The organism is Vibrio aestuarianus (assembly GCF_012395185.1).
GTDB classification, from domain to species: Bacteria; Pseudomonadota; Gammaproteobacteria; order Enterobacterales; family Vibrionaceae; genus Vibrio; species Vibrio aestuarianus.
On sequence record NZ_JAAZTU010000004.1, the window covers coordinates 57,672 to 154,883 of the forward strand.

The 97,212-nt window shown below is 43.6% G+C and carries 87 protein-coding genes and 1 pseudogene (1 of these 88 cut by a window edge); 64 read left to right on the plus strand and 24 right to left on the minus strand.

Annotation, left to right across the window (positions count from 1 at the left end; all coding sequences use genetic code 11):
• From HGG78_RS02635 to galM, 3 genes and pseudogenes are all read left to right on the plus strand, one after another.
• Window positions 1–676: the 3' portion of a UDP-glucose--hexose-1-phosphate uridylyltransferase gene (locus HGG78_RS02635; RefSeq protein WP_172532002.1), read on the plus strand. 377 nt of this gene lie to the left of the window's left edge; the window shows 676 of its 1,053 coding nt (coding positions 378–1,053); its start codon lies off the left edge, out of view; it ends in the stop codon at window positions 674–676.
• A gap of 78 nt (window positions 677–754) precedes the next feature.
• Window positions 755–1,915 (plus strand): galactokinase, encoded by a 1,161-nt coding sequence (galK, locus tag HGG78_RS02640; RefSeq protein ID WP_172532003.1) that lies wholly within the window; start codon window positions 755–757, stop codon window positions 1,913–1,915.
• Between the two features lie 3 nt (window positions 1,916–1,918).
• A pseudogene (gene galM / locus HGG78_RS02645) lies at window positions 1,919–2,983 on the plus strand (galactose-1-epimerase).
• Window positions 2,984–3,166: 183 nt separating this feature from the next.
• Here galM and HGG78_RS02650 read toward each other — a convergent pair.
• The 4 genes from HGG78_RS02650 to HGG78_RS02665 all read right to left on the minus strand — a co-directional run bounded on the left by HGG78_RS02650 (window position 3,167) and on the right by HGG78_RS02665 (window position 7,401).
• On the minus strand, window positions 3,167–4,177 hold the full coding sequence (locus HGG78_RS02650; RefSeq protein WP_172532004.1) for a substrate-binding domain-containing protein: 1,011 nt from the start codon (window positions 4,175–4,177) through the stop codon (window positions 3,167–3,169).
• A 197-nt stretch (window positions 4,178–4,374) separates the two neighbouring features.
• Window positions 4,375–4,926, minus strand: a complete 552-nt coding sequence (locus tag HGG78_RS02655; protein WP_168521205.1) for a gamma-glutamylcyclotransferase family protein — start codon at window positions 4,924–4,926, stop codon at window positions 4,375–4,377.
• Window positions 4,927–4,944: 18 nt separating this feature from the next.
• Window positions 4,945–5,883, minus strand: a complete 939-nt coding sequence (locus HGG78_RS02660) for a zinc transporter ZntB (protein WP_053310863.1) — start codon at window positions 5,881–5,883, stop codon at window positions 4,945–4,947.
• Window positions 5,884–5,949: 66 nt separating this feature from the next.
• Window positions 5,950–7,401, minus strand: coding sequence for a RimK family protein (locus tag HGG78_RS02665; RefSeq protein ID WP_172532005.1), 1,452 nt, complete (start codon window positions 7,399–7,401; stop codon window positions 5,950–5,952).
• A 70-nt stretch (window positions 7,402–7,471) separates the two neighbouring features.
• Between HGG78_RS02665 and HGG78_RS02670 the strand changes: the two genes are divergently transcribed.
• Both HGG78_RS02670 and HGG78_RS02675 read left to right on the plus strand, forming a co-directional pair.
• Window positions 7,472–8,566, plus strand: coding sequence for a GNAT family N-acetyltransferase/peptidase C39 family protein (locus HGG78_RS02670; protein ID WP_053310865.1), 1,095 nt, complete (start codon window positions 7,472–7,474; stop codon window positions 8,564–8,566).
• A gap of 170 nt (window positions 8,567–8,736) precedes the next feature.
• Entirely contained in the window at window positions 8,737–9,921 is a 1,185-nt protein-coding gene (locus HGG78_RS02675; RefSeq protein WP_172532006.1) for an NnrS family protein, read from the plus strand.
• Between the two features lie 89 nt (window positions 9,922–10,010).
• Here the strand turns inward: HGG78_RS02675 and dapD are convergent, their stop codons facing one another.
• The 3 genes from dapD to HGG78_RS02690 all read right to left on the minus strand — a co-directional run bounded on the left by dapD (window position 10,011) and on the right by HGG78_RS02690 (window position 12,588).
• Complete coding sequence (gene dapD, locus HGG78_RS02680) at window positions 10,011–11,042, minus strand: 2,3,4,5-tetrahydropyridine-2,6-dicarboxylate N-succinyltransferase (protein WP_053310867.1); 1,032 nt, start codon at window positions 11,040–11,042, stop codon at window positions 10,011–10,013.
• 231 nt (window positions 11,043–11,273) lie between these two features.
• Window positions 11,274–11,573: a YebG family protein gene (locus HGG78_RS02685; RefSeq protein WP_168521212.1), complete on the minus strand. Its 300-nt coding sequence runs from the start codon at window positions 11,571–11,573 to the stop codon at window positions 11,274–11,276.
• A 118-nt stretch (window positions 11,574–11,691) separates the two neighbouring features.
• Window positions 11,692–12,588, minus strand: coding sequence for a LysR family transcriptional regulator (locus tag HGG78_RS02690; protein ID WP_172532007.1), 897 nt, complete (start codon window positions 12,586–12,588; stop codon window positions 11,692–11,694).
• A gap of 118 nt (window positions 12,589–12,706) precedes the next feature.
• Here HGG78_RS02690 and HGG78_RS02695 point away from each other — a divergent pair, with 118 nt between their 5' ends.
• From HGG78_RS02695 to recD, 4 genes are all read left to right on the plus strand, one after another.
• On the plus strand, window positions 12,707–13,723 hold the full coding sequence (locus HGG78_RS02695; RefSeq protein ID WP_172532008.1) for a TDT family transporter: 1,017 nt from the start codon (window positions 12,707–12,709) through the stop codon (window positions 13,721–13,723).
• Window positions 13,724–13,821: 98 nt separating this feature from the next.
• Window positions 13,822–17,274, plus strand: a complete 3,453-nt coding sequence (gene recC / locus HGG78_RS02700) for an exodeoxyribonuclease V subunit gamma (protein WP_172532009.1) — start codon at window positions 13,822–13,824, stop codon at window positions 17,272–17,274.
• Between the two features lie 300 nt (window positions 17,275–17,574).
• Window positions 17,575–21,186, plus strand: a complete 3,612-nt coding sequence (gene recB / locus HGG78_RS02705) for an exodeoxyribonuclease V subunit beta (RefSeq protein WP_172532046.1) — start codon at window positions 17,575–17,577, stop codon at window positions 21,184–21,186.
• Window positions 21,183–23,312, plus strand: a complete 2,130-nt coding sequence (gene recD / locus HGG78_RS02710; protein WP_172532010.1) for an exodeoxyribonuclease V subunit alpha — start codon at window positions 21,183–21,185, stop codon at window positions 23,310–23,312. Before recB ends, recD begins: the two co-directional genes overlap by 4 nt.
• Before the next feature lie 199 nt (window positions 23,313–23,511).
• On the opposite strand, the gene HGG78_RS02715 is transcribed toward recD, so the two are convergent.
• Complete coding sequence (locus HGG78_RS02715; RefSeq protein ID WP_080996362.1) at window positions 23,512–23,691, minus strand: hypothetical protein; 180 nt, start codon at window positions 23,689–23,691, stop codon at window positions 23,512–23,514.
• A gap of 561 nt (window positions 23,692–24,252) precedes the next feature.
• Window positions 24,253–25,590, minus strand: a complete 1,338-nt coding sequence (gene argA / locus HGG78_RS02720) for an amino-acid N-acetyltransferase (RefSeq protein WP_172532011.1) — start codon at window positions 25,588–25,590, stop codon at window positions 24,253–24,255.
• Window positions 25,591–25,775: 185 nt separating this feature from the next.
• Here argA and HGG78_RS02725 point away from each other — a divergent pair, with 185 nt between their 5' ends.
• From HGG78_RS02725 to csdE, 4 genes are all read left to right on the plus strand, one after another.
• Window positions 25,776–26,210 (plus strand): DUF2850 domain-containing protein, encoded by a 435-nt coding sequence (locus HGG78_RS02725; RefSeq protein ID WP_172532012.1) that lies wholly within the window; start codon window positions 25,776–25,778, stop codon window positions 26,208–26,210.
• A gap of 62 nt (window positions 26,211–26,272) precedes the next feature.
• Window positions 26,273–27,385, plus strand: a complete 1,113-nt coding sequence (mltA, locus tag HGG78_RS02730; RefSeq protein WP_172532013.1) for a murein transglycosylase A — start codon at window positions 26,273–26,275, stop codon at window positions 27,383–27,385.
• A gap of 145 nt (window positions 27,386–27,530) precedes the next feature.
• Entirely contained in the window at window positions 27,531–28,340 is an 810-nt protein-coding gene (gene tcdA / locus HGG78_RS02735) for a tRNA cyclic N6-threonylcarbamoyladenosine(37) synthase TcdA (RefSeq protein ID WP_172532014.1), read from the plus strand.
• 5 nt (window positions 28,341–28,345) lie between these two features.
• Window positions 28,346–28,786 carry a cysteine desulfurase sulfur acceptor subunit CsdE gene (gene csdE / locus HGG78_RS02740; protein ID WP_172532015.1) on the plus strand — a complete coding sequence of 147 codons (441 nt, stop codon included), beginning with the start codon at window positions 28,346–28,348 and terminating at the stop codon, window positions 28,784–28,786.
• A 187-nt stretch (window positions 28,787–28,973) separates the two neighbouring features.
• On the opposite strand, the gene csdA is transcribed toward csdE, so the two are convergent.
• The 4 genes from csdA to HGG78_RS02760 form a co-directional block, all read right to left on the minus strand.
• Entirely contained in the window at window positions 28,974–30,185 is a 1,212-nt protein-coding gene (csdA, locus tag HGG78_RS02745; protein WP_172532016.1) for a cysteine desulfurase CsdA, read from the minus strand.
• On the minus strand, window positions 30,185–30,784 hold the full coding sequence (locus tag HGG78_RS02750) for a DJ-1 family glyoxalase III (RefSeq protein ID WP_172532017.1): 600 nt from the start codon (window positions 30,782–30,784) through the stop codon (window positions 30,185–30,187). Before HGG78_RS02750 ends, csdA begins: the two co-directional genes overlap by 1 nt.
• On the minus strand, window positions 30,781–31,671 hold the full coding sequence (gene panE / locus HGG78_RS02755) for a 2-dehydropantoate 2-reductase (RefSeq protein WP_172532018.1): 891 nt from the start codon (window positions 31,669–31,671) through the stop codon (window positions 30,781–30,783). Before panE ends, HGG78_RS02750 begins: the two co-directional genes overlap by 4 nt.
• A 103-nt stretch (window positions 31,672–31,774) precedes the next feature.
• Window positions 31,775–32,632 (minus strand): nucleoside-specific channel-forming Tsx family protein, encoded by an 858-nt coding sequence (locus HGG78_RS02760; protein ID WP_172532019.1) that lies wholly within the window; start codon window positions 32,630–32,632, stop codon window positions 31,775–31,777.
• A gap of 330 nt (window positions 32,633–32,962) precedes the next feature.
• On the opposite strand from HGG78_RS02760, the gene HGG78_RS02765 reads away from it, so the two are divergent.
• The 3 genes from HGG78_RS02765 (at window position 32,963) to HGG78_RS02775 (ending at window position 34,944) form a co-directional block, all read left to right on the plus strand.
• The gene (locus tag HGG78_RS02765; protein ID WP_172532020.1) at window positions 32,963–33,538 is read left to right on the plus strand and encodes an LON peptidase substrate-binding domain-containing protein; all 576 of its coding nucleotides are present in this window, start codon (window positions 32,963–32,965) and stop codon (window positions 33,536–33,538) included.
• Window positions 33,539–33,661: 123 nt separating this feature from the next.
• Entirely contained in the window at window positions 33,662–34,264 is a 603-nt protein-coding gene (locus HGG78_RS02770) for an RNA polymerase sigma factor (RefSeq protein ID WP_172532047.1), read from the plus strand.
• Window positions 34,261–34,944 (plus strand): ChrR family anti-sigma-E factor, encoded by a 684-nt coding sequence (locus tag HGG78_RS02775; protein WP_172532021.1) that lies wholly within the window; start codon window positions 34,261–34,263, stop codon window positions 34,942–34,944. The genes HGG78_RS02770 and HGG78_RS02775 overlap by 4 nt, the downstream gene beginning before the upstream one ends.
• Window positions 34,945–35,100: 156 nt before the next feature.
• Here the strand turns inward: HGG78_RS02775 and HGG78_RS02780 are convergent, their stop codons facing one another.
• The 4 genes from HGG78_RS02780 to HGG78_RS02795 form a co-directional block, all read right to left on the minus strand.
• A complete protein-coding gene (locus HGG78_RS02780) occupies window positions 35,101–36,492 on the minus strand; it encodes an AmpG family muropeptide MFS transporter (protein ID WP_172532022.1) in 1,392 nt (463 codons plus the stop codon).
• 82 nt (window positions 36,493–36,574) lie between these two features.
• The gene (locus tag HGG78_RS02785) at window positions 36,575–37,120 is read right to left on the minus strand and encodes a peptidylprolyl isomerase (protein WP_172532023.1); all 546 of its coding nucleotides are present in this window, start codon (window positions 37,118–37,120) and stop codon (window positions 36,575–36,577) included.
• Window positions 37,120–37,689: a YajG family lipoprotein gene (locus HGG78_RS02790; protein WP_172532024.1), complete on the minus strand. Its 570-nt coding sequence runs from the start codon at window positions 37,687–37,689 to the stop codon at window positions 37,120–37,122. Before HGG78_RS02790 ends, HGG78_RS02785 begins: the two co-directional genes overlap by 1 nt.
• Window positions 37,690–37,713: 24 nt before the next feature.
• Window positions 37,714–38,844: a methyltransferase gene (locus HGG78_RS02795; protein ID WP_172532048.1), complete on the minus strand. Its 1,131-nt coding sequence runs from the start codon at window positions 38,842–38,844 to the stop codon at window positions 37,714–37,716.
• A 162-nt stretch (window positions 38,845–39,006) separates the two neighbouring features.
• On the opposite strand from HGG78_RS02795, the gene HGG78_RS02800 reads away from it, so the two are divergent.
• The 13 genes from HGG78_RS02800 to HGG78_RS02860 all read left to right on the plus strand — a co-directional run bounded on the left by HGG78_RS02800 (window position 39,007) and on the right by HGG78_RS02860 (window position 52,323).
• Window positions 39,007–39,315 carry a BolA family protein gene (locus tag HGG78_RS02800; protein WP_053310887.1) on the plus strand — a complete coding sequence of 103 codons (309 nt, stop codon included), beginning with the start codon at window positions 39,007–39,009 and terminating at the stop codon, window positions 39,313–39,315.
• A gap of 500 nt (window positions 39,316–39,815) precedes the next feature.
• Window positions 39,816–41,156, plus strand: a complete 1,341-nt coding sequence (locus tag HGG78_RS02805; protein ID WP_168786571.1) for a Na(+)-translocating NADH-quinone reductase subunit A — start codon at window positions 39,816–39,818, stop codon at window positions 41,154–41,156.
• A gap of 5 nt (window positions 41,157–41,161) precedes the next feature.
• Window positions 41,162–42,406, plus strand: a complete 1,245-nt coding sequence (locus HGG78_RS02810) for an NADH:ubiquinone reductase (Na(+)-transporting) subunit B (RefSeq protein ID WP_053310889.1) — start codon at window positions 41,162–41,164, stop codon at window positions 42,404–42,406.
• Window positions 42,396–43,163, plus strand: a complete 768-nt coding sequence (locus tag HGG78_RS02815; RefSeq protein WP_053310890.1) for a Na(+)-translocating NADH-quinone reductase subunit C — start codon at window positions 42,396–42,398, stop codon at window positions 43,161–43,163. The genes HGG78_RS02810 and HGG78_RS02815 overlap by 11 nt, the downstream gene beginning before the upstream one ends.
• Window positions 43,163–43,795 (plus strand): NADH:ubiquinone reductase (Na(+)-transporting) subunit D, encoded by a 633-nt coding sequence (locus HGG78_RS02820; RefSeq protein WP_053310891.1) that lies wholly within the window; start codon window positions 43,163–43,165, stop codon window positions 43,793–43,795. The genes HGG78_RS02815 and HGG78_RS02820 overlap by 1 nt, the downstream gene beginning before the upstream one ends.
• A gap of 7 nt (window positions 43,796–43,802) precedes the next feature.
• On the plus strand, window positions 43,803–44,399 hold the full coding sequence (gene nqrE, locus HGG78_RS02825; protein ID WP_053310892.1) for an NADH:ubiquinone reductase (Na(+)-transporting) subunit E: 597 nt from the start codon (window positions 43,803–43,805) through the stop codon (window positions 44,397–44,399).
• 33 nt (window positions 44,400–44,432) lie between these two features.
• Window positions 44,433–45,656 carry an NADH:ubiquinone reductase (Na(+)-transporting) subunit F gene (gene nqrF / locus HGG78_RS02830; RefSeq protein WP_053310893.1) on the plus strand — a complete coding sequence of 408 codons (1,224 nt, stop codon included), beginning with the start codon at window positions 44,433–44,435 and terminating at the stop codon, window positions 45,654–45,656.
• A 192-nt stretch (window positions 45,657–45,848) separates the two neighbouring features.
• Entirely contained in the window at window positions 45,849–46,859 is a 1,011-nt protein-coding gene (locus HGG78_RS02835; protein ID WP_172532025.1) for an FAD:protein FMN transferase, read from the plus strand.
• Between the two features lie 3 nt (window positions 46,860–46,862).
• Window positions 46,863–47,096, plus strand: coding sequence for a (Na+)-NQR maturation NqrM (gene nqrM / locus HGG78_RS02840; protein WP_053310895.1), 234 nt, complete (start codon window positions 46,863–46,865; stop codon window positions 47,094–47,096).
• 129 nt (window positions 47,097–47,225) lie between these two features.
• Entirely contained in the window at window positions 47,226–48,290 is a 1,065-nt protein-coding gene (gene dinB, locus HGG78_RS02845; protein ID WP_053310896.1) for a DNA polymerase IV, read from the plus strand.
• A gap of 156 nt (window positions 48,291–48,446) precedes the next feature.
• On the plus strand, window positions 48,447–49,190 hold the full coding sequence (locus tag HGG78_RS02850; RefSeq protein WP_172532026.1) for a YggN family protein: 744 nt from the start codon (window positions 48,447–48,449) through the stop codon (window positions 49,188–49,190).
• 150 nt (window positions 49,191–49,340) lie between these two features.
• A complete protein-coding gene (locus HGG78_RS02855) occupies window positions 49,341–50,801 on the plus strand; it encodes a diguanylate cyclase (RefSeq protein ID WP_172532049.1) in 1,461 nt (486 codons plus the stop codon).
• A gap of 166 nt (window positions 50,802–50,967) precedes the next feature.
• Window positions 50,968–52,323, plus strand: coding sequence for a sodium-dependent transporter (locus HGG78_RS02860; RefSeq protein ID WP_053311005.1), 1,356 nt, complete (start codon window positions 50,968–50,970; stop codon window positions 52,321–52,323).
• A gap of 61 nt (window positions 52,324–52,384) precedes the next feature.
• Here the strand turns inward: HGG78_RS02860 and HGG78_RS02865 are convergent, their stop codons facing one another.
• From HGG78_RS02865 to HGG78_RS02880, 4 genes are all read right to left on the minus strand, one after another.
• The gene (locus tag HGG78_RS02865; RefSeq protein WP_422108875.1) at window positions 52,385–53,383 is read right to left on the minus strand and encodes a succinylglutamate desuccinylase/aspartoacylase family protein; all 999 of its coding nucleotides are present in this window, start codon (window positions 53,381–53,383) and stop codon (window positions 52,385–52,387) included.
• A gap of 58 nt (window positions 53,384–53,441) precedes the next feature.
• A complete protein-coding gene (gene rimK / locus HGG78_RS02870) occupies window positions 53,442–54,347 on the minus strand; it encodes a 30S ribosomal protein S6--L-glutamate ligase (RefSeq protein WP_053310899.1) in 906 nt (301 codons plus the stop codon).
• Window positions 54,347–54,787 carry an ATP-dependent zinc protease family protein gene (locus HGG78_RS02875; RefSeq protein ID WP_053310900.1) on the minus strand — a complete coding sequence of 147 codons (441 nt, stop codon included), beginning with the start codon at window positions 54,785–54,787 and terminating at the stop codon, window positions 54,347–54,349. Before HGG78_RS02875 ends, rimK begins: the two co-directional genes overlap by 1 nt.
• A gap of 245 nt (window positions 54,788–55,032) precedes the next feature.
• The gene (locus HGG78_RS02880) at window positions 55,033–56,505 is read right to left on the minus strand and encodes a beta-Ala-His dipeptidase (RefSeq protein ID WP_172532028.1); all 1,473 of its coding nucleotides are present in this window, start codon (window positions 56,503–56,505) and stop codon (window positions 55,033–55,035) included.
• Window positions 56,506–57,397: 892 nt separating this feature from the next.
• Between HGG78_RS02880 and HGG78_RS02885 the strand changes: the two genes are divergently transcribed.
• The 14 genes from HGG78_RS02885 to pgpA all read left to right on the plus strand — a co-directional run bounded on the left by HGG78_RS02885 (window position 57,398) and on the right by pgpA (window position 69,931).
• Complete coding sequence (locus HGG78_RS02885; RefSeq protein WP_053310902.1) at window positions 57,398–58,690, plus strand: NCS2 family permease; 1,293 nt, start codon at window positions 57,398–57,400, stop codon at window positions 58,688–58,690.
• Between the two features lie 52 nt (window positions 58,691–58,742).
• Window positions 58,743–59,207: a xanthine phosphoribosyltransferase gene (gpt, locus tag HGG78_RS02890; protein ID WP_053310903.1), complete on the plus strand. Its 465-nt coding sequence runs from the start codon at window positions 58,743–58,745 to the stop codon at window positions 59,205–59,207.
• Between the two features lie 86 nt (window positions 59,208–59,293).
• Window positions 59,294–60,541: an esterase FrsA gene (gene frsA / locus HGG78_RS02895; RefSeq protein ID WP_172532029.1), complete on the plus strand. Its 1,248-nt coding sequence runs from the start codon at window positions 59,294–59,296 to the stop codon at window positions 60,539–60,541.
• 100 nt (window positions 60,542–60,641) lie between these two features.
• Window positions 60,642–61,031, plus strand: a complete 390-nt coding sequence (crl, locus tag HGG78_RS02900; protein ID WP_172532030.1) for a sigma factor-binding protein Crl — start codon at window positions 60,642–60,644, stop codon at window positions 61,029–61,031.
• 122 nt (window positions 61,032–61,153) lie between these two features.
• Window positions 61,154–62,293: a glutamate 5-kinase gene (proB, locus tag HGG78_RS02905; protein ID WP_172532031.1), complete on the plus strand. Its 1,140-nt coding sequence runs from the start codon at window positions 61,154–61,156 to the stop codon at window positions 62,291–62,293.
• 15 nt (window positions 62,294–62,308) lie between these two features.
• The gene (locus tag HGG78_RS02910) at window positions 62,309–63,559 is read left to right on the plus strand and encodes a glutamate-5-semialdehyde dehydrogenase (RefSeq protein ID WP_172532032.1); all 1,251 of its coding nucleotides are present in this window, start codon (window positions 62,309–62,311) and stop codon (window positions 63,557–63,559) included.
• Window positions 63,560–63,684: 125 nt separating this feature from the next.
• Window positions 63,685–64,134, plus strand: coding sequence for a transcriptional regulator NrdR (nrdR, locus tag HGG78_RS02915; protein WP_053310908.1), 450 nt, complete (start codon window positions 63,685–63,687; stop codon window positions 64,132–64,134).
• A 5-nt stretch (window positions 64,135–64,139) separates the two neighbouring features.
• Window positions 64,140–65,234 carry a bifunctional diaminohydroxyphosphoribosylaminopyrimidine deaminase/5-amino-6-(5-phosphoribosylamino)uracil reductase RibD gene (ribD, locus tag HGG78_RS02920; RefSeq protein WP_172532033.1) on the plus strand — a complete coding sequence of 365 codons (1,095 nt, stop codon included), beginning with the start codon at window positions 64,140–64,142 and terminating at the stop codon, window positions 65,232–65,234.
• Between the two features lies 1 nt (window position 65,235).
• The gene (locus HGG78_RS02925; RefSeq protein WP_053310910.1) at window positions 65,236–65,892 is read left to right on the plus strand and encodes a riboflavin synthase; all 657 of its coding nucleotides are present in this window, start codon (window positions 65,236–65,238) and stop codon (window positions 65,890–65,892) included.
• A gap of 67 nt (window positions 65,893–65,959) precedes the next feature.
• Complete coding sequence (ribBA, locus tag HGG78_RS02930) at window positions 65,960–67,069, plus strand: bifunctional 3,4-dihydroxy-2-butanone-4-phosphate synthase/GTP cyclohydrolase II (RefSeq protein ID WP_168521291.1); 1,110 nt, start codon at window positions 65,960–65,962, stop codon at window positions 67,067–67,069.
• A gap of 203 nt (window positions 67,070–67,272) precedes the next feature.
• Complete coding sequence (gene ribH, locus HGG78_RS02935) at window positions 67,273–67,743, plus strand: 6,7-dimethyl-8-ribityllumazine synthase (protein ID WP_005440184.1); 471 nt, start codon at window positions 67,273–67,275, stop codon at window positions 67,741–67,743.
• Entirely contained in the window at window positions 67,743–68,210 is a 468-nt protein-coding gene (gene nusB, locus HGG78_RS02940) for a transcription antitermination factor NusB (RefSeq protein ID WP_053310912.1), read from the plus strand. The genes ribH and nusB overlap by 1 nt, the downstream gene beginning before the upstream one ends.
• A gap of 246 nt (window positions 68,211–68,456) precedes the next feature.
• Window positions 68,457–69,431, plus strand: a complete 975-nt coding sequence (thiL, locus tag HGG78_RS02945; protein ID WP_172532034.1) for a thiamine-phosphate kinase — start codon at window positions 68,457–68,459, stop codon at window positions 69,429–69,431.
• Entirely contained in the window at window positions 69,428–69,931 is a 504-nt protein-coding gene (pgpA, locus tag HGG78_RS02950; RefSeq protein ID WP_172532035.1) for a phosphatidylglycerophosphatase A, read from the plus strand. The genes thiL and pgpA overlap by 4 nt, the downstream gene beginning before the upstream one ends.
• 57 nt (window positions 69,932–69,988) lie before the next feature.
• On the opposite strand, the gene HGG78_RS02955 is transcribed toward pgpA, so the two are convergent.
• The 3 genes from HGG78_RS02955 to map form a co-directional block, all read right to left on the minus strand.
• A complete protein-coding gene (locus HGG78_RS02955) occupies window positions 69,989–70,372 on the minus strand; it encodes a DUF3461 family protein (RefSeq protein WP_053310915.1) in 384 nt (127 codons plus the stop codon).
• 128 nt (window positions 70,373–70,500) lie between these two features.
• Complete coding sequence (gene glnD / locus HGG78_RS02960; protein WP_053310916.1) at window positions 70,501–73,125, minus strand: bifunctional uridylyltransferase/uridylyl-removing protein GlnD; 2,625 nt, start codon at window positions 73,123–73,125, stop codon at window positions 70,501–70,503.
• A 104-nt stretch (window positions 73,126–73,229) separates the two neighbouring features.
• Complete coding sequence (gene map / locus HGG78_RS02965; RefSeq protein WP_053310917.1) at window positions 73,230–74,072, minus strand: type I methionyl aminopeptidase; 843 nt, start codon at window positions 74,070–74,072, stop codon at window positions 73,230–73,232.
• Between the two features lie 379 nt (window positions 74,073–74,451).
• Between map and rpsB the strand changes: the two genes are divergently transcribed.
• The 21 genes from rpsB to HGG78_RS03070 all read left to right on the plus strand — a co-directional run bounded on the left by rpsB (window position 74,452) and on the right by HGG78_RS03070 (window position 97,075).
• Window positions 74,452–75,183, plus strand: a complete 732-nt coding sequence (gene rpsB, locus HGG78_RS02970) for a 30S ribosomal protein S2 (protein ID WP_053310918.1) — start codon at window positions 74,452–74,454, stop codon at window positions 75,181–75,183.
• A gap of 130 nt (window positions 75,184–75,313) precedes the next feature.
• Complete coding sequence (gene tsf, locus HGG78_RS02975; RefSeq protein WP_053310919.1) at window positions 75,314–76,159, plus strand: translation elongation factor Ts; 846 nt, start codon at window positions 75,314–75,316, stop codon at window positions 76,157–76,159.
• Between the two features lie 151 nt (window positions 76,160–76,310).
• Window positions 76,311–77,042, plus strand: a complete 732-nt coding sequence (gene pyrH / locus HGG78_RS02980; RefSeq protein WP_053310920.1) for a UMP kinase — start codon at window positions 76,311–76,313, stop codon at window positions 77,040–77,042.
• 33 nt (window positions 77,043–77,075) lie between these two features.
• The gene (gene frr / locus HGG78_RS02985; protein WP_053310921.1) at window positions 77,076–77,633 is read left to right on the plus strand and encodes a ribosome recycling factor; all 558 of its coding nucleotides are present in this window, start codon (window positions 77,076–77,078) and stop codon (window positions 77,631–77,633) included.
• Window positions 77,634–77,724: 91 nt separating this feature from the next.
• A complete protein-coding gene (locus HGG78_RS02990; protein WP_053310922.1) occupies window positions 77,725–78,480 on the plus strand; it encodes an isoprenyl transferase in 756 nt (251 codons plus the stop codon).
• 13 nt (window positions 78,481–78,493) lie between these two features.
• A complete protein-coding gene (locus tag HGG78_RS02995) occupies window positions 78,494–79,336 on the plus strand; it encodes a phosphatidate cytidylyltransferase (RefSeq protein ID WP_053310923.1) in 843 nt (280 codons plus the stop codon).
• Between the two features lie 48 nt (window positions 79,337–79,384).
• Window positions 79,385–80,593, plus strand: coding sequence for a 1-deoxy-D-xylulose-5-phosphate reductoisomerase (ispC, locus tag HGG78_RS03000; protein WP_053311006.1), 1,209 nt, complete (start codon window positions 79,385–79,387; stop codon window positions 80,591–80,593).
• Window positions 80,590–81,948: a sigma E protease regulator RseP gene (gene rseP / locus HGG78_RS03005; protein WP_172532036.1), complete on the plus strand. Its 1,359-nt coding sequence runs from the start codon at window positions 80,590–80,592 to the stop codon at window positions 81,946–81,948. Before ispC ends, rseP begins: the two co-directional genes overlap by 4 nt.
• Before the next feature lie 48 nt (window positions 81,949–81,996).
• Window positions 81,997–84,429 (plus strand): outer membrane protein assembly factor BamA, encoded by a 2,433-nt coding sequence (bamA, locus tag HGG78_RS03010; RefSeq protein ID WP_053310925.1) that lies wholly within the window; start codon window positions 81,997–81,999, stop codon window positions 84,427–84,429.
• Between the two features lie 14 nt (window positions 84,430–84,443).
• The gene (locus HGG78_RS03015) at window positions 84,444–84,953 is read left to right on the plus strand and encodes an OmpH family outer membrane protein (RefSeq protein ID WP_053310926.1); all 510 of its coding nucleotides are present in this window, start codon (window positions 84,444–84,446) and stop codon (window positions 84,951–84,953) included.
• A 7-nt stretch (window positions 84,954–84,960) separates the two neighbouring features.
• Window positions 84,961–85,992, plus strand: a complete 1,032-nt coding sequence (lpxD, locus tag HGG78_RS03020) for a UDP-3-O-(3-hydroxymyristoyl)glucosamine N-acyltransferase (RefSeq protein ID WP_053310927.1) — start codon at window positions 84,961–84,963, stop codon at window positions 85,990–85,992.
• Window positions 85,993–86,107: 115 nt separating this feature from the next.
• The gene (fabZ, locus tag HGG78_RS03025) at window positions 86,108–86,539 is read left to right on the plus strand and encodes a 3-hydroxyacyl-ACP dehydratase FabZ (RefSeq protein ID WP_171375422.1); all 432 of its coding nucleotides are present in this window, start codon (window positions 86,108–86,110) and stop codon (window positions 86,537–86,539) included.
• A gap of 1 nt (window position 86,540) precedes the next feature.
• Entirely contained in the window at window positions 86,541–87,329 is a 789-nt protein-coding gene (gene lpxA, locus HGG78_RS03030; protein WP_053310929.1) for an acyl-ACP--UDP-N-acetylglucosamine O-acyltransferase, read from the plus strand.
• Between the two features lie 121 nt (window positions 87,330–87,450).
• On the plus strand, window positions 87,451–88,602 hold the full coding sequence (lpxB, locus tag HGG78_RS03035) for a lipid-A-disaccharide synthase (RefSeq protein WP_172532037.1): 1,152 nt from the start codon (window positions 87,451–87,453) through the stop codon (window positions 88,600–88,602).
• Window positions 88,603–88,604: 2 nt separating this feature from the next.
• Window positions 88,605–89,216, plus strand: a complete 612-nt coding sequence (rnhB, locus tag HGG78_RS03040) for a ribonuclease HII (RefSeq protein WP_172532038.1) — start codon at window positions 88,605–88,607, stop codon at window positions 89,214–89,216.
• 75 nt (window positions 89,217–89,291) lie between these two features.
• Entirely contained in the window at window positions 89,292–92,771 is a 3,480-nt protein-coding gene (gene dnaE, locus HGG78_RS03045; protein ID WP_172532039.1) for a DNA polymerase III subunit alpha, read from the plus strand.
• A gap of 45 nt (window positions 92,772–92,816) precedes the next feature.
• Window positions 92,817–93,776 (plus strand): acetyl-CoA carboxylase carboxyl transferase subunit alpha, encoded by a 960-nt coding sequence (gene accA / locus HGG78_RS03050; protein ID WP_172532040.1) that lies wholly within the window; start codon window positions 92,817–92,819, stop codon window positions 93,774–93,776.
• 447 nt (window positions 93,777–94,223) lie between these two features.
• Entirely contained in the window at window positions 94,224–94,844 is a 621-nt protein-coding gene (locus tag HGG78_RS03055) for a prepilin-type N-terminal cleavage/methylation domain-containing protein (RefSeq protein ID WP_172532041.1), read from the plus strand.
• A gap of 76 nt (window positions 94,845–94,920) precedes the next feature.
• On the plus strand, window positions 94,921–96,348 hold the full coding sequence (locus tag HGG78_RS03060; RefSeq protein WP_172532042.1) for a type IV pilus modification PilV family protein: 1,428 nt from the start codon (window positions 94,921–94,923) through the stop codon (window positions 96,346–96,348).
• Window positions 96,349–96,384: 36 nt separating this feature from the next.
• Window positions 96,385–96,750, plus strand: coding sequence for a TcpQ domain-containing protein (locus HGG78_RS03065; RefSeq protein ID WP_171822925.1), 366 nt, complete (start codon window positions 96,385–96,387; stop codon window positions 96,748–96,750).
• On the plus strand, window positions 96,737–97,075 hold the full coding sequence (locus HGG78_RS03070; protein ID WP_172532043.1) for a hypothetical protein: 339 nt from the start codon (window positions 96,737–96,739) through the stop codon (window positions 97,073–97,075). Before HGG78_RS03065 ends, HGG78_RS03070 begins: the two co-directional genes overlap by 14 nt.
• Window positions 97,076–97,212: the final 137 nt, after the last annotated feature.

Sequence of the window (97,212 nt, forward strand, 5' to 3'; positions counted from 1 at the left end):
AAACAAGATTCGCGGTGTGATTGATACGTGGAATGAACAGATTGAAGAGCTGGGTAAGGATTATCTGTGGGTTCAAGCTTTTGAAAACAAAGGCGAGACAATGGGCTGCTCTCAGCCACATCCACATGGTCAAATCTGGGCAAATAGCTTTTTACCCAATGAAATTGAACGCAAAGAAAAATTGCTAAAAGAGTACTTTGAACAACAAGGTTCTAATCTATTAGTGGATTACGTTGCAGCTGAAATGAAAGACGGCTCTCGTACGGTGGTTGAAACTGAACATTGGATTGCTGTGGTTCCTTACTGGGCTGCGTGGCCATTTGAAACCATGTTGCTACCAAAAACACATATTCGCCGTATGAGTGAACTCACCGATGAGCAGCGTGATGATTTAGCGGTTGCGATTAAGAAGCTAACCAGCCGTTACGACAACTTGTTTCAATGTTCATTCCCATATTCCATGGGCTGGCACTATGCGCCATTTTTCGAAGAAGGCACTGATATCGATCACTGGCAACTGCATGCGTTGTTCTACCCGCCATTGCTGCGCAGTGCTTCGGTTCGTAAGTTCATGGTCGGTTATGAAATGCTAGCAGAAAGTCAACGTGATCTTACCGCGGAACAAGCGGCGCAGCGTCTGCGTGAACTGAGTGATATTCACTATAAAGAACAATAAGTAACAATATTTAGAGTCACTTCAATAAGGCTCAATGAAGTGGCTCGCCATAATTAAGTACGAAGAGAGAGCACTACTATGTCTGACCTAATCCAAAACGTGAAAGCATCTTTTGAGCAAGTCCTTGGTTACCAAGCGACCCATATTATCCAAGCTCCAGGTCGTGTGAACCTGATCGGTGAGCACACTGACTACAACGATGGTTTTGTTCTACCGTGTGCCATTAACTACCAAACGGTAGTCGCAGCGGCTAAACGTGACGACAACATTGTACGTGTAGTATCGGTGGACTACGGTAATGCAGTCGATGAGTTCGACCTAACTCAAGAGATCACCTTCCAACAAGACAAGATGTGGGCTAATTACATTCGTGGTGTGGTGAAGTGCTTAAAAGGTCGCGGCTTCGAATTTGCAGGTGCAGACATCTCTGTAACAGGCAACGTTCCTCAAGGTGCGGGTTTAAGTTCTTCAGCGGCACTGGAAGTGGTTATTGGTCAGACATTCAAGGTGCTTTATAACCTAGAGATCAGCCAAGCCGAAGTGGCGCTTAATGGTCAGCAAGCCGAAAACGAATTCGTCGGCTGTAACTGCGGGATCATGGACCAAATGATCTCTGCAGAAGGGCGCGCAAACCACGCGATGCTTTTGGATTGTCGTAGCCTAGAAACAACGGCAGTCTCTATGCCCGAAGATATGGCGGTGGTTATCATAAACTCAAACAAAAAACGCGGCTTAGTCGACAGCGAATACAATACGCGTCGTGAGCAGTGTGAAGAGGCCGCGCGCATTTTTGGTGTTCCAGCACTTCGTGATGTGACTATTGAACAGTTTAAAGCGAAAGAGTCTGAGTTAGATGAAATGGTCGCGAAACGCGCTCGTCACGTGATTAGTGAAAATGACCGTACGGTTGAAGCGGCTCAAGCTCTGCGCACTCATGACATGAAACGGATGGGCGAGTTGATGGCTGAATCGCATGCTTCAATGCGTGATGATTTTGAAATCACAGTTAAAGAGATTGATACGCTGGTTGATATGGTCAAAGACGTGATCGGCGAGCAAGGTGGTGTGCGTATGACTGGTGGCGGTTTTGGTGGTTGTATTGTCGCCTTGGTGCCACCAGCCTTGGTTGATGAAATCAAAACAACCGTTGAGCAGAAATATCAAGCAGCGACTGGCTTAAAAGAATCGATTTATGTCTGCCAAGCAAAAGAAGGTGCAGGCTTGGTTGAGGTTTTATAAGTGATGTCTGACTATTTTTTACAGCTAGAAGAAGCGATGGCGGGTGCGCCATCGTTTGATGATATGCCAGCTCGCTTGGTTCATTTGACCAATGCTAATGGTATGAGTGTTTCATTGATGGATATTGGCGCGACTTGACTTAGCTGTGTGTTGCCTGTGAAAGGTAAACCGCGTGAGGTACTGCTGCGTTCACCGGATATGCGCGAACACATGAAGCAGGGCGCGTATTTTGGTTCTATTGTCGGTCGCTATGCTAACCGTATCGCAAAAGGGCAGTTCACCATCGGCGATCATACCTATCAAGTGGGGGTCAATAACGGCTCTAACTCACTGCATGGTGGGCTGATTGGTTTTGATAAGCGCCGTTGGGTTATTGAGTATCAACAACACAATAGAGCGATTTTTGTATTGCATTCCGCTGATGGTGACCAAGGCTACCCGGGGAATCTAGATATTAAAGTGTGTTATACGCTTACTGACGATAATGCACTCCATATTGATTATTACGCAGAAGCTGATCAAATCACTCCTGTGAATCTAACAAACCACGCTTATTTTAATTTGGCTGGGGAAAACTCGGATGCGAAGAGTATCGATCATTGTTTGCATATGGATGCTGATCGCTATTTGCCAACCAGTGACGATTTAATACCAACCGGTGAGTTACGTGCTGTTGCTGGTACGAGTTTTGATTTCACCCAGAGTAAAGTTATTGGTCGTGATTTTTTATCGGATGATGATCAGAACATGGCCGGAGGCTATGACCATGCTTTTATTTTTGCTGACGGTAAAAATGACGGCAAAGAAACCGTGGTGACTCTGATCTCTCCGAGTAAAGACGTGGTAATGAAAGTTAAAACCACCAAGCCTGCGATACAGTTTTATTCGGGTAACTTTCTTGCAGAGACGCCAGGGGCATCTAAGTTATACCAACGTTATGACGGCTTAGCGTTAGAGACCCAATATTTCCCTGATGGGCCGAATCACCCTGAGTGGGGAAAAAGTAACGGGCTACTCAATTGTGGGGAGCACTATCAACATCAAACGACTTATCTGTTTGAGTTTTAATGAAGTTAAGAGGCAATGATTGTACTGAGAGGGAGCGCAATCATTGCTCAAATGGTGTTGATGGCCTATTTGGCGAGCTAAATTAGCTCGCCTTTTTTGTTGAAGAGTGGCGAATAATAAGTTCGCCCTCGACTGCTGTTGATAGGTAAAGGTAACGCTCTATTTGCTATAGATTGCTGTCTCTTATTTATCTTGATCACATTTCTCTACAGAGTTACGTCTGACTAGAGTAGGGGAAAAGATCATCGGCTCTTTTTCTATCACATCGCCACGAGCTAAATGTAATGCCAATTTGGCAGCTTTTTCTGCCATCATCTCAATTGGGTAACGAATGGTGGTTAGTCTTGGGCGTACATAGCGCGCAATTAAAGCATCATCAAAGCCGATCACTGAAATCTCTTCAGGGCTTTTGACTCCATTTTCTTCTAGGATATTTAATGCACCAGCAGCCATATTGTCGTTGTAGGCAACGATGGCGGTGATATCGAGTGATTTGATCAGTAAGTTGGTCATCGCTTGTTCACCGCCTTCACTATTTGGGTCTGACGACTCGATATAACTCGCGGTCAGCTCAATAGCGTGATCTTTCAATGCTGCTTTGTAGCCTGCGCAGCGGTCAGTCGCATCTTCAATGTTATGTGAAGATCCTATGTAGGCGATCTTGCGGTGTCCGTGGCGTATCAGATATTCGGTTGCCAAGTAAGCACCTTTGGCATTATCAAGTGAGATACAGCGCTCTGCTAATTCAGGGATATATCGATTGATCAGCACCATTGATTTCACTTCCGTTGCATAAGCAACCAATTCTTGATCGGATAAGCCTTTGGAATGAATAACGAACGCATCACAGCGGCTGTTGATTAATAGTTCAATAGCTTGGCGTTCTTCTTCTGCGCGGTGGTAGCCGTTACCAATCAGCAGATGTTTGCCATTATCGTGAGCTACGTTATCGACCGCTTTGACTAAAGTGCCAAAAAATGGGTCTGAAACATCACTGACCAATACGCCGATGGTATCAGTACTTTGACTTACCAAAGCTCGAGCGGCTGCATTAGGGCGATAACCTAATTTACTCATTGCCGCCGTCACTGAATCAATCGATGTTTGACTCGCTTTTGGAGATTTATTGATCACACGTGAAACTGTTGCCACCGAAACGCCTGCTTCACGAGCCACATCTTTAATCGTCGCCATGTTATGCCTCTTTTATTTTATGTAGGCATTTAACAATGGCTGTGAAAATAACGCAAATGAACAATGCACTCATATTGATATTTGCGATCTCAAACACTGATGGAATCTGGCTTAGTTGTAGTGTAAACGTTTCTAAAAATGCCGTTATCTTTTAGTGGGAAGCGTGTTTTAGTCCTCGTGTGTAGGTTGGTGCACTGTTAACGAACTTTGGCAATTAAATCATCGATAATAGAGTGGTGACTAGGTTGTACACCTGCAAGGTTGCCGTATTTAGGATCATGACGGTCATTCTCTAAAGGATGTTGCCAACCAAGGGTATGCTCGACAAAGTGATGGGCAAATGATTCTGAGAACTCTAAGCATCCGGCTAAAACCGTATCGACATAAGTTTGTACTATCGGGCTGTGTACACATGGTGGTTGTGGCGAATCTTTGACATAAACCCAAATCGGAAGTTGTGGATTAAATGCATGCTCGGTCTCTATTTGATTGGCAGAAATGGATATTCGCTCGTAACCACGCTCACGGTGATCAAATTCTGCTAAGGCGAATTCATCTATTTCTAGTAGCACCCCATTTACTTTTCCTTGGCCTATATTGACCACTAGCGGTGATAATACATAGCTGTCATCAATTTTCCCCCAGCAACGCACGAGACCATGAGCAACGACTGGAATCGCTTGCCCAGTTTGCCCTGTTAGTTGGCGAGAAGCGGAATTGATTAAACTACCGTAGCCAAAAATATACATACCGACCCTCGAAAGTGGTTAATCTTTATTAAAAAAACGCAAACGGTGAAGAATCCAAAACTCCACCGCAAATATGCCCACTAACGCTGCACAAAACAGACCAAAGGCAACGGGGGATTCAGTTCCAGGAATACCACCTACATTGACTCCGAGTAAGCCAGTTAAGAAACTAGTGGGTAGGAAAATAGCCGCAATAACCGAGAACAAATAGGTATTTTGGTTCATCTTTTCGGCGTGATATTGGCGCAATTCACCTTTGATGATTTCCAGTTCACCAAGAAAGAAGTCGAGTGTTTCATTGATACGAGTAATGGTGTTAACGCTGTGCCGCAGGCGCAAATTTTTGCTATTGGCTAGCGCAACGTCTGAGTTACAGTAGTCATCAATTGCGTACAGCTGCGGCTTAATAAAGCGTTTAATTTTGAGCAGCGCTTTATGGGTTTGCATTAGATCTTCGCTCAACTCGATTTCGGTATCGTATTGAGTGATTTTTTCTTCAATGCTGCTTAAGTAGTGATCAATATTTTTATTCAGGCCATCGATCACTTGTACAATAACCTCTGATAAGGTTTGAGGTCCTTGCCCTGCCAGTAGAGCTTCTCGAATAGCATTGATGGCTTTGGATGGAATTTTACGTGTGGAAAAGAGCGCACCATTGAAATAAAGAATCCGCACACTGAGCATGTCTTCAGGGTTTGCGTTGTCGTTCATGTTGACACCACGCAAGATCAACAAAAAATTGTCATCCTCATATTGCTCGAACAACGGCCGCGTATCTTCAGCTAATAAGCTATCGACTATCGTGCTGGGAATTTGATACTCCAATAGCCACTCACGTAGCCCTTGTTTATCTCGTTGACAGTGATACCAGTTATTCGGTTCTATAGTTGAAGCGTTATTTGTGTGTTGTATTGGCGGAGAAGAAGAAAAGCGCCAATGATCAATCAAGAATTCCATATTTATCCTTAATTAATGCTCCTCAAAACTTGCTGTGTTGAGGAGCATTTCCGTTATGTTTGATGGTTAGAAGCCACGCATTTGAATGCGGCGTAAGAACTCCGTCATCACTCGGTCATAAAGTAGATCACCTAAGAATGCATCTTCAACTTGGTGGTCAATACTTGGGTTGTCGTTGACTTCAATCACATATACTTGGCCATCAATTTCTTTTAAGTCAACGCCGTATAACCCTCCACCAATAAGGTTAGCCGCTTTCACTGCTACATCGACCACATTTTTAGGTACTTGTTTGAGATCCAAAGTTTCAAAGCCGCCAGATGAAACTCGACCACTGTTATGGTGTTGGTAGATCTGCCAGTGACCACGGCTCATCATATATTTACAAGCGTAGATCGCTTGGCGGTTCATGACTCCGATACGCCAGTCAAAATCGGTTGGCATAAACGCTTGCGCGAGAATCAAGGCACTTTTTTCAAACAATACGCCAGCTTCGCGTTCAAGCTCTTCTTGGTTGCGCACTTTTACGACACCGCGAGAAAATGCACCATCAGGAATTTTTAACACCATTGGAAAACTCAGTTCTTCCATAACGTGCGTTTTCCAGTTCTCATCAAAGCTTTGTAATATTACGCCTTTTGGTGCAGGCACATTATTGCGTTGCAAAAGCTCGGTTAAGAAAACCTTGTTGGTGCATTTCATTATCGATTCAGAATCATCCATCACCACTAGGCCCATTTTTTCTGCGGTTTTAGCAAAGCGATAGGTGTAGTTACTGATGTTGGTCGTGGCGCGAATAAATAAACCATCAAACTCGCCTAAACGGGAAAGATCATCCGGTGAAATCGTTTCAAGGTTGACGCCTAATCGGTTCGCCGCACGGCGAAAACGCTTCAGTGCCGATGCATCGGATGGCGGCATTTTCTCTTCTTCATCCACTAGCATGGCAATGTCGTAGCGATATTTCTTTTCTTGTTTAGGTTTGCGCCATACTTTGGTGGAAAACAGCTCAAGTGACTCAACAAAGAAGTCTTGTTCGTGGTCGTTCAGATCTTGGAATGGGAATGGTCCAATTTTACTGATTTGCCACTGACCTTGGTGCTTATTCATCTCAAGCTCAATCACCGGCACCATAAACTGCTCGAACAGATGCCGTGCCAGTTTATCTAACCCTTTTTCTTCGGTACGGCCAAAATAAATTTTGCATTGAATATGGTCAGTTTCGGTACACAGCTTATTGAGTTTTAATAAGCCCGATGACAACAAAAATGGTTGGTTAATATCATTGATAGCCATGACCCGTGGGATCACGCGGTGACCACGAGCTTCTGCCATCAACGAGCAGTAATAGCCACTGCTCATGTAGCTATAATCGCGACATAGGTTCACCACTTGTAAACTGCGGTGAGTCTGTTTCCAATCGGTGTTGAGGTATTGATCGACACTCACCACTTGCTCCGAAGGGAAATATTGTTGCCAGTCACTTGACTGGTCAGTCACGATCAAAAGATTTGCCATTGCTATTCTTTTCCTTAATCAATAGGAATAATATTGAGCTGCAATCTTGCCAACCACTTAGGGACGTCGTATGGACTTTCGTCTTGCGAAAAGTGCTGATCTCACTGCTCTTAATGCGCTAGAACAACAGCTGTTTGAGGGAGATAAAATTTCTCCGCGCCAAATGAAGCGTTTTTTACATTCCAACCAAGCTGTGTTCTTTGTGGCTGATGCCGGAACAGAACTGGCAGGTTATGCATTGCTACTATTTCATCAAGGTACACAGCTATCAAGGTTGTATTCGATTGCCGTAAAACCTGATTTCAGAGGCCGAAGGATTGCTCAAAATTTAGTTGAGCAATGCGAGCGTGCTGCTCTTGATCAAGGTGCGACTACATTACGATTAGAAGTGCGTGAAGACAATACGGCAGCGATAAATTTATATGAAAAAATGGGCTATAAAACCCTTAAATTATTAATCCATTATTACGATGACCTATGTAATGGGAGGCGGATGCAAAAACGTCTTTCACCGCAAGGGCCTAAAGTGCAATTGCCGATGCCACTTTACGTGCAAACCACCCCGTTTACTTGCGGTGCCGCTTGTTTATTGATGAGCTTTTCCTGCTTATCGACATCGTTTGAACCAAGCCGCACCGAAGAGCTACAACTGTGGCGCGAAGCAACCACCATATTTATGGCTGCGGGACACGGAGGATGCAGTGGTCATGGGCTGGCACTGGCCGCGACAAGGCGTGGTTACCATGTTGAGTTATGGAGTCAGTCGAAGAGCACACCATTTATTGATAGCGTGCGTGACCTAAATAAAAAGCAAGTGATTGAATTGGTTCATCAAGATTTTTGTGAACAACTGACTCATGAGGATGTGACGATGATTGATGCGCCACCCACTCAAGAGCAGCTTGAGCAATGGGTCAATCAAGGTGCATGTGTTTTACTCTTGATTAGTACTTATCGATTTGACGGTAAAAAAGAGCCACATTGGATTGTGCTCAGTGGTATGAGTGAAAAGTTCTTCTTCATTCACGATCCACATGCTGAAACAGAAGCTGACGCTATGGCTTCTGCATTCATTCCTGTGGGTAAAAAAGCATTGTCGCAAATTATCGGGTTTGGCAAGCAAAAACAGACTGCTTGTGTGGTGATTAGTAAGAGTAAGTCATGAAAACCTAAAGGAGTCTTTATGACTTCATTTGGTTGTGTCGCTTTAACTCTTTTAGTTGGTGGTTTTTTGTTATCTCATTGTTTTTAATGAATTATTAATATTGGCGTGATTCATGCTTTCTAAGAGTGAATAAGCCGCACTCTATTTAATTAGAACAATGAGGATTCATCGTGCTCAATATCACTGATAAAAAAGTCGAAGAACGTATTCCTGCATGGTTACGTCTTGGTTTTCGACCTTTCTTTTTACTGGGCAGTCTCTATGCCATTATTGCTATTTCATTATGGGTGTGGATGTTTCAAACAGGCCAGCCGTCAATGCTGCAAGTTCCTGCGTTGTGGTGGCATGTGCATGAAATGCTGTTCGGTTTTGCTATGGCGATTGTGGTCGGTTTTTTACTTACCGCGGTGCAAAATTGGACGGGTATAAACGGCACTAAACATTACCGTTTGTTGCTGCTAGTAGCGTTATGGTTAGCACCTAGAGTGCTACTGTGGACACCAGTACCATTGTGGTTAACTTCATCTATCGAAGCGTTATTTTTAGCGTTGGCCGCGTATGAAATTGGGAGCCGAGTCGTCAAAGAAAAAGGGTGGAAGAATCTCTTTTTTGTTCCGCTATTTGTGCTAGCCATTGCCGCGAATTTTGCCAGTTACGCTACCATTAAAGGCATGCCACCGTTTAGCTCCGCAGCGGTCTGGCAAGCCATGCTGTGGTGGTTCACGTTGTTATTGTCAGTAATGGGCGCGCGCGTGATTCCTTTTTTCACCGCTAGACGTTTTAATTTTGAAAAAGCACAGCCTTTGCAGTGGCTTGATTGGTTAGCGAATGCACCCATAGCAGCACTATTCATTTTGAGCTTTTTCCCAATGACGATGGAGCAACTGGGTCAACCTTTAATGATTGTGGCTGGTGTCGCTCAATTAGCTCGCTTTATTCGTTGGAAACCGTGGTTAACATTAAGTGAACCGTTAGTTTGGTCTTTGCATGCCGCTTATGTTTGTTTGCCGTTGAGCTTGTTACTTCGTGGTTTGATGGATAATACTTATGTCGCACACAACTTAATTCATCTATTTGCGATTGGTGCTTTGGCGGGGGTTATTTTAGCGATGATCACGCGCGTTACTATGGGCCATACTGGACGCGCTATATATCAAGGACCAAATATGAGTGTGGCATTTTTTGCTTTAGTCATTGCTGCTTTTATTCGCAGTTTTGGTGTGGCATTTTTTCCAGCTCAACTGTTTATGATGGTTAACATTAGCGGCGCATTATGGGTATTGGCTTTCAGCCTGTTTGTTTGGAAATTCGGCTCGATGTTAATTACCCCAAGAGTAGACGGGCACCCTGGTTAGGCATTTTTAGAGGCAGTGCAAATAAAGCGCGCAGAAAAAAGGCTTGGTGATGTGCCAAGCCTTTTTCATTATTTGTTATGGGGAATTGATCAGTTATTGCTGTGTAGCATGCTGTTGAGTTCAACGGCAGATTTATTCGCAAGACACTCAATTTGACCCGTAATCGAGTTACGGCGGAACAGCAAATCAGACACACCAGCAAGGTCACGTGCTTTAATGATTTCTACTTCGTTCCCTTGGTTATCGAGCATGCGTACTTTCGTTCCTGCCGTCACGTATAGGCCTGATTCAACAGTACAACGATCACCTAGCGGGAAGCCCAAACCTGCATTTGCGCCAAGCAGAGAGTTTTCACCGATAGAGACCACTACTTTACCGCCACCAGAAAGCGTTCCCATAATCGATGCGCCGCCGCCGATGTCAGAGCCGTTACCAACTACTACGCCAGCAGAGATACGACCTTCAACCATGCTCACTCCAGTGGTACCTGCGTTGAAGTTAATGAAACCTTCGTGCATCACGGTCGTGCCTTCACCCACGTGTGCGCCAAGGCGAACGCGTGATGTATCAGCAATACGAATGCCAGTTGGAACCACGTAGTCCACCATTTTAGGGAACTTGTCTACGCAATCTACGGTTAATGCACGACCTGCAAGGCGAGCTTCGATTTGACGATCTGCTAGCTCTGGTAGGTCGATAGGGCCTTCATTAGTCCATGCGATGTTGTGCAGTAGACCGAAGATGCCGTCCAGTACTGTGCCGTGTGGCTGAACTAAACGGTGAGAGATAAGTTGCAGTTTCAAGAAGCCTTCAGCAACCGATTGAGGTTGAGCATCAGCGGCTAAAATCACAAGTACCAATGGTTGTTCTGAGTTTGCTGCTTTATCGGCAAACGCCGCATTTTGGCTATCGCCGTTGTCGGCAAAAGCAGTTGCGAGTTGTGCGCTTTGTGTCGCTGAAATTTCAATGGCTTGGTTGCCTTCGCTGTAACCAGCGATTTGCGCAAGTGCGCTAACGAACTCATCACTTGGGTTTAGAACTGGGGCTGGGAAAAATGCTTCAATGATTTTTCCATCACGGTTTTTCGTTGCTGTACCAAAGGCAAGTGCAAAGTAAGCCATCTTGTATCTCCATGTTGCAATTATAGGAGCGCAGTATGTTGATGAGTTGAGCATCATCACTACGCTGTCAATTCACTTGTCAAACATCATAAAGAGTGGGGAAGAGGGTGGAAAGGGCAAAAGGGGAGAAAGTCCGTAAAACGATACGTTTTGTCTTTTTACCGATATATTTCTTTAGATGGAAATAAAAAACCGCTGGTCGTCCAGCGGTTTGAGCAAAGATAAAGAGAGTTAAGCTGCGTCTTCTTCAGGCGTTTCGTTTTTCGCTGCCTTCACCGCTTTTGGTTTTGCTGGTGCAGGTTTACGTTTTGCACCCAATGCATAAAGCACTTCTTCTTTGTTGTGTGCTAGGAACATGGCAAGTTCTTCTTGCTTCGCTTCATCTTCTAGCAGTTCACTTTTACCCAGCAGTTCGAAAAGCTCATCTGCCATATCGAGCATTTTGTCATAAGCGTCAGCGTCTGCTTTAGAGGTAAAAGTCATCTTTTCTTCTCCGTTGCGTTCCACCACGTACTTGACGATTACAGCCATGGTTAATCCTCTAACTTAGTCGTAAATTCTACTGGCTGTTTATACAGCTTTTAATCACTGAAGTCTAGACGATGAGAGAAAAGTGAGAGATGGATGGTCACTATCTACTCCGCCTTAACTAATGGTGGAAGTTTTGAGTATGGCAAAATTCGATGAAGCGTTTTAACAGCGGACTTTGGTATTTTTCTTTATGCACTAAAAGCCAGAAACGGCGCTTCATATCCAGTGGTACCTTGAGCATTTTTACTCGCCCATGTTGCACTGCTGAATGGGCTGCTAGTGTCGATAAACACCCTAAGCCAAGGCCTGCAGATACACTGTTGATCAAGGCTTCTGTTGTATTGAGTTCAAATGCTTCATGCCACTGTTCCAGTCGGGGCGCGACGGTACGTAAGAAAAATTCTCTGGAACCAGAACCAGCTTCACGCAGAACCCATTCGCTATGTTCAAAATCACTTAACGTTATTTTAGTTTTTTGCACCAGTGGATGATCAGTGGCGCAGATGATGCACATTTTGTCTTGGCTAAACTGAGTTGACATTAATTCAGGATGCAAGGTTTTTCCTTCGATCAATGCAATGTCCAGTTCATAGTCAACTAACTTTTGGCAAATCAAAGCCGAATTAGAGATAAACAAACTTTGTGATAAATGCTTCGTTTCTGCTCGAAAAGCACTGAGCAAATAAGGCGCAACATGGTTGCCAATCGTATCACTTGCGCCAATACGAAGTTTGCCTGACAGGGCTTGCTCACCATCAAATAATTGTTGGATGTTATTGGCTCTGTTGAGCAACTCATCCGCTAGCGGTAGTAATTTTTGCCCCTCTTGATTAAGGATTAGGCGGTTATTGACCCGGTCGAACAGCGCATGACCGAGCTGCTTTTCCAATTCAGATAGCGCCATGCTGACCGCAGCTTTCGATAAAAAAAGTGCATTGGCAGCCTCCGTTAACGTTTTATGCTGAGTGATAGCGGTAAAGACTTTGAGTTGTTTTAACGAGATATTAGCAGCCATAATTATTGTTTAGTTTATCTGAACGTGTGTTCCATATATTTAGATATATTAGAACAAAGTGCAAGCGTATGATGGCGACATTAAGTAGTAAGTTCGTCAGTGTTAATAAGAGGTCAATATGATTCAAGCAGCTAAAGCAAAAGTGATGGGAGCCCCAACACCAATGGCGGGTTTAGCGCTGGGGATTGCGAGCTTAGGATGGTGCTGGGAAAACTTCACTACATTGAACGGTTACGGCCAATGGTTGGGCGCCGGTGTTGCGAGTGTTTTGATCGTAATTCTAGCGATCAAGTTTCTATTTCATCGCCATTTATTACGTCAAGATCTCGCACATCCGGTCGTCGGCAGCGTGGTTCCTACTTTCGCGATGGGGATGATGATTATCTCTAATTCACTTGGCCACTTTTACCCAATGGCGGGGGACGCATTATGGCTACTTGCGGTGGCTTTGCACATTATCTTCTTGGTGAGTTTTTTGTACCATCGTGCCAAAGTTTTTGAGCTTCACCACATGGTGCCAAGCTGGTTTGTGCCACCAGTTGGTATGGTGGTGGCTGACGTTGCTTTCTCTGGCAACCCTGCGCTTGCTCCCATTGCCCACGGCACGTTGGTATTTGGTTTAGCCGCTTATGCGGTGATGTTACCGGTCATGATTTATCGTTTTATGTTTCGTCATGAAATTCCTGATGCCGCAAAACCAACCATGGCGATATTGGCCGCACCGGCAAGTTTATCTTTAGCTGGTTATTTAACGGTCACAGCAAATCCATCACCAGTGATCATTGCTTTGTTATTTGGCATTGCGGTATTGATGACAGCGACCATTTACTTAGCCTTTTTTAAATTACTACGTTTACCTTTCAGCCCAGGTTATGCCGCGTTTACCTTCCCAATGGTGATTGGTGCAACTGCGTTGTTTAAAATGGCTCATTGGATGGAAAGCATCGGTATGAATGCTGAATATGTTCAACAAGTGCATGGTTTAGCTAACATAGAACTGATAGTAGCAACATTGGTGGTGGGTTATGTGGCGATTCGTTATCTGCATTTCTATCAACCTCATCGCGTATTGCTGAACAGCACTGATGAGTTAGATAGGTTGGATAAACACCAACTCGATTGCCAGATGAAATAGCCAGCAATTTAAGTAATCCAAAAGATAAAAATCTCAAGTATAGAATGCACTTATGCTAATCTCAGTCCTAATTACGGCGAGAAAAGCGTGAGTGCATTTTGTTTACTGTTTACCATTCCAATAAAGTCGATACTTTAAAAATTTTGTTAGTGCATTTAATTAAAAATGCGCCGCTGGTTAATCCATTTGAAAAAGAGCAGATTTTGGTACAAAGCCCTGGGATGTCGCAGTGGCTCAAAATGGCACTGGCTAAAGATTTAGGTGTTGCAGCTAATCTTGAGTTTCCACTACCAGCGACCTTTATTTGGGATATGTTTACTAAAGTACTGCCTGATGTGCCAAAGCGCAGTGCATTCAACAAAGAAGCCATGACGTGGAAGTTGATGCACTTGCTGCCAACGCAGCTCACTTACGCCGAATTTGCTCCTTTACAACGTTATCTTGACGATGATGAAGACCAATCGAAGTTGTATCAACTGGCAGAAAAAATAGCCGATATTTTTGATGGTTATTTAGTGTATCGCCCCGACTGGATTGCCAAGTGGGAAGCCGGGGAAACGGTCAGCGAGTTAGGTGATGAACACCCATGGCAACCTATGCTGTGGCAAGCCTTATACCAATACACATTAGAACAAGGTCAGTCGCATTATCACCGCGCCAATTTATATAAAAGTTTTATTGAGCAATTAGCAAGTGGTGCTTTGGATATCTCCACACTGCCTAAACGCTTGTTCATCTTTGGCATTTCTTCCCTGCCGCCGCGCTATATGGATGCGCTTAAAGCTTTAGGTGAACATATCGATGTACATCTCATGTTTACCAACCCCTGCCAACACTACTGGGGGGAAATTCGCGACCGAAAAACCCTCGCCAAACTGCAAAGTCAGCAGCGTAAACAGTTTGCCTTACAAGGCAGTGATGTTCGATTTGAAGGTGAGCGTTCGCCACTCAAAGGTGATATTGAAGCTAACATTGTGGACGAACTGCATACTGAAGCGGCGGTGGGCAATGGCTTATTAGCGTCGATGGGCAAATTGGGACGTGATAACCTTTATTTACTGTCTCAAACTGAAAACGAAGAGCATGAATTTTTTATCGATGTGCCACGTGACAGTTTATTGCATCAATTGCACGCCGATATTTTACATTTAGAAGAACATCAAGACGATGACAGGCTTGAAAGTAGCACCCATAAGCAAGTGATTGCCCTAGGTGATCCTTCCTTAACCCTTCATGCTTGCCATAGCCCAATGCGTGAAGTAGAAGTGTTGCATGACCAACTGCTGGCGATGTTTGATAGCGATCCTGAACTGAAACCACGCGATATTATTGTGATGGTGGCGGATATCAACGCCTACAGCCCAGCCATTGCTGCGGTATTTGGTAACGCACCGGGCGAGCGCTTTATTCCTTATTCCATTTCGGATCGCAGTGCCGATCAAGAAAGCCCGATCTTGGCCGCATTCATGCAGTTAGTTAATTTGCCGCACTCACGCTGCCTAGCGTCAGAGCTGCTTGAGCTATTAGAAACGCCAGCCATGATGGCAAAATTTGCGTTGGATGAACATGAATTTGCTCAAGCTAAACTGTGGGTGGAAGAGTCGGGTATTCGTTGGGGGCTTAACGCAGCCACGGCGCAACAATTTGAATTGCCACACACAGAGCAAAATACATGGCAGTTTGGCATTGAACGTATGTTGCTTGGCTACGCGATGCCAGAATCTGTAGGGCTTTTTGAGCAAGGTGAGTGTGCACTGGCGCCTTACAATGAAGTACAAGGGATGGGCGCGGAACTTGCTGGCAAACTCGCGTACTTTATTGAGCAAGTGAGCCATTATCGCGAACGACTGGCTCAAACCCAAGCAGTGGACGAGTGGCGAGCTTTACTTGGTGAGGTGCTTGAAGGCTTCTTTAGCGTTGAGTTAGAAGGTGAAATGGCGCTAAAGTCCATCCGCGATACCTTGTCGCAACTAAAAGAGCAACTGACTGATGCAGGTTATGAACAAGCTCTTGCACCCAGTATTATTACCCAATACCTGCAAAACAAGCTGTCAGGTACACGAGTCAGCCAGCGCTTTTTAGCTGGGCAAGTCAATTTCTGTACATTAATGCCAATGCGCTCTATCCCTTTTAAAACAGTTTGTTTGCTAGGGATGAATGATGGTGTTTATCCGCGCACCATGCCAGCGGAAGGATTTGATTTAATGAATGGCCGTACACGAGCAGGCGACCGCTCGCGACGTGATGATGACCGTTATCTGTTTTTGGAAGCGATGCTCTCGGCGCAGCAGACGTTATACATCAGCTATGTGGGTCGCTCAATTCAAGATAACAGCGAGCGTGTCCCCTCGGTGTTGGTATCGGAGCTTTTAGAGTATTGCCAACAAAACTATTGTCTTGAAGGGGATCAAGAACTCGGCAGTGATCAATCTGGTCAAAGGTTAGTCGATGCGTTAATGACTACCCATGCCATGGTGCCGTTTAGCCCTAACGCTTTTTTGAGTGAAACGGGCAGCTATGCCAAAGAGTGGTTACCTGCGGCCAACCGTCAAGGGCAAGCCAGTGGTCAATTTAATCGATCGCTCGGTGATTACCTGTTAGACGCTACTTATCCTCTGGCATTGGATCTGGTTGAGCTACAACGTTTTTGGCGCTTGCCCGTACAGTATTTCTTTAATCGTCGCTTAAAAGTGACCTTTGAACCGCCATTACCGGTGATGGAAGATGATGAGCCTTTTGCTTTAAACGGTCTTGAAAGTTATCAATTGCGTGATGCCTTGTTAGAGGTATTACTTGAACATCCAGATTCACCACAAGCGTTGCACGACTTTATTAAACAGCAGCGCGCACAAGGCAAATTACCGATTGGATCTTTTGGCGAGTTGGAGTTTGAAACCAACCGCGTGCAAGCGCAGGACTTAGCTGAAAAGATCGCCTTCTTATGTCATGCGCCTATAGATGATCAAGAAATAGACTTATATTTTGATGTGCTTGGTGAAGGAAAAAATGTCCATTTGACGGGGTGGTTAACCAAGAATTATCAAGCCGGTCTTGTGCGCTATCGCAGCGGTACCATTCGCTCGCAAGATTACCTCGCAGCGTGGATTGATCACCTTGCCTTAGCTGCAATGGGCAAGCATCAGTCAACGCATGTGATCGGTTATGATCGTAAAGAGGGGGCGCAACATTTAGTTTACCCACCCATGCCGGATGCCGAGCAAGCGAAAACCTTGCTTGCAGAACTGGTTCGGTTGTTTTACCAAGGCATGACGCAGCCGCTTGCCTATTTCCCTAAAACTGCATTAGCCAGTGTCGAAGCGGGCTTTAGCCGTGGTAAGTGGGTCGAGGATCAAGAAAAATCGTTCAAGAAAATGGCGGAATGTTTTAACGATGGTTATATGACAACGGGTGAAGGAGGTAATGTCTATATTGCGCGAATTTGGCCGCAATGGAGTGATGAACTCGCCCAACAAGTGCATTTATTAGCAAGTTTAGTGATGCAAGGTCCAAGACTATGGATTAAAGATGCCGCTGATGCTGAGCGCGATTAGCCGATATGATTATCGCTTTGATGCTGAGTTGTGAAATGAGAAGCAAGGTGGCCGCCAGTAAATCATTATTGTGTAGGGCGTTCGCTGTACGGCCACAGGTCAGAGGGACCATTATTCGGTGGGTTAGCGCAACTCTTAGGTTCGCACAACTCGTGGCGCGGATAGTAAAGGCTGCTAGCAAGGCGAACCGTGAGAAAGATCTCACAACGTCTTAATTAACAAAAAATATTTGATTATTCATACAATTATTCAAGCGTGATCACACTCGCTTGCGCATTCAAAGGCTAACAGTTTATGAGTATGACCTCGGCAACGGTCGCAACACCACTGGAAACCATGACTTTCCCACTGCATGGGGCAAGGTTAATTGAAGCCTCGGCAGGTACCGGAAAAACCTTCACTATTGCAGGTTTGTATTTACGCTTGCTGCTTGGACATGGGAGTGATGAATCACGTCACCAAGTACCACTGACAGTGGATCAAATCCTAGTGGTGACTTTCACTGAAGCGGCCACCGCTGAATTGCGCGACCGTATTCGCGCACGCATTCATGATGCGCGAATTGCCTTTTCTCGTGGGTGTAGTGATGACCCTGTGATTCAACCGTTGCTTGAGCAAATTGGCGATCACAAGCAAGCGGCACAAATTTTACTGCAAGCTGAAAGACAGATGGATGAAGCCGCTGTCTATACCATTCATGGCTTTTGCCAACGGATGCTGACCCAAAATGCTTTTGAATCGGGCAGTCGTTTTAATAATGAATTCGTTACCGATGAAAGCCATCTTAAGGCGCAAGTGGTTGCCGATTATTGGCGTCGTCAATTTTATCCGTTACCGCTCACCTTGGCTGCGGAAGTTCGCCGTTTGTGGTCATCGCCTGCGGCCTTGCTTGAAAAAGTTGGCGGCTACTTAACGGGTTCACCGCTTAAGTTGTCCGTTGATGCCATGCAAGGGGATTTGGTGGCGCTCTACCAGTCGTCTCTTTCTCGCGTTGAAGCACTAAAGCAGCAATGGTTGGCTGTGTGTGATGATTTTGAAGCGTGTATCAACGAGTCAGGTTTACACGCAGCGACGAAAAAAGCGCTCCACAAACGACTTGATTTATTGGCGCAGTGGGCGAATAACCCTAACCATGAATTGAGCGTACCGACAGAACTGCAAGAGTTTGCTCAAAGCGCCTTGGATGCTAAATCCAAGAAGGGCAACCCGCCACAACATGCGATGTTTACCGCGATTGATGACTTTCTTGCAAAACCGATCAGTATAGAAGCGCCACTGCTGGCGCACGCGATTACTCATTGCCGCACGATGCTTGCTAAAGCGAAAGCGCAAAAACAGTGGTTATCGTTTGATGATCTGTTGACTCAGCTTTCAGCCGCAATGGATAACGATGAACTAGGCCTGCTGGCCGAGCGTATTCGTAGCCTTTACCCGGTTGCGATGATCGATGAATTCCAAGATACCGATCCGCTGCAATACAGTATTTTTAGTCGTATTTATCTGCCTAAAACCGAATGTGGTTTGTTTATGATTGGTGACCCTAAACAGGCTATTTATGCGTTTCGTGGTGCGGACATTTTTACTTATATTAAAGCGCGTAACCAAGTGAGCGCGCACTACACCTTAGGCACCAACTGGCGCTCAAGCGCTGATATGGTCAAGGCGGTGAATCAAATTTTCACCACAGCTGATAGCCCATTTATTTACGACCAAGACATTCCCTTCTTGGCGGTCAATGCAAGCCCGAATGCAGAAAAACGTCACTGGTGGCTAAATGGACAAATCCAGCCGGCGTTAACCTATTGGTTGCAAGCTGCAGAGGATAAACCGCTAGCCAAAGGTGAATATCTCAAATGCATGGCGCAAGCGTGCGCCAGTCAAATTCAAACCATTTTGACGGCTGCACAACAAGATCAAGCGTATTTTGCCAATGGTAAAACGCACAAAATCGTGCAGGCTGGGGATATTGCGGTATTAGTGCGAACCGGTAATGAAGGACGAATGGTCAAAGAAGCATTGGCAAAACAAGGTATTGCGAGTGTGTATTTGTCGAACCGAGACAGTGTGTTTAGCAGTGCCGTGGCGCAAGATTTACAACGCGTGCTGCAAGCATTCTTGACACCAGAAAACGACCGCGCGCTTCGTGCCAGTCTGGCTTCGCAACTTTTTGCTTTAGATGCCGCCAGCCTTGATGATTTAAACAACGATGAAATGGTGTGGGAAAACGCGGTTAACGAATTTAAAGAATATCGTAAATTGTGGGTCGAACGCGGTGTGCTGCCAATGCTGCGCAGTGTGATGAGTAAGCGCCATATTGCCGAGCGTTGGCTTGAGGAAGAGGCCGGTGAGCGTACACTGACTGACTTCATGCACCTTGGCGAATTGTTACAACAAGCGAGCCAAGAAATCGATAGTGACCATGGTTTACTGCGTTGGCTCGCACAAGCGATCAGTGATGCGGAAAGTGGCTTAGGTGTCAGCGATGAGCAAATTCAGCGTTTGGAATCTGAACGTAATTTGGTGCAGATTGTCACCATCCATAAATCTAAAGGTTTGGAATATGACTTGGTCTTTTTACCATTTGTGGTCAGTTACCGTGAAGCCAGTGAGGGTAAATATTATGATGCCGCTAACGATGAAACCGTACTTGATATTACGGCTAATGATGCCTCGATTAAGCAAGCTGATAAAGAACGTTTAGCTGAAGATCTGCGTTTAATTTATGTGGCATTAACTCGCGCCGTTTACGGCTGTTTTATTGGCATTGCGCCGCTGCGAAATGGCCGCTCAACCAAAGAGCCGACCGGCGTCCATTTAAGTGCAATAGGCTATTTGCTACAAAATGGGCAAGAGGCGGGAATGGCTCAATTGAGCGCAGCACTAAATGCGCAGGCTAATGAACAAGTTGTGATTGAACAACCGCCCGCTCCGCAAGATCAGCTATTTAAAGCATTAGATACAGAGATAGCGACGTTAACCGCCAAAACCTTGCAAACGCAGATCGATCGCTTATGGCGCATCACCAGCTATTCAGGACTAGTCAAACAAGGCTCGAAACATGCTAGCCATGACGCGACACTTGAAATTTCAGGTTTTGATATCGATTCTGCCGACGAGCAAGATGCAGCCTTATTAGTTGAGCCTGAACGTTCCATTTTTACCTTCCCACGCGGCGCAACACCCGGTACTTTCTTACACTCATTATTTGAAGAGGTCGAATTTACTGAACCTGCCAGCAGCGACACCAATCAAAAAGTGATGGTGGAATTGATGGAACGAGAGCAAATAGATCTGGAGTGGTTACCCGTATTGCAAACGCTGGTCGACACGGTGTTAGCTACGCCCTTAGATGGCAAAACACTTCGCTTGAACCAGAAGAGTGCCGAGCAGCGTTTGGTTGAAATGGAATTCCTGTTGCCGATTGAAGTACTCACCGCTCCGGCGTTGAACCGTGTCATTCAGCGTCATGATCCTTTATCAGCAAAAGCGGGAGATCTCGGTTTTTATAGCGTCCAAGGTATGCTGAAAGGCTTCATTGATTTGCTGTTTGAACATCAAGGTAAGTATTACCTATTGGACTGGAAATCGAACCATTTGGGTGATGAAGTAGCGGCTTATCATGGCGAGTGTCTTAAAGCGGCCATGGCGGATCATCGCTATGATCTGCAATACCAAATTTATGCACTAGCACTGCATCGCTTCTTACGCAGTCGTTTGGCGAACTATGACTATCACAGCCATTTTGGTGGAGTCTATTACCTCTTTTTACGCGGCATGGATGGTGAGTCTGAACATGGGATTTTCTCAACCAAGCCCAGTTTTGAACTGCTTGATGAGATGGATAGGTTGATTAATGGGGAAGCGATTGATGCACGCGCGACCAACGCAGGGCAAATGGAGTTAGATCTATGAGTCGCACTTTGATGATGACAATCAAGCAGTTGGCAGAAAAAGGCTCACTTCGTCAGTTGGACTACCAATTTGCGCGCTTTATTGAACAAAAAAGTGCTCAGCAATTAACGGCTGAACAAAGTGACTCATTAGGATTTATAGCGGCGGTAGTAAGTGCTGAATTAGCGAAAGGCCATATCTGTTTACCTCTAGCGCAAGCTTCCTCTACACAAGGCATCGACCTTGCTGCTAAGTTGGGTCTGTTTGGTGAAGCGGCAATGTTGCTCAATCAACAACTGCTGGCTATTGACTGGTTTGAGTTACTTAACGCTTCTTCACTGGTTGGTGAGCGTGGGGAGGCAGTGCCATTAATGTTTGATGGTCAGCGACTTTATCTGCACCGTTATTGGCATTATGAAGTGACATTAGCACAACGTTTAACAAGCTTTGGGACACCAATGACCTTAAAGCCTACTGATGTACAAAAGCTCAAATCGTTGCTCGATATATTGTTTGCTCGCCATTATCATTTCTTGTTTAACGCACTCGCGAAAGTATCCGATACCAGTAATGCGGTAGTGCGTCAGCAATTGGTGTGTGATTTTCTCGATGTGATCGCGGCTGATGAACTCGATTGGAGTACTATCGATCGCGTTGTTAGTTCAGCTCGCAGTGTTAGCGATTTGCATCCACTAGAGGAATTAATTCCGCAGGCGGCGTGTGTTAACTGGCAAAAAGTGGCTGCTGCTGTGGCATTAACTCGTCGCTTTGCGGTCATTTCTGGCGGACCGGGAACCGGCAAAACCACCACGGTCACCAAACTACTGGCCGCCTTAATTACCCAAGCTCAGCAGCAAGGTGAAACGCCAACCATTAAATTAGTGGCCCCTACTGGCAAAGCTGCTGCGCGCTTAACAGAATCGATTGGTAAAGCAGTGGCAGAACTTGCGGTCGACCCTGATCTCAAAGCTGCGATCCCGACCGAGTCGAGTACCATTCACCGTTTACTGGGAGCGATTCCAAACAGCGTTGAATTTCGTCATGATCAACGTAACCCGTTACACCTTGATATTCTGGTGGTTGATGAAGCTTCCATGGTCGATTTATCTATGATGGTCAAATTGATCGATGCTCTGCCCAAACACGCGCGTTTGATTCTACTCGGGGATAAAGATCAGCTTGCTTCCGTTGAAGCCGGAGCCGTACTGGGTGATATTTGCTCATTTTTAGACTACGGCTACAGCCGCGCACATAGTCAGCAATTATCACAGCTAACGGGATATCAAAGTTTAACCTTGAATGCTCATACCCAAGAAAGCCATGTTTCAGATAGTTTGTGCATGCTGCAAAAAAGCTACCGCTTTGATGCACGTTCCGGTATTGGTCGACTTGCTAAAGCGATCAATGCTGGGCAACTGGCCCTGGTCGATGACGTTTTCAAACGTGATTATGCCGACATTACACACCATTCGCTCAGTAGCGAAAGCTACAACCTCATGCTGCAAACCTTAGTTAAACAATACGGTCGTTATTTAACTCGTATTGATGAGGTGGTGATTGATAGCAGCACCACTGTACCTGAAACTCAAGCACAAAAAGCCAAAGCTGTGCTTGATGGTTTTAATCAATGTCGATTGCTGTGCGCAATTCGGGAAGGAGATTTTGGGGTTACAGGGCTAAACCAACGCATTGAACGTGCATTAGCTGCGCGTAAGCTGATCAAAACTCAGGATGAATTGTGGTATCACGGTCGCCCAGTGATGGTAACGCGCAATGATCATGGTTTGGGTTTGTATAACGGTGACATTGGGATTTGCATGCGCGATAGTAGCGATGAGCAGCAGCGTCTAAAAGTTTATTTTGAATTACCTGACGGCAGCGTAAAAGCGATTTTACCGAGCCGAGTGCCTGAACATGAAACGGCTTATGCAATGACTATTCATAAATCACAGGGCAGTGAATTTGATTTAACCTTGATGATCTTACCGCCTGACTTTAGTCCGATCCTAACCAGAGAGCTTATTTATACAGGGATAACTCGGGCTAAGAAACAATTGATGTTATTTGCTGATATGACAACCATGAAGCGAGGGATCAAAGTCAAAACTGAGCGCGCGAGTGGCTTAGTGGCAAGGCTAAAAAATTAATAGAAGTTAATATACCCTTCCCACATGAAGCTACAGCGGTGTTGGCTACATTCGTTCATCCCAATTACATAGTTTATCTATGCTCATGGGGATGCACTCATTTGCCGCCTACCTGCAACTTCAAGTGGTTTGGCTATAGCACCAGACAATGCTTACTGCATTTTCTGGTGCGTGAATTTGCTATTTTCCGAGCGCTAATTTACGCAAAGGCATGAGTGAATGAGATACTCTTTATCTTGTAGCGGTCTTGAGAGCTGAGAATAAAGCCTCGTAGTTTGTTGTTTGCTGGGAACACACAGTGGACATTGTGTCCTTCGAGAAACTGGTGGTCTCCCATATCCCAAAAGCTTTGTAGTGAGTTACAAATGATCGTTTTCATAGAGTTTTGCTCTTAAGTACGTGAGTAGTAAAAGCAATCCGTGCAAGCCATTTAGTCTCTTGTTCATTACAACCTCTATCCCCTTCCTACTTGAATTTGCAGCGGTGTTGGCTACGTTATTTCACCCCAATCACATACTTTCTCTATGCTTATGGGGATGAACTCACTTGCCGCCTACCTGCAACTTTAAGTTGTTTGGGTATATATAAGTCAGCGCATGATCGTGCGGGCCAACTGCGGTTATAACTTATTGAGATCTACATATGAAGCTAAGTTCCTGAGCTGTTCAATAAATATACACATCTAATGATGTCGGCGGATTCTACACATAATAATCAGGCAAATAAAGCGATTATTTTATGAACAAAACAATGAAATCGTTTGCATTAAATTATAGAGGATTTGTTTAACAGTATACTGACCGACTATCCGCTTCTTACTTGAAGTTGCAGCGCTGTTGGCTACGTTTGCTCGCCCCAATTACCTAGTTTATCTGTGCTCATAGGGATTCACTCACTTGAGGCCTACCTGTAACTCCAAGTCGTTTGGCTATAGCTGACATTAAAGGTGCAGGACTAAAATTTTTGAACGACGCTGATAGTTGTATAAACTTTGCTTAGCAATCGGCAATGATTCCACACCGACCTCATTAAAACCTTGCTCTCTAAACCAGTGTAAACTGTGTGTTGTCAATACAAAGAGCCTATCTAGCCCCATATTCTTTGCTTGTTGCTTCATATGGTTAAGCAATAATAGCCCACGATTGCCATCTCGATATTCCGTATGAATTGCCACACAAGCCATTTCTGCCATTCCCTCTTCTGGGTATGGATAAAGCGCAGCGCAGCCAATCAGCAAGCCATCTTTATCGATAATGGTGAATTTATGGATCTCTTGCTCTAGCTGTTCACGAGAACGACGCACTAAGATACCTTGTTCTTCGAGAGGACGAATGAGATCGAAAATTCCGCCGATATCGTCAATTTGTGCCAAGCGCACTTGTTCAGCGCTCGCCATGACAATTTGCGTACCAATACCATCAAAAGAGAACAATTCTTGAATCAAAGCTCCATCTTCTTTGTAGCTAATTAAGTGACTGCGTGGCACACCAGCTCGACATGCAGAGACCGATGCCCTTAAAAAACGTAGCGTGCCAGAGCTGCTGTCTCGTGAATGGTCAATGTCGGTTTCCAAACGCTGTAGCAACTGCTCAACGTCTGCGGGAAAGAGTTCGGCAATCGCATTACCTTGTTCATCGATGATCCCTTGTTCTGAACAAAAGCCAATCAGTTTTTCAGCTTTTAGCCGTATGGCAACTTGAGTCGCGACTTCTTCAGAAAGTAAGTTAAAACACTCCCCAGTGACTGAACTGGCGATAGGACCAAGTAACACAATAGAGCCTTGATCAAGCATACGATTAATGCCTTCAATATCAATACGGCGAATACGGCCACTGTGGCAATAATCAACACCATCGTCTATACCTAAAGGCTGAGAGATGACAAAATTGCCACTAACGACATTAAGTTGAGTGCCGGCCATTGGTGTGTTGTTTAGACTCATTGATAAACGTGCGGTGATGGCATGCTGTAATTGGCCAGCCGCCTGCATAACTAAACTTAATGCATCTTCATCGGTGACTCGAATGCCTTTATGGTAGGGCGTGGTGTAGTTGTTTTTCGCCAAAATATGATTGATCTGTGGGCGAGCGCCATGAACCAATACAATTTTTACTCCTAGGCTATGAAGAAGTGCTAGATCGCTGATTATATTAGTAAAGTTCTTGTCTGCAATAGCTTCGCCGCCTAGCATGACAACCATTATCTTGCCTCGATGGGCATTAACATAAGGGGCTGACTGTCTAAAACCTTTAACGAGAGCAGTACTACGAATTTTCACGATGAAAACACTCTTTTTGTTTAATTATGCTTTTATAGTGACTTTTTATTCTCTTGTCGGCAAGTGGTTTTTTGAGTTTGCTGCAATTATTTGAGACCTGATTTTTACTGTCATAATGAATGGGTTAGAGTACTTACAGAACAAAGGCTTATAGTGGCCAAAATAAAATTTCGAACCGAGATAAGATGATAAAAGATCAAACCATAGAGCTAGTCACGCAGGGAACTCATTTGCGTAAAAGAAAGGTTATAGAACGAGTATTAATGGTATTAGCATTGGTGGGAACGCTTTCCGTGATTTCTTTGTACGGTGATGTTTTTTCGCGAATCTCTGATTATTTAACCCCCAAAGAGCAGGTATATGGTACTTGGGTTGAACAAAACGTTGCGCCTTATGCCGCCAGCCATATTGAGTTGAGTAAGCAAGGCGTGATGAGTGGTGGACGAGTCTTAGCCACCTCTTTTGATTTTGATGGTCACTATCTAGATTATCAAATTGGCGATGAACACTATCGCTACAAAATGCTCAATGAAAGATACTCTGAAATGACGCTAATATCGTCTGAACACTACAATCCTACTTTCCAATTGTCAGAAAAACACAAAAAAAACCTTCGCTAACAATTCGCTAATTGCGGTTTGGGTGGGAGTTTGTCATGCTTTCAGTTAATGAAAAATAATGGATGACTCCTGTGATTAAACCCATTCTTCCTTTTGTCGTTATCACGCTTTTAGCCGGTTGTGCTCAACCAACCGATCGCGCGCAACAATATAACGATGGTGAATTTCCACAAATACTCAATAAGACGACGCTTATTGATTCGAATACGCCTCGTGATTTCACCGAGTTTTCTAAGCAAAGTGAGCAAGTGATTAGCAACTCACCGTCGATGGCTGCAATTTATCAACCTTTATACGAGCAGATCAGTGAGTGGGCGCTACAAAGTGGTGAGCCTAAAGAGCTTGCCAATTTTGGTATTCAAGCGGCGCAATTAGGGGGGGGAGACAAACAAGGAAATGTGCTTTTTACGGGCTATTTTTCTCCTGTGATGGAGCTTCGTCACTATCCTGATGCGACCTTTAAATATCCAGTTTACTCCTTGCCACAATGTGATGTTGACTGCCCAACACGAGCGCAGATCTATGATGGTGCTTTGGCTGGTAAAGGGCTGGAATTAGGGTATGCCGCTAACTTGATTGATCCATTTATTATGGAAGTTCAAGGCAGTGGTTTTGTGCATTTTGAAGATGACGATACCTTAGAATACTTCGCTTATGGTGGCAAAAATAATAAAGCTTACGTCAGTATCGGCCGTGTGTTGATTGATCGTGGTTTAGTACCACGAGAGAAAATGTCACTCAAGGCAATCAAAGAGTGGGTGCTCGCGAACGATGAAGCGACAGTGAAAGAGCTGCTTGAGCAAAATCCATCGTTTGTCTTTTTTGAACCACGAGCCGCAGCGCCAGTAACTGGCTCGGCTGGTATCCCATTATTACCGATGGCGTCAGTGGCAGGGGATCGTTCAATTTTCCCAATGGGCACGCCGATTTTGGCTGAAGTGCCACTATTGAACGCCGATGGAACTTGGAGCGGAGCGCATCAATTGCGTATTCTTATTGTGTTAGATACTGGTGGTGCGGTGAAGCAAAACCACCTAGATTTGTATCATGGTATGGGTGAACGCGCTGGCACAGAAGCTGGGCACTATAAGCATTTTGGCCGCGTTTGGAAGCTCGGACTAGAAAATTCACCGACACAAGCCCCTTGGGCATTACCACCAGAAAAGCTACAATAGTCGCGTGACGACCTTATGATGATTTGAAGCGACAGTGTTGTTAACCGGTGATTCAAGTCACTAACAGGGAAGCTAGACTTTTAAATAAAGAGTGCGTATAAATCGCACTCTTTGTGTTTTAATCGCTTTAATCGGACTTCTATTTATGCGCGAACTCGATACCCCAGCCTCTGATAACTACAACCAACGCTTTGGCGGAACGCGTCGCCTGTATGGTCATAGCGAGGTAGATATTCTGCGCGCCGCTCATGTGTGTGTGATTGGTATTGGTGGGGTTGGGTCATGGGCTGTCGAAGCGTTAGCTCGCACCGGTATTGGTGAGTTAACCTTGATCGATATGGACGATGTTTGCGTGACTAATATCAACCGTCAGATCCATGCGATGAGCGGTACGGTCGGGCAAAGTAAAATTGAAGTGATGGCTGAGCGAGTAAAGCTGATTAACCCAGAGTGCGTGGTCAACTTAATCGATGACTTTATTACTCCAGATAATCAACACCAATACTTGAGTAAAGAGTTTGACTATGTGCTTGATGCCATTGATAGCTTGAAGGCGAAAGCTTCACTGCTTGCTTATTGTCGCAGTAATAAAATCAAAGTGATCACGGTTGGGGGCGCAGGCGGTCAGGTTGACCCGACACAGATCAAAGTGGCGGATTTAACGAAAACGATACAAGATCCTCTAGCCAAAAAATTAAAAGATACTTTGCGTCGCCAGCATAATTTCCCGGTTAATCCTGCGCGTAAATTTGGTATTGATTGTGTTTTCTCCACTGAACACCTCAAATACCCGCAAGCAGATGGTAGCGTTTGTGCAGTGAAATCAACCGCGGAAGGGCCAAAACGAATGGATTGCGCCAGTGGTTTTGGCGCAGCAACGGTTGTGACTGCGACTTTTGGCTTTGTTGCGGTGGCTCGAATTGTTGAAAAGCTAATTCAGAAACATAAGGCGTAATGGTAATGAGCACTTTTCCTGTATCTCCCTTTGGTAGTGATATTACCGCTGATGATATTGTCGCAACCATGCAAAACTTCAAAGGCTGGGAAGACCGTTATCGTCAAGTGATCCAATGGGGGAAATTGCTTCCTCAAATGCCTGAAGCGTTGAAAGCTCAGCAAGTGACGGTTGCCGGTTGTGAAAGCCAAGTTTGGTTAGTTGGTGAAGAAGTCGATGGCGTTTGGTTTTTCTGCGCCGATTCAGATGCTCGTATTGTAAGAGGTTTAATTGCGCTCGTAATGGCCGCTTATAATGGCCAACGTTCAGAGCAAATCCAATCGTTTGATATTGATGGTTATTTCGAAAAACTTGGTTTAATCGCTCACTTAAGCCCTTCGCGTGGCAATGGTCTGAAGGCGATCGTCGATAAAATAAAAAGCGTCGCTTATCCCCTTCCTACTTGAAGCTGCTGCGGTGTTGGCTACATTTGCTCACCCCAATCACATCGTTTATCTATGCTCATGAGGATGAACTCACTCGCCGCTTACCTGCAACTTCAAGTTGTTTGGGCATAGTGCTTTATATTTAGAAATACGCCCTATCTAAAAGTACGTCCTATATAAAGATACTCCCCTAATAAAGGGGAGGGCATTACAGCATATCGACCGCTTTGATGAGCGCAGTGATCAGTTTTTCTACATCTTGCTCGTTGTTGTAAATACCGAACGAAATTCTTACGGTTCCCGCCAAGCCCAGTGCATCCATAAGCGGATGAGCGCAATGGTGTCCAGCTCGAAGTGCGATACCTTGTTGATCAAGTAAGGTGGCAATATCTTGGTGGTGAACCCCTTCCATCACAAAACTGATCACACTGGCGTGAGGTTGATAACCAACCACACGAATATCATCGAGCTGTTGCAATGCTTGGTAAGTAAGTGTTTGCAAGTGATGCAAGTGCGCTTCAACCGCTTGTCGATCACAAGCTTGATACCATTCAATAGCTTTAGCTAGTGCAATGGCTCCGGCTACATTTGGTGTCCCTGCTTCGAATTTACCGGGAAGCGCGGAATAGGTTGTTCCTTCAAAGGAGACTTTCTCGACCATCTTGCCACCACCATGCCAAGGTGGCATGGCTTCAAGTAGAGATAATTTGCCGTAAAGCACTCCAATACCGGCAGGTGCATAGAGCTTATGCCCAGAGAATACGTAAAAATCAGCCTGCAATTGCGCCACATTGACTGACTCATGAACAATACCTTGCGCGCCATCAACCACGACAATCGCACCTACTTGATGCGCTTGCTCAATGACATCCTCAATCGGTTGGCGGCTGCCAGTTACATTGGTAACTTGAGCGAGTGCGACGATCTTTGTTTTGCTACTTAGAAGCTTAGTAAAGGCTTGTTGATCAAACTGACAGTCTGCTGTCATTGGCACTTTGACGACTTTAGCACCAGTCTGCTGCGCAACAATTTGCCAAGGGACAATGTTAGCGTGATGCTCCATCTCACTGACTAAGATCTCATCGCCTACTTGCAAGGTATTACGTGCATAAGTTTGCGCGATAAGGTTTAACGCTTCGGTAGCACCACGAGTCCAAATGATTTCTTTGCTTGATTGCGCGCCAATAAATTTCGCCACGCTATCGCGCGCGGCTTCAAATTGGCTGGTGGCCTGAGCGGTTAAACTGTGGCTACCGCGGTGCACGTTCGCATTTTGCGTACTGTAATAGTGGGTGAGGGTATCAATCACTATTTGTGGCTTTTGCGTTGTGGCGGCACTGTCTAAATAAACCAGAGTTTCGCTATTCACCGTTTGATTTAATGCTGGGAATTGCTCGCGAATGGCTTGTACGTCAAACATTATCGTTCACCTAGCTCGTGATAATGCAGCGTTGGCAGAGTTACCATTGGCTCTGCAATTGACCACGCATGTGCTTTACCAGAGAGCAAAATGATGATCTCCATAGCGAACTCAAGTGCCGTTCCCGGCCCTTGGCTGGTGATCAACTTGTGGTTTACATCAAGGGTTACGCGTTTATCTCGCCATAAATCAGTGGGGATGTGATCGCGAAAAGCTGGGTGCCCAGTCATGATGGCTTGCGGGAAAAGCTGATGATGTTGAAAGACTAAAGCTGGCGTAGCGCAGATAGCGGCTAACCAGCGACCATCATAGTGTTGTTGTTTAATCATTTCGATTAACAGCGGACTGTCGCGAAAGGTTTCTGCGCCACCGACGCCGCCGGGCAGTGCAATCATGTCAAATTCTTCATCGGCCACGTCAACCAATTTACAGTCTGCGGTTAACGTCACTCCGCGAGAGGCTTTCATTGTCAGTTGTCCGTCGAAAGCGGCGCTGGCTACAACGACTTGGTAGCCAGCTCTGACCATCATATCGATAATAGTGATTGCTTCCATCTCTTCGCTGCCCGGTGCTATCGGGACTAAAATTCGTTTGCTCATTGGCTTTCCCAACTGTGTTCTATCTGTTTAATGGCGTGGTATAGCTTACTATTTTCTGCTGTGGCGAGTTGGTGTTTCTCGGCTTTCTTCAATAAATAGCCAGTAATAAAGTCTATCTCGCTTTTCCGCTGATAGAAAATATCTTGGTGCATTGAAGAGTGGTTTTGGGCCGTGGCTTGAATCACCTGCTTAACCTTAATTAGGAGTGATGATGGTGTGACCGAAAAACCTTCGGCATTCATCACAGAGGCCACTTCTGTAACAATATTCTCAAGCTGCTGCTGGAAGCGCTGATTAGCTAAATCACCATTGCGGCATTGCTCTAACGCGGTAAGCGGGTTAATTGCGCAGTTAATCGCAAGCTTATGCCACAAGGCTTCTTCAATAGTGTTATTCCATACAACCTCTGGCAATGCGTGCGCAAGCACATCCACTAAAAACTGGCATTGCTCACCTTTGGCGTTATGAGCCCCCAACTGAGTCACACCTTTGCCATTATGCAACACCTGATTCACTGATGCTTTTAATGCGCCGTGAGTCGTCGTGGCTAATAGTAGTGGAAATTCACTCACCAGATCGGCAATGCTATCCACCGCCCCCATGCCGTTATGCATAAACAGTAAAATAGTGTCACGGTTTAATTGTGTTAACAAAGGGGGGAGCGCTTGCTCCACTTGCCATGCTTTGACAGTGATCAGCAATAAGTCCGCCTGTTGCAAGGCATTGCTATCGCAATATGGGAAGCTCACTGCTGGGTTGTTATCTTGAGTGATAGAGAGGTGTTGATGGGTGGCTCTTCCCCATAAAGAGACACAGTGCCCCGCTTGATGAAGTTGAGTTGCCCACAGTAAACCGATAGCACCCGGGCCAAGCACGACAATATTCATGATACCTCTCTATTTTTGACTTTGCGCCAAGGATAATGAGGTAGAAATGGAAAGCAATAAAAATGGCGCTCAAGAGCGCCATTTATCAAATACTTCAGTTCGATTAGAACTTGTACGTTACTGCTAGGTAGTGACCTGCACCTGAAGATTCTGCTTTAGCTGATGGATTCCATGGTAGACCTTCATTGTCGGCAAAACCATATACATCATGGTAAAGTTTTAGACCGTAACCAACGGCAAAGCGATCTGAGTGCCAGTAAATACCGTTAAACATAGCACCGCCATGGCTAGATGTTGCGTAATCTTTATCAGTATCCATTCCAAACTGGTAGTCGATGTAACCTTGATAAGAGATAAATGAGCCATTCTCAAAGAAGTAAAAAGGCTTAAACCAGTTAGTTGAAATTTGGAAACCGTTCCAGTCTTTCTTGTTTGAGTCATAAGTTCCGTAAAGGTTCAAGCCTACCTTGCCAAACCAAGGAACTAAGACATCAGAACCAAGACCGATTTTTTGAGTGTTTACGCCTGGGCTACCATCAATACAGCCAGTTGAATCACAGTTTGTTGCGCCACCGCCGCCCCATTCCAGTACAGTAGCTACATACAGCTCCTGTACTGGACCGAAAGAAAGATCTTTACCTGTTAGTCCATCCAGAGACATACGTGGAGCAAATTTCATAAAGATTTTTTCTGATTTCGCTTTATCGCTGCCTGGATCGCTAAGCAGGTTAAAAACATCAACGTAACCGTATAGGTCAAAAATCCCTGAGCGACCACCAAATTCCATCTCTAGGTAATCATGGCTTGATTCCGCAACGCCTTTTTCGTTGAACGCACCCATTAGATTAAATTGCATCCACTTGTAATCGTTTTTGTGGATGTCGCCATCTGTGTAATCAGCAGCCATAACTGGTGCTGTAGTTGCAGCCATTAGGCCTAGAGCTAAAAGTGATTTACGCATAAGGGGGACTCTCTATGTATTTTAAAAATTCAGCAAACAGATATTTCTGCCGTGCTTTCAATTGGCCGGAATGATAGCGATAAAATTCTCAAATAAAAGTGATTGCTGACTAAATATTGCATATAAATGGTGATTTAGATCTCGATTTTAATCTTTAATTTGGAACTAAATTTATATTTCATTTTGTTGCATTGTTAATGTGATTTTTGTCACTTAATCGATTGCGCTGTCATTGTTTTATGCAAATCGATAAACCAACATTTTTGGTTAGTGATCGTTTTTTTGCTTTGTATCGTATCCATAAATGTTAATTATGAAGAGTGGTGAATAATGGAAGAATTAATGTTGTTCCCTCTAGCCTCAGTCGTTTTACCAGAAGGGAAGATGAAGCTAAGGATATTTGAATCAAGGTATAAGAGAATGGTCACCAAGTGCTGCCAAGCTGACTCTACATTTGGTATTTGTTTGTTCGATAATAAAGCGAAAGATAAGTCAAGTTACTTATCTGAGTTTGGGATGTTGGTTAAAATTGTGGATTTTGAGGCACTTGATGATGGATTGTTAGGAATAACGGTTTTAGGTATCAAGCGTTTTAAGATAACTAATCTAAGAACAGAGTTCGATGGATTGAGAGTTGCCCAAGTTTCAAGCTTGCCCAATTGGCCAGTCAGGGAGTTACAAAAGCATGAACTCTATTTGAGTGAACAATTACAAACGGTTTATAAACAATTTCCCAAGCTTGCTGAACTGTATCCCCTCTGTTTTTTTGATGATGCAAGTTGGGTTGCTCAGCGGTGGTTAGAATTACTCCCCTTGTCTAACCAACAATTTGATTATTTAATGCAACAGCAAGACGCGAGTGATGCATTAGATTTTCTGTTGGGAGTGATCGAAGTCTCGCATTAACCAAGTGGAAAAAGAAAAGCTATAGTTACAAGAGTGATCGATTTAGTCTTATCGTTCGTACATAGAGTCAAACGGTCAAAATCATTTTTTTAAAAAATGAGACTTCTAAGGAAAGAGCGTAGCATCATGAGTGATTCTCAACACAACGTGCAACCAACAGAACGCTATACCAAGCAAGATTGGGCCGAGTGTATGGAGCGAGTAAAACAGAGAGACAAACAAGCGTTTGCTGTCGTGTTTAACTATTTTTCCCCACGCTTGCAGCAATTTGCTTATAAACATGTCGGTAATGAACAGGTCGCCTTAGAAATGGTTCAAGAAACCATGGCAACGGTTTGGCAAAAATCGCACCTATTTGACAGTGCAAAAAGTGCGCTATCTACATGGATATACACTATCGCCAGAAATTTATGCTTCGACTTGTTACGCAAGCAAAGAGGCCGAGAGTTGCACGTACACGCTGATGATATTTGGCCATCAGACTACTGTCCACCAGATTTGGTGGAGCATTACAGTCCTGAACATGAAATGCTCAAAGAGCAAGTACTCAAATTCTTGAGTCTGCTTCCTGAGGCTCAGCAAGCAATTGTGAAAGCGGTGTATCTAGAAGAATTGCCGCAGCAGCAGGTGGCTGAAATGTTTAACATTCCTTTGGGTACAGTGAAATCGCGGTTGCGGTTGGCTGTAGAAAAACTAAGACAATCGATTCAAGCGGAGCAGTTATGAGCCATCATCCATCTAACGAGTTACTCAAAAGTTATGCCAATGGTTCAATAGATGCCGCTCATGGTCTGATGGTATCTGCTCACATTGAACATTGTGCCCATTGTCGCGACTTGGTCGAGCAATTTGAAGCATTCAATGCACAAGCTGCATTTGAATCGAACTCACAACCAAACGCTGATAACCCGATCTCTGTGATAGATTTTGATCGAATGTTCGACAATATCGTGTGCTTAGAGACAATTAGCCCATCAGCGATGATGAAGCGTCCGCCTAAACATGTTGAAGTCAACGGCAAAAGGTTTGAGTTACCTAGTTCACTTGGTAATTTACTTGAGCGCATGGGAGAGTGGCGAAGCTATGGGGGCAAGGTGTTCAGTGCTCATCTTGATCTTGGTGAAGAAGCTAGGATGAATTTTATGTACATTAACCGTGATGTACATATCCCTCAACACACCCACAAAGGGATTGAGTCAACGCTTGTTCTACATGGTGGTTTTAGTGATGAGGACGGCCATTATGATGCAGGGGCATTTATCCAACGTGATGCTAGCATCAAACATAGCCCTTATACTAAGGCGAGTGAAGATTGCTTGTGTTTGACGGTTCTAACCGAACCGATGCTGTTCACACAAGGCGTAGCGAGAGTATTTAACTTATTTGGTAAAGGGCTTTACCCGTAACTCTAACAATTTATTGCCATTGTTTTATAAAGAGAGAGGCCGCTATTGTGGCCTCTCTCTTTATTTACTTATCCCCTTCCTACTTGCCGCCTACCTGCAACTTCAAGTTGTTTGGGTATAATATCAGTGTTCTGATTTCAGAATAATTGGCTTAAATTAAAGTTTAGCCTCTTGCTGTAGATTGTTTTCGTCTGCATCTCTTTGTCGAGCTTTATTGAGTAAATCGGAAAAGTAATGACGCAGTGAATAAAGCATGATCAAGCTTGGAATGACCATCAAAGCGGTCACTACGAAGAAAAGTGACCAGTTATCTAAGTAATCCACTAATTCACCACTGAATGAAGCCAAGGTCGTTCGACCTAAATTACCGAGTGAAGCTAGCAGTGCATACTGAGTGGCAGAAAAAGCTTGCCCTGTGAGCACTGTTAGGAAGGAAACAAACGCAACAGTAGAAAAGGCGGTGGTGAAATTATCAACAATGATGGTGGCAAGAAATAAATGCTCATTTGGCCCAACTTGCGCTATCCATGAAAACATCAGGTTACTGGCCGACATCGCGATACCGCCGATCATCAAACCGCGTACAATACCGAATCTAACATTGAACATGCTACCGACTAAGGTAAAGAACAATGTTGCTCCCCAGCCAATGAGTTTCGAGTAATGACCGATTTGCTCATTGCTAAAGCCGATCTCCTTATAGAAAGGAATCGACATACGGCCTAAGAAGGCTTCGCCAATCTTAAATAAAAACACAAACAGCAGCAAAGTGAGTGCGACTTGGACGCCGTTGCGTTTGAAGAAGTCTAAAAATGGTTCAACAACGGTCACGGTAAACCAAGCTGCAATCTTAGAACCAACCACTTGGCTATGCCTTTGTTCTGCTTGACGCTGCAAAGTTTCTCGTAATGTTTTTGGCTCTCCCACAAGTAGGGTAAATAGCATTAACACAGCTACGCAAACGGCCATGCCATAGTACACGCCATTCCAACCAATGGCATCAGCATTGACGAAAGCTAGGTAACCTGGCAGCGAATAACCGGTCCACCATCCCATCACGGCCATTGCTGAAGCTTGGGGGAGTTTATTGGCTTGCGATTTTGGAAACGAGTCAATTCGAAATGCATCGATGGCAATATCTTGAGTTGCTGAAGCGATCGCGATAGCCAACGCAAGCATTGACGTGAACATTAAATCATTGGCTGGATTGACCCCAGCGATAAATAGTGTGCAGGCAAGAATGATCGATTGACAAAAAAAGACCCAACTACGTCGTTGACCAAGCAGCGGAGTAAGAATGGGTAATTTTACGCGGTCTACCAATGGAGCCCATAAAAAGTTTATCGCATAGACCGCAAACACACTGCCAAAATAGCCAATAGCCGCGCGCGTTAGACCGGCATCTTTTAGCCAACCGGACATATTGGAGCCGATAAGAACCCAGGGGAAACCGCTAGAGCAGCCCATCATAAATACCCACAGCAAGCGCTTATCAAGATAGCTACGAATGGTTTCCATCCATGTTAAGGCTGGAGCAGTTGAAGGCATAAAACAAATCCTTATGATGAAAGTAACGTGAGTGTGGTTATTTCCAGAAAATTAAACGCCGATGAAATCGGCGTTGATGTGGCTATTTTTCTAATGTCACTTTAGTTATCACGATAGGCTCAACGGGAACGTCTTGCATTCTACCTTTTGAACTGGTGGGTTGCTGTGCCATTTTTTTTACAATATCAAACCCTTGTGTGACTTTGCCAAATACGGCGTAGCCTGGTGGGCGCGCATCGTAGTTAAGAAAGTCATTATCAACTAGGTTAATGAAAAATTGGCGAGTCGCTGAGTTTGGATCATTGGTACGAGCCATAGCAATGGTAGCTGCGTCATTCTTTAAACCATTACTTGCCTCATTTTTGATTGGGGCATAGGTTTCAAGTTGATTTAAATCCGCATCGAAGCCACCACCTTGCGCCATAAAGCCAGGGATAATTCGGTGAAATTGACTTCCCACATAACTACCATCTTCAACATATTTGATGAAGTTGGCTACCGAAACCGGCGCTTTCTCTTGATTAAGCTCAACAGTAAATGAACCTAAGTTGGTTTCAAACTGCACGCTTGGTGCTGCAAATACCGAACAACTGACCAGTGCTAAGGTTGCGATTAGCGAACGTAACATTAAAAACGCTCCTGCATGTAGCTTTTCAGTTCACTGTCATTGGCAATTTCTTTGAGTACTAAGTTGACGACATCATTGAGCACCATTTCAATATCTTCGTTAGATGCACTGAGTGTTCCAGAGCGTTTCGCGGTGCCATTGAAAGTTTTTACCAATTTCCCCCTAGGTGTTTCGGCGGTTATTTCTAGTGTCACGTTGCCATCCATCTCATTGGCCATCACGCTGTGCTTTACCGTGACCAGTGCTTCTTGGATCTCTAAAGTGACGTTGTTTTCACTATTAACGGTTAAGCGGAAACCTTGGGAGCCAAATTGTTCAGATAATGCGTTTTCTAATGCAATACGCACGTTTTGTTTAGAGTGAATAGGCTCGATGTTTGAGCGACCATTATCCACAAGCGCGACATACTGCGCTGAACGGACGTCTTTGCTCACAAAAGTAAAAGTAGCGTCTTTTACTAGGTCACTTTTGCTCATTGTGGCGGTCGGCATAAAGTTAATTTGCTCTTGTTGAGGGGCAGCACAAGCGGTGAGTAATGCGATTGAGGCTGCTAGAACCAGTTTTTTCATGGTTATTTCCTTTCCTATCCTTGCCTATTTAGTTGCTTGTAAGATAACAAATTTATTGTTGGTTGCGACAGTTTTCACCTGATCTTGGCCAAACAACCTTGCTAATTTTACATCGTAGCCGAGGTGACGATTACCGATCACTAATAATTGTCCGCCTTTGTTAAGAACATGCTTTGCATCACAGAACATCTGCCAAGCGATGTGATCAGTAATAGCTTGTTGCTGATGAAACGGTGGATTACACAATACCAAAAATGTGCTGTCTTGTTTAAACCCATCTAAGCAGTTGTTAGCGATGCATTGAATATTGCGATCTTCTCCCAAATTATCCACTAAGTTTTGTCTTGCAGATTCGACCGCCATGAAGCTTTCGTCAACACAGGTAATTCGGGTTTGAGGGTTGAGTTGTCCCATTTTGACCGATAAGACGCCATTGCCGCAGCCGAGATCAATAACATGGCGCAGATTCGGGTCCTGAGGCAAGTGTTGCAGCAAAAAGCGTGCACCTAAATCTAGGCTTTCACCAGAATAGACGTTCGGTAAATTTTTAAGATGAATGGATTCGCCATCAACATCCCATTCGACGAAAGAGTTGACCTCTTGAATCGGCGAGCAATTGGGGGCGGAAAATACGAGACGATGTTTTTTCCACGCAAGGGATGTGGTTGTTTTACCTAAATATTTTTCAAATAATTTAAGCGTGGATGTATGAATCTCTTTCGCTTTATTTACTGCGATCACTGGGCAGTCTGCGGGGAGCTGATTGCGCAATTGGACAAGCTGCCATATTAAATGACGATTACTTTTAGGTAATTGAAATAAAACGAGATCGATATGCTGTGGAATGTCATCCATAGTAGTGAGCAACTCGATTTCATTGCCACCATTATTGTGTAAGTTTTTTAATGTCCCACGATGAGATATAAAAGAATCATTCATCATGGTGACGTGATGATTTTGTGAAAACCAACACGATAAGGCGCCAAAACTATCGTTTAGAATCAGAATCCGTTTGCCAGCATCTAAACCTTGCTCCTCAACGTAATTAATTACATATTCATCACCGGCATCCCATGCTTGTAATGTTTCATTGGTACGTTTAGGGAAGCGATGTAAGCTCAATGAGCGTTCATGCAACGTTAGCTCTGTTTTCATCATGTGTGTATGTCATTGTGTGAATTGCTGCCACATTGTCGCAAATGGCAAGGAAACAAGAAACCAAAACCTTTCTCAATCCTAGTGGTCTAGGTAAACTAATCAACGTTATGTTCCGTATTTAAGTATCTCGTCCATCCTTTGACGTGATAAGGAAAAGGTATGATTCAAAGCATCATTGAAAAAAAGCTGCACCAAGCGTTTAACCCTGACTATTTAAAAGTCGAAAACGAAAGTTACATGCACAATGTTCCGGCTGGTTCTGAAAGTCATTTTAAAGTCATCATTGCGAGTGAACTTTTTGAGGGCGCTCGTTTGATTGCTCGACATCGACAAGTTAACCAAGTACTCGCGGAAGAATTGGCAAGCCATATCCATGCATTATCAATGCATACTTACACCCCTCAAGAATGGAAAGAACAGACAAGTGGCGCGCCTGATAGCCCAATGTGCATGGGGGGCGGTAAATAAAAAAGCATTGGATGTTTGATTGGTTTGGTGAGTGTTGATTTGTTTTTGAGCTGAATATTAACAGTGTGACAACAAATTTTCAGGTTAGGCAGGTTAAGACAGGTTGTTTCAATTGGTGATCAAAAATAAACACCTAGTCAGATTGTGGAATTGACTATTTGTGCGATGCTTCAAACTTATGACTATTCGCTAGCCTTTGATATTCAATATTTTCGAAATAAAACCCGTTATCAGGGGATTGGTCGTGGCATCGAGTTCCGAAAAAATGCTAGACTACCGCACCTAATGGATCTGTCGCATCGTATGTGATGAGATTATTAAAAGGATGTTGCGATTTTGGCGTTTTAAACAAGCCAAAAGCGGACACAAATAAATGTCGTGTCTAAGGCTGGTTTAACTTTCATTTGGCCTCTTTCCAAGAACGACCATGAAAGATAAACAAGCTTTGAATTTACGCAAATTAAAAGAATCTTTTTCCCGATAAAATAGTGCAAGTGCGTATGATTACAATAAAAAAGGGTTTGGACCTTCCTATTGCAGGAACTCCATCCCAGGTGATTAATGATGGTAAAACCATCACTAAAGTCGCCTTGCTTGGCGAAGAGTACGTCGGCATGCGTCCTACAATGCATGTTCGCGTAGGCGATGAAGTAAAGAAAGCTCAAATTCTTTTCGAAGATAAAAAGAATCCCGGTGTGAAATTTACTTCACCAGCAAGCGGTAAAGTTATTGAAGTGAATCGTGGTGCTAAGCGTGTTCTTCAATCTGTAGTGATTGAAGTAGCAGGTGATGAGCAAATCACGTTTGATAACTTCGAAGCCAACCAATTGGCAAGTCTTGACCGTGCAACGGTTAAAACTCAGTTAGTTGAGTCTGGTCTTTGGACTGCGTTGCGTACTCGTCCGTTCAGCAAGGTTCCAGCAATTGAGTCTTCAACTCAGGCTATTTTTGTCACAGCAATGGATACCAATCCATTAGCGGCAAAACCTGAAGCGATCATTAACGAACAGTCTGAATCGTTCGTTGCTGGGCTTGATATTCTCTCAACGCTAACAGAAGGTAAGGTTTACGTTTGTAAATCAGGTACCAGTCTGCCGCGATCTTCTCAATCAAACATTGAAGAACATGTTTTTGATGGTCCTCATCCAGCAGGTCTTGCTGGTACTCACATGCATTTCCTCTATCCAGTTAGTGCTGAAAATGTGGCGTGGAGCATCGGTTACCAAGACGTCATTGCTGTTGGTAAATTGTTCCTAACCGGTGAGCTATACACTGACCGTGTAATATCACTTGCTGGTCCTGTGGTAAATAACCCTCGTCTTATTCGTACTCAGATCGGCGCTAGCCTTGAAGAGCTAACGGATAACGAATTGATGCCTGGTGAGGTTCGTGTGATTTCTGGTTCCGTACTTTCGGGTACTCATGCTAGTGGTCCACATGCTTATCTTGGTCGTTATCATTCTCAGGTTTCCGTCCTTCGTGAAGGCCGTGACAAAGATTTTCTTGGCTGGGCGATGCCTGGTAAGAATAAATTCTCTGTAACTCGTTCTTTCCTTGGTCACTTATTCAAAGGTCAGTTGTTCAATATGACAACGACTACCAATGGTAGTGATCGTGCAATGGTGCCAATCGGCAACTATGAAAAAGTGTTGCCATTAGATATGGAACCAACATTGCTACTTCGTGATCTATGTGCCGGTGACATCGATAGCGCTCAGCGTTTAGGTGCTTTGGAACTAGACGAAGAAGATCTCGCATTGTGTACCTTTGTATGTCCTGGCAAATACGAATATGGTCAACTACTTCGTGAGTGCCTAGATAAGATTGAGAAGGAAGGGTAATTTTCATGGGCCTTAAAAAGTTTCTTGAAGACATCGAGCATCATTTTGAGCCTGGTGGTAAACATGAAAAATGGTTTGCCTTGTATGAAGCAGCGGCAACGCTTTTCTACACGCCTGGTTTAGTAACAAAAAGAAGCTCGCACGTTCGTGATAGCGTTGACTTAAAACGTATCATGATCATGGTTTGGCTAGCGGTGTTCCCAGCAATGTTCTGGGGCATGTATAACGTTGGTCATCAAGCTATTACTGCTCTAAACCACTTATATGCTGGCGCTGAACTGGCTGGTGTTATCAGTGGAAACTGGCACTACTGGTTAACCGAAATGCTTGGTGGCACATTAAGTGCCGAAGCCGGTTGGGGCAGTATGATGTTACTTGGGGCAACGTACTTCTTACCAATCTACGCAACGGTATTTATTGTTGGTGGTTTCTGGGAAGTCTTGTTCTGTATGGTGCGTAAGCACGAAGTAAATGAAGGCTTCTTCGTTACTTCTATCCTTTTCGCCTTGATTGTTCCGCCAACATTGCCTTTATGGCAAGCCGCTTTGGGTATTACCTTTGGTGTAGTTGTAGCGAAAGAGATCTTCGGCGGTACAGGTCGTAACTTCTTAAACCCTGCACTTGCGGGACGTGCGTTCTTGTTCTTTGCCTACCCAGCTCAAATCTCAGGAGATGTCGTTTGGACTGCTGCTGATGGTTTCTCTGGTGCAACTGCTCTTAGCCAATGGGCTCAAGGCGGTAATGGCGCACTGATGAACAAAGTAACCGGTGAAGCGATCACGTGGATGGATGCTTTTGTTGGTAACATTCCTGGCTCTATTGGTGAAGTTTCAACACTAGCTCTTGCGATTGGTGCGGCGTTTATTGTGTACATGGGCATTGCTTCATGGCGCATTATCGCTGGTGTTATGATCGGTATGATTGCTATCTCAACAGTGTTTAATGTAGTTGGTTCAGACACTAATGCAATGTTCAACATGCCATGGCATTGGCACCTAGTATTAGGTGGTTTTGCGTTCGGTATGTTCTTCATGGCAACAGACCCTGTATCCGCTTCATTTACTAATAAAGGTAAGTGGGCATACGGCATTCTGATTGGTGCAATGTGTGTGATGATTCGTGTGGTTAACCCAGCATACCCAGAAGGTATGATGCTGGCGATTCTATTTGCGAACCTATTTGCACCTCTGTTCGACCACGTGGTTATTGAGAAGAACATCAAGCGGAGACTAGCGCGCTATGGCAAGTAATAACGATAGCATTAAAAAGACGCTGTTTGTTGTTATCGCATTGAGCTTAGTGTGCTCAATCATCGTATCGACAGCGGCGGTTGGCCTGCGTGATAAGCAAAAAGCAAACGCAGTGCTTGATAAGCAAAGCAAAATTGTTGAAATGGCAGGTCTTCAAGCCGAAGGTACTGTGCCTGAGCTATTTGCTCAGTACATTGAACCTCGCCTTGTTGACTTTGATAGCGGTGATTTTGTTGAAGGTGATGCAGCTAATTACGACCAACGTAAAGCTGCAAAAGTACCAGCAGAGTCTATCAAGCTAACAGCTGAACAAGATAAAGCGAAAATTCTTCGTCGTGCTAACACGGGTGTTGTTTACCTAGTGAAGAATGGCGATGAGATTTCTAAAGTGATTATTCCTATTCATGGTAATGGTCTGTGGTCAATGATGTACGCATTTGTGGCTGTTGAAACCGATGGTAATACCGTGTCTGGTATTACTTACTATGAACAAGGTGAAACTCCGGGATTGGGTGGTGAAGTTGAAAACCCATCATGGCGTGCTCAATTCATTGGCAAGAAATTGTTTGATGAAAACCACCAGCCAGCAATTAAAATTGTTAAAGGTGGTGCTCCAGCGGGTTCTGAGCATGGTGTTGATGGCCTATCAGGTGCCACATTAACCAGCAACGGTGTTCAACACACATTTGACTTCTGGTTAGGTGATATGGGCTTTGGTCCATTCCTAGCAAAAGTTCGTGACGGAGGTCTGAACTAATGTCTAGCGCAAAAGATCTTAAAAAGAGCATTCTAGCGCCAGTATTGGATAACAACCCAATCGCGCTACAAGTTCTTGGGGTTTGTTCTGCTCTTGCGGTAACGACCAAACTCGAAACGGCATTTGTAATGACACTGGCGGTAACCTTTGTAACCGCATTGTCTAATTTCTTCGTTTCAAGCATCCGTAACCACATACCTAACAGTGTGCGTATCATCGTTCAAATGGCGATCATTGCTTCGTTAGTTATTGTGGTAGACCAAATATTGAAAGCTTATCTTTATGATATATCTAAGCAGCTTTCAGTATTCGTTGGTTTGATCATTACTAACTGTATTGTTATGGGTCGTGCAGAAGCTTTCGCGATGAAATCTGCGCCAATTCCGTCATTTATTGATGGTATCGGTAACGGTCTTGGTTACGGTTTTGTATTGATTACTGTTGGTTTCTTCCGTGAACTTCTAGGTTCAGGCAAGCTATTTGGTATGGAAGTGCTACCTCTAGTAAGCAACGGCGGTTGGTATCAACCCAACGGTTTGATGCTACTAGCCCCTTCGGCATTCTTCCTCATTGGTTTCATGATTTGGGCAATTCGTGTGTTCAAACCTGAACAAGTAGAAGCGAAGGAGTAAGGACGTCATGGAACATTATATTAGTTTGCTAGTGAAATCGATTTTCATCGAAAACATGGCGCTTTCTTTCTTTTTAGGTATGTGTACATTCCTTGCAGTATCGAAGAAAGTAAAGACCTCTTTTGGTTTAGGTGTAGCGGTTGTTGTGGTTCTGACTATTTCGGTACCAGTGAACAACTTAGTTTACAACCTAGTACTGAAAGAAAATGCTTTGGTTGAAGGCGTCGATCTGACATTCCTTAACTTCATTACCTTTATCGGTGTTATTGCGGCGTTAGTACAGATTCTAGAAATGATCTTGGATCGTTTCTTCCCGCCTTTGTACAACGCATTAGGTATTTTCCTACCGTTGATCACCGTAAACTGTGCCATCTTTGGTGGTGTATCCTTTATGGTTCAACGTGATTATAACTTCACAGAATCAGTAGTATATGGTTTCGGTTCGGGTGTAGGTTGGATGCTTGCAATTGTCGCTCTTGCCGGCATTCGTGAAAAAATGAAGTACTCAGACGTGCCTCCGGGTTTACGTGGTTTGGGTATCACCTTCATCACGGTAGGTTTGATGGCGTTAGGCTTTATGTCTTTCTCCGGTGTTCAACTGTAAGTCGGGTAAACCGCAACAATAAAGGAATAGTCAATGGACATTATTCTTGGTGTAGTGATGTTTACTCTGATTGTTCTAGCACTCGTATTAGTGATTTTATTCGCTAAATCGAAGCTAGTACCAACAGGTGACATTACAATCTCAATTAATGGCGATGCTGATAAAGCCATCGTAACCACGCCAGGTGGTAAGCTACTTAGCGCGCTAGCTGGTTCTGGTGTATTCGTATCATCTGCTTGTGGTGGTGGTGGCTCTTGTGGTCAGTGCCGCGTTAAAGTGAAATCTGGCGGTGGTGATATTCTACCTACCGAGCTTGACCACATTACTAAAGGTGAAGCTCGTGAGGGTGAGCGTTTAGCGTGTCAGGTTGCAGTTAAGACTGACATGGATATCGAACTTCCAGAAGAGATCTTTGGTGTTAAAAAATGGGAATGTACCGTTATCTCTAACGATAACAAGGCAACATTCATTAAAGAGCTTAAGCTGCAGATCCCTGATGGCGAATCCGTACCTTTCCGTGCGGGTGGCTATATTCAGATTGAAGCGCCAGCTCACCACATCAAATACTCAGACTTTGATGTACCTGAAGAGTATCGTGGCGACTGGGATAAGTTTAACTTGTTCCGCTACGAGTCTAAGGTAGATGAAGATATCATCCGTGCTTACTCAATGGCTAACTACCCAGAAGAGTTCGGTATTATTATGTTGAACGTGCGTATTGCTACGCCGCCACCAAATAATCCAGACGTACCACCAGGTCAAATGTCATCGTTTATTTGGTCACTGAAAGAAGGTGATAAGTGTACGATCTCTGGCCCGTTTGGTGAGTTCTTCGCGAAAGACACTGATGCAGAGATGGTCTTCGTCGGTGGTGGTGCTGGTATGGCGCCGATGCGCTCTCATATCTTCGATCAACTGAAGCGTTTGAAGTCAACTCGTAAGATGTCTTACTGGTACGGTGCTCGTTCTAAACGTGAAATGTTCTACGTGGAAGATTTCGATGGCTTAGCGGCTGAGAATCCAAACTTCGTATGGCATTGTGCGCTTTCAGACCCAATGCCGGAAGATAACTGGGACGGATACACAGGTTTCATCCACAATGTATTATACGAAAACTATCTTAAGGATCATGAAGCTCCTGAAGATTGTGAATACTACATGTGTGGTCCACCAATGATGAACGCTGCGGTTATCGGCATGCTGAAAGATCTTGGTGTAGAAGATGAAAACATCCTTCTTGATGACTTCGGTGGTTAATTTACCTCGATAGTTAAGTGATGGCTGGCTCTTAGGGGTCAGCCATTTGTTTTTATTCTCATTGTAATTGAAGTTTGATAATTTTTTAAAAAGGTTCAAATTCTACAATCGATAATGGTTGATTGAGTTGATATAGCAAATAGGAATGCGACTTCTTTCCTATATCCACTTTTCATTGATAGGAGTAAACAAGTGAAAAAATGGCTTGTTGCGTTAGCTTCTCTACTTGTGTTAGCGGGTTGTGAAAAACCAGTCGAGCAAGTGCATCTTAGTGGCCCGACGATGGGTACCACATACAATATTAAATACATTAAAGCAGACGGCATTCCGAGCTCTGAAAGTGTACAAAAAGAAGTCGATCGTTTATTGGAACAAGTCAATGATCAAATGTCGACTTATCGTAAAGATTCCGAGTTAAGCCGCTTTAACCAGTTTCAGGAGACAACACCTTTCACTGTGTCGAGCCAAACGGCTACTGTTGTGAAAGAAGCGATCCGACTGAATCAACTAACTTTAGGTGCGCTAGATGTCACTGTCGGGCCTCTGGTTAATCTATGGGGGTTCGGCCCAGAAGCCAGACCTGATGTTGTGCCTACTGATGCCGAATTAGCAAACAGAATGGCAAACATCGGTATTGAACATTTATCGGCAACAGGTACTACACTGAGTAAAGATCTTCCTAATCTTTATGTCGATTTATCTACAATAGCGAAAGGCTGGGGAGTTGATGTGGTTGCTGACTACATTCAGTCGCAAGGTATTGAAAATTATATGGTTGAAGTCGGTGGTGAGATGCGCTTGAAGGGGGTAAACCGAGATGGTGTCCCTTGGCGAATTGCTATTGAAAAACCCACTATTGATGAGCGTACGATTCAAGAAATTATTGAACCTGGTGATTTGGCGATAGCAACATCTGGTGATTATCGTAATTACTTCGAACAGGATGGCATTCGCTATTCTCATATCATTAATCCTGAAACGGGTAAGCCGATTAATCATAAAGTCGTGTCGGTTACCGTGCTTGATGCTTCATCAATGACCGCTGATGGTTTAGCGACCGGGTTAATGGTACTTGGTGAAGTCAAGGGAATGGAAGTGGCTGAGCAGCAGCAGATCCCAGTGTTTATGATTGTGAAAACAGACAACGGGTTTAAAGAGATTGCATCGACAGCTTTTAAGCCCTATTTAAATAAAAGTGAGTAAGCCATGAGTACGTTTTTCATTACATTCGGTGTTTTTTTATGTGTGATTGCCGCGATGGCAGTTGGCTACGTATTTCAAAAGAAAGTAGTTAAAGGCAGTTGTGGTGGGCTTGGTGCTGTGGGGATTGATAAAGTATGTAACTGTCCAGAACCATGTGACGCACGTAAAAAGCGAGAAGCAAAAGCCGCCGCTAGGGCTGAGAAATTAGCCGCGTGGGAAAAAGATCGCATTGCGTAATTGGTGCAATCACTACATTTAAAAGCCTGCATTGTTGCAGGCTTTTGCTTTTTAAATAATCAAAAAATTCCAATCTATCAATAGTCATAATATACTGTCTATGCATACAGTTTTGAGCGGTTGTTAGAAGTGGAAGATAAAGTTAGAAAAATCATTCATATTGATATGGACTGCTTTTTTGCTGCGGTAGAAATGCGTGATAATCCAGCCTATCGACATCGCCCTTTGGCGGTTGGGGGGCATGAAAAGCAGCGCGGCGTATTAAGTACTTGCAATTATGAAGCGAGAAAATTTGGTGTGCGCTCTGCTATGCCTACCGCACACGCTTTGAAATTGTGTCCCAATTTGTTAGTGGTTCCTGGGCGAATGTCTGTCTACAAAGATATTTCCGTACAAATTAGACAAATTTTTCAGCGATATACCTCAGTCATAGAACCACTATCTTTAGATGAGGCTTTCTTGGATGTGAGTGATTCGTGCGACTGCCAAGGCAGTGCTACACTCATTGCACAAAAAATACGTGATGAAATTTGGAATGAACTACAGCTGACGGCATCTGCGGGTGTTGCTCCAATAAAGTTTCTAGCGAAAGTCGCCTCTGATATGAATAAGCCTAATGGACAATTTGTGATACCACCCGACAAGGTTCAGCAAGTAGTGGATGAATTGCCGTTAGAAAAAATCCCAGGAGTTGGTAAGGTCAGTCTAGAAAAGCTTCATCTGGCGGGGCTTTATAAATGTAAAGATATAAAGCAAAGTGATTATCGAGAATTATTGCGTCAGTTTGGACGGCTAGGTGCTTCGTTGTGGAAAAAAAGCCACGGCATAGACCCAAGAGAGGTGGTGACTCAACGGGAGCGGAAATCGGTTGGTGTTGAACGAACATTCAGTGAGAATATTTCAACCTATAGTGAGTGTTGGCATGTAATTGAATCTAAACTTTATCCTGAATTAGAAGTGAGGCTTCGTAAAGTTAGCCCGGATAAGTCCATTATAAAGCAAGGTATAAAAGTTAAGTTTGCAGACTTTCAGCTCACCACTATCGAGCATCTACATTCCAGCTTAGAATTGGATGATTTTCGGCATTTATTAGAAAGTATTTTGCAGCGTCAGCATGGAAGAGAAATTCGATTATTAGGCTTAACAGTGATGTTAAAACCTGAAGAACTAAATAAGCAACTGAGTTTTTTCTAACTTTATTTGGTTAATAACAACCACACTTAGGTTATTTCTGGTTTAAATTGTATTGGCAACTATTGATGCAATGGTGTGATTTGCTGACAAGTTATTAACTCATTGAATGTTTGTTTTTGATATATTTCCCCACAATGTTACTCATGAGATAGAACGATGAAAAAAATAATATTACTAGCGTCGATGCTGCTAAGTTCGCCGTTATGGGCCGCACAGTGTCGAGTGAATGTTGGTCATGAAGTTCATTTGAATGGCGAAAAAGTTGAGATCATTAAAACCTCTACCGATAAAGTGCTGATGGATGACCAGAATAACTTATACATTCATGGTGAGAGGGTCGAATTAGATGCTGAACAGCAATCAGCGTTGGAGAAATATCAAGAAGATATCAATATGGCATTGCCGAAAGCGAAGCAATTAGCCAGCGATGGTCTCGCTTTAGCTAATGATATTCTTGATGATGTTGCGGCCAGTATTGATTCACCAAACGCTTTCGATAAGGTTAAGCAGTCAATGACAGAGTTTTTTGCCGATATTGAAAGTCGTTATTACCAAGGTGATGATTTAGTGTTACCAGCTCAAACTTTTGAATCGATGAGTGAAACATGGGCCGAAGATTTTGAAAAGGCCAAGGCTTTGTTCAATCAAGAGTTTATAGCTAGTGCATTTGAGGCGCTGTCGAGCAAAATGCAGCAAGAGGGTGGGTTAAATCTAACCGAACTGGCAAATACCATGGCTGAACTTAAAGACAAGATCGCAGTGCGAATTAATGAGCATTCCACTCAAATCCAAAAAGAGAGCGAAGATTTTTGTGAGTCTCTCGACAATATGGTTGAGCAAGAACAACAATTGCATCAAAAAATACCTGAACTAAAAGATTATCAGGTGTTTACCATCTAAACTTAGGGGGTGTCTTTTCGCATCCCAACTTCGTTACAGTGACTGATGGTTTGAACATTGTTTAAAAATTTTAGTTTAAAATGGTTAACCGCTTGGGTATCGGTAACAGTCGTTGTACTGTTCGTTTTATGCTACCTACTTTTTAAGTATATGTGGTCTTATGATCGCGCAGTAGAGCATGCCTTATCTTTACAGCAAGGTGAAGTAAAACGCGTTCAAACCGTCATTAATATTGCAAAAGCAGAGTTAGGAGCTTCATTAGCCGATTACGCCGCTTGGAATGATATGGCAGACTTTATTCGCAATCCAACGGAGGAGTTTGTTCAAGATGATATTGGTGTTCATGCTTTTGAATCTAACTCATTGAATGGTATTTTTATTTTTGACCCCAATGTGCAGCTGGTTTGGGGGTTAAGGTATGACTACGAAACGGGTAATGAAATCAGCTATGATTCAATACGCTATCGCTTTGGTGAACTTCTTGCTGAGGCGATGAGAAAAGAGCAAAGTTTTGTCGACCCAATCATCCGTTTTATTGTTATCGACAATGCACCGTTTATCATAGGAACTTCAAGAGTTTGCAACAGCGGTGGTTCAGAGTGCGATAAAGGTTATTTAATATTTTTAAAGCGTATTAATAACAAGTTTTTAAATAGAATTGAACAAGCAACAGGAATCAGCACCGATATACTTGTTCGATCAATCAATCAAGATGTTTTGCTTAAGCCCATTAGTAATATTACCTATCTTGAAATGCTAGATTACCGTAACCACTCAACGGTATTAATTCAAGTGAATCACAGTGTTAAGATCCCTCCTTTTATTCGCTGGCAAGAATTGTCGATGCTGGCTGTCTTTTCTGTCTTGATGTTTTTCTTCAACCTGATTGTTGTGAATAAGCTGGTCAAACCGATAACTGATGCTAATAAAGTATTAGATCAATTTCAAAATTCAGGCGGAAAAATGCCGCATGAAGGCACATTTATATCCAAAGAGATGAAAGCTTTTTCAAGGACGATCAACCAGATAGTGACAGAGTTAGAAACAAGCCGCACTGAGTTGAAGTGGCAGTCAGAACATGACCCACTGACGCGAATTGCCAATCGACGCCGCCTCGAAAAGGTTTTTAAAAGCTATATAACTCGGTATAAGTTTAGATACATCACACTATTTTTAATCGATATTGATCACTTTAAACTTTTTAATGACAACTATGGGCACTTAGACGGTGATAAAGCGTTGAAAGCGGTGGCTGAGTGTTTAGAAAGTCTTGAGTTTGATGGCCGTGGGGAAAAACTTGTTGCTCGTTTTGGCGGCGAAGAGTTTTGTGTGGTACTTGCAAGTGATATGGAAATAGACAGTGAATCGTATGGCCAGAAGTTAGTCAATGCCGTTGAGTTACTGCATATTGTGCATCAATTTTCACCATCAAATAACGTTTTATCAATCAGTGTTGGTGGTGTTGAAATTGATACTCCTAAGCTCAATGATTATTTAGACTTTTATCACGCCGCAGATCGAACGTTATACTCTGCAAAAGCGCAGGGTAGGGGACGTTATCTAGTGCAAAAGTTTCAAGCAAACCCCAAAACGCAACTCTCTGTTCAATAATATTTACATCCGACCATTATTCAAATTGCCGATTGCCTGCTCAATAAATAGGTAATCTAATTGCTCATTATCACGCTTTGCATTAGTGTACTAGTTAGCTAGTTAGCTAGTTAGCTAGTTAGCTAGTTAGCTAGTTAGCTAGTTTATTGATATCTGTGTGAGTGGTATGACGCAATCTAATTCTCGTGAACTGTTTGGTTCTCGCCTTGGTTTTATTTTAGCAGCAGCGGGTGCGGCCGTTGGCCTTGGTAATATTTGGGGTTTTCCAACGCAAGCAGCCAGTAATGGCGGCGGTGCTTTTCTGTTGGTCTACTTAGTAATGATTATGGTTGTTGCCTTCCCTATGCTCGTTGTTGAAATGGCGATTGGTCGCTTTGGGCAAGCAAACCCTGTCGATAGTATGCGTTCACTCACTGCTAATCCAGTCGCCAAGGCTATCGGAGGCGTTGTTGGTTGGATAGGCTTGAGTGTTCCTAGCGCTGTGCTTGCTTTTTATAGCATTGTAGGTGGTTGGTTAATTTGCTTTCTCCTTGGTGCGGTCACGGATCTGCTCGGTATGGCTGAAATGACCGCTTGGTTTAAAGGCTTTAGCGTTGAGAGAAATCTATTCGGGACGCTTATTTTTTATGTTTTGACGATTCTCATTGTCCAAGGTGGAGTGAAGCAAGGGATAGAAAAGTGGTCTACTCGCTTGATGCCCGCATTATTTATATTGTTTGGTGTTTTATTTATTTACATCATGACTCAATCGGGCGCAATGGAAGGGTTACAGCACTATTTGATTCCTGATTTCTCTAAAATTTGGGACAAGCAGCTATTATTGGCTGCAATGGGACAAGGATTCTTTTCTTTGACCATTGGTGGTTGTTCGATGCTGATTTACGGTTCGTATTTAAGTAAGAAAGAAAACTTACCTAAGATGGCATTGAGCGTAACACTTGTTGATACCGCCGTTGCTTTTATCGCCGGTTTAGTGGTATTGCCAGCTATGTTTGTTGCCATGCATAAAGGTGTGCAGATCTATGCTGAAGACGGCTCATTGCTAAGTTCTGATACATTAGTTTTTACTGTGTTACCGCTGATGTTTGATAGTTTAGGATGGTTAGGGCAAGTATTTTCGATAGTGTTCTTTACTCTTTTGACCATTGCCGCATTAACTTCTTCTATTTCAATGTTGGAATGCCCCGTTGCTTTAGTGAGTGAGCGTTTTAATACAGCGCGAACACCAACAAGCTGGATTTTAGGTGGTGCGATTGCCAGCATCAGTGTGATTATTGTTTATAACTTTGCTGAGCTATTTGGGCTGGTCGCGATGTTAGCTACACAGTACTTGCAACCTATGGCTGCGCTTATGTTTTGTCTGTTTGGTGGCTGGGTATGGAATCGCCACAGCAAGGTCAAAGAACTTGAGCAAGGTTTCCCTGAATTCCAATTGGGTTGGTTTGGTAAAATTTGGCCGTGGTATGTGAAGTTTGTTTGCCCAGTTCTAGTGACTACGGTGATATGGGCATCGTTTAGCTAAATCGAAATAAAATGAGTGAAAAGCACGCCCTTATTGAAAAGGGCGTGCTTTTTATTTAGAGCTAGACCATTGAAGGTGGGGTAATGTGACCTGTAGTTAATGGTTCTAAATCGGTATCTGCGACTTCTTCAATGAAGTCTCCAACGACTTGTTCAACCATATCATCACTTTGTGAGAAGTATGCAAGGTGAAAAACCGCATCGCCCTCATTAACCAAAGGCAAAGTTTGCTGACCAATGACAATGCCACCTTTATTCGCTTTTAATTCAACCTCAACGTGGCCTAATGGTGAGTTGATATAAGCCAGAACTTGGCCTTTTTCTACTTTATCACCCAAGGTGACTACGGTTCTTAAAATGCCATCGCTTTCAGCTCGTAGCCAACTGGTTGATTTTGCAATGATCGACGTCGGGATCGATTTTCTGCTTTTTCTCATCATACCGATAGATTGCATGGTTCGTTTGACACCAACAATGCCTGCGTTGATAGCAAGAGGATCAAATTTTAAGGCTTCACCTGCTTCGTAGGTTAGTACCGTAATGCCTGATTTTTCAGCTTCACTTCTCAGTGAACCATTGCGCAGTGGCGAATCGATAATCACTGGCGTCGCAAAAGATTGAGCCACACGTAATGTTTCTGGGTTCGATAGGTCGGCGCGAATCTGTGGCAGATTGGTGCGGTGAATCGCCCCCGTGTGTAAGTCAATAATGTAGTCACAGCGTAGTGCGACTTGAGAAAAGAATGTGTGTGCCATACGAGAGGCTAAAGAGCCTGTTTCGCTACCGGGAAAGCAGCGATTGAGATCTCGTCTATCAGGTAAGTAACGTGATTTATGGATGAAACCAAATACGTTTACAATGGGTACAACGATCAGCGTTCCTTTAAGTTTCAAAGGATCAACTGAGTTAATTAACTGACGTACTATCTCAACACCATTGAGTTCATCACCATGAATAGCGGCATTGACCATGAGTGTTGGACCTGACGAAATTCCGTTTATGATTTCGATGGGAATGGATAAAGGGGAGTGTGTATAAAGCTTAGCGGCTTCTAGTTCGATAGCTTTCCGTGTTCCTGGGGGAATGACTCCCCCCAGAAATTCAAATTCCTTATTTTTTTTAACCTTTGCCACGCGTTTTTGTTCCTTTTGTTGCCGCATTTTTTTCGATAAATTCGACAATCATCCCTGCAATATCTTTACCAGTTGCGGCCTCAATACCTTCCAGACCAGGAGATGAGTTTACTTCCATGACAAGTGGGCCACGTTCTGATCTTAATAGATCAACACCAGCAACGTTAAGCCCCATTATTTTTGCAGCCTCGATAGCAGTGCGTCGTTCTTGAGGGGTAATCTTAATTAAAGAAGCTGTACCACCACGGTGAAGGTTTGAGCGGAATTCCCCCTCAGCACCTTGACGTTTCATCGCTGCAATGACTTTATCACCAATCACAAAACAACGAATATCAGCGCCACCCGCTTCTTTGATATACTCTTGCACCATGATGTTGGCCTTAAGGCCCATGAATGCTTCAATGACACTTTCTGCTGCTTTGCGCGTTTCCGCTAACACTACACCGATGCCTTGTGTTCCTTCAAGTAATTTAATCACCACTGGAGCACCGCCAACCATTTCGAGTAAGTCTTTAACGTCATCGGGCTTGCTAGCAAAGCCAGTGATCGGCATACCAATACCTTTACGCGACAATAGTTGCATTGAACGTAGTTTGTCTCGAGAACGGCTGATCGCAACCGATTCATTGACAGGATAGACTCCCATCATCTCAAATTGACGTAAAACAGCAGTACCATAAAAAGTAACTGAAGCGCCGATACGAGGAATAACCGCATCAAACCCCGCCAACTCTTCACCTTTAAAGTGAATTTCTGGCTTGTCTGAATTGATATTCATATAGCAACGTAACGCGTCGATAACCTTGACTTGGTGACCACGATCTTTACACGCTTCAATCAAACGTTTGGTTGAATAAAGCGAAGAGTTACGTGACAGAATACCAATTTTCATTATTTGTGCTCCTCGAAAGCGATTAAAAAGGATTGTGTTGGGTCAACGACAATCTTATTGTGCATAGCGGTACGGCCTAACAGCATGCGAAAAGCCATGTTTTCACGGTTGGTTAAGGTGATCTCTATTGGCCATATTTGACCACCTAAACTGACTTCAGATTCAATCACGTAACGTGTTTCTTCATGGCCGCCTGAATCACGTACGGTACGTTCATCTACCACTTTTGCTTCACAAACGACGACTTTTTCATCATTCCGCTGTAAAGGGTGGATCCAAAAGCGAACCCAAGGCGCTTCTTCTTTAGTAAAGCTTTCTACTTTAAATGCGTGTAAGCAAGACGTACGAGCTCCGGTATCTATTTTTGCTTTGATTTTTTCAATACCTAACGCTGGAAGGCAAAGAGTTTCCCGCCATCCGACAATCATTTTTTCTTTCATCGCAGTTTCAATCTTTTTGAGAATTAAAGATAACGCTAAGGATTAAGCGCTATCATCGATACAACAACGTGCTGTAATCGCTAGAAGAGAGTGTGGTGAATAACTCTAGGAACTTCAAGGGGGCGAACTCTAACAGTGGCTTAAAGTGTGCGCTAATGAATAAATTTTTTCTTATCGATAAATTTTTTTGATAGAAATCAAGTGAAAACAAGATACCGGGCTAGATAGCCCGGTAAAGTCATTAATTATGCTTTGGTTGGGATGGCTTCCAGTAGAGCAACCATCTGATCCCAGAAAAGATCCACAGTGTCGATTTTTACCTTTTCATCTGGGGAGTGAGGGAATTTGATTGTAGGGCCAAATGAAACCATATCCATTTCAGGATAAGGTTTTTTGAACAGGCCGCATTCAAGTCCTGCGTGGATAACCATGATATTTGGTTTATGACCGTAGATACCTTCATACATATCACGGAAAATAGCCATGATTTCAGAATCTGCATCAGGCTTCCAGCCAGGATAGGCGCCAGAAAATTCAATCTGAGCACCAGCAAGTTCAGCGACAGAGGTCAGCATACCTTCAACTTGGCTGCGACCAGAGTCAATCAAAGAACGGATCAAACACAGGACTGTTACGCTATTTTCAGCCGTAGTAATCACGCCAACGTTCAATGACGTTTCAACCACACCTTCAATTTCATCGCTCATGCGGATCACGCCATTTGGACATGCATTTAACGCCGCAATAAAACGCTGTTGGTCTGCGGTAGTAAATACAGTTTTAGCATCATCTTGCACTTCATTGAAAGAAACGATACTGGTTTCAACACGTCCAAGTTCTTCTTTAAGAAGGTCTGTGTAGAAGCCAAATAGTTGATCCAGCTTTGCTTCATTTTCTTTAGGTAAGGCAACAGTGACAAAAGCTTCACGAGGAATCGCGTTACGCAAGCTACCACCACGAAACTCAACTAGGCGCAGTTCAAGTTGTTGTGCGTGGCCAGCTAAAAAGCGAGCAAGCAGTTTATTAGCATTACCGCGACCAGTATGGATGTCGCAACCTGAGTGGCCGCCTTTTAAGCCTTTCAATGTCAATTGACGAGTGACATAGTTACTTGGCGTGGCATCACGTTCAATACTAAATGTCATTGCGCCATCAATGCCGCCTGCGCAGCCCATGTATACTTCGCCTTCTTGCTCTGAGTCAGTGTTCAGAAGAATGTCGCCTTCTAGCCAACCTGCTTCTAGACCGAAAGCACCAGTCATCCCCGCTTCTTCATCGATTGTCAGCAGTACTTCAATAGGACCGTGTTTGATCTCATTAGAAGCCAAAACCGATAGACAAGCAGCCATACCAATGCCGTTGTCAGCACCCAAGGTTGTACCTTTAGCTGTTACCCACTCACCGTCGATGTAAGGCTGAATAGGATCTTTAGCAAAGTCATGTTGCGTATCTTCGTTTTTCTGCGGCACCATATCGATATGTGCTTGTAACACGACACCTTTTTTATGTTCCATTCCTGGAGTGGCTGGTTTTTTAATAAAAACGTTACCGGTTGGATCGCGGCGAACTCCTAAGCCTTGCTCTGTTGCCCACTGAATAATGTATTGAGCAAGCGCTTCTTCATGCTTAGAGGGATGTGCAATAGCACAGATTTTATCGAAAAATTGCCAGATAGGTGTAGATGATAACTTACTGATTTCAGGATAGAACTCAGACACGGAAGGCTCCTTTTATTTGAGTTTGCCAGATCAAGGTGAATAAGATGGTTCTCTGGATAGAGATTGATTGATCATAGCGTGACTTTTGTTATTCACAGCATACCACTCTAGGCAATAGGCGAGTAGCCTGCTTTGAGAGGAATTATTTGAGTGAAATCATTGTTGGACCGTACATAGTGTACAAAGGAGATTACAAATAGGTGTTTAGGCTCTTATTAATAACGACTAGTACTTATGATTAAATTGACATTAATGTAATTTAATTACCAAAAATGAATGACACAGATCAATAAAAGAAAAATATGTGATTCAAATCACTAAAGTAGTTGTAATTTAATTTCTTGGTGGTATATTTGTAACCAACTTCGAAAGCGAAGAAAAAATGCTCAAAGGATGAGTCCGTTTTATCGCCTCCAGGGAACCGAGAAATCAAGTAATATTCAATTGATTTAATAAGGTGATAGTTATGAAAGGTTTACCATCTGCAATGTTCTGGCTAAACAAATCTGTTTATACAAGTAACTTTGCATACCCAACAAGCTTTGGTTATTAAGACTCAAAGCATGTTATCTGAACGTTATGTTCACCCCCTATATATTGGAATTTTTTGACAGTCAATTTGACTTAAGATGATTCGCCGCCACCTCAATGAGGTGGCGTTTTTTTATCTGTAATTTGGCTTTATTACTTCAAATCACTGCGCTAACCATCATAATAAATTGATGAATTTGCAATCAAAATCCCTTGTTTTTATGGGATTTAACTCATATTGACAGCCAAATTTCCTTCATCTCAAAACAAATTGCGTCTGGAATTTGTGATCTGATGTCTCTATAATCCACAGCCAATCGATTACGCAACCGTTTACTTTTTACCTTTATAGGACTCGATCATGCTCGAAAGGCTATTCAAACTCAGTGAAAATGGCACCAACGTGCGCACTGAGGTTATCGCAGGGATTACCACCTTCCTTACGATGGCATACATTATTTTTGTTAACCCTGCGATCTTAGCGGATACAGGTATGGATCGCGGTGCCGTATTTGTTGCTACTTGTTTAGCGGCAGCTATTGGCTGTTTTATCATGGGCTTTGTTGCAAACTACCCAATCGCCCAAGCTCCAGGGATGGGGTTAAACGCATTCTTCACTTATGCGGTTGTGCTTGGCATGGGTTATACATGGCAAGTTGCTTTGGCGGCGGTGTTTGTTTCTGGGATCCTGTTTATATTCCTCAGCATATTTAAAATTCGTGAATGGATTATCGAATCTATTCCTATGTCATTGCGGACAGGCATCTCAGCGGGTATTGGCCTTTTCCTTGCTTTTATTGCATTGAAAAATGCAGGAATTGTGGTCGATAACCCGGCAACATTAGTGTCTGTTGGTGCGATTACTTCATTACCTGCGGTGTTAGGTGCCATTGGTTTCTTCTTAACTATTGCTTTGGTGCACCGTGGTCTGAAAGGTGCCGTTATGATCGCTATTCTAGCGGTAACTGGCCTTGGTTTAATATTTGGTGATGTGCAATGGCATGGTGTGATGTCGACACCACCAAGTATTGCTCCAACATTTTTACAGCTTGATTTCTCAGCCATTTTTGAAGTTGGTATGATTTCAGTGGTTTTTGCTTTTTTGTTTGTCGATTTATTTGATACTGCTGGTACCTTGGTTGGTGTGGCACAAAAAGCAGATTTAATTGGTAAAGATGGCAAAATTCCTCGCTTGAATAAGGCACTGCTTGCCGATTCAACCGCGACTTCTATTGGTGCGCTATTGGGAACGTCTAACACCACTTCTTACATTGAAAGTGTCGCTGGTGTTTCTGCGGGTGGTCGTACAGGTTTAACCGCCGTGGTCGTTGGCATTTTATTCTTACTTGCATTATTCTTCTCGCCATTAGCTGGAATGATCCCTGCGTATGCAACGTCAGGTGCATTGTTTTATGTGGCCATTTTGATGCTTTCTGGCCTAGTGAGTATTGATTGGCGCGATCTGACTGAAGCGGCTCCAGTCGTTGTCACTTGTTTACTGATGCCTTTGACATTCTCTATTGCAGAAGGTATTTCACTTGGTTTTATCGCCTATGCAGCCATTAAGCTGTTTAGTGGCAAAGGGCGCAGTGTATCGATGAGTGTGTGGGTTATGGCTGCTATCTTCATCTTCAAATACATCGCCTCTGCGTAATGGCAGGCAGATTATTTAAATTATTAGATTTATAACAATTAGGTTTATAACAATGAGCAATAAATTCGTTATCACTTGGGACAACATGCAGACTTACTGCCGTCAATTAGCAGAAAAGCAAATGCCTGCAGAACAATGGAAAGGTATTTGGGCTGTCAGTCGTGGTGGTTTAGTACCTGGTGCAATCTTGGCTCGTGAATTGGGAATTCGTCACGTTGATACCATCTGTATCTCTAGTTACGATCATGATCATCAGCGTGATATGACCGTCATTAAAGCACCAGAAGGTGATGGTGAAGGTTTCTTGATTGTTGAAGACTTAGTTGACAGTGGTGATACAGCTCGTAAATTACGTGAAATGTACCCTAAGGCTAAATTAATTGCGGTTTGTGCTAAACCTTCAGGTGTTGATTTATTGGATGACTATGTTGTCGATATTGCTCAAGACACTTGGATCGAACAGCCTTGGGATATGACGATTCAGTACGCTGAACCTATCAATCGTAAACAAAAATAAATCTTTTTGTGTTTATTTGAAAAAGGCCCTTTATAGGGCCTTTTTTTTGATTACTATAACCTTATCGCTCTCAACAGAATCGGCTTATGTCTGAACCTAAAAGCAAAAATCTCTCTGAAACCTTATTCCAAAAGCATAAACAAGCGAAAGAAACCTCGGCACTCATTCGCTATATGCCAAGTAGCCAAGAAGTCTTGGACAATAAAAAGCAGCAGGAAGGGTATGCTTGGTATCGTAACCTAAGGCGTCTGCAGTGGATTTGGCAGGGGATCGATCCGGTAGAGCAAGAAGAAGTACTGGCAAAAATCGCTTCATCGAAGCACTCAAGAACACATGACGACTGGTTAGATACGGTGATGGGATACCATGGGGGCAATTGGTCTTATGAGTGGACAAAGCTTGGTATGCGTCATCAAAAAAGGGCGAATAACAAGCAAGGTGAAGAGGCGGCAAGTGAACTTTTTTCTGCGTCTTTGTGTTTTAGTATTGCCGGTTACCCTCATCTAAAAAATGATAACTTGTCCTTGCAGGCTCAAGTGCTAGCTAACAGCGCTTATAGTGAAGCGTCAAAACTGACGAGTTACGTTATTAAGCAAATAGAAGTACCGTACAAAAACAAAAAGATCATCGTTAACCTTCATTTACCTAATACCGATAGACCTCATCCCGTTATCATGGTGAGTGCTGGCTTAGACAGTTTGCAAACGGATATGTGGCGTTTATTCCGTGATTATTTAGCTCCACGCGATATTGCGATGATCACCATCGATATGCCTTCTGTTGGTCACAGTTCTCATTGGCCATTAACTGAAGATTCTTCATGCTTACACCAAGCGGTGTTGCACGAATTATCGCGTCTACCTTGGGTTGACCATCAAAAAGTCGGACTTGTTGGCTTTCGATTTGGTGGTAATTCAATGATAAGACTTTCTTTTTTAGAACAGGATAAGATCAAAGCATGTGTCTCGTTAGGGGCTCCAGTTCATGATATTTTCACTTCTCCAACCAAGTTAAAGCAAATGCCTAAGATGTACCTAGATGTTTTAGCTTCACGCTTAGGGAAGGAGGCCGTTGATATTGATAGCCTCTCTGGGCAAATGATGGCTTGGTCACTGAAAGTCCAAGGGTTCTTATCGAGTCGTCGCACTAAAGTGCCTATTCTTGCGTTGGGCTTAGAGGGCGATCCAATTTCACCTTACTCAGATAACCAGCTTGTTGCGTTGTTTAGTGAATATGGCAAAGCTAAGCAGATAAAAAGCAAAACAATTTCACAAGGATATGAGCAATCCCTCGATTTAGCGATAAAGTGGTTAGAAGATGAGCTATTTAGGTGACTTTTCCTCTAATTTAGTTAAGCATGATATAAGTATGCCTTAACAAGCATATGAACAATCAAAAATAATGATCATTCTTAACATTGAAATGGAGAGTCATATGTCAGAGATGACCCAAGCCCCGACTCATTATCGTTTGTTGGCCGCATTAAAGGCTATCGGTCCTTATCTACGTGAAGGGCAGTGCCGAGAGGAGCACTACTTGTTTGATTGTCTTTCTGCCTGTGTTAACGATAAAAAATCCCCAGAGAAAAGAGAATTTTGGGGATGGTGGTTGGAGCTTACCAAAACAGAATCTGGGTTTGACGCTAAGTATCATGCAGGACGCTATAACTTGGCTGGAACGTGGGATGCCGATACGATTCCCAAATCAGTACAATCAGAAGTAAAACGTACTCAAGAAGAGTTTCATGCAAAATTGGTTTCGACCTTGTATGAGCGATTTGAATTGTCGGTTGAGATTACTGAAGATTCTGCTGAATTCGCCTGATTTCCTTTCTCTTACCATTCTCGCGAGTAAAAAGGTGCTTTTTAGCACCTTTTCTACTTGTGAATTTTTGCTTTGATTGTTAAAACATCCTTTCTTATGTGTTTTCCATTTCAGAAGAAATCATGACAACGAATCAACAAAGCGGAAAAGCAATGCAACTTCAAACCGTCGTTGTGAAGCTAGGGACCAGTGTTCTAACCGGTGGTACGTTAGCGTTAGACAAAGCTCATATGGTTGAGCTTGTACGCCAATGTGCCGAACTGAAAAAACAAGGCCACTCAGTGGTGATTGTATCATCTGGTGCGATTGCCGCAGGTCGAGAGCACCTTGGTTACCCCGCACTGCCCAACGCAATGGCAAGTAAACAACTGCTTGCTGCGGTAGGGCAAAGCCAGTTGATTCAAGCTTGGGAGTCACTTTTTGCTATCTACGGTATCAAAATAGGCCAGATGCTTCTTACTCGCGCTGATCTTGAAGACCGTGAACGCTTTCTTAACGCTCGTGACACCGTCAATGCCTTAATCGATAATGACATCATCCCTGTGGTGAATGAAAACGATGCCGTGGCTACAAGCGAAATCAAAGTTGGCGATAACGACAATTTATCGGCATTGGTTGGTATTTTGTGTGGTGCGGACAAGCTGTTGTTGCTGACTGATCAAAAAGGTCTTTTTACGGCTGATCCACGCAAAGATCCAAACGCAGAGCTGATAAAAGAAGTTAAGACCATTGATGATACTTTACGCAAAATTGCTGGTGGCAGTGGCACTACATTAGGTACTGGTGGTATGGCGACCAAACTGCAAGCGGCAGATATTGCACGTCGTGCCGGTATTGAAGTGATCATCGCGGCTGGTCGTGCCCATAACGTGATTTTTGATTCATTGAGTGATAAGCCGCAAGGCACACGTTTTTTACCGTGTATTGAAGCGTTAGAAAACCGTAAACGTTGGATCCTAGCCGGCCCTGCTGCTTCAGGTGACATTGTGATAGATGATGGTGCTGTGAATGCTGTCGTAGGCAAAGGTAGCAGTTTGCTCGCCAAGGGTGTGCTTGAGGTACGAGGTAAATTTGCACGTGGAGAAGTAGCGCGTGTCACCGATCGTCGCGGTATGTTGATCGCCAAAGGGATCGCTGCTTATTCAAGTAAAGATCTAGCGAAAATAACCGGCAAACACAGTAAAGATATCGGTTTGATTTTGGGCCACGATTACGGTTCTGAAGTCATCCATCGCGACGATTTGGTCGTGATCCAAGAATAATTGAGGGAGAGACTCGTGGACTTAATCAACATGGGAAAAGCGGCCAAAGAGGCGGCTTTTCACCTTGCGACAGCATCAACGGCACAAAAAAATGCTGCGCTCGCCATCATAGCTGATGAGCTAGAAGCCAATTTTGAAACCATTCTTGCTGCAAATGCGAAGGATATTGAGCTTGGTCGTGACGCTGGTTTAAGCGATGCGCTGCTTGATCGACTGTTACTCAATGAATCTCGTCTTAAGGCTATTGCCAGCGATGTGCGTAATGTGATCGGCCTTAATGATCCTGTCGGTAGTGAAATTGACAGTAAAGTACTAGAAAATGGTATGTCATTATCGCGTCGCCGCGTACCGCTCGGTGTGGTTGGGGTTATTTACGAAGCGCGTCCTAATGTAACTATTGATATTGCGGCTTTATGTTTAAAAACAGGGAACGCCAGTATTTTACGTGGTGGTAAAGAAACCTTTTTCTCCAACATGGAGTTGGTCAAAGTTATTCAGCTTGCGCTTGAGAAAGCAAAGCTTCCTGCCGCTTCCGTGCAATACATTGAAAAGCCAGATCGTGAGCTTGTTTCACAGCTACTGAAGTTGGATGACTATGTCGATATGATCATTCCTCGCGGTGGGGCTGGCTTGCATAAAATGTGCAAAGAAAATAGCACAATACCGGTAATTATTGGTGGGTTTGGTATCAGTCATATTTTTGTCGACCAGTCGGCTGATTTAGACAAATCGGTGGATGTGATTGAAAACGCTAAAGTACAACGCCCTTCTGCGTGTAACGCGTTAGATACATTGCTCGTGCACCAATCGATTGCGAGTGAATTTTTGGCCAAACTGGTGCAGCGCTTAAGCGACAAAGTCGAATTTGTTGCAGAACCAAAAGCTAAAGCCTTGATGGGCGATGCTAAGCAATTGCGAGAGGCTGTTGATGGTGATTTCGATACCGAATGGCTAAGTTATACCTTGGGCGTGAAGGTGGTGAGTGATGTTCAGCAAGCTATCACTCATATGCGTGATCATAATGCGAGCCATTCTGACGCGATAATGACTAACGATTTGTTTAATGCCGAACTCTTCATTAATGCGGCTGGTTCGGCAGCAGTCTACGTTAATGCTTCGACTCGATTTACCGATGGGGCGCAGTTTGGACTCGGCGCTGAAGTGGCAGTATCAACACAGAAGCTGCATGCTCGTGGCCCCATGGGTTTAGAAGAGCTCACCAGCTATAAATGGGTTGGAAAAGCGAACTACTTATCTCGTCAATAAATGACTTCGGTGTCGCAGTTAACAAAACCTACTAAACATTGGTTGAAAAGGGGCTACGCGGCCCCTTTTGCTTTCAACTTCGCCACCAATTCCGTTACACTAATGCACATTGCTATGGAGGTGATATGCATTGTCCTTTTTGTTCAGAGAACGACACCAAAGTCATTGATTCGCGCCTAGTGGCAGATGGCCATCAAGTACGTCGTCGTCGCCAATGTCTAGCGTGTAATGAGCGTTTTACTACGTTTGAATCAGCTGAATTATTGATGCCGAAAGTCATTAAGTCGAACGGTAATCGTGAACCATTTAATGAAGATAAAATGGTCGGTGGTATCCAGCGCGCACTCGAAAAACGTCCTGTTAGTGCTGATGCGATTGAGCTTTCAATCAGCATGATTAAGTCTCAGTTACGCGCGACCGGAGAACGGGAAGTACCAAGTGAAATGATTGGTAACTTAGTGATGGATCAGCTAAAAGAACTCGATAAAGTCGCTTATATCCGTTTTGCTTCTGTATATCGCAGCTTTGAAGACATTCGTGAATTTGGCGAAGAAATCGCGAAGTTGGAAGACTAACGGCCATGTTTACTCCGTTTGATTATCAAATGATGGCGCAGGCGATTGCACTTGCGAAAGGTGGCCAGTTTACTACCGCTCCTAATCCCAACGTTGGATGTGTGATAACCCAAGGCGATGAAATTGTTGGCCAAGGCTTCCACTATCGAGCTGGAGAAGCTCATGCTGAAGTTCACGCTTTGCGCATGGCTGGTGATCGTACTGAAGGCGCGACGGCATACGTAACTCTCGAACCATGTTCGCATTATGGTCGAACACCACCTTGTGCCGAGGGATTGATCAAAGCCAAAGTTGCTAAGGTGATTTGTGCAATGCAAGACCCTAACCCGCAAGTCGCTGGGCGTGGAATTCAAATGCTGCGAGATGCGGGGATTGAGGTCGAAGTTGGGTTGTTAGAAGCGGATGCTATCGCACTTAATCCGGCATTCATCAAACGCATGCAAACGGGCATACCGTTTGTACAGTTGAAAATGGCTGCAAGTTTAGATGGCCAAACCGCACTCAGTAATGGGCAAAGTCAGTGGATTACCTCGGTAGCGGCTCGGCGTGATGTGCAGCATTTTCGTGCTAAAAGTGGGGCCATTTTATCAACCAGTAAAACCGTTATCGAAGATAATGCTTCATTAACGGTTCGTTGGAATGAGTTACCAGAATCGATTCAAGATAGCTACAGCCACACTGAACTTCGTCAACCGATCCGCGTTATTTTAGATCGTCAGAAACAGCTGAATGCCTCACTCACCCTTTTCCATGAGCCAAGTGAAATCATCTCGCTAACGGCAGATCATCGAACGTTACTCAATCAAAATGATCAATTTGATTTGACGCGAACCTTTGAATATCTCGCTCAGCAACACAATATTAATCATTTGTGGGTTGAAGCCGGAGCAACGCTTGCTAAGTCATTACTGCAAGCAGATCTGGTGGATGAAATTATTCTCTATCTAGCCCCTAAAATAATGGGCAGCGATGGTCGAGGTTTATTTGGCGCATTAGGGTTATCCTCTATGGCCGAGGCCTTAGAGTTAACAATTAAAGATGTACGACAAGTTGGGCCGGATATTCGGATCACAGCTGTACCGAAACTAAAAGATAAATAAGATGTTTACAGGAATTGTAGAAGCAGTGGGCACGCTCGCTGCCATAACACCAAAAGGTGAAGATATCAGTGTTACGGTTAACGTTGGCAACCTTGATATGGCTGATGTAAAGCTGGGTGACAGTATTGCGACCAATGGTGTGTGTTTGACTGTGGTTGATTTTGGCTCTCACCATTACAGCGCGGATTTATCTCTTGAAACTCTCAATAAGACAGGTTTCACTGCTTACCAAGTTGGTGACAAGCTTAACTTAGAAAAAGCGATGCTTCCTACCACACGCTTTGGTGGTCATATTGTTTCAGGACACGTCGATGGCGTTGGCGAAATCATTGAGCGTAACAGTGTTGGCCGAGCCATAGAATTATGGGTCGCAATGCCGAAGGAACTGAATAAGTACGTGGCGGAAAAAGGGTCAGTCACTGTCGATGGCATCAGTTTGACCGTTAATGAGTTAAGGAAAAACGCCTTCAAACTGACTATTGTTCCCCACACATCAGAAGAAACCACTATCAATGATTTTCATGTTGGACGTAAAGTGAATTTAGAGGTGGATGTTCTTGCGCGTTATATGGAGCGTTTACTTCAAGTTCAGCGAGGTGAAGATGCACCGGAATCTAAAATCACCATGGAATTTTTACAGCAAAATGGTTTTGCCTAAGCGGCAATATCATTACTGCCCTGATATGGGCAGGCAGCGGAAAGTAATCCAGTCATAGGAAGAGATTATGTCAATTAGTACGCCACAAGAAATTATTGAAGATATTCGTCTAGGTAAAATGGTCATCTTGATGGATGACGAAGATCGTGAAAATGAAGGCGATCTGATCATGGCCGCTGAACATGTTACCCCTGAAGCGATTAACTTTATGGCTAAATACGGTCGCGGTTTGATCTGTTTAACCATGACCAAAGAACGTTGCCAGCGTTTGGGCTTGCCACCAATGGTGCAAGATAATAACGCCCAGTACACAACCAATTTCACCGTCTCTATTGAGGCTGCTGAAGGGGTAACGACAGGTATCTCTGCGGCTGATCGTGCAGTGACAGTACAGGCTGCGGTCGCGAAAGATGCCAAAGCGTCTGATTTAGTGCAGCCGGGGCATATTTTCCCGCTAGCGGCACAAGAAGGTGGGGTATTAACTCGTGCGGGACATACTGAAGCCGGGTGTGACTTAGCGCGCCTTGCTGGGTTAGAACCCGCTTCTGTGATTGTGGAAATCCTTAACGAAGATGGCTCAATGGCGCGTCGTCCTGATCTGGAAGTTTTTGCCGAGCAGCATGGCGTAAAGTTGGGCACTATTGCGGATTTAATCGAATATCGTAATAACACCGAAACGACCATTGAACGTGTCGCGCAATGCAAACTACCAACTGAATATGGTGAGTTCGAGCTCTTTACCTACCGTGACATCATTGATAACCAAATTCATTATGCATTGAAAAAAGAGACGCTAGCACAACAAGCACCATTAGTGCGTGTACATTTACAAGATACGTTTACCGATTTACTACGCAGTGATCGTAATGCAGAGCGTAGTTGGACGTTAGACAAGGCAATGCAACGCATTGGTAGTGAAGGTGGTGTGTTGGTGATTTTGGGCAATGAAGAGTCAACCGATTTATTGATTCATCGTGTTAAAATGTTCGAGCAACAAGATAAGGGTGAAGCACCAACGCTAGCGAAAAAACAGGGCACATCACGCCGTGTCGGTGTCGGTTCGCAGATGTTGGCCGATTTAGGTGTAAGTGAAATGCGTCTGCTATCTTCGGCGAATAAAAAGTATCATGCTCTGGGTGGTTTTGGACTTAACGTTATCGAATACGTCTGTGAATAATTTTCTGAATCTAGCGCGTTTTTTCTAAATTGAATGTGATAGTGCAAGGTTCTGTTAGTCAAAGGAAGCGAAAGGCTTCCTTTGTTATTTTTAGAGTTTGGTGTTTGGTTTGAACGCTAAGCCGAATTTCCATTAGATATTGCTCACAAATTTGTGCTAGAATCCGGCGATTCTCACTTGTGAATATAGTTAAAGGAAAGCTTATGAAAGTGATCGAGGGTGGCTTCCCAGCGCCAAATGCAAAAATTGCTATCGTTATTTCTCGTTTCAACAGTTTTATTAACGAAAGTCTTCTTTCTGGTGCAATCGATACTTTAAAGCGTCACGGACAAGTTAGCGAAGACAACATTACCGTTGTTCGCTGCCCTGGTGCTGTAGAATTACCTCTTGTTGCTCAACGTGTTGCAAAAACAGGTAAATACGATGCAATCGTATCTCTCGGTACTGTTATCCGTGGTGGTACACCACACTTTGACTATGTATGCAGTGAATGTAATAAAGGTTTGGCACAAGTGTCATTGGAATACAGCCTTCCAGTCGCATTCGGTGTCCTAACTGTTGATACTATCGATCAAGCCATTGAACGCGCAGGAACCAAGGCTGGTAACAAAGGTGCAGAAGCTGCACTAAGCGCGCTTGAGATGATTAACGTTCTTTCTGAAATCGATTCCTAATGGGGGCCAGTGTGAAACCAGCCGCACGTCGTAATGCACGTCAATTTGCGCTACAAGCAATTTATTCTTGGCAAATTACAAAAGAAAATGTAGCCACTGTCGAAGAGCAATTCCTCTCGGGTGGTAAGTATGATGAAGAAGAGCATCATGCTGCAGAGCCTGCTTTAACGGCTCCAGAAACCGACGTTGCATATTTCCGTGATCTGCTCACGGGTGTAGTGCTAAGCCACACAGAGCTAGATAGCAAATTGCGTCCTTTCGTGTCTCGTCCTATGCAGGATTTGGACATGATGGAATTGGCGTTACTTCGTTTAGCCATGTACGAAATGACTCGTCGTGAAGATGTTCCTTATAAAGTGGTCATCAATGAAGCGATTGAGTTAGCTAAAGTATTTGCAGCTGAAGATAGCCATAAGTTTGTGAATGGTGTACTTGATAAAGCCGCACCTCACGTACGCAAAAAATAATTAGTCGTTTAAAAATAAAAAGGTCAGCATATGCTGACCTTTTTTATGACAATATTTCTCTGCTATATACCCAAACCACTTGAAGTTGCAGGTAGGCGGCAAGTGAGTTCATCCCCATCAGCATAGATAAGCTATGTGATTGGGGGGAGCGAACGTAGCCAACACCGCTGCAACTTCAGTCGAAAGGGTATAGCTCTAGCAACGAGGAATGCCACAATAATAAAAACTAAGGGCAGGAAACTTGGCATGTCCGGTGAATTTAATTTAATTAATCGCTATTTTTCTAACCGTCAACCGCAACGTAAAGACGTATTTCTCGCCTTAGGTGATGACTGCGCATTAGTTAAACCGCCTGAAAATGTTCGTATTGCGATCAGTACTGATACTTTGGTGGCGGGTACACATTTTTTGATAGATGCGAACCCTGCTTGGGTCGCACATAAAGCGCTAGCTTCTAATATCAGTGACCTTGCTGCAATGGGAGCAACACCCGCTTGGGTATCGTTTGCACTCACGATGCCAAATCCCGATGAGGCATGGCTAAAGCCATTTTGCGATGCTTTTTTTGAACTTGCCAATTACTACAATATCCAACTGATTGGTGGTGACACCACCAAAGGGCCATTAAGTTTAACGCTCACGGTGCAAGGTTTTGTTCCTCAAGAACAAGCGTTACTTCGCAGCGGTGCTAAAGTGGGCGATTGGGTGTATGTCACTGGTGATCTTGGTGATAGCAAGGCGGGGTTGGATGTTATTCTTAACAATACGTTACGTGCTAAACCATTTGCGCTTGAGTTAGAAAAGCGCCACTATCTTTCGACACCGAGGATACTGGCAGGTCAGGCATTGCTGAATTTGGCTTCAGCAGCCATTGATATTTCTGATGGTCTGGTTTCAGACATCAAACATATACTCGAACGCTCTCAGGTTGGCGTCAGCCTTGATGTTGCAGCATTACCTTTATCACAAGAGCTGTTGCAGTTTGTCGACAGTCTTGAAACAGCGCAGCAGTATGCGTTGACCAGTGGCGAAGAGTACGAACTGTGCTTTACCGTTCCAGAACAGAACAAAGGGTCCATTGAAAGTGCGCTCGCTCATTGTGGTTGTAAAGTGAGTTGTATTGGACAGATCCGTCCACAAGGTACATTTGAATTACATCATCAAGGTAAAGTGCTTAATTGGCAGCTCAATGGCTATGACCATTTCAAGGTGAATTTATGACAAATCCGCTATCTCGTCTTTCATTGAAAAATCCGTGGCACCTTTTAGCTACAGGGTTTGGCAGTGGTCTATCGCCTGTAGTACCCGGTACAATGGGAACATTGGCGAGTGTGCCTTTTTACTTACTGCTTGTTCAGTTACCTACCGTGTTATATGCCAGCGTCGTAGTGATAACCTGTTTGGTCGGCATTAAAATTTGCCAAGTGACCTCTGATGATATGCAGGTTCATGATCACGGCTCGATTGTTTGGGATGAATTTGCTGGTTTTTGGATAACCATGTTGGTGGTGCCACTGTTTAACTTATCCCCTTTTGATTGGAAGTGGCTGGTCACCGGTTTTATACTGTTTCGCTTTTTCGATATGGTGAAACCTTGGCCTATCAGTTGGTTAGATAAGCGAGTTCATGGTGGGTTAGGGATCATGCTTGACGATATTGTTGCCGGGTTGATGTCGGCAATTGCACTGTATTGGGTGGGGCTCTATGCCGGGTGGCTTTAAAAAAGGCGACAAAAAAGGTTCCCTATGGAACCTTTTTTCTTGGCTATAAATTGGGTGTTATTTTAGCTTCTCTAAATCGGCTTCAATCTCAGAAATTTTGCTGGAGACGACTTTTTCTAAATGACGCAGATCAGTGAGTATTTTTTGCTTAAGGTCTATCTCGGCCTGTGGTGCTGGTTTCGTTATCTTGTTCAGTTCATCAATCACTAACGTCAAGTTACGGTTGATTTCGGTAACTTCTTTGTACTGATGACTACCACTGTCGACTAAGACATTTTTTACCTGTCGGGGGTACTTAAATTTTACGCTTTTAGCGAAAAGCTCACCTTTCTGCTTATGAAAGTAAATCTTCAACACATCTTTATGTGCTTCTTGACGAAGTGAATAGCGCTCAATTTGTTTAGGATCTTGAATACCTAAACCTATGAGGTATGGAAACATAAGCGACCTCTATTATTTTATGTGACACATCAACGACCTGTTTCAATGTAGCAGGCTAAATCATCGCTAGATAGTTCCTAACCCCATCAATACCTCAACTTGTGGGCAAGATCGCTTTCCGTCTCCTTTTAATTTGGCGCAAGTTCAGAGACATTTTTTATTAGCGTTTCGCGTAAACTTAATTCCTCTTCTTCGCTTAATTTTCCTCCTTGAGAGCTTGTTAGAATGAATAAATCTTCCGCTCTCTCGCCAATGGTGGTGATTTTTGCTCCATGCAAATGAATATCTAAATTGGTAAACGTGCGACCAACCGTTGCGAGTAACCCCGGTGTATCAAGTGCAACAAATTCCATTAAGGTGCGCTTATTGCTTTTTGTTGGTAAGAAATCGACTCTGGTCTTCACTTTAAAATGTTGTAAGTTGCGTGGTGTACGGCGTAATTTCAATTTATCTTGCCAACCTGCTTTCAGACCATTAAGCAGATTTTCTATAACAAAATCATGGTGATTTTCATCAATTGCTTCACCGTTGTGATCTAGAACCATGAATGTATCGAGTACATAACCATCTTTACTCGACATGATTTGTGCGTCGTGGACACTTAAATTGCGTCGGTCAAGTTCAGCGACTACAGTGGCGAACACGGCAGGTTGATCTTTGGTGTACACAAAAACTTCGGTGCCACCTCGCGTTGCTTTTTTGCTAAGCAGAATGAGTGGTTGGCTTGAGTCTTCATGACGCAGTAAGTGTGTACAGTGCCAGGCGATCTGCTTGTGGGTATGGCGTAAGAAGTAATCAGCTTTAAACCGTTGCCAGAGCACTTCGATTTCTCGCGCATTAAAACCTTCTTTGCGCAGTAATGCTGACGCCAGTTGTTGGTTATGTCTAATCCGGTCACGGACATCGACAGGGTTTTCCAAGCCGCGGCGTAATGCGCGTTGCGTTGAATGAAAAAGCTCAGCCAATAACGTGCGCTTCCAACTGTTCCAGAGCTCTGGGTTTGTTGCGCAAATATCGGCTACGGTTAGGCACACTAAGTGCTCTAGATACTCTTCATCACGGACCTTTTTGGCAAATTCTGTGATGACATCTGGGTCATAAATATCACGCCGTTGAGCGGTGACCGACATCAAAAGGTGATTTTGCACTAACCAAGCCACAAGTTTGGCTTCTGGTTTGGATAAACCATGTTCAATACAAAAATTGTACGCTTCTGTTGCACCAATTTCAGAATGGTCACCACCACGACCTTTACCAATATCGTGGAAAATTGCTGCCAGGATCAGTAGCTCTTTTTTCTGAAGGCGAGGGTAGACCTCACAGCAAATCGGATGCTTGTCATGATTTTGGGCATGGTTAAAAGTATTGATGTGCTTGAGCAAACGAATACTGTGTTCATCAACAGTGTAAACATGAAAAAGGTCAAATTGCATTTGTCCGACAATCTGACTCCATTGTGGCAAATAAGCTGCAAGGACCCCTAATTTGTGCATCAAGCTAAACGCACGATGCAGTGCATTGGGATGGCGTACTAACGCCATGAAGGTTTCACGAGCTTCGGGAATAGTGTGTAGGAATTTGTTCAAGCGGCGACGAGCAGTACGCAATTGGCGCATCGTTGCAGGTGCAACACTCTCAATGGTCGAGTCATTGGCAATATGAATAAACATATCCAAAATTGTTTCTGGACGAGCTTGGAAAAGGGCTGGTTTACGCGCTTCAATCAAGTTGCCGCGACGTTGAAAATCGTCATCTAAAATGACGGCAGGTATCTCCTCACCGTTATTGAGGATGGCTTGATCAAACAAACGCAGTAACATTTTGTTGAGCTCAGCAACACGGCGCAGTGTGCGATAGAACTCTTTCATCATCATTTCTACACCGCGGTTGCCCTCACCAGAGAATCCTAAGTGCTCGGCTACTTGAGCTTGATGGGCAAAAGTGAGGCGGTTGTCATAGCGTTTTAACTCAATGTGTAGCGCGAATCGTACGCGCCATAGGAAATCTTGGCACTCCACCAATTCACGGTATTCTGCGTCAGTTAAAAAACCAAAGCGGCTCATTTCCAATAATGAGGTAGCACCAAAATGGCGTCTCGCAACCCAGCTTAATGTATGAATATCTCTTAAGCCGCCCGGAGTTGATTTGATATCAGGCTCAAGGTTGTAAGTCGTATCGTGATAGCGTGCATGGCGGTCTCTCTGCTCTTGAATTTTGGCACGGTAAAAGGTTTCACTGGGCCAAAATGACTCGGAGTGGATTTGCATTTTTAAGTGATGAAAGGTGTCGTTGCTGCCACATAACAAGCGAGCTTCTTGCAGGTTTGTCGCTACGGTCAAATCTTCACGCCCAATGTCTGCGCATTCTTTAACTGTGCGAACGGCATGACCTACTTCTAAGCGTAAGTCCCACAATAGCGTAATGAATTCGCTGATTTTTAGGCCAAGCTCTGCTGGCAAGGTTGTTTTTGAAACAACGAGAATATCAATATCAGAAAGTGGATGAAGTTCGCCACGACCATAGCCACCAACCGCCACTAAGCTAATATCAGCAAGTTGATTAAACTCAAAGTATTCCCATAAGCGATAAAGCAGTTGGTCCATGTATTCAGAGCGACCAAGCACTAAGTCGTTCACTGGATGGTGATTTAGAAATTCGCTTTTCTGGTAGTCGGTAAAATGTTCAAGCTGTTGTTTGAGTTCACTGATCGTGATCTGTGAATCGGAGAAGGTCAGTGGTGACTGAAAAGGCATAACGGCAATCCATGCTAGTGAAAATTCACAACGTGGAGAGACTGTATCAAATCGCTACCGATAAAAAAATATCCCTGCGAGCAGGGATATTCGTAACCGAGTGATTAGGCGTTATTCATTAAGCGAGGAATCGACTCTTCTGCACGCAGCGTAAGCACTTCACAGCCAGTTGCAGTCACTAAAATAGTGTGTTCCCATTGCGCTGAATTTTTGCCGTCAGCGGTATAAACTGTCCAGTTATCTTCTTCATCAAGGCGACAACCAAATTTACCTGCATTAATCATTGGTTCAATGGTGAAAATCATACCTTCACGTAATACGGTTCTGTCGCCATTTTTATAATGCACAACCTGTGGATCTTCGTGGAATTCAGAGCCGATACCGTGCCCACAGTAATCTTTAACAATAGAAAGCTTCAAGCGAGGATTGTTTTTATTGTTGGTTTTAATGTGCTTTTCTATCGCCGTACCAATTTCACCTAACTGAACGCCAGGTTTAACTTTTTTCATGCCAATGTAAAGACACTCTTGTGCCACAAGGCATAAGCGTTTGTCAGAAGGTGAAACTTCACCGACTAGAAACATTTTAGAGGTATCACCGTGGTAACCATCTTTGATAACGGTAATATCGATATTGACGATATCGCCATCTTTTAGAACCGCAGGGCGCTGTAGTTGACCGTACTGCTCGTCTTGAGAGGCTGGAATGCCATGACAGACAATATGATTAATGGAAGTACAAATTGATTTAGGAAAACCGTGGTAGTCCAGTGGCGCAGGGATTGCTTGCTGAACTTCAGTAATGTACTTGTGGCAAATTTGGTCGAGTTCTTCTGTTGTCACACCGACTTTTACATGCGGTTCGATCATTTCTAGGACATCAGCAGCCAACTTACCCGCTACACGCATTTTCGCTATTTCTTCGGCATTTTTTATTTTTACAGACATCGGTTTTCTCTAATTCATTCTTTTGCACGGCGTGTGCTAATGGGCGTTATTCTAGCAGTGCGTCGGTGAATCGCAAGAAGTCCCTTTCTGTAAGTAAGACTTATTTTCATAAAATGAATAAAAGTAGTACAAGCGAAAAGGGATTTTTTTCTAGCCAGATAAGGCTTAAATATGGTATAAAGCGCGCCGGAATCGAAGTGTGTTTTCTCCATTTTTGGCGAAACGCATATTCATTCCACTCACATTATCTTTAAATCACACACATTCCGACACGTGTTCCGGGGTGCTCCAACAGTAAAACTATTTACATTAAGTAGATAGATGTTAGGGGTCGGATTCATGGGGGATGTGGAGGCCTAACCCCATAGAGGATTTTAAAATGGCAACTGTATCAATGCGCGACATGCTAAAAGCTGGTGTTCACTTCGGTCACCAGACTCGTTACTGGAACCCAAAAATGAAGCCATTCATTTTCGGTGCTCGTAGCCGTGTTCATATCATCAACCTAGAAAAAACTGTACCTATGTTCAACGAAGCTCTAGCTGAGCTACACAAAGTTGGCGAGAAAAAAGGTAAAGTTCTTTTCGTTGGTACTAAGCGCGCTGCATCTGAAGCTGTTAAAGAAGCTGCTATCGCAAGCAACCAATTCTACGTTAACAACCGCTGGTTGGGCGGCATGCTAACTAACTGGAAAACTGTTCGTCAGTCAATCAAGCGCCTAAAAGAGCTTGAAGCTCAATCTACAGACGGTACTTTTGATAAACTAACTAAGAAAGAAGCTCTAATGCGTACTCGCGAAATGGAGAAGCTAGAGAAATCTCTTGGTGGTATCAAAGACATGGGCGGTCTACCTGACGCACTGTTTGTAATCGATGCTGATCACGAGCACATTGCAGTTAAAGAAGCAAACAACCTAGGTATCCCAGTTTACGCTGTTGTTGATACTAACTCTAACCCAGACGGCGTTGACTACGTTATCCCAGGTAACGATGATGCAATCCGTGCAATTCAGCTTTACCTAAACGCTGTTGCAGAAACGGTTAACGAAGGTCGTAACAAAGATGCAGCTGCAATTGCTGCTGCAAAAGACGGTTTCGTAGAAGCTGAATAATAGCGGCTCTGAGTCACGCTTAGTCGTCTATGTGTCACACGATTGATGCATTGACTAAGTTATAGTTAGCATCAGGGGCCAAACAATCGGCCCCTGATTTTTACCACCAGAATCAACTGAGGAATAGAGAATGGCAACTGTAACTGCTGCTCTAGTAAAAGAACTGCGCGAGCGTACTGGCGCAGGTATGATGGAATGTAAAAAAGCACTTGTTGAAGCAAACGCTGACATCGAACTAGCGATTGAAAACATGCGTAAAAGCGGTGCGGCTAAAGCAGCTAAAAAAGCGGGTAACATCGCAGCTGAAGGCACAATCCTTATCAAAGATGCTGACGGCGTTGCTGCGCTTCTAGAAGTAAACTGCCAAACTGACTTCGTAGCTAAAGATTCTAGCTTCCTAGCTTTTGCTAATGAAGTTTTAGAAGTTGCTCTTACTGAGCGTCTAGATATCGAAGCACTTCAAGCTAAGTTTGAAGAAGCACGTATCGCTCTAGTTGCTAAAATTGGTGAGAACATCACTATCCGTCGCGTTCAATTCATTGAAGGCGCTAAAGTGGGTTCATACCGTCACGGCGACCGTATCGGTGTTGTTGTTGCTGGCGATGCTGACGAAGAAACTATCAAGCACGTAGCAATGCACGTTGCTGCTGCTAAGCCTGAGTACGTTAATCCTGAAGATGTACCAGCTGATGTTGTTGCTAAAGAACGTGAAATTCAAATCGAAATCGCAATGCAATCTGGTAAGCCAGCTGCAATCGCTGAGAAAATGGTTGAAGGCCGCATGACTAAGTTCACTGGTGAAGTGTCTCTTACAGGTCAAGCGTTCATCATGGATCCTTCTCAAACTGTTGGCGCAATGCTGAAAGCTAAAGGCGCAACAGTAACTAACTTCGTTCGTCTAGAAGTTGGTGAAGGTATCGAGAAAGCTCAAGAACTAAGCTTCGCTGAAGAAGTTGCAATGGTTCAAAAAGGTTAATCCTAGCGATTTTGCCTAAAAAAAGACCGTAGCCAAGGCTGCGGTCTTTTTACGAATGGCAGCTTGAGATTAATTGTGATGATTTGGAATTCGATCTTTAGTTTCAAACCATGACCGTTAATCGACAACTCTCTATTGGAAGGTAAGCTTCATGACTACGAACCCTAAACCAGCATATCAACGTATCCTGTTAAAACTTAGCGGTGAAGCGCTACAAGGCGAAGAAGGTTTTGGTATTGATCCTACGGTACTTGACCGTATGGCTCAGGAAGTAAAAGAACTGGTTGAACTGGGTGTTCAAGTTGGCGTTGTTATCGGTGGTGGTAACTTATTCCGTGGTGCTGGTCTAGCTGAAGCTGGCATGAACCGTGTTGTTGGCGACCATATGGGTATGCTTGCGACAGTTATGAACGGCTTAGCAATGCGTGATGCTCTGCACCGTGCTTACGTGAACGCTCGTGTGATGTCGGCTATTCCTCTTAAAGGCGTTTGTGATGATTACAACTGGGCTGATGCGATTAGTCAATTGCGTCAAGGTCGAGTGGTTATTTTCTCAGCAGGTACTGGAAACCCATTCTTCACCACTGATTCTGCTGCATGTTTGCGCGGTATTGAGATTGAAGCAGACGTAGTTCTAAAAGCGACAAAAGTAGATGGCGTATTTAGTGCAGACCCAGTGGCAAACCCTGACGCAGAGCTGTATGATAAGCTGTCTTATACAACTGTGCTTGAAAAAGAGCTAAAAGTTATGGACTTGGCAGCGTTCACACTTGCGCGTGACCATAAAATGCCAATCCGCGTATTTAATATGAACAAACCAGGCGCATTACGTCGTGTGGTAATGGGTGAAGCGGAAGGCACGCTAATTAGCACTGCTGAATAATCACTCCAAACAGATAAGAATTAAGGTGATATTGTGATTAACGAAATCAAGAAAGACGCTCAAGAGCGTATGGATAAGAGCGTAGAAGCCCTGAAAAACAACCTTTCTAAGGTACGTACTGGTCGCGCTCACCCAAGTTTACTCTCAGGTATTTCTGTCGATTATTACGGTTCAGCAACACCGTTGAATCAGGTAGGTAACGTGGTAGCAGAAGATGCACGTACGCTTGCTATTACTGTATTTGATAAAGAGCTGACACAGAAAGTTGAAAAAGCAATTCTGATGTCTGACCTAGGTCTAAACCCTATGTCAGCAGGTACCGTTATTCGCGTTCCACTTCCACCATTGACGGAAGAGCGTCGTAAAGACCTAGTTAAGATTGTACGCGGTGAAGCTGAAGGCGGTCGTGTTGCTGTTCGTAACATTCGTCGTGATGCTAATGGTGATCTGAAAGGTCTGTTGAAAGACAAAGAAATTTCAGAGGATGAAGATCGCAAAGCGCAAGATGACATCCAGAAACTAACGGATGCAGCCATTAAGAAGATTGATGATGTTCTTGCCGCTAAAGAAAAAGAGTTAATGGAAGTTTAATAACTTTTACCCCTTCAAAAAACGCTGTACTCACAGTGCAGCGTTTTTTATGCTATTTTGCCCTTTCAGTTTGGTAATCAATTAATTTCTTATGCAAAATCCATCCCTCTGCTCCGATGTATTACCTCAACATATTGCTATCATTATGGACGGAAACGGCCGTTGGGCGAAAGCTCAAGGTAAGCCGCGTGTTTTTGGTCATAAAAATGGTGTTGCAGCGGTCAGAAAAACCATTTCAACTTCGGCTAAGTTAGGTATCAAAGCGGTAACGTTGTTTGCATTTAGCAGTGAAAACTGGCGACGTCCGCAAGAGGAAGTGGGAGTGTTAATGGAGTTATTTATTTCTGTATTATCAACGGAAGTAAAAAAACTGCATAAAAATAATTTGCGTTTAAGAGTGATTGGCGACAAGACACGCTTTAGTTCACGTTTGCAGGCTAAAATAGCTCAAGCGGAAGCACTAACGGCGTCAAACAGTGGCATGGTGGTTAATATCGCTGCAAACTATGGCGGTAAATGGGATATTACTGAAGCTATGCGCAATATTGCCACCAGAGTGGCCAATGGAGAATTAACTGCGGCAGAGATTGACGAGAGCTTAATCACTCAGTCGTTAACCATGTCTGATCTGCCGGAGGTTGATCTGCTCATTCGTACCAGTGGTGAATGTCGCATCAGTAACTTTATGCTCTGGCAGTTAGCCTACGCCGAGATGTATTTTACTCCTATTTACTGGCCAGAATTTGGCGAAGAAAGTTTAATTGAAGCAGTGACTTGGTTTGTTAATCGTGAGCGCCGTTTTGGCTGTACCGGTGAGCAAATCAAGGCATTGATGGAACAGCAATAAAGGATCCATTAGTTTGAAGCAACGAATTATCACAGCGCTCATTTTAGCCCCACTGGTGATACTAGGGATTTTTAAACTGTCGCTTCCCCTGTTTATGGCCGCTTTGGCTGTCGTCGCGATAATTGGTGTATGGGAATGGACTCAGTTTGTCGATGCTAAATCGAGATACTTAGCGGCTATTCCTACCGTAGTCGTTGGCGTTGCCAGTTACGTACTCGTTTCTCCTGATGTAACCAGCCTAAACGATATGGCGAGCATCCATTATCTGATTCTTGGTATCGGCGCGGTTTGGTGGCTGTTTTCGAGCTTCTTAGCTATTACTTATCCGAAGTCTCGTTCGTGGTGGGAAAACTCCAAGACGTTAAGACATTTATTTGGTGTGCTTACCTTACTCCCTTTTTTCTGGAGCGTACTATTTCTACGCGCAGAATCCTTTTCAAGTGATCCTTACCACGGTGCAAAATTAGTGCTGTTCGTTTGCCTGATCGTTTGGGCCGCTGATAGTGGCGCTTACTTTGCTGGGAAAAGTTTTGGTAAGCGCAAAATGGCGCCAGCCGTCAGTCCAAATAAAACCATCGAAGGTTTGATCGGTGGGGTTATTACCGCTCTTATCGTCGCGTGGTTCACGGCAGATTGGTTTAATATTGAATTTTCAAGCCCAGTATCCATGGTGGTGATAACACTATTAACCGTGGTTATTTCAGTATTGGGTGATCTAGTTGAAAGCATGTTTAAACGTGTTTCTGGAATTAAAGACAGCAGCAATATTATTCCTGGGCACGGTGGTGTCTTGGATCGTATTGATAGCCTTACTGCTGCGTTCCCTATTTTTGCTCTTCTGTATTTTATTTTCTAATGCATGGGGCAAGTATGCTTGCCTTATGCTTACTTCACGGTCTTTGCTATGCGTAAGTTAACGATTCTCGGTGCAACAGGTTCAATTGGTGCGAGTACGCTAAAAGTTGTTGCTCAAAACCCTGAGCAATTCTCTGTCGTTGCATTAGCGGCAGGAAGTAATGTCAATAAAATGCGTGAGTTATGCCAGCAGTGGCATCCTACTTACGCGGTTATGGCGACTCAAACTGCAGCAGACCAGTTGTCGCTTCAATTAAAATCTCTCAATCTCAACACTCAAGTGCTATTTGGTGATGAGGCGATGTGTGATGTCGCAGCCCTAGATGAAATTGATACTGTCATGGCAGCGATTGTTGGTGCGGCAGGCTTATTGCCTACTATGGCGGCGATAAAAGCCGGTAAGCGGGTTCTGTTAGCGAATAAAGAAGCTTTGGTGATGTCTGGCCAACTGTTTATCGATGCCGTTGAACAATATGGCGCTGAATTATTGCCAGTGGACAGTGAACACAATGCGATTTTCCAATGTTTACCCTCTGAAATACAGACCAAACTTGGTCGTTGTGATTTGCAAGCACATGGTATTCAACACATATTGCTGACCGGCTCTGGTGGTCCTTTCCGATACAGTGATTTGAATGTATTGGCCGATGTCACCCCAGAGCAAGCTATCGCACACCCTAATTGGTCAATGGGGCCAAAAATTTCTGTCGATTCGGCAACTATGATGAACAAAGGGTTGGAGTATATTGAAGCCAAATGGCTCTTTAATGCATCACAGCAGCAGTTAAAAGTACTGATCCACCCGCAGTCGGTTATTCATTCTATGGTGCAATACCGTGATGGCTCAGTATTAGCACAAATGGGTGAGCCAGATATGGCCACCCCAATAGCCTTAACACTTGCTTATCCTCAGCGAATTAATGCTGGTGTCCCAGCACTTGATTTCACTCAGCTATCCGAGTTGAGTTTTATGGACGTCGATTACGACCGTTACCCATGCTTAGGCTTAGCCATCGATGCTTGTTATCAAGGTCAGCATGCGACCACATCACTCAATGCCGCTAATGAAATTGCGGTTGACGCTTTTTTGAATAAGCAAATTCGATTTACCGATATAGCACGGGTTAATGAACGCGTATTGTCAAAAGTGTGTGCAACACATACCCAGTTACATTCCTATGACTTGGAAAGCTTGTTAGAGCTAGATAGAATGGCTCGCAATCTTGCCTACCAAACAATAAAAGAGCGTTTATCATGAGTGGCATTTTATGGAATTTTGTATCCTTTATCATTGCATTAGGCATACTTGTCGCCGTTCATGAATTCGGTCATTTTTGGGTTGCGCGCCGCTGTGGGATCAAAGTTGAAAAGTTCTCTATTGGCTTTGGTAAATCGATCTGGAGCCGTGTCGCTCGTGACGGTACCGAATACAGCCTGTCAGTGATCCCTCTAGGTGGTTATGTCAAAATGCTTGATAGCCGAGTTGATGACGTAGCTCCGGAATTAAAACCTTTCGCTTTTGATCAAAAACCATTATGGAAAAGGGCTGCAGTCGTTGGCGCTGGACCTGCCTTTAATTTCTTCTTCGCCATTTTTGCTTACTGGCTTGTGTTCTTAATTGGCGTACCAGCCGTTAAACCTGTCATTGGTGATATCACTCCTCAATCAATTGCCGCACAAGCAGGCCTTGAATCAGGTATGCAGATTAAAGCGGTTTCTGGTGTTGAAACGTTAGATTGGGAATCTGTGAATATGGGCCTTATTGGCCACATTGGTGATGAGCAATTAACCCTGACAGTCAGTTCTAGCGATAGAATTGGTCTTGAAGAAATCAAAACTTTAGATCTGCACTCTTGGAACTTTAACCCAGAAACAGAGTCTGCTATGGGAGCATTAGGTTTTAAACCTTTTGTACCTGAGATTTCACATACCTTGACCAACGTGTCTCAAGGTGGGGCCGGTGAAAAAGCAGGGTTGCAAGTTGGTGATACGCTTATTCAAGCCAATGGTGTGAAAATAGAACAATGGCAACAGGTGGTAGAGTTAATTCAAAGCAATCCTAGCCGGGCTATTGATCTGACGGTTGAGCGAGATGGTCAACCTGTTGAAGTTAAGCTAATACCGGATACTCGCGAGTTACCGCAAGGTAAAACGATTGGTTTTGCTGGAATCGCTCCTAAAGTCGCAGAATGGCCGGAAAGTTATCGATTTGAGCTTCAATATGGTGTATTTGAATCAGTCGGTAGAGCGGTTGAAAAAACAGAACAAGTGATCGGTTTGACCATCAGCATGTTGAAAAAATTGGTGGTGGGTGATGTGGGTCTGAACAATCTTAGTGGACCCATTTCGATAGCGAAAGGTGCAGGAGCAACAGCGGATTACGGTTTAGTTTACTTCTTAGGTTTTCTGGCGTTGATCAGCGTCAACTTAGGAATTATTAACCTCGTGCCTCTACCAATGCTAGATGGTGGGCATTTACTGTTTTTTGCAATTGAAGCGATTATTCGCCGTCCAGTCCCTGAAAAGGTTCAAGAGATGGGATACCGTATTGGTGGGGCGATCATCTTTTCTTTGATGGCTGTGGCAATATTTAATGATTTTACTCGCCTGTGATTGATAAGCACTAGGCAAAGGTAGTAGCAAGGAATAACAAGAATAAATATGGCAATGAAACAGATCCTTTTCGCGACATTATTAGCAACAAGTCTCTCCGCGAATAGTGCCGAGAACTTTGTAGTCCAAGATATACAAATTGAAGGTCTTCAGCGTGTTGCGCTCGGTGCTGCATTACTCAAAATGCCAGTTCGAATTGGTGATACGGTTGATGCACAAGATGTTGCGGATATTATCAAAGCGCTTTATGCCTCAGGTAACTTTGAAGACGTCCAAGTACTACGAGATAACAACGTTCTTATTGTCCAAGTAAAAGAACGCCCAACCATTGCCAGTGTCTCATTCTCTGGTAACAAAGCGATCAAGGAAGAGCAATTACAGCAAAACTTAGATGCTTCCAATATTCGAATTGGTGAGGCGTTAGATCGCACTACCTTGAGCAATATCGAAAAAGGACTGGAAGATTTTTACTACAGCGTCGGTAAATACAACGCAACCGTTAAGGCGGTTATAACGCCTCTGCCGCGTAACCGTGCTGACCTCAAATTTGTTTTCACTGAAGGGGTTTCAGCGAAAATCCAACAAATCAACTTTATTGGTAATGAAGTTTTCACTGATAAAGAACTGCTCTCTCGCTTTAACTTAAATGTTGATATCGCATGGTGGAATTTCCTTGCTGATGACAAATATCAAAAGCAAGTGTTGGCCGCGGATATCGAAGCACTGCGCTCTTTTTACCTTGATCGTGGGTATTTAAAGTTTCAGGTTGATTCCACACAAGTGGCTATTTCGCCAGACAAGAAAGGTGTTTACATCACGCTGGGGATCAACGAAGGCAAAGCTTATCAAGTCAAAGACGTCAAGTTCCGTGGGGAATTAATAGGCAAAGAAGCTGAGTTTGAAGCGATGGTTCCGTTTGCCGCAGGTGAAACGTATAACGGGTCATTGGTGACGAGATTAGAAGAAGATGTTAAGCGCGCACTTGGAGAAGCGGGTTACGCTTACCCACAAGTGCGAAGTATTCCTGAATTCGATGATGAAACTCAAGAAGTATCTTTGGTTGTCAACGTTGAAGCTGGAAATCGTATTTATGTACGTGATATTCGTTTTGTGGGTAACAACTCAACCAAAGACGAAGTATTGCGCCGAGAAATGCGTCAAATGGAAGGAAGCTGGCTCAATTCAAAAGCGATTGATACGGGTAAAGGCCGCTTGAATCGTTTAGGTTTCTTTGAAACAGTTGATGTCCAAACGGTGCGTGTTCCTGGTAGTGAAGACCAAGTTGATTTAGTTTACAACGTTAAAGAGGCAAACTCAGGCAGTGTAAACTTTGGTATTGGTTACGGCACAGAGTCTGGTGTTAGTTTCCAGGTTGGTCTGCAACAAGATAACTTTATTGGTTCTGGTAATCGTGTTGGTATTAATGCCATGATGAATGATTATCAAAGGAACATTAGCCTAGATTATCGAGACCCATACTGGAACCTTGATGGTGTCAGTTTAGGCGGTAAGATTTTCTACAACCAATTTGAAGCATCAGAAGCTGGTATTGTTGACTATACCAACGAAAGTTACGGAGCAAACCTAACTTGGGGTTTCCCATTTGATGAGCTCAATCGTTTTGAATTTGGTATTGGGTACACACATAACAACATCGGTAATATCGATGAATATGTTCAAGTGAGCCAATTCTTACAGTCTCAAGCGAGCAATCGTAATGAGGACGGTAACCTAGTTACCGATGACTTTGACCTCAATATTTCTTGGACTCGTAATAACTTAAACCGTGGTATTTTCCCAACGGCGGGTAACCATCAGCGTGCGTTTTATAAAATGACCGTGCCTGGTTCTGACGTTCAATATTTTAAAGCGCAGTATGATATTCGCCAATACTACCCATTGACGAAAAAGCATGAATTTACCCTCTTACTAAGGGGGCGTTTAGGTTATGGTAATGGCTATGGTCAAACCGATGGCCAAGATAACCTCTTCCCGTTTTATGAAAACTACTACGCGGGCGGCTTCACTACCCTTAGAGGTTTTGGTTCAAACACGGCAGGTCCAAAGGCTGTTTATAATGACTCCACGGGTTGTAATGGTAATAATGGCGGTAACAACCGTTGTTATACGGCAACGGATGATTCCGTTGGTGGTAATGCTATTGCACTGGCAAGTATCGAGTTGATCGTGCCGACACCATTTGCTTCAGATGACTATCGCAGCCAAATTCGTACCAGTATTTTTTACGATATGGCCAGTGTTTGGGATACCGAATTTGATTACCAAAACACTAAATTAAGTTATGGTGACGAGTATTATTATGATTATTCTGATCCAATGAACTACCGTTCATCTTATGGTGTAGCATTACAGTGGATGTCACCGATGGGGCCTCTGGTTTTCTCTCTTGCTAAACCGATTAAATCTTATGAAGGTGACGACGAAGAATTCTTCACTTTCACTATTGGTAGAACCTTCTAACAAAGGAAAATATTTTGAATAAAATCATTAAAGCGGCTAGTGTAAGCCTTGTAGTACTAAGTTCTTCTTTCTTTGCACAAGCAGCTGAGGCAGCGCAAAAAGTTGGCTATATAAATACTGCGCAAGTTTTCCAAGCTCTACCTCAACGTGAAGTCGTTTTGCAAAAGTTGCAGGAAGAGTTTAAAGATAAGGCGGCAGAGCTACAAACGATTGAAGCTGAAGCTAAGACTAAAATCGAAAAGTTGAAGCGTGATGGTGAACTACTAGGTCAAGATGAAGTTGAGAAGCTACGCATCGAGATCGGTCAACTTGACAGTAAGTACAAAATCAAAGCGCAAGCACTAGAAAAAGCATCAGCTCGTCGCGAAGCGGAAGAGAAACAAAAACTATTTATGGTGATCCAAGAAGCCGTACAGAAAGTAGCTGAGAAAGAAGGTTACGATATCGTTGTTGATGTACAAGCCATGCAATATGGTAAAGCGGACTACAACTTGTCTGAGAAAGTAATTAAGCAACTAAAATAATACTATTATGGTAAAACTGACTTTAGCCGAATTGGCAACTATCACCGGCGGAGAAGCGTTTGGTGATGACTCTGCGACTGTTGTTGCAGTCGCACCAATGGACAAAGCGCAGCAAGGTCATGTGACTTTTCTGTCTAATCCAAAATACAGTAAGCACCTTGGTGAATGCAAAGCTAGCGTGATTATGGTGAAGGCTTCTGAGCGTGAGCTGTGCAAAACTAACGTTTTGGTTGTGAATGACCCATACGTTGCTTTTGCTAAAGTCGCACAAGCCTTGGATATCACACCTAAACCAGCGTATGAAATAGCAGCCTCAGCAATCATTGCCGATGATGTAAAGTTGGGTCACAACGTTTCGGTTGGGGCTAATGCCGTGATTGAGTCAGGCGTTGAGCTTGGTGATAGCGTTTCAATTGGCGCAGGATGCTTCATTGGCAAAAATGCTAAAATTGGTAGCGACACCAAGTTGTGGGCTAACGTCAGTATTTACCATGAAGTTCAAATTGGTAGTGCGTGTTTAGTTCAGTCCGGTGCTGTTATTGGCTCTGACGGTTTTGGCTATGCTAATGAGAAAGGTGAGTGGATTAAAATTCCACAAATTGGTTCAGTTCGCATTGGCAACCGTGTTGAAATCGGTGCTTGTACCACCATCGACCGTGGTGCACTTGATGATACCGTTATTGAAGATAACGTGATTATCGATAACCAATTGCAGATCGCACACAATGTGCACATCGGATATGGTACTGCTATAGCTGGTGGTACCATCATTGCGGGGAGTACCAAAATTGGTAAATACTGTATTATCGGTGGTGGTGCGGTGATCAATGGTCATATTGAAGTGGTTGATGGCGTAACGATTACAGGCATGGGTATGGTGATGCGTAGTATCACAGAGAAAGGCATGTACTCCTCAGGCATACCATTGCAACCCAATAAAGAGTGGCGAAAAACAGCGACTCGCGTTCATCGTATTGATGATATGAATAAGCGCCTTAAAGCGCTAGAAAAGCAGCTAGAGCAAAAAGCGGAATCATAATTCCACTATTTCGAAAAAGGCTCGCCAATTGCGAGCCTTTTTCGTCTATAATGCTGAATAATTTTTTGAAGTTTTACTGTATAGGAATATGACTTTGACTACTGAAAAGAAAACGATGAACATCACTGAAATTCAGGAGCTACTTCCTCATCGCTACCCATTTTTGTTGATTGACCGAGTTATTGACTTTGATGAAGGTAAATACTTGGTGGGTCTAAAAAATGTTTCAGTGAATGAACCTCAATTTACTGGTCATTTCCCTAAGTTGCCTGTTTTTCCTGGAGTTTTGATTCTTGAGGCGATGGCTCAAGCAACTGGCTTATTAGCGTTTAAAACCTTCGGTGCACCAAAAGAAAATGAGTTGTATTATTTTGCCAGTATCGATAAAGCAAAATTCCGCAAGCCTGTTGGTCCTGGCGATCAACTGATTATTGAAGTTGAATTTTTAAAAGAACGTCGCGGTATTGCACTATTCAATGGTGTGGCGAAAGTTGATGGCGAAGTAGTCTGTTCTGCTGAGCTAAAATGTGCTCGTAGAGAGTTTTAATATGATTCACGAAACTGCACAAATCCACCCAAGTGCGGTGGTTGAAGACGGTGCCATCATCGGTGCGAATGTAACGGTTGGGCCTTTTACTTACATCACATCCGGCGTGAGTATTGGGCAAGGCACCGAGGTGATGTCACATGTCGTCATCAAAGGTAATACCGTTATTGGTGAAGACAATCGCATTTTTCCACATGCGGTGATCGGTGAAGAGAACCAAGATAAAAAATACGGTGGTGAAGATACCCGCGTAATTATCGGTGACCGCAATGTTATCCGCGAAGCGGTGCAAATTCATCGCGGTACGATGCAAGATAAAACGCAAACTGTTGTCGGTAATGATAACCTATTGTGTGTCAACGCCCATATCGCTCATGACGTTATTGTTGGTAACCATACTCACATTGGCAATAACTCCATTCTTGGCGGTCACGTGACAGTTGGTGATTATGCCGGGGTGATGGCTTTATCGGCAATCCATCCTTTTTGTACAGTTGGTGCATACGCTTACGTTGGTGGCTGCTCTGCAGTAGTGCAAGATATACCGGCGTATGTATTAGCTCAGGGTAACCATGCTTCACCATTTGGCCTTAATTTGGTTGGTTTGAAGCGTAATGGCTTTGAAAAAGCAGAAATTCGAGCGCTGCAAAAAGCATACAAAGAGATTTATCGTTCAGGAAAAACGCAAACTGAAGTGCTACCAGTGTTACTTGAGATGGCGCAAGAGTGGCCGTCAATCAAGCGTCTTAGCGATATGTTACAGCAGACAGAGCGTGGCATTATTCGTTAATTCTACGTGTCTTAATTACTTGTCGAATCTCGATAACTATCTGAAGATCGCTACTTTTTAGCGATCTTTTGTCTTTTAGACGCACAACCGTTACGCTGAGCTCATCTTGTTAGGAAAGAATATGCATCCAATGGAAAAACCACTACGAATCGGTATTGTTGTCGGAGAATTATCCGGTGATACGTTAGGTGAAGGCTTTATTAAAGCAATAAAGCAGCAATACCCTAATGCGGAATTTGTTGGGATTGGCGGCCCTAAAATGATGGCGCAAGGCTGTGAATCTCTGTTTGAGATGGAAGAGCTGGCGGTAATGGGCTTGGTTGAAGTACTTGGTCGTTTACCGCGCTTGCTCAAAGTCAAAGCCCAACTGGTCAAGTATTTTAAAGACAACCCACCAGATGTCTTTGTTGGTATTGATGCCCCTGATTTTAATTTACGCTTAGAGCTTGATCTCAAAAAAGCGGGCATTAAAACCGTTCATTATGTCAGCCCCTCAGTATGGGCTTGGCGACCTAAGCGAATTTTTAAAATTGATGCCGCAACGGATTTAGTCTTAGCATTTTTGCCGTTTGAAAAAGCGTTTTACGACAGATATCAAGTAGCGTGTGAATTTGTCGGTCATACACTGGCCGATGCAATTCCTCTTCAGCCTGACAAAATGGCAGCGCGTGAGTTATTACGGTTAGAAGCTGCTAAGCAGTGGTTAGCGGTATTACCAGGTAGCCGTGGTGGTGAAGTTGGGTTAATTGCTAAGCCTTTTATTGAAACCTGCCGTCAAATAAAACAGAAGTACCCAGATATTGGTTTTGTGGTTGCTGCGGTTAACTCAAAACGTAGACAGCAATTTGAAGAAATTTGGCAAGCCACCGCACCAGAGCTCGATTTTGTGATTGTTGAAGATACTGCACGCAATGTAATTACCGCAGCAGATGCGGTACTACTTGCCTCTGGAACCGTAGCATTAGAATGTATGTTACTGAAAAGACCGATGGTTGTTGGTTATAAAGTTAACCGCCTAACAGGGTGGTTAGTACAAAAATTAGCGATTACCGAATATGTTTCACTGCCAAACATTCTTGCCGGAGAAGAGCTGGTAAAAGAGTTTATTCTTGAACAATGCGAAGCAGAATTCTTATACCCTGCGGTCGATAAAATGCTCAGTGGTGACAACAGTACCTTGATTGAACGCTTTACTGAAATGCATCAATGGATCCGTAAAGATGCCGATAAACAGGCTGCAAAAGCTGTTTTGACTTTGATAGGAAAAGCATAACCATGGCAGAAAAAGAATTCCCACCCTTCGAATATCCTCAAGGGTATCATCTGATTGCCGGAGTTGATGAAGTAGGGCGAGGCCCATTGGTCGGTGATGTCGTCACCGCTGCGGTTATTCTTGATCCAAGCAACCCTATTGCAGGGTTAAATGATTCGAAAAAACTTTCTGAGAAAAAGCGTTTAGCTCTGTTCCCTGAAATTCAACAAAAGGCATTAGCGTGGTCAATTGGCCGCTGCTCACCGGCTGAAATTGATGAACTCAATATCCTACAAGCGACAATGGTTGCGATGCAGCGTGCCATTGCTGGTTTACATATACAGCCTGATTTAGCCTTGATTGATGGCAACAGAGTACCTAAGCTACCGATGGATGGTGTTGCAGTCGTAAAAGGCGATATGCGCGTAGCCGAAATCAGCGCGGCATCCATTATTGCCAAAGTGGTGCGAGATCAGGAAATGGAAGCATTAGATAAGCAGCATCCACAGTTTGGTTTTGCTCAACATAAAGGCTATCCAACCAAAGCGCATTTTGCCGCAATAGAGCAATACGGTGTTATTGCCGAACATCGCAAAAGCTTTAAGCCAGTGAAACGAGTACTCGGTATTGATTGAGGTGTAAGCCGCAATCAGATTCGCGTAGAATAACCGCCAAATATCGAACCAAACCTAGCATCTAGGATAAGTTGAATGCCAGAACCCAAGTTTGTCCACCTTCGTGTCCACAGTGATTACTCTATGATCGATGGCTTGTCCAAAGTGCCACCGCTTGTAAAAAAAGTGGCCGAGATGGGCATGCCTGCGATGGCGTTGACCGATTTCACTAACTTATGTGGTTTGGTAAAGTTCTACGGCACGGCGCATAATTGTGGTGTTAAGCCAATCATCGGTGCCGATTTCATTATGCAATCGGAAGAGTTTGCTGATGAATTGACCAAGCTAACAGTGCTTGCGACAAACAATGTCGGCTACAAAAATCTCACCCTTCTCATCTCCGAGGCTTATTTACGGGGGCATGTCCAGCACCAACCCGTGATTGATAAATCGTGGTTGATCAAATATGCCGAAGGGTTGATCGTCCTATCAGGGGCAAAAAACGGTGAAATTGGCAAAGCGCTATTAAAGGGTAATCATGCATTAGTCGATAAATGTGTTGAATTTTATCAAACCCACTTTGCGGATCGTTTTTACCTTGAGCTTATCCGAACCAACCGAGCTGACGAAGAAACCTATTTGCATTTTGCGCTTGAATTGGCCGAAAACAAGCAGTTGCCAGTGGTTGCGACCAACGAAGTGGTATTCCTAACCGAAGAATTCTTCGAAGCCCATGAAATTCGTGTTGCTATCCACGATGGTTACACCATGGTCGATCCTCGTCGCCCCAAAAATTATAGCCCTCAGCAGTACTTACGCAGTGAAGCTGAAATGTGCGAATTGTTTGCTGATATTCCAGAAGCTTTGGAAAACAGCGTTGAAATAGCCAAACGCTGTAATGTCACGGTTAGGTTAGGGGAATATTTTCTGCCCGCCTTCCCAACGGAAGGGATGGAAGAAACCGAATACCTGGTGATGAAATCGAAACAGGGCCTCGAAGAGCGCCTTGAATTTCTATTCCCCGATCCAGAAATTCGTGCTCAACGTCGTCCTGAATACGATGAACGGCTGTTGATAGAACTTGAAGTGATCAACAATATGGGCTTTCCCGGTTACTTCTTGATCGTGATGGAATTCATCCAGTGGTCGAAAGATAACGATATTCCTGTTGGGCCAGGGCGTGGTTCAGGCGCTGGTTCATTGGTAGCTTATGCGCTAAAAATTACAGACTTAGACCCATTGGAATACGATCTACTCTTCGAACGTTTCTTGAACCCCGAACGTGTTTCAATGCCCGATTTCGACGTCGATTTCTGTATGGATAAACGTGACCAAGTAATTGATCACGTTGCTGAAATGTATGGGCGTGATGCAGTATCACAGATCATCACCTTTGGTACTATGGCCGCTAAAGCCGTTATTCGCGATGTTGGCCGAGTCCTAGGGCATCCCTTTGGCTTTGTTGATCGCATTTCAAAACTGATCCCCGCCGATCCGGGCATGACGCTCGAAAAAGCGTTCAAAGCTGAACCTGCGCTGCCTGAGCTGTATGAAAACGATGAAGAAGTCAAAGAACTCATCGATAAGTGCCGCATTTTAGAAGGTTGTACGCGTAATGCGGGTAAGCATGCTGGTGGTGTGGTTATTTCTCCAACCACTATTACCGACTTTGCCCCAATTTACGCTGATGCTGAAGGGCATTTCCCCGTTACGCAGTTTGATAAAAACGACGTTGAAACCGCGGGTCTGGTGAAGTTCGACTTCTTGGGCTTGCGTACCTTAACCATCATCGATTGGGCATTGGGGTTGATAAACCCGCGTTTGCAACGAGAAGGCAAAGAGCCTGTTCGCATCGAATCGATTCCTTTAGTTGATGCCGCCTCTTTTCGAGTGTTACAAAATTCAGAAACCACCGCGGTATTCCAGTTGGAATCACGTGGCATGAAAGACCTCATCAAACGCCTGCAACCAGACTGTTTTGAAGATATCATCGCATTAGTGGCGCTATTTCGTCCGGGGCCATTGCAATCAGGGATGGTGGATAACTTTATCGACCGTAAACATGGCCGAGAAGCGATCTCATACCCAGACGAAAAGTGGCAACACGAGTCACTTAAAGAAATTTTAGACCCGACTTACGGCATTATCTTGTATCAAGAACAGGTGATGCAAATCGCTCAGGTACTTGCTGGTTATACGTTAGGCGGTGCGGATATGCTGCGCCGTGCGATGGGTAAGAAAAAGCCCGAAGAAATGGCCAAACAGCGTGCGGTTTTCGAGCAGGGGTCGATAAAAAACGGTGTTGATGGTGAGTTGTCGATGAAAATCTTCGACTTGGTGGAAAAATTCGCCGGTTATGGCTTTAACAAATCGCACTCTGCTGCTTATGCCTTAGTCTCATATCAAACGCTGTGGTTGAAAACCCATTATCCAGCCGAGTTTATGGCTGCTGTAATGACGGCAGATATGGATAACACCGAGAAAGTCGTTGGCTTGGTCGATGAATGTTTCCGTATGAACCTAAAAGTATTACCTCCGGACATAAATGCTGGTTTGTACCGCTTTAATGTCGATGAAACCGGTGCCATCGTTTACGGTATTGGTGCGATCAAAGGGGTGGGCGAAGGGCCGATTGAAGCGATTTTAGAAGCGCGTAATGCGGGGGGCTATTTTAAAGACCTATTTGATTTTTGCGCCCGTATTGACCTAAAAAAAGTCAATAAACGGGTCATTGAAAAATTGATTTATGCTGGTGCATTAGACCGTTTAGGCCCACACCGCGCCGCAATGATGGCATCATTAAATGACGCGGTAAAAGCGGCTAGCCAATATCACCAAGCTGAAGCGTTTGGACAGGTGGATATGTTTGGTGTGCTAACCGATGCACCAGAAGAAGTGGAACATAAATATACCCAAGTCGCTAAATGGCCAGAGAAAGTGTGGTTAGAGGGAGAGCGTGATACATTAGGCCTTTATTTGACCGGTCACCCAATAAATGCCCATATTAAGGAACTGGCTAAGTACACCAGTTGTCGATTAAAAGATGCAACTCCCACTCGACGCGATCAGTCGGTTACCTTAGCGGGTTTAGTGATTGCCGCAAAAGTGATGACCACCAAGCGCGGCACGCGAATTGGTATCATGACGTTAGACGATCGTTCAGGGCGAATGGAGGTAATGTTATTCTCCGATGCATTAGAACGGTATGCAGAACTGCTAGAAAAAGATAAAATTTTAGTGATTTCTGGACAGGTCAGCTTTGATGACTTCAATGGTGGCCTTAAAATGTCGGCGCGCGAAGTCATGGACTTGGGCAGCGCGCGTGAAAAATATGCCCGTGGTCTGTCGGTATCGATTGAACAATCGCAAATAGATGACCAGTTTTTTGAGCGCTTTAGTCAGATCTTAGAGCCTCACCGAGCAGGGACCATACCTGTCAATGTATACTATCAGCGCTTAGAGGCGAGAGCGCGGCTAACGCTCGGTACGCAATGGCGTGTTACGCCAAGTGATACATTGTTAGACGAATTGAAACAGCTACTTGGGAACGACCAGGTAGAACTCGAATTTAACTAAATTCAGCGTCATTGAGTTGAACGCTGAGTCAAAAAGGATCGGTAGATGAGCCTAAATTTTCTAGAATTTGAAAAACCAATCGCTGAACTTGAAGCAAAAATTCAGGCGCTACGTGACGTATCTCGCCATGGTGGTGATAAGTCCGTTGATCTAGATAAAGAGATCGAACTGTTAGAAAAGAAAAGCTTAGAACTGAAAAAGAAAATTTTCGGTGATTTAGGTGCCTGGCAAGTGGCGCAACTTGCTCGTCATCCACAACGCCCATACACCTTAGATTATATCAACCATGTCTTCACGGAATTTGATGAACTGGCGGGTGATCGCGCTTTTGCTGACGATAAAGCTATTGTTGGTGGTATTGCCCGTTTAGAAGGCCAGCCGGTTATGGTCATTGGTCACCAAAAAGGGCGTGAAACCAAAGAAAAAGTAAGACGCAACTTCGGCATGCCAAAACCGGAAGGTTACCGTAAAGCGCTGCGTTTAATGCAAATGGCTGAACGCTTTAAAATGCCGATCATCACCTTCATTGATACCGCTGGTGCATACCCTGGTGTGGGCGCTGAAGAGCGCGGTCAATCAGAAGCCATCGCCAAAAACTTAAAAGTAATGTCTGGTTTAACAGTACCGGTTATTTGTAATGTAGTTGGTGAAGGTGGGTCTGGTGGCGCACTGGCTATCGGCGTGGGTGACTACGTGAACATGTTGCAATATTCAACCTATTCGGTAATTTCGCCGGAAGGCTGTGCTTCTATTTTATGGCGTGACTCAGATAAAGCACCACAAGCTGCGGAAGCGATGGGCTTAGTTGCTCTGCGCTTAAAAGAGCTAGAGCTGATTGATGAGATCATTGAAGAACCATTAGGTGGCGCGCATCGCGATCCAATTCAAATGGCGGCGAATATGAAAGCCACACTGCTAAAACAGTTAGCTGATTTACAACCACTAAATGAAGAAGCGCTGTTAGAGCGTCGCTACCAACGCTTAATGAATTACGGTTATTGCTAATATCAAAAGCCATTACCAATATATAAAAAAGGGTTGAACTAAGGTTCAGCCTTTTTTATATCTATTAATCTTTGCATTAATGGCTAACTTGAATTTTCCCAACTTAAAGCAGCGATAATGCTGTTTACTAATCATATCGTTTATATAGGCTAATGAGTAAGGACTCATAAAGCTTAAGTTGTTTAGGTATCTTTAACTTCAAATCGGGTTAAGATATGAGTCAAAGCTATTAGCGATGTAAAGGGTTGTCTAATATAAATTTATTATACCGAGTTGAGATTATTTATATTATTTCATGTTAATCCATGTTAATCCATGTTAATCCATGTTAATCCATGTTATTTCATGTTATTTCATGTTATTTTCATCTTTTATCAAGATTAATGCTTGGTAAATAATTTAACATACGGATTACCAACATATAACCAATATTAGTAGGTTTTTAAAATGATGAAAAGTATGAAACAAAGAAACTCTCGTAACAATAAAAAGGTTCGGGGGTTGGCACTATTGGAAATCCTGATTGCGATCGGTATTCTAGGTATTATTTCTGCTGGGGTTGCAACTTTAGCGTCTCGTACCTTTGAGGAACAAAATGTCAGTTTAATAAATAAGTCAGTTACAGATTTATCTATGTCATTAAAAAAAGCTTTCAGTCGTGCTGGTCGTTACAGCGGAACTCAAACCGATTTCGACGCGTTGATTGCAGCAGGGGCAATATCCGAGAATTCAGCTACCAATCCAATAACAAATGATTTTTATGGGTATACACCAGTTCCGAAATATCCGAGCGCTGTTAGCGGTAGTGCATTTGTTTTAACTATTGGTGGATTAAGTGACTCATTGTGCAAGAAGATTGCTACAGGGTCTTTGGTTACTGATGCTTCTTATTTTGAAATAGTGGATACCGTCAGTGCACAGGCGCCCGGTGATCTCACTGGCACTGCCGATATGGCTGCAGGCTTAATTAAGACATTGGATGGATTGGCTCCAGATGCGAATGATCCCCTACAATATGCTACGTTGTGTGTTGGTGGTGACAATACAATAATTTATGGTACATACTAAATACTAAATACTAAATATAGCGCTTTATCACGGTTGGTAAAGCGCTGCTAATACTTTATTTTTGGGTTGAAAGCTAGTGAAAAAACAACGTGGTATAGCGCTGCTTGAAGTACTGATTGCTGTTTCAATCGTTGGGTTTATTATGCTTTATATGGCTCAATTACAACGTGGTCAAGTAGATGCACAGTCTCGGACATTAAATGCTGCTAAAATAGCGAAAATATATCAGCTGACGACTCAGGTTATGTTTGAGCCTTTAGTCGAAGTACAAAGTACAAATTCAAGTGATATAGAAACTTTTAAAATTAATAATACTATTAAAAATTTAAAAAACTCACTAAGCGGTTTTGGATATATTTATTTACCCGCAAGCGGTGTTAGTGCTGCTAGCTCTATAGACACTGCGAACTTTTTTAATGGTGTAAATGGTTCTATTCATGGCTGTGGAGGCTCTGATCCGGTTAAAAATGAACGAGTAAATTGTACACTAGGGCTTGAAGATGAGTTTAATTTGGGGTCTTCCTATAAGGTGAGAGGGATAAAAATTGATGGAGAAGCTCGTTCTTTTTTCTCTATTAATCACACCGGTCTAAGTGATATTCGTGGTGTGAAACCAACATCAGTCACGATTTTTATTGATGGACTTGAAGGCCTATCAGGACTTAACGACATTTATACTTTAGCTGAAGTGGCAAGCCAACAGGTTTCACAAATTGATGATATGGAGAATAGTGCTTACGCGAAAATTCATATTGCTGATTTTAACAAAGCCACCGCTGCTAACTATGATACCGGGTTTGAGGCACACAAAGTGTTGGCAGATCATACGATCTTGCCTGGTGGCATAACGACCAATATGGGCTTAGCTATTGTTTTTGATTTAAACGGTACTCAAGCACTAAGAAGTGACGGTATGGTCGCTATTCAGAGCGATAGAGCTTTATGTTGGAATGTAGCCGCAGGCACACCTGCTGATGACTATATTTGTCAGTCAGCCATGATTTCAGATGTCAGTGATGGCGGGGGAGATGCTGTCAAGTATCTACGCACTGATGGAAATTTAGTCTATCAAACGTCGGATCAAGAAAGCAGTGATAAATATTACCGTACACCCGTTGAAGTTGTAGTAAAAGCATTTGATAGAAGTTGTAATAGTGATGGTAATAATTGTCAGCCGATTAAAATAAATAAGCCTGTCTGCCCTAACATTGCAGGAAATGGTTTAGCGACACATTTATCTATTGTTGGGAGTTCTTATTCAAATAGTGGTTATGGTGCTTTTCCTGACGTTACTGATAGCTCTTATGGACAGAACAGTATTTCCAGCCAAAATTCTAGGGCAGAAATTGTTTCTGGGGTGCTTTTTCGATGGACGGATAAAGGTCATTATTGGGATGTGACGGGAATTATAGGATCACCCAATGACGTTAACGGTGATGAAGGCAGAAATCCTAGGTCATTACAAATTGTTGCATTACGTTGGTGTGAAGCGAAGCAGCAGTAAACCTATGAAATAGAAAAGAAGTAAAAAATGAACATAATGAAATTAATGTTAATACCTATTATTAGTATAGGTTTTCTACCTGCATCTGGTTTTGCAAGTAGCGAATTAAGTGTAGAGCAAGGTAATCAATTAATAACAAGTAATGAAGATAAAAATATAGAGCTGGTGATAGAAGAAGGAGCCAGTTTTAAATACACATTGATTGAGTTTTTAAATGATTATGACTATAAAATGAAATGGGATACAGAAGATTTCATTTCAAGCTACCGGGTGAAGTATCAAGCGAAAGACCCCATGTTTCTTGTAAAAAAGGTTGTGAGTGATATTCGTGATAATGGAAAAAAAATTAAAGCGACGGTTTATAGAAATAAAATATTGGTTATAACAAATGAAAATGACTAAATGCTTTGCCATTATAATGGTAATACTTTCATCTGCCTGTGCAGATTTATCATCAATTAAGCATGATGCGGAAGATATTGAATCTAATAAATTAAAGTTGGAAGAGGATTTTTCGTCTTTTACGGTGTCGGATTCTAATTATATGGATCTGAAAAATAATAGCTCTTACCCTGATGGTTATTGGTCGCTGCATATAAAAACGACACATTTTAGTCCAGTTAGTATTGATATTTTACTTAGTGATTTAGCAAAAAGAATGAATGTCTCATTTTTTGATAAAGGTAGCGATGGCAATATTAAAAGACTGTTTCTTATCAACATCTGACGCTGCCGACGACTAGACGAGTGTAGATCCCGATGGTGACCGTACCGTTAAAAACAAAACACAATACACACTGCTAACGCGACATGTACGTCTCAGTACGTCAGAACACACACACAACAGAACACATCTATCTTAAC

Coding starts and splice junctions, on each gene's coding strand:
- HGG78_RS03070 (WP_172532043.1), top strand. CDS start 96,737: ATGAAAATGACTAAATGCTTTGCCATTATAATGGTAATACTTTCATCT.
- HGG78_RS02750 (WP_172532017.1), bottom strand. CDS start 30,784: ATGAGCAAACGAATTTTAGTCCCGATAGCACCGGGCAGCGAAGAGATG.
- dnaE (WP_172532039.1), top strand. CDS start 89,292: ATGCCAGAACCCAAGTTTGTCCACCTTCGTGTCCACAGTGATTACTCT.
- HGG78_RS02785 (WP_172532023.1), bottom strand. CDS start 37,120: ATGTTACGTTCGCTAATCGCAACCTTAGCACTGGTCAGTTGTTCGGTA.
- rpsB (WP_053310918.1), top strand. CDS start 74,452: ATGGCAACTGTATCAATGCGCGACATGCTAAAAGCTGGTGTTCACTTC.
- HGG78_RS02760 (WP_172532019.1), bottom strand. CDS start 32,632: ATGCGTAAATCACTTTTAGCTCTAGGCCTAATGGCTGCAACTACAGCA.
- accA (WP_172532040.1), top strand. CDS start 92,817: ATGAGCCTAAATTTTCTAGAATTTGAAAAACCAATCGCTGAACTTGAA.
- nqrF (WP_053310893.1), top strand. CDS start 44,433: ATGGACATTATTCTTGGTGTAGTGATGTTTACTCTGATTGTTCTAGCA.
- panE (WP_172532018.1), bottom strand. CDS start 31,671: ATGAATATTGTCGTGCTTGGCCCGGGTGCTATCGGTTTACTGTGGGCA.
- HGG78_RS02775 (WP_172532021.1), top strand. CDS start 34,261: ATGAGCCATCATCCATCTAACGAGTTACTCAAAAGTTATGCCAATGGT.
- HGG78_RS02855 (WP_172532049.1), top strand. CDS start 49,341: ATGTGGTCTTATGATCGCGCAGTAGAGCATGCCTTATCTTTACAGCAA.
- HGG78_RS02990 (WP_053310922.1), top strand. CDS start 77,725: ATGCAAAATCCATCCCTCTGCTCCGATGTATTACCTCAACATATTGCT.
- ribH (WP_005440184.1), top strand. CDS start 67,273: ATGAAAGTGATCGAGGGTGGCTTCCCAGCGCCAAATGCAAAAATTGCT.
- rimK (WP_053310899.1), bottom strand. CDS start 54,347: ATGAAAATTGGTATTCTGTCACGTAACTCTTCGCTTTATTCAACCAAA.
- HGG78_RS02875 (WP_053310900.1), bottom strand. CDS start 54,787: ATGAAAGAAAAAATGATTGTCGGATGGCGGGAAACTCTTTGCCTTCCA.
- HGG78_RS02955 (WP_053310915.1), bottom strand. CDS start 70,372: ATGTTTCCATACCTCATAGGTTTAGGTATTCAAGATCCTAAACAAATT.
- HGG78_RS02810 (WP_053310889.1), top strand. CDS start 41,162: ATGGGCCTTAAAAAGTTTCTTGAAGACATCGAGCATCATTTTGAGCCT.
- HGG78_RS03065 (WP_171822925.1), top strand. CDS start 96,385: ATGAAATTAATGTTAATACCTATTATTAGTATAGGTTTTCTACCTGCA.
- nrdR (WP_053310908.1), top strand. CDS start 63,685: ATGCATTGTCCTTTTTGTTCAGAGAACGACACCAAAGTCATTGATTCG.
- mltA (WP_172532013.1), top strand. CDS start 26,273: ATGACTCCTGTGATTAAACCCATTCTTCCTTTTGTCGTTATCACGCTT.
- HGG78_RS03055 (WP_172532041.1), top strand. CDS start 94,224: ATGATGAAAAGTATGAAACAAAGAAACTCTCGTAACAATAAAAAGGTT.
- fabZ (WP_171375422.1), top strand. CDS start 86,108: ATGAACATCACTGAAATTCAGGAGCTACTTCCTCATCGCTACCCATTT.
- rnhB (WP_172532038.1), top strand. CDS start 88,605: ATGGCAGAAAAAGAATTCCCACCCTTCGAATATCCTCAAGGGTATCAT.
- HGG78_RS02765 (WP_172532020.1), top strand. CDS start 32,963: ATGGAAGAATTAATGTTGTTCCCTCTAGCCTCAGTCGTTTTACCAGAA.
- HGG78_RS02685 (WP_168521212.1), bottom strand. CDS start 11,573: ATGGCTGTAATCGTCAAGTACGTGGTGGAACGCAACGGAGAAGAAAAG.
- rseP (WP_172532036.1), top strand. CDS start 80,590: ATGAGTGGCATTTTATGGAATTTTGTATCCTTTATCATTGCATTAGGC.
- HGG78_RS02815 (WP_053310890.1), top strand. CDS start 42,396: ATGGCAAGTAATAACGATAGCATTAAAAAGACGCTGTTTGTTGTTATC.
- dapD (WP_053310867.1), bottom strand. CDS start 11,042: ATGGCTTACTTTGCACTTGCCTTTGGTACAGCAACGAAAAACCGTGAT.
- HGG78_RS02885 (WP_053310902.1), top strand. CDS start 57,398: ATGCTCGAAAGGCTATTCAAACTCAGTGAAAATGGCACCAACGTGCGC.
- crl (WP_172532030.1), top strand. CDS start 60,642: ATGTCAGAGATGACCCAAGCCCCGACTCATTATCGTTTGTTGGCCGCA.
- HGG78_RS02660 (WP_053310863.1), bottom strand. CDS start 5,883: ATGGAATTCTTGATTGATCATTGGCGCTTTTCTTCTTCTCCGCCAATA.
- HGG78_RS02805 (WP_168786571.1), top strand. CDS start 39,816: ATGATTACAATAAAAAAGGGTTTGGACCTTCCTATTGCAGGAACTCCA.
- recD (WP_172532010.1), top strand. CDS start 21,183: ATGAGTCGCACTTTGATGATGACAATCAAGCAGTTGGCAGAAAAAGGC.
- HGG78_RS02650 (WP_172532004.1), bottom strand. CDS start 4,177: ATGGCGACGATTAAAGATGTGGCTCGTGAAGCAGGCGTTTCGGTGGCA.
- HGG78_RS02800 (WP_053310887.1), top strand. CDS start 39,007: ATGATTCAAAGCATCATTGAAAAAAAGCTGCACCAAGCGTTTAACCCT.
- HGG78_RS02725 (WP_172532012.1), top strand. CDS start 25,776: ATGATAAAAGATCAAACCATAGAGCTAGTCACGCAGGGAACTCATTTG.
- galK (WP_172532003.1), top strand. CDS start 755: ATGTCTGACCTAATCCAAAACGTGAAAGCATCTTTTGAGCAAGTCCTT.
- HGG78_RS02780 (WP_172532022.1), bottom strand. CDS start 36,492: ATGCCTTCAACTGCTCCAGCCTTAACATGGATGGAAACCATTCGTAGC.
- gpt (WP_053310903.1), top strand. CDS start 58,743: ATGAGCAATAAATTCGTTATCACTTGGGACAACATGCAGACTTACTGC.
- HGG78_RS02850 (WP_172532026.1), top strand. CDS start 48,447: ATGAAAAAAATAATATTACTAGCGTCGATGCTGCTAAGTTCGCCGTTA.
- HGG78_RS02665 (WP_172532005.1), bottom strand. CDS start 7,401: ATGGCAAATCTTTTGATCGTGACTGACCAGTCAAGTGACTGGCAACAA.
- pyrH (WP_053310920.1), top strand. CDS start 76,311: ATGACTACGAACCCTAAACCAGCATATCAACGTATCCTGTTAAAACTT.
- lpxD (WP_053310927.1), top strand. CDS start 84,961: ATGGTAAAACTGACTTTAGCCGAATTGGCAACTATCACCGGCGGAGAA.
- HGG78_RS02820 (WP_053310891.1), top strand. CDS start 43,163: ATGTCTAGCGCAAAAGATCTTAAAAAGAGCATTCTAGCGCCAGTATTG.
- map (WP_053310917.1), bottom strand. CDS start 74,072: ATGTCTGTAAAAATAAAAAATGCCGAAGAAATAGCGAAAATGCGTGTA.
- tsf (WP_053310919.1), top strand. CDS start 75,314: ATGGCAACTGTAACTGCTGCTCTAGTAAAAGAACTGCGCGAGCGTACT.
- HGG78_RS02695 (WP_172532008.1), top strand. CDS start 12,707: ATGATTCAAGCAGCTAAAGCAAAAGTGATGGGAGCCCCAACACCAATG.
- HGG78_RS02690 (WP_172532007.1), bottom strand. CDS start 12,588: ATGGCTGCTAATATCTCGTTAAAACAACTCAAAGTCTTTACCGCTATC.
- ribBA (WP_168521291.1), top strand. CDS start 65,960: ATGTCAATTAGTACGCCACAAGAAATTATTGAAGATATTCGTCTAGGT.
- lpxB (WP_172532037.1), top strand. CDS start 87,451: ATGCATCCAATGGAAAAACCACTACGAATCGGTATTGTTGTCGGAGAA.
- HGG78_RS02655 (WP_168521205.1), bottom strand. CDS start 4,926: ATGTATATTTTTGGCTACGGTAGTTTAATCAATTCCGCTTCTCGCCAA.
- frsA (WP_172532029.1), top strand. CDS start 59,294: ATGTCTGAACCTAAAAGCAAAAATCTCTCTGAAACCTTATTCCAAAAG.
- ribD (WP_172532033.1), top strand. CDS start 64,140: ATGTTTACTCCGTTTGATTATCAAATGATGGCGCAGGCGATTGCACTT.
- HGG78_RS02795 (WP_172532048.1), bottom strand. CDS start 38,844: ATGAAAACAGAGCTAACGTTGCATGAACGCTCATTGAGCTTACATCGC.
- HGG78_RS02925 (WP_053310910.1), top strand. CDS start 65,236: ATGTTTACAGGAATTGTAGAAGCAGTGGGCACGCTCGCTGCCATAACA.
- glnD (WP_053310916.1), bottom strand. CDS start 73,125: ATGCCTTTTCAGTCACCACTGACCTTCTCCGATTCACAGATCACGATC.
- tcdA (WP_172532014.1), top strand. CDS start 27,531: ATGCGCGAACTCGATACCCCAGCCTCTGATAACTACAACCAACGCTTT.
- pgpA (WP_172532035.1), top strand. CDS start 69,428: ATGACAAATCCGCTATCTCGTCTTTCATTGAAAAATCCGTGGCACCTT.
- HGG78_RS02715 (WP_080996362.1), bottom strand. CDS start 23,691: ATGAAAACGATCATTTGTAACTCACTACAAAGCTTTTGGGATATGGGA.
- lpxA (WP_053310929.1), top strand. CDS start 86,541: ATGATTCACGAAACTGCACAAATCCACCCAAGTGCGGTGGTTGAAGAC.
- proB (WP_172532031.1), top strand. CDS start 61,154: ATGACAACGAATCAACAAAGCGGAAAAGCAATGCAACTTCAAACCGTC.
- csdE (WP_172532015.1), top strand. CDS start 28,346: ATGAGCACTTTTCCTGTATCTCCCTTTGGTAGTGATATTACCGCTGAT.
- nqrM (WP_053310895.1), top strand. CDS start 46,863: ATGAGTACGTTTTTCATTACATTCGGTGTTTTTTTATGTGTGATTGCC.
- bamA (WP_053310925.1), top strand. CDS start 81,997: ATGGCAATGAAACAGATCCTTTTCGCGACATTATTAGCAACAAGTCTC.
- recB (WP_172532046.1), top strand. CDS start 17,575: ATGACCTCGGCAACGGTCGCAACACCACTGGAAACCATGACTTTCCCA.
- csdA (WP_172532016.1), bottom strand. CDS start 30,185: ATGTTTGACGTACAAGCCATTCGCGAGCAATTCCCAGCATTAAATCAA.
- HGG78_RS02790 (WP_172532024.1), bottom strand. CDS start 37,689: ATGAAAAAACTGGTTCTAGCAGCCTCAATCGCATTACTCACCGCTTGT.
- ispC (WP_053311006.1), top strand. CDS start 79,385: ATGCGTAAGTTAACGATTCTCGGTGCAACAGGTTCAATTGGTGCGAGT.
- thiL (WP_172532034.1), top strand. CDS start 68,457: ATGTCCGGTGAATTTAATTTAATTAATCGCTATTTTTCTAACCGTCAA.
- HGG78_RS02670 (WP_053310865.1), top strand. CDS start 7,472: ATGGACTTTCGTCTTGCGAAAAGTGCTGATCTCACTGCTCTTAATGCG.
- nusB (WP_053310912.1), top strand. CDS start 67,743: ATGGGGGCCAGTGTGAAACCAGCCGCACGTCGTAATGCACGTCAATTT.
- nqrE (WP_053310892.1), top strand. CDS start 43,803: ATGGAACATTATATTAGTTTGCTAGTGAAATCGATTTTCATCGAAAAC.
- HGG78_RS02860 (WP_053311005.1), top strand. CDS start 50,968: ATGACGCAATCTAATTCTCGTGAACTGTTTGGTTCTCGCCTTGGTTTT.